Origin of the sequence: Aedoeadaptatus acetigenes (assembly GCF_025566985.1) — a bacterium.
Classification (GTDB): Bacteria; Bacillota; Clostridia; order Tissierellales; family Peptoniphilaceae; genus Aedoeadaptatus; species Aedoeadaptatus acetigenes.
Window position 1 is genome coordinate 1 of record NZ_JAOQJD010000010.1, and the last position, 94,960, is coordinate 94,960.

Sequence of the window (94,960 nt, forward strand, 5' to 3'; positions counted from 1 at the left end):
TTTTGCGAACAGCTATGACAAGTTAGATAGAAACAACAAGAACTATTTTGAAGACGACGGCGAATATGAAGAATTATTCAAAGAAGCCGTAGGTGAGACTTGGTTTGAATATATTGGACAAAGCAATAACTATAGTTCACGTGACAATATTAGATTAAATTTATTATCTAGCTATTACAATAAAATCAAATCACCAACTCCATGGACACCAATAACACCATCAAAGACAGACGTTAAAGTAAAAAAAGCTTGGGAAGATAAAGATGGGAAAGAAATAGCAGCCCCAGTAGAAGAAATTGAAGTAGAACTCTACAAAGATGGAAATGCCACAGGTGAAAAGAAAAAACTAAACAAAGCTAACAATTGGAAAGCAGAATTTAAAGATTTGGACGTAGTAGAAAAGACAGATTCAGAAAAGGCCTACGAATATACAGTAAAAGAAGTTGGCGAAAAAGACGGAAGCATTACCATAGGGGACAGTAAATACAAAGTAAGCTATAACGGAAGCATGGAAGAAGGCTTTAAAGTAACAAATAAGTTAGAGGAAAAATCAAGCCCATGGACACCAATAACACCATCAAAGACAGACGTTAAAGTAAAAAAAGCTTGGGAAGATAAAGATGGAAAAGAAATAGCAGCCCCAGTAGAAAAAATAGAAGTAGAACTCTACAAAGATGGAAAAGCTACAGGCAAAAATCTAGAACTAAACAAAGCCAACAAGTGGAGTGGAGAATTCAAAGACTTAGATGTATTGGAAAAAGTAGACTCAGAAAAAGCCTACGAATACACAGTAAAAGAAGTCGGAGAAGAAAAAGGCAAAGTAGTTATAGGAAACAATAAATACGAAGTAAAATATAGCGGAAGTATGAAAGATGGATTCACTATAACTAACGAAGAAGAGCCAACAATCCCTCCAACACCACTAGATCCACCAAAGGAAGACATCAAGGTTGAAAAGATTTGGCAAGACAAAGGCGGAAAAGAAATATCCGCACCAGTAGACAAAATCGAAGTAGAACTCTACAGAGACGGAAAATCTACAGGCAAAAAGCTAGAACTAAACAAAGCCAATAATTGGAGTGGGGAATTTAAAGACTTAGACGTAGTAGAAAAATTAGACTCAGAAAAAGCCTACGAATACTCAGTCAAAGAAGTTGGGGAAGAAAAAGGCAAAGTGGCTATAGGAAACAATAAATACGAAGTAAAATATAGCGGAAGTATGAAAGATGGATTCACTATAACTAACGAAGAAGAACCAACAATCCCTCCAACACCACTTGATCCACCAAAGGAAGACATTAAGGTTGAAAAGATTTGGCAAGACAAAGACGGAAAAGAAATATCCGCACCAGTAGACAAAATCGAAGTAGAACTCTACAGAGACGAAAAATCTACAGGCAAAAAGCTAGAACTAAACAAAGCCAATAATTGGAGTGGAGAATTTAAAGACTTAGACGTAGTAGAAAAATTAGACTCAGAAAAAGCCTACGAATACTCAGTCAAAGAAGTTGGGGAAGAAAAAGGTAAAGTAGTTATAGGAAATAATAAATACGAAGTAAAATATAGCGGAAGTATGAAAGATGGATTCACTATAACTAACGAAGAAGAGCCAACAATCCCTCCAACACCACTAGATCCACCAAAGGAAGACATCAAGGTTGAAAAGATTTGGCAAGACAAAGACGGAAAAGAAATATCCGCACCAGTAGACAAAATCGAAGTAGAACTCTACAGAGACGGAAAATCTACAGGCAAAAAGCTAGAACTAAACAAAGCCAATAATTGGAGTGGAGAATTTAAAGACTTAGACGTAGTAGAAAAAGTAGATTCAAAAGAGGCCTTTAAATACTCAGTAAAAGAAGTCGGAGAAGAAACTGGATCAATTAAGCTGAATGGGCATTGGTACAAAGTAAATTACAGTGGGTCTATGAAAGATGGCTTTACAGTAACAAATAAAGAAGAGCCTAAAACACCGCCTACACCACCAACACCATCTGAACCAGATACTATAACTATTAAAGTTAAGAAAGACTGGACTTTATATGGAAATAAACCAGTAGACAAAATCGTGGTTGAACTATATAGAGATGGAAAAGCTACAGGGAAAATTCTTGAGTTAAATAAAGATAATAATTGGAGTGGAGAATTCAAGAACTTAGATGTTAAGAAAGGTGCAAATTCAACGCATGACTACCACTATACGATAAAAGAAATTGGCGAATCTGGAAATACAATAAAACTAGATGGAAGATGGTTTGATGTCAATTATCTTGGCAATATGAAAGATGGTTTTACAATTGTAAATAAAGAAGAAAAACCAAAAGAGCCAGGTAAGCCAGAAGAACCAAGTACACCAAATAAACCTAATGACCCACAGGAACCAAATAAACCTAATCACCCACAAGAACCAAATAAGCCTGAAACTCCAAAAGAGCCAGAAAAGCCAAATAACCCTGGAACACCAGTTAAACCAAATATTCCTAAGACTCCTTTACCAGGTAAGCCTCTACCTAAAACAGGAAACGGATTAAATCCATCAACCTATGCTTGGATTTTACTAGGACTTGGTAATCTTTCTACTTTTGCTGGAATTCAAAGAAAAAAGAGAATAAAATCAAGAAGAAAGAAAAATGTCAAATAAGCAAAAAAAAGATCATCTAAGTAAATTTCTTCTTGCAGTCGGGTTAATATTCATTGTTTTTTCTATTGCTTTTCTATTCCTAAACCATAAGAGGATAGAATTAAAGAAAGAAGAATCTATTAATCTGGAAAAACAAATAAAACAAGAATTACCTCCTTTTGAAAATTACGAACAGGAGAATAAACCTGAAGAGATAGAACAAAATGTTGCATCAAAAGACTCTATAAAAGATACAGCTATAGGCGTTCTTAGGATTGATAAGATAGGAGTAATTACCCCTATTAGTGACAATACAAGTGAACAATCTTTATTAGAAGGTTCAGGTATTGTTGAAGATACAGATATACCGACTTCAGAGGAAAATACTATAACTGTTCTTGCGGGACACAGAGGAGGGATAAACGAAACGCAATCTTTTTTAAACATTGATAAGTTGGAAAAAGGTGATGAGCTAAAAATTACTACTAGGGAAGAAGAACTCTATTACAAAGTAGTTGATAAAGAAGTGATTGAACCTACAGACTGGAGTAAATTTACACGAGAAGAAGGAAAGACGAAACTCTTTTTAATGGCGTGTCACCCCTATCCAAAAAACGATAAAAGGCTTTTAGTAAAAGCTGAGCTAATCAAAAATGATGAAAAGATAAACAACTAAATTAGCAATATAAAAAACTATCCATTGAAATGTACTGACCCCCAAAAGTTGGACCAAGAAATCCAACCTTTGGGGGTCTTTTAATGGCAAAATACAGTTATGAGTTGAAGAAGAAAATCGTCGAAGAATACCTGTCCGGGAAGACAAGCTATCCCGTCTTAGAAAATAAGTATCAAATCGGCGAATCGCAGATCAGACGCTGGGTGAACAATTACAAACAATTTGGCGATGAAGGGTTAATGCGCTCTAGAAATAATCGTGAGTACAGTGTAGAGTTTAAGTTAGAAGCCATCACACGCTACGAAACGAGCGACCGCAATCAAGCACCAAATCCTTCAAAGTCGAGTGAAGATCTTGATGCTTCCACACGGGAGGCATTGGAAAATCGCATCAAAGAATTAGAAGCGGAGAACGAAATACTCACCATTCAAAAGATGTTCTGGGAGCAGCTAAGGAGTTTGGCGAGGGAAGAAAAAATGAACAAAAGGCGAGGATCGTCGCCAAACTCCGAGAACAATTCCAACTAAGAAAGATTCTTGCCGCCATCAACTTTCCAAAATCCACCTTTATGTACTGGCAGAAAAAGTGGAGTGAAGAAGATAAGGATCAAGCGTTAAAAGATGAAATCTTGGCCATCCGACACGAACACAAAGACTACGGCTACCGAAGGATCCACCTGGAGCTGAAGAACCGGGGTTGGGCGATCAACAAAAAGAAAGTTCAACGATTGGTTCAGGTCATGGGCCTTCAAGTCCGTGCCTATAGGAGAAAATACAAGAAGTACAACTCCTACAAAGGCATCGTCGGAAAAATCAAGAAAAATCGAATCAATCGACGCTTCAATACCTCCATCCCCTACCAAAAAATTACCACCGACACCACGGAATTCAAATACTACGTCGAAGATAAAGTGGGGAAACTCCAAACAAAGAAACTCTACCTCGATTCGTACATGGACATGTACAATCTGGAAATCATCAGCTACGTCCTCTCCGATCAGCCCAACGGCGTCACCATGCTACAAGGCTTAGAAGAAGCCATCGAACGAACCCGCACCTGCCCCTACCGCCGCACCTTCCACTCCGATCGCGGGTGGGGCTACCAAATGACCGCCTATCAAGCCATGCTGAAAGAACACCACATCTTCCAAAGCATGTCGAGAAAAGGCAACTGCTACGACAACGCACCCATGGAAAACTTCTTCAGCGTCCTGAAAAGAGAAATCTACGACGGATATGTTTACCGAAGTCGGGGAGAACTCGTCCGGACCATCGAGTGCTTTATCCGCTACTACAACAACGATCGAATCAAAGAAAAGTTAGGAGGCCTGAGTCCGAAACAATACCGTGAACGCATGGAATCTGCATAGAAAGAAGAGTATGTAAAACAAAATCGAGCAAGCAAAATGCTTGCTCGATTAAGTCCAACTTTATGGGGTCACTCTAGGCCGCTTTTTCAGTGTTTTTGAAAAATGGAATTGGCCACGCGAATCATTTCCTTGGCCATTTCGTAATTGTCTCCGATTAAATCGTAGACGGCATCTTCCGTGAGCACGCCGCAGTCCACGGTGATCTCGCCCTTGTCGTAGGCGTCCACGTCGTCGAACCAATCCTTGGAGCTGTAATAGGCATCCAGCTTATCGTAGGCGATCTGCGCCTCGTCGAAGGCGGCCAGGGCTTTTTTAAAAGCCTTTACGGCGTCATTGTGTTTGTTTAAAATGGCCTTCATTTCGGCCACCCGTTCGTTTCGATCCATGGCTTCTCCTTTCAAGAAAAAAGCACCGAAGCCGAGGCTCGGTGCTTGGTTTCCGGATTATTTTAATAGGTTTCCACGAAAAGTTCAAACCATTTTTGCGGGTGGAAGCAGGCGGGGCATTTTTCCGGCGCTTCCTTGCCTTCGTGAATGTAGCCGCAGTTGTTGCACTTCCAGAGGACGACTTCGTCGCGCTTAAAGAGCTTGTCTTCCTTTACATTTTCCAAAAGCTTCAGGAAGCGATCCCGGTGAGCTTCTTCCACTTCGGCGATTTCGATCCAGTTGTCGGCGATTTCATCGAAGCCTTCTTCGCGGGCGATTTCCGCAAATTTCGGATACATGTCGGTGGCTTCGCCGTCTTCCCCTTCGGCGGCGTTTTTCAGGTTCAGCTCCGTGCTGCCTAAGGCCACGGGATAGTCCCATTTCACTTCGAGTTCGTCTTCGTTAAAGTCGTCGACTAAGTACTTGAAGAAGCGCTTGCCGTGTTCTTCTTCGTTGCGGGCCGTTTCCAAGAAGATGTTCTTAATTTGAACGGAAGCGTCTTTGTCCGCTTGTTTGGCGTACATGGTGTAGCGCGCCGTAGCTTGAGATTCCCCTGCGAAGGAGATTAACAGATTGTTTGCGGTCTTGGTTCCTTTTAATGACATGATTTCCTCCTATTTCTCATAGAATACGCGATTGCAATCAGTATACCCCAATTTCCACCTACGTTCAACCGCCCCGACCGTGTTATACTGGTAGTAAGAATGAAAAAATAGGAATGAAATAAAGGAGACGATCATGCGAATTTTATGTGCCGGCCCGACCACCCTTTTACCGGAAGTGGAAGCGGCCATGACCGAGGTAGTGACCAATCCGGACTTGGATCCGGCTTACGAAGCCTTTCACAGAAATGTGGAGAAGCGCCTTTCCGCCGTGGTAAAGACCGACCGCCCCACGGTGATTATGTTGGGCGAAGGGATGCTCGCCCTCGAGGCCGCCGTCTGCTCGTTGATGGAGCCGGGCGAGCGGGTGCTGGTCATGAGCAACGGCGTCTTCGGCGGCGGCTTTGCCGATTACGTGAATTTCTTCGGCGGGGAAGCCGTCCTTTACGAAAAGGACCATCGCCGGGGCTTCGATTTGGATGAGTTGAAGGCCTATCTGGAAAAGGATTCTGACTTCGCCATGGCCACCATGGTCCACTGCGAAACTCCCTCGGGCCTCACCAACGACGTAAAGGCCATTTGCAATCTCTTGAAGGACTACGGCATTTTGTCCATCGTGGACTGCGTCTCCTCCTTCGGAGGCGAAGACATCGACTTCGACGCCTACGGCGTGGACATGATGCTTTCCGCCACGCAAAAATGCCTTTCCGCCCCCACGGGCCTTTCCATGATTACCATTTCCGAAGCGGCGGAAGAAAAGATGCGGAGCCGCAAGGAGCCCATCCCGAGCTATTACATGAATGTGCTTAACTACATGAGCGGCCAGGAAGATTTCGCCTTCCCCTACACCATGAGCGAACACTTAACCGGCGCCCTGAACAAGGCTCTGGACCTTTGGGAGACGAAAGACAGCGTCGCCCTGCACAAATCCTACGGCAAGATGACCCGGGCGCTTTTCGAAAAAGAAGGCTTCGAGCTCTACCCGAAGGATTCCTTCGCTAACACGGTCACCGCCGTGTGTTTGCCCGACGGGATTTCCGCCACGGAATTTCTCGCCAAGTGCCGGGACAAGGGCGTGTTTATCTCTAAAGGCGCCGGAAAACTCCACGACCGCATCATTCGCATCGGCCACATGGGGGCCAATATTTCCGAGGAAAACTTCAGCGCTCTCTTCAAGGTGTTGGATGAAGTCTTTGCAAGCTACGGAATCGAAACCCGCTTCACCGAAGGCTTCGACGCCTACGAGCTCGACTGAGCTATGTTATAATAAGGCCAAGGGGGTGTTTCCATGAAAGGATTGTTTGTCGTCATCGAAGGGCCGGACGGCTCGGGAAAATCCACCGTCGCCGAAGGCATTTGCCGTCACTTTAAGGAAAAAGGCGTGGACGTGATCCACACGAGAGAGCCCGGCGGCACGGCCATTTCAGAAGCCGTGCGGGAGATTCTTTTGGATCCGAAAAACGAGGCCATGGATCCGCGCTGCGAGGCGCTGCTTTATGCCGCCGCCCGGGCCCAACACGTGGAGGAAGTGATTCGACCCGCCCTGGCCGAAGGGGCCTTGGTCCTGTCGGAACGCTTCGTCTTCTCGAGCCTGGTCTACCAGGGCCTGTGCCGTCAATTGGGCCTCGCGCCCGTGGAAGCAATCAACGCCTTCGCTACCGACGGCCTCGTCCCCGACATCACCCTGTATCTCGATGTGCCCGAAGGCACGGGCAAGGAACGCATGAAAGATCGCCTCGCCGATCGCCTGGAGTCCGACAAGAAGATCACGGACACGGTGGAGGCCTATTATAGAATCTTGGCTGAGCGGCGCCGAGGAGAACTTTGCTTTATCGACGCGTCCATGGATGCGGAGCAGGTGCTTTCGGCCGCCGTGGAAGCCATCGAAAAGGAGTACCGGTAAAATGAAACTTATATTCGCTATTGTGCAGGATCAGGACGCACCGGGTTTAATCGACGCATTGACCGAAAAGCGCTTCCGCGTAACGAAATTATCTTCTTCCGGAGGCTTCTTAAAAGCGGGCAACACCACCCTTTTAATGGGCGTGGAAGAAAAAGACATGGACGAGCTCTTCGACATTATGGAAGCCAACTGCTCTGTGCGGGAAGAGCCCACATCCATGGTCTCCATGTCCCCCGGGGAATCCTTTATGCCCTATCCCTTAAACGTGCGCGTCGGGGGCGCCACGATCTTTATTCTCGACGTAGCCGAATACAATCGGTATTAAGGGGGCCGCATCATGGATAAAATGGTGTTTGCGATTATCGCCGATCGCTTCGTCGGCGACGTCATCGACGAATTGCTGGAGGCGGAAATTTCCGTCACGGAAATGGCCTCCACCGGCGGCTTCCTGAAAGAGGGAAACACGACGGTGGTCGTCGGCGTCACCAACAGCCAGTACGAAAAATTAAAAGAAATATTTGAACGCATCGTCGGCAAAAAAAGCGGGCGAGACGAAACCCACGCCGGGGCCCACGTCTTCGCCATCGACCTGATTAAGGGCATTCACATTTGACGGCCGATCTCTTACACTCCGGCCTTCACGCCTATATCTTAAAGGGGAGAGGCGAGGCGGCCCTGGAGGCGGCCAGGCATTTGGCCATGGGCTATCTGTGCGCGAGTGATGCGGCGCCTTGCGGCAGCTGCCCCTCCTGCAAGCTCTTTCTTTCGGGAGAAGGTCGGGGAGAAAATCATCCGGACTACGTGGAAATCGCCCCGTCCAAAAAGACGTCCAAGGCGTCCATAAAAAAGGAGCGCATCGAAGAGGTGCTGAAGGCGGCGGCCATGACAGACTACGCCGGCGGAGGCAAGGTCTTCGTCTTCCTGGACTTCGACACCACCACCGTAGAGGGGCAAAACGCCCTTTTAAAAGTGCTGGAAGAGCCGCCGGAGAAGACCCGTTTTCTCCTCTTAAGCGAATCGCCGGAGAAGATTCTTCCCACGGTGCGCTCCCGGGCGGGCTTTTTGGATTTAAAGAGCGAGGAGGCCCTCTACGATCCCGAGCGGCGCCACAAAAGCTATCGCCTCGTGGAAAAAGTATTGTCCCGGCCCGAGGAAGTGTTTTTGGCGCGGGGTTTTTTCGAAGAAGAAAAGGACCATCTGCCCGAGATCTTCGATCACTTTCTCGCCTACTTTCGGGACATGGCCGTTTATTACGAAACCGGCGACGAAAATGCAATTATAAACAAAGATTACCGCGTGCCCATCGCCTGCCAGTCGCAGATCGTGGGGATGCGGGTCTACGACATAATCGATGCTCTCTACCGGGCGCGGCGCTACGTGGAGATGAATGTAAACAAAAGCTTTGCCTTTGAGTGGCTGCTTTTAACGATGGGAGGCCAGTGGATTTGACAGAGACGAGAGATGTAGTCGGCGTGCGATTTAAGCGCCGCGGAAAAATTTATTACTTCGATCCGAAAGACGCCGAGCCTGCCTTAGACGGCGGCGTCATCGTGGAGACCTCCAGGGGCGTGGAATACGGCTACGTGGCCATGGAGCGCAAGGCCATCGAGGCCGAAGATGTCGTGGGCGAGCTGAAGCCCATTGTTCGCATAGCCACGGAAGACGACGACAGGCGCCACCTGTCCAATCGCAATCTGGCCCGGGAGGCCATGGTGGTCTGCGAGGAAAAAATAAAAGAACACGGCTTGAAAATGCGCCTGATCAGCGCGGAATACACCTTCGACAATTCCAAGCTCCTCTTTTACTTCACCGCCGACGGTCGGGTGGATTTCCGCCGCCTGGTTCGCGATTTAGCGGCGATTTTCCGCACCCGCATCGAGCTCAGACAAATCGGCGTTCGCGACGAAGCCAAGCTTTTAGGCGGCATCGGCATTTGCGGCCGGGAATGCTGCTGCGCATCCTTTCTCGGGGATTTTTCCCCCGTATCCATTAACATGGCCAAGGATCAGGGCCTTTCCCTAAATCCCGACGCCATCAGCGGCGTCTGCGGCAGACTCTTGTGCTGCCTCAGGTACGAACAGCCGGGCTACGAGACCAATTTAAAAATCATGCCCCGCGTGGGACGTGTGGTCTACACCGCCGAAGGAAAGGGCGTAGTGGTTTCCACCAACACCTTGCAGGCCTTGGTGAAGGTAAAAATCGAAACCGACGACGGCGTGGAATTTGTCGTGGTCTCCGCCGAAGATCTGGCGAGAAAGCCCTGCCGGGGAAAGGGGTGTGCCCATGAAGGGGATATGGAAGAAGCTGAATAGAGGCAAATTCAACGGCGGGCGATTGGCGTGGCTCGCAGGCTTCTTGGCGCTCTTTTTCCTCGACGAATTCCCCGGTTTCTACTTTCAGACGAAGATTCCCCACGCCGCGGCCGACGTGGCCCTGTGGGGGATCTATTTTTGTGCCCTTCTCGGGATCCTCGCCCTCATAAGAAAATTCGCCTCGGCCATCCTTACTCCGGCGGCGACGGAGCTCATCCTTCTCGGGCTCCTGGCCTATCAGGTGACGGATGTACTCCGCACCACTTCCTTTTTGGGCCCCTCCTCCGATACCTACATCTACGGTGCCACCGCCGCCGTGGTGGCGATCATTTGGCTATTCGCCCTGGGCATGGGGGCGCGGAAGCTCTATCCCATGGCAGCCCTTCTCGGCGGCCTCCTTATGGCGGGGCTCATCTTTGTCTGCGCATGGCCCGGCCCGAAGACCCGCCCGGACGTGGCCCGTGCAGAGAAGACGATTCCCGCCGCCTATAAGGTAGAAAAAATTACTTACGGCCCGAAAAGCGCCTACGACTACGGGGAGGAAAATTACGCCTCCTACCTGCGCCTGCCCAAGGGCCAGGACCGCTGGCGGAAACTGTTTTTCGGCTACACGCCGGCCCACGTGCCCTACGAAGGGGATCTGTACCTGCCCGTGGGCGCAAAAAATGCCCCTCTCCTCGTCTTCGTTCACGGCAATCACAACATGATCGAAGACAACAAAGGGGGCTACGAGTATTTGGGCCGCTACTTGGCGGCGCGGGGCGTGGCCTTTCAATCCGTGGAGCAATCCCATTTTAACGCCTACTTCGGCAAGGGCCTTTCCGGCGAAAACGACGCCCGGGCCCTGAGCCTCTTGGATCACGCCGACAAAATTCTGAACGATCCCCGCTTCAAGGACCGCATCGATCGAGACCGCGTCTTTCTCGGCGGCCACAGCCGCGGCGGCGAGGCGGCGGCCGTGGCGGCATCCTTCGCCGAATTGCCCTACAATCCCGACACCGGCCGAGCCACGAAAGACATCAAGGTGGCCGGCGTCCTGGCCGTGGCCCCCACCGACGGCCAGTACAAGCCCGGGGACCGGCCCGTGGATTTAAATGTGCCCTACTTCCTCGTCACCGGAGCCTGGGATCAAGACGTGTCCTCCCTGGAAGGCATGGATCAATACCTCCGCGCCGGCGCCTGGCGGGGCCAGCTCTTTGTGGACTACGCCAATCACAGCCAATTTAATTCCAACTGGGGCCGCCTGGATCGAGAGGGCCTCGCCGCCCTGGCCCTGGCCACGGGAAACATTTTGGACAAAGCCGATCAAGAGCGCTTCCTTGAAGTGGCGGCCTACGCCTTTATCGAAGACCGGGAAGTATTGAATGACATGAAAGCCTACCTGCCTCAATCGGGCTTTGCCCTCGCCACCCAGCCGAAGAGCCGCGTCCTCGCCGATTTCGAAGAAGACGCGGACCTTACCACCGCCTCAGGCGCCGAGCCGGATATAAAAGGCGCCACCACCTATCAGGAAGGCGCCTTCATTCCCTCCGATCGCGGCGGCACCAATCACGTGGCCCGACTCATCGGCACCTACGCCCTGAACGTAGACGGGGGAGGGGAGGGGGCCTTCGCACTGGACGTGGCGGCAAAAAGCGGCCGCGCCGATATTAAAATCACCTTGATCGACGCCGCCGGCGAAGCCGTACACATTACTCCGAAAAAAGACGCGCTCCACGCCGCCCACGAAACCGGCCTTTTAAAATGGCAGTACGCGGCGAAAAAGTGGGAATACAAGCGGGCACTGGAGACGGTGCGCTTCACGAAAAGCGCCATGGCGAAAGAAAACCCCGCCTTTCATCTCAAGGACCTGAGCCGCGTGGAAATCACCGTGGGGGGCCTTACGGAAATCGACAATATTCGTATCGAAAGCGATTAAAACCGAATCCCTCGGGTATAAGTAATGCGAACAGAGTTCGGGGGGTTACGTTCATGCACGATACACTTTTAATAAAAACAATCAACAGAGATCAAGCCGGTTTGCGGAACGTCTTTTTCCAAATCGGCGATATGGATGCGCACATCGGCGAGCTCATGGACCTATTAAACAAGCCCGACAGCCCCTATGCCGGGCGTTGTCTGTTTCGCTACAACGGCATTCGTCTCAAGTTGGAAGTCGATGAAATCCCCACTGTCCTGGCACTCCTCGTAAAGAAAGGCGTGCCGGTGTATGGCGTTTATGAACCGTACTTTTAGGAGTAAGACTAGGAGGAATACTATGTCCAATGAATTAAGCAAAAAACTGAACGAACAACTTAACTTTGAAATCGAATCGGCCTACATTTACATGGCCATGGCCAACTACATGGACACCCAAGGCATGTCCGGTTTCGACCACTTCTTCGTCCATCAAGCCAAGGAAGAAATGGAACACGCCAAAGAATTCTACGATTTCCTTCAAGAAATGGACTGGGCTCCGGAATACGAAGCCATCGCCAAACCGCCGAAGGAATTCGGTAACTTCACCGACACCTTCCGTGCCGCTTACGAACACGAACAAGAAGTTACGAGTCGCATCAAGGCCATCTACAAAGAAGCCATCGAAGCGGGCTGCTTAGATACCCAAGAATTCCTGAACAAGTTCATCGAAGAACAACGGGAAGAAGAAGACACCTTCCGCTCCATCGTCGAACGTCTGGAACGCATCAACGAATCCTGGAACGGCCTCTACATCTTCGACCACGAATTGGCTCAAAGATAAGCATAAAAATGTCCCTCACCAAGCGGTGGGGGATTTTTTATTGGGAAAATTTACGGGCTGAAGTAGGGAAGCCGGCTAGTCTTCGTCGAAGGCCCGAATGGACTCGGCGATGCTGCGGCAGATGACGTTGACCAGCGCCGCCCCGGGCCAAAGAATCCACGTCCACTGCCACTTGTTCGTGTAAAAGGACAGGGCCAAAAAGATCAAGAGCATCGAAAGGTAGTAGGCCCGTTGAATAGGCGCTGTGCGGCGACGGGCGATTTTTTTGCGGCGGGTATAATCCCCCTGTTCCAAAATCTTATCGAAGCCCGCCTCGATGACCGAAGTGCGCACGATGAAAAAGACGCCGGCCGCCACGATACATAATGTGGTCGCAAAGCCCGTGGTGGTAAAGGCATCGCCTCTTCCCGCCGCCGAGGAAAAGAGCATGGGCGCGGCGGAGAGAATACACAGAATAATCCCGGCGCTCAAGCGGCGGCTGTGAAGAGGAGCGTAGTTCTCCTTGCGTTTTTTTACGACACCGTCCACGCCGTAGGCCGTATCCACGGGTTCGTCGAAGGCCTCGAAATCGTCGGGCATTTTCGGGCCGAAGACCAGAAGAAAGACGCCCACGGCCACCACGGCAAGGGTGGCAATGATGCCCAAGGTGTAGGCGGCGTCGGTATCGGCAATGCCGGCCAGGATAGGCGGAATGGCGGAGAGAATAAACAGGCTCACGGCCAGGGCCACCTTCGGCGCGCGGTCGGCGAGGTAATTCATGTAGGCATCGGCATCTTCCAATGCAACGGACGAGAGGGCTTCTTCCGCCGGCTGATCCGCCCCATCCTCGGAGGGATCCATGGAATCCAAGAGCAAAAAGTCCGTGGACACGTGAAAGTACTTGCTGATTTCGATGATCTTCGCCATTTCGGGCATGGCACCGGCTGCTTCCCACTTCGAAACGGATTGGCGGGACACGCCCAAGGCCTCGGCCAAGGCTTCCTGGGTGAGGCCGGATTTTTTCCTTAGGTAGACGAGCTTTTCAGAAAATAACATGAGACACTCCTTGTAAACATAGTCGGTTCGCTTTCTGAAAAAAGAATACGCCATGAGCCGGTTGCATGCCATACACAGGCCTTGGAATTTTCGCAACCACAGGTTGCAATGGCGAAATCAAGCCGTTTTCGGCTAAGACGTTTTAAAGAAATCGTCGATGGCCTTCACCAGAGCCTCGTTGGATTCCGGATCCAAGAGGCAGAAGCGGAAGAAACGCTCGTCTAAATTCTTAAAATTCGAGCAGTCCCGGATCACCATTTTCTGCGCGAGAAGGGCTTCGCGAAGATCCGCCGCCCCATGACGTCGATCTATTATTTTCACCAAGACGAAATTTCCGTAGGAGGGAAACACCTTCAGGGCGTCGTTGGCCTCCAAAGCGGCGATGACCTTGGCCTTCTCCCGCTGAATCAGGCGAAAGCTTTCCTCGCGAAAAGCCGCATCCTGAAACATGACCCGCCCCATGACATCGGCCATGGCGTTGATCCCCCACATGGAAAGATCCGCGGCAAGGGCCGCATGAAGGGCCTCATCCCCGGTCACGGCGTAGCCCAGGCGAATCCCCGGCGTGGCGAAAAATTTGCTCGTGCCGCGAATCACGATGAGTTTTTCGCGGCTTTTTACCAAAGATACGGCGGAGTAAATGGCGGGATCCGTAAATTCGATGTAGGTTTCATCCACCAACACGTGGGCGGAGGTCTCGTCTAAAATCCGCGCCACGTCCGCCCGGGTTAAAATGGAGCCCGTGGGATTGTTGGGATTGGTGAGCACGTAAAGATCCACGGCCTCCTCGTTGATCCGCGCGATGATTTCGTCCACGTCGATGGAGAAATTTTTGTGGTAGTCCAGGCGGTATTCAAAAATCTCCGCCCCGACCTTTTCCAGCTCCCGGGCGTACTCGCTGTAACAGGGGCTGTTGATCAAGGCCCGGGCGGGCTTCAGAAAGGCGATGGCCTCCTGAATCAGTTGCGACGTGCCGCTTCCCAAGAGCACGGCCGCCTGATCCACCTTCAGGTAATCACCAATGGCCGCCTTCAATTTCCGGTACTCCGGATCCGGGTAGTGACACAGAGCCCGAATGTTTTTCGCCGCCGCCTCCATGGCTTTCGGCGAAGGGCCCAGGGGATTGATGTTCGACGAAAAATCCCGTATGTCTTCCGGGCGGTAGTGGTATTTTGTTTCCAAGGCGTAGAGATCGGCGCCGTGGCGATTCTTTTTCATAGGATCCTTCCTTTCGGACCTATGATATAATGACAAAAACAAAAAGACAATGAAAAAGGGGTGCCTATGTTTAATTTCAGAAACGACTACCACGATTTATGCCATCCGAATGTATTGAAAGCCCTGGCTGCCACCGACGGCGAGGGAAATATGGGCTACGGCTTCGATCCCCACACGGAGCGGGCCACGCGCCTGATTCAGGAAGCTGCAGGCGGCGACTACCCCGTGCACTTCGTCCACGGCGGCACGGCGGCCAATGTCCTGGCCCTCACCTTCCACCTCCGCCCCCATGAAGCCATCGTAAGTGCTGATCTGGGCCACGTCGTGGGACACGAAGTGGGCGCCATGGAAGCGGCGGGCCACAAAGTGGTCACTGTAAAAACCGAAGCAGGCAAATACGATCCCGAGGTGCTCGACGAATTCATCGCATCCTTCGGCGACTTCCACAATGTCCTTCCCGGCATCATCTACCTATCAAACACCACGGAAACCGGCCTCGTCTACCGAAAAGAAGAGCTCGCCGCCATTAAAAAAGTGGCCGACAAATATTCTCTTCCCGTCTACATCGACGGCGCCCGCATGGCCAGCGCCCTCACAAGCGAGGTCAATGACGTGAAGCTTTCCGAATACATGGACTACGCCGATATCTTCTCCGTCGGCGGCACGAAAAACGGTGCCCTCTTCGGCGAAGCTTTGGTCTTTAAAAACGAGGACCTGGCCCGGGAATTTATCTACTTCCAAAAACAGCGTGCCCTCTTGATGGCCAAAGGCTTTACCCTGGGCGCCCAGTACGAAGCCCTCTTCACCGACGACCTCTTTTTCGAAAACGGCCGCGCCGCCAATGGGGCCGCCAGCTACCTCGCCCGAGAACTCGCCTACCTGGACGTGGAATTTATCTATCCCCCCGAGAGCAATCAATTATTTATTCGCCTGCCGAAAGCTGTGGCCGACGAGTTGGAAAAACACGGCCAATTCGACATTATGGGCCCGAAAGAAGACGGCACTGTCCCCGTCCGCTTCGTCACCGATTACAACACGACGAAAGATGAAATCGACGGTGCCATCAAAATCCTGGAAGGCCTCTTAAACGAAACGCTTTAGTCCGAAAAAGGGAAAATCAGAGTAAATTGGTTTGACAAGGCAAGGGTGCCGTGTTATGATAAGAAAAAATCAAAAGGAGAAACCATGAACACCTTATTCCAAAGCATCTGCAAATGTGCTTGTTCCTGTACCTGTTGTTGTACGGGTTATTTGCCTGCGCAGATGTTGGGAAACGACATGGCTTTGTCCTGATTGTTATTTTCCATAGGCATCTTGAAGCGGGCTTCGGCTCGCTTTTTTATTTGCCTGAAAGGAGTTGTCATGAACCGAGAATTTCTCGTGGCCATGCTGCCGCAGTACGCTGCGGCGGCGAAGCTTACCCTGTCTATCGGGCTCATCGGGGTGGCGGGATCCGTCCTCTTGGGGCTCATCCTCGCCTTTATTCGGGTGGAAAAAGTCCCCGTCCTAAACGGCTTGGCCAAAGCCTACATAGAAATCTCCAGAAATACCCCCCTGTTGATTCAACTGTTTTTTCTCTACTTCGGCCTGCCGAAGATCGGCATCGTCCTATCCTCGGAAGCCTGCGCCGTCGTGGGCCTGATCTTTCTCGGGGCAAGCTACATGGCTGAGTCCTTCCGCTCCGGCATCGAAGCCGTGGATGTGCGGCAGATCGAAGCGGCCATGGCCATCGGCCTCACCAAGCACCAGCGCATCCGCCACGTCGTCCTGCCCCAGGCATTGGCCATCGCCATCCCCTCTTTGGGCGCCAACACCATCTTTCTCTTGAAAGAAACCTCCGTCTTCAGCGCCGTGGCCCTGGCGGATCTTATGTACGTGGCAAAAGACTTAATCGGCATCTACTACGAAACCGACGAAGCCCTCTTGCTCTTGGTCTTATCTTACCTGGTGATCCTGGTTCCCGTAGCCGTGATCTTCAGCCTGCTTGAAAGGAGGATGCGACGTGGCATCGGCACAAGCGCTATTGCTTAATCCACATACAATCACAAGACTCCTGAAAGGCCTCTCCGTTACCCTGCGCGTGTCTCTCATCTCCGTGGCCCTCTCCATCCTCTTCGGCCTCGTATTCGGCTGGACCATGACCAAAAAATCCCCGGTCATCAAAATCCTTTCGAAAATCTACTTGGAATTCATGCGCCTCATGCCCCAACTCGTGCTCCTCTTTATCGTCTACTTCGGCATGGCGCGGGCCCTGGGCGTGCATATCTCGGGATTTAACGCCGCCATCATCGTCTTCACCCTCTGGGGCACGGCGGAAATGGGCGATCTCGTCCGCGGCGCCATCTCATCCATTCCGAAACACCAATACGAAGCCGCCCAATCCATCGGCCTCACCCGCCTTCAGGTCATGGGCTACGTCGTGCTTCCACAAGCACTTCGCCGCCTCATACCCCAGGCCATGAACCTCGTGACCCGCATGATCAAAACCACCTCCCTCATCGCCCTCATCGGCGTCGTGGAAGTCATCAAAACCGGGCAACAAATTGTGGAAGCCGTGCGGCTGGAATTCGCCTCCGCGGCCCTTTGGATCTACCTCGTCATCTTGATTTTATACTTTTTGGTTTGCTATCCCCTGTCCAAATGGGCCGGGCACTTAGAAAAGAAATGGAAGGAGGCATAATGGCCATACTGGAAATAAAAGACATGGTAAAAGCCTACGACGGCGCCCCCATCTTCAGCGGCTTTTCCCTAAACGTTGAAAAAGGCGACGTCATCGCCGTTCTGGGCCCCTCGGGCTGCGGCAAAAGCACCATGCTTCGTTGCATCAACGGCCTGGAAAAAATTCAGGGAGGCGACATTCTCCTGAACGGCGAAAGCGTCGTAAAAGAAGAAAAAGACATGCCCGGCGTCAGGAAAAAAATCGGCATGGTCTTTCAGTCCTACGAACTCTTCGGCCACATGACGGTCCTCGACAACCTTACCCTCGGGCCCGTGAAGGCCAAAGGCGAAGACAAAGCCGAGGCCGAAAAGCGCGCCCTGGCCCTCTTGGATCGGGTGGGACTCAAAGACAAAGCCCAAAGCTTTCCGAGAAACCTCTCCGGCGGCCAGCAACAGCGCGTCGCCATCCTTCGGGCCATGCTCATGGACCCGGAAATATTCCTCTTCGACGAAGTCACCGCCGCCCTGGACCCGGAAATGGTGCAGGAAGTCTTATCCCTCGTCGGCGAGCTGGCAAAAGAGGGAAAAACCATGCTCATCGTCACCCACGAGATGGAATTCGCGAGAAAAGTCGCGAACCGCATCTTGTTTATGGAAGAAGGCCACATCATCGAAGACACGGGGCCGGAAGAATTTTTCGAGCACCCGACCACCGAACGAAGCCGCCGATTTTTAGAAGGATTGCATTACAACTAAGGAGGACAAAATGAAAAAACTGCTTACCGTACTTATGATCGCCACACTCGCCCTGGGCCTCGTAGCCTGCGGCGGCGCGGAAGAAGAAGGCGCCCCGGCCGCCGACAAAGCCGGCGTACGCACCGTCGACGAAATCAAAAAATCCGGCGAAATCACCATCGGCGTCTTCGGCGACAAAAAACCCTTCGGCTACATGGACGAAAAAGGCCAATTTAAAGGCTACGACATCGCCCTCGGCGATCGCATCGGCGAAGAACTGGGCGTGAAAGTCAAATACATTCCCGTGGAAGCCGCAAGTCGCGTCGAATACCTGAACGCCAACAAAATCGACCTCTTGCTCGCCAACTTCACCGTCACCGACGAGCGAAAAGAACAAGTCGACTTTGCGCTGCCCTACATGAAAGTCTCCCTGGGCGTCGTGTCCCCGAAAGGCGAAATCACCGACGTTTCCCAACTGAAAGACAAAACCCTCATCATCTCCAAAGGCACCACGGCGGAAACCTACTTCACCGAAAAACACCCCGAAGTGAAACTGCAAAAATACGACCAATACGCCGAAGCCTACAGCGCCCTCTTAGACGGCCGCGGCGACGCTATGAGCACCGACAACACCGAAGTTTTGGCATGGGCACTTGAAAACGACGGCTACGACGTGGGCATCAAAACCCTCGGCGATGTGGATTACATTGCCCCCGCCGTAAAAAAAGGCAACAAAGAAATGCTCGACTGCGTGAATGGAATCATCGAAAAACTCTACGGAGAAAAATTCTTCATCAAAGCATTTGAAGACACCCTCGCCCCCACCTACGGCGATGCCGCCAAGGCAGAAGACATGGTAGTGGAGGAGAAGCCGGCAGACTTTTAAAAATAAGGAAAGGATCGAGAGGAATCGATCCTTTCCTTATTTTTATTGCGCACTGAATTTGTTCAAGCAACTTATTTTTTTCTTCGCCAAAAGTACATCTTTGCTTTCCAAGTGCTCAGTTTCTGTGATTCGCGATCCCTTTTTTCTTAACTCAAAATTCCACTCTTTCATGGCTTTGAAACCCGGGGGCGGGGAAAAGAGCTCAGAGCGGAAGGCCGCATTTTCCCCGCCCCCGGGGCCCCCACCCCTTTTTTGGCCGCGCTTAAGCTGTAAGAAAATGCCTGCGGCATTTTCTACAAATTGGGCCGTGTCGTGGAAAAGAAGAATGTGAGGTGGGCGAAGAATTCTTATTGGCGAAAAAGTATCTTTGCCCAACTCAAAATCAATCAAAAGCAAAGAAGCCCAATAGGAATCGAAGCCCGGTAGGGCTTCGCACATATAGAAGGCGTTTGTGGGTGGAGGGGGATGGGGCCCCGGGGAAGGGGCAGAGGGCGAATCGCAACGCCCTAGCCCCTTCCCCGGGTCTAAAAGCCATTTAAGAACATATTTTAAGCGAAATAGAAAACACCACGAGTCATCATTCGGTCCGCGATCGGAAAACAAAGATAAAAAATGAGCGTAGATAAGATATAAGGAAAAAGAAAAAACAATCCGCATCTTCCCCGGGTATGAAAAAACAGCCTCATTCAGAGACTGTTTTTTCATACTAATTACTTTCTTTGGAAGAAGAGGATTCTTTTTCCGTGGAAGTAGAAGAAGTAGTAGAAGAACCCTTCTTGCTCGTATTCTTTTTAGAAGAAGAATCACTCGTTTTCTTCTCGGAAGTGGAAGAAGTCCCCTTCTTCCCGGACGAAGAACTCCGCGAGGAATCCTCAGAAGATTCATAAGAAGAATTCGTCTTATCCCCATACACATCGGCGTCTTTCTTCGACTTCACCGAATCCGTATCTTCCTCTTCATCCGAATCGCCGTAAGTTCTTTCCATGTGGCGCAGGAGGCTGTCGTCGCTGCCGTTTACGGCGTAGTAGCCGTAGGTGTCGTGGACCGGGCCCACGATGCCGTCGGCACCGTCGCGATAGAAGATGATGTATTCCTGATTCGGCGTCATCCCCTTGGGAATGGGAATTTCCACCGTGCTCAACGCGCCCTTGTAGTTTTTAATAAACTCCAGCTCCGTTTGGCCCTTGGCATTGGTGGTCAGCTCAACCAAAGCGATGTAGTCGCTGGCGGCCTCCAGAGCGGCATTTCTCTTGTCTTCGTCGTCGCTTTCAAAGAGGGCCTTTTCCTCGGCGGCCTTGTCCTTTTCAGGCGTATAGGCCTCGTCCTTACTCTCCGTGGCCACGGCCTTGGCGGCCTTTTCCTCTTCCTTCGGCGCCTCCGCCTTCTTGCCGCAGCCGGCGAGACACAAACACAGAGCCAAAGCGAGAGCCGTGTAATTCCGTTTCATTCCATACCTCCCAACAGATTCCGTCTTTTTCATGATTATACCACGTCGCCGCCAAAAAGGCCCACGAGAAAGGCAAAAAACCGCGCGAAGTGTTATAATGACTCTATGAAATTACCTCAAGCCATCGAAGATGCCATCCGCCGCTTTCGCGAAAAAGGCGTGCCCGTCTACGTCGTCGGCGGCGCCGTGCGCGACAGCCTCATGGGCATCACGCCCCACGACTACGACCTCACCACCCCGGCCACACCGGAAGAAATCCTCGCCATTATGGCGGGGGAGAAGACCTTCCGTGAAGGTGAAAAATTCGGCACCATCGCCGTCATGACCGCCATCGGCCCCGTAGAGATCACCACCTTTCGCATCGACGGCACCTACACCGACAACCGCAAACCCGACGCCGTTACCTTTACGGCGGATCTGAAAGAAGATCTGGCGCGGCGAGATTTCACCGTGAACGCCATGGCTTACAGCCCGGAGACGGGCCTCGTGGATCCCTTCGGCGGCCGGGATGATCTGGAAAACAAAATCCTCCGCGCCGTCGGCGATCCCGCCCGGCGCTTTTCGGAAGACGCCCTCCGGATCCTTCGCGCCTTTCGTTTTATGGGTCAGCTGAACATGACCTTGGATCCCGCCCTCCTCGCGGCGGCGAAAAATGAAGCTTATCGCATCGAAAGCCTCTCCGCCGAGCGGGTGGCCGATGAAATGAACAAAATCCTCCTTCAAGACGCCCCGTCTCGGGTCCTCTACGCCATGGAAGAAGCCGGCGTCCTCGAAAAAATCTTTCCCGAGCTCGTCCCTACTGTGGGCTACGACCAACGGAACCCCCACCACGACAAAACCCTATTCGATCACATCCTTTGCGTGGTGGACCGGGCACCCAAAACACTGCCCCTGCGCTACGCCGCCCTTTTTCACGACGTCAACAAACCCGACACCCTGACAATCGACGAAAATGGAAAAGGGCACTTCTTCGGCCACGACACCATGGGCGCGGAAACCGCAGGGCGCATCCTCGCCCGTCTAAAGAGCCAAAAAGCCCTTTCGCGGGAAGTGGAAGTCCTTATAAAAGAACACATGAAAGTCCACGACACCATGACCGACAAAGCCCTGCGCCGGCAAATCAAGCGGGTAGGGGAAGATTACATCCTGGATCTCTACGATCTTATGGCGGCGGACATGGCCTGCACCTATGGCGCGCGGGACATCTCCTTCATCCTCCAGCGAAAAGCGCGCATCCGCGCCCTCATGGACGAAGGCATCGTCAACCGAAACACCCTGGCCGTGAGCGGCAGAGACCTCATCGCCCTGGGCATGGCCCCCGGCCCCGCCATGGGCCGCCTCCTAAAAGAAATGGAAGACATGGCCCTGGACGATCCCGAAACAAACGAAAAAGAACAGCTTTTGGCCTACGCCGAAAAGCGCATCGCAGAAGAAAACGCAGCAAACAACAACGAAGAAACAACCAAGAGGAGACACCCATGAAACTATTTGGAACCGACGGCATCCGCGGCGTCGCAAACGAAGAACTTACACCGGAACTTGCCATGAAACTGGGACGCGTCCTGGCCGAGCGCATTCACGAAACCGGCGCCGAAAAGCCCTTCGTCCTCACCGGCAGAGACACGAGACAATCCGGCACCATGCTCTCCATGGCCCTCGCCACAGGCCTCATGGCAGGCGGCGTTGACTGCGCGAACCTCTCCGTCATTCCCACCCCCGGCGTCGCCTACCTCACCCGTAAATACGGCGCCGCCATGGGCATCGTCATCTCCGCATCCCACAACCCCTTCGAATACAACGGCATCAAAATCTTCTCCGACAAAGGCCTCAAACTCCCCGACGCCGTGGAAGAAGAAATCGAAGAGCGGCTCACCGATCCCGGCTACACCCCGGTTCCCATCGATCCCAAAGCCATCGGTCAAAAGAAAAAAGACCTCCCCGGCATCGTCGACTACGAAGACTACCTCGTGGGCCTTGTGGACCGCGACCTTAGCGGCACAAAAATCGCCGTCGACGCAGGAAACGGCGCCCTGAGCGAACTGGCGGAAAAAGTCCTTACGAGACTCGGCGCCGAAGTCGTGGCCATTAACACCGCCCCCGACGGCGCCAACATCAACGCTCAATGCGGCTCCACCGCCCCCGAAAAAATTCAGGCCCTCGTAAAAGACACAGGCGCTGACGTGGGCTTCTCCTTCGACGGCGACGCCGACCGCATCATCGCCGTCGACGAAAAAGGCCAAATCCTCGACGGCGACCACATCCTCGCCATCTGCGCCAAAAGCTTGAAAGCCAAAGGCGAGCTCGATAACACCACCGTCGTCGGCACCGTCATGACCAACATCGGCCTTGATCGCTTCCTCAAAGAAGAAGGCATCGACCTCGTCAAGACCAAAGTCGGCGACCGCTACGTCCTGGAAGAAATGCTCGAAAAAGGCTACGTCCTCGGCGGCGAACAATCCGGCCACATCATCTTCAGCCGCTACAACACCACCGGCGACGGCCTGGCCACCGGCCTCCACCTCCTGGAAGTCATGGCCGAAACAAACAAGCCCATGAGCGAACTCAACGCCCTCATGACCTCCTATCCCCAAGTCCTCGTCAACGCCAAAGTCGACAACAAGAAAAAACACGCCTACGAAGACCACGCAGGGATTCAGGAAAAAATTCGCGAACTGGAAGCCAAATTTAAAGACGAAGGCCGCGTCGTGATCCGCTCCTCCGGCACCGAACCCCTCGTTCGCGTCATGATCGAAGGCAAAGACCAAGACCAACTGCAAGCCGAAGCCGAAAACCTCGCCCGCTATATAGAAGAGGTGCTCCAATGAACAAAATAAAAATCATCGCAGACACATCCGCCGACTTCACCGCAGAAGAAGCGAAAGCCATGGATATTGCCTTCGTCCCCTTCACCATCGACGCGGGAAAGAATACCTACATCGACGACGACGAACTGAATCTCGACGCCCTCTACGCCGACATGCAGGCCAGCCAAGAGCCCACCCGCACCGGCTGCCCCTCGCCCTACAACTACAAAGAGGCCATCTTAGGAACAGGCGCCGACGAAATCTTCGTCGTCACCATCTCCTCCAAACTCTCCGGCAGCTACAACGCCGCCCAAACCGCCGTGGAAGAAGTGAAAAGAGAGCATCCCGAGAAAAAAATCGCCCTCATCGACTCCAAATCCGCCTCCGCCGGCACCGCCAACGTTGTGAGCTTCATCCATAAGCGGGCCGAAGAAGGCAAAGACTTCGACGCCATCGAAAGAGAAGTGAGAGAATTCGCCGACAAACAATCCACCTTCTTCATCCTGGAATCCATGGACAACCTCATCAAAAACGGCCGCATCCCCAAACTCGCGGGAAAAGCCGTCAACGTCCTGAACATGAAACCCATCATGCGCGGCGAAGACGGCGCCATCGGCCTCTTCCAAATCAACCGCGGCTTCAAAAAAAGCCTGGCCAAACTCGCCAAAGAAGTCATCAGAATCAACGCCGAAAAAAGCGTCGAATTCATCACCATCAGCCATTCCCACGCGGAAGAAAAAGCCAAACTCTTTAAAAGCTACATTCAAGACGAAATACAAACAGCCACCATACGCATCGTGCAGACCAAAGGCCTTTCAAGCGTCTATGCCGATTTCGGAGGCATCGTCGTCGCCCTGTAAAATCTTGCAATTTTACGCGATTTGCGGTAACATAAGCTTATATATTGTGCGAAACATAGGAGGACAATTATGGCAAAAGGAAAATTTGAAAGAAACAAACCCCACGTCAACGTCGGCACCATCGGCCACGTCGACCACGGCAAGACCACCCTTACGGCGGCAATCACCCTCGTATTAAACAAACGCTTCGGCTCCGGCGAATTCGTCGACTACGCAAACATCGACAAAGCCCCCGAAGAAAGAGAACGCGGCATCACCATTTCCACGTCCCACGTCGAATACGAAACCGACAAACGCCACTACGCCCACGTCGACTGCCCCGGCCACGCCGACTACGTTAAAAACATGATCACCGGCGCAGCCCAAATGGACGGCGCCATCCTCGTTGTATCCGCGGCAGACGGCCCCATGCCCCAAACCCGCGAACACATCCTCTTGGCCCGCCAAGTCGGCGTACCCAAAATCGTCGTCTTCTTAAACAAACAAGACCAAGTCGATGACGACGAACTCATCGAACTCGTCGAAATGGAAGTCAGAGACCTCCTGAGCGAATACGAATTCGACGGCGACAACACCCCCATCACCGTGGGCAGCGCCTTAAAAGCATTAGAAGATCCCGACGGGGAATGGGGAGACAAAATCGTCGCCCTCATGGACACCGTCGACGAATGGATCGACGATCCCATCCGCGACATCGATCACCCCTTCCTCATGCCCGTCGAAGACATCTTCTCCATCACCGGCCGCGGCACCGTCGCCACCGGTCGTGTTGAACGCGGCACCATCAAAGTCAACGACAACGTCGAAATCGTCGGCTTAACCACCGAAAAAAGAACCGTCGTCGTTACCGGCGTCGAAATGTTCAGAAAACAACTCGACCAAGCCGAAGCAGGCGACAACGTCGGCCTTCTGCTCCGCGGCGTCCAAAGAGACGAAATCGAACGCGGCCAAGTACTGGCAGAACCCGGCAGCATCCATCCCCACACCAAATTCGAAGCTGAAGTCTACGTCCTGAGCAAAGAAGAAGGCGGACGCCACACCCCGTTCTTTAACGGCTACCGTCCCCAATTCTACTTCAGAACCACCGACGTAACCGGCGACATCACCTTAGCAGACGGTGTCGAAATGGTCATGCCCGGCGACAACGCCACCTTCAAAGTCGAACTCATCACCCCCGTCGCCATGGACGAAGGATTACGCTTCGCCATCAGAGAAGGCGGCCGCACCGTCGCCTCCGGGGTCGTATCCAAGATTGTAGAATAAATAGGTTCTATGTCAACCATTGGGGAGTCTAGTGAAAACTAGGCTCCTTTTTGTTTTCCTAAAAGCCATTCATCACCGGTCTTTTGAACAGACGAAAAGCAGTTTGGTTCGGAAATGATGAAAGTTTTGCATCCCAAAGGCCACGCGCTTCACCGTCTTGATCTTGTTGTGCGTTCCCTCCACGTAGCCGTTACTCCACGGGTAATCAAAGCTGTTGGTGATCTCCTCGAACCAGTTGTTGTAGGCGCGCAAGCAGTAGCGCCATTCCCTTTGCCCGCCTTTCTTTGCCTCTTCCATCCACTTTGAAAGAGCGGTGGCGGCGGTTTCTTTGTCGTTCTGAGAAAGGACGTAGGTGTAAAAGCCTTCTTTTAAGATGTAGGCGGTTCGAATGGCGTCGCTCTTTTCAAGCATGGTGGCGACAAGGCTTTTCTCCGCTTCGGTCAGGTCTTTCGCCGGCTTTTTTAGGAGGCTGCGGCTCCTTTTAAACCATTTTCTCTCCGTTGCCGTCATCCGTTTCTGCTCCCGCTTCCTTACGTTTTCCAAGGCCCAATGGACTTGGCGGATGAAATGGTAGCGGTCAATGACATGGGTACTCTGTGGAAAGAAGGCTTCTCTCACGCCTTTAAAGGTGCCGCACATATCGCTGACAAAGATTTCGACGCCGCGTCGTTCCGCTCGATCAATGGAAGAGAAATACGCGGCTAAATCCTTGCCGTAGCGTGTCGGAAGAATGTCGATGATCCGATGGGCCTCTCCATCGGCCAAGGTGGTTTGGTACTTGCTTCCGCCGCTATCGCCCTTAAACTCGTCGATGCAAAAGACGCGAGGCAGCCGTTGACGGGGCACAAACAAACAAGCGACGATGCGGAAAATGCTCGTCGTTGAGATCCCCACCTCCTTAGCCAGCTCTGACACGGATCGGATATCCCGGAAGGCGTCCACCACATAAGCGATTAAGCGCTTTGTCATCTGTTTGCCCTTGGCGGCAAAGGAAAGGGGCGCTTCAAAGCGCGCGCCGCAATCCTTGCAATCATACCGTGTCTTCTTAACCCGCAGAAGCACGTGCTTTCGGCGCATCGGTGCGTCCCGAAGCACTTGCTTCCGGTGATCGTGGACCCAAGCGTGGGTCGAGCCACAGTGAGGACAAACCCGATCATGAACGGGTTTGCAGTCAATGGTAATGAGCCGTCTTTCTTCTNTCGCTCTTTTCGAGCATGGTGGCGACGAGACCTTTTTCCGCCTCTGTAAGGTCTTTAGCCGGCTTTTTCAGTAGACTGCGGCTTCGTTTAAACCATTTTCTTTCCGTCGCCGTCATCCGTTTCTGTTCCCGCTTCCGCACATTTTCCAAGGCCCAATGGACTTGACGGATGAAATGGTACCGGTCGATGACATGGGTACTTTGTGGAAAGAAAGCCTCTTTCACGCCTTTAAAGGTGCCGCACATATCGCTGACAAAGATCTCGACGCCGCGTCGTTCCGCTCGATCAATGGAAGAGAAATAAGCGGCTAAATCCTTGCCGTAGCGCGTCGGAAGGATATCGATGATTCGATGGGCCTCTCCATCGGCCAAGGTGGTTTGGTACTTGCTTCCGCCGCTATCGCCCTTAAACTCGTCGATGCAAAAGACGCGAGGCAGCCGTTGACGGGGCACAAACAAACAAGCGACGATGCGGAAAATGCTCGTCGTTGAGATCCCCACCTCCTTAGCCAGCTCTGACACGGATCGGATATCCCGGAAGGCGTCCACCACATAAGCGATTAAGCGCTTTGTCATCTGTTTGCCCTTGGCGGCAAAGGAAAGGGGCGCTTCAAAGCGCGCGCCGCAATCCTTGCAATCATACCGTGTCTTCTTAACCCGCAGAAGCACGTGCTTTCGGCGCATCGGTGCGTCCCGAAGCACTTGCTTCCGGTGATCGTGGACCCAAGCGTGGGTCGAGCCACAGTGAGGACAAACCCGATCATGAACGGGTTTGCAGTCAATGGTAATGAGCCGTCTTTCTTCTGAAACACCGGTGACCTCGACATCTTGGATTCCTAAAAGTAATGTGGTAATATTGTTTTGCACTTGTTTGACCCCCTTTATTATTTTGTGGTGATTTAATTTTAGGTGATAGGGAAAACAAGTGCTATCTTTTTGCACAAAAATATCCATTGAGGAATTACTCCCCAATGGATATTATAGAGCCAACAAAAAATCGACACCACGGCGTCGTGGCGTCGATTTTTCTTTTTAGCGATAGCTTACAGCGGCCAAAATATCTTCGTAAGCCCAGTGGCTCGGAGAGATATCCGTAAAGGGGTTCTTCACATCCCCAGCCTTTTTAATGTTGAAGGTACGATTGACCATGGCCACCGCTTCGGCGCGAGATACATCGGCCGCGGGGCGGAAGGTATTGTCTTCGTAACCTTTAATGATGCCTTGAGCGTAAGCCTTGTCGATGGCTTCTTTCGCCCAATTGCCATTTGTATCCGTAAAGGGATTCGATGCCGTTTTGGCACTCATGAAATGGCTGAGCATCGTGGCAAATTCCGCGCGGGTAATGGGTTTGTCCGGCTTAAAGGAACCGTCGGGATACCCCTTCATGTAGCCGGCTTTCACGACGGCATTGATAACGGCATTGTACCAACCGTCGGCGTCTGAGAAGGCGGGCTTGCTGCTGTCCGTCAAAGGCAGGCGTTGCAACTTCGCCAAAATGGAAGCCGCTTCGGCGCGGGTCATGGACTTGCCGGGACGGAAGGTGCCGTCGGGGTAGCCGTTAATGTAGCCGGTGATGGTTGCGGTACTCGGTTTTTCTTGTGCCTTCTTTTCTTCGGGTTTTTTGTCTCCCGGGATCACGGGCGTCACGATATAGCCGTCTCCGCTTTTTGCCTTGACAACGGCTGTTACGGCATTCGGGTCCTTATTCTTTTCAGTTTGTACGACGGTGATTGTATCTTTGGCATATAATATAATACCCTTGGGTACATTTACAGACCATGTGCCGTCTGTTCCTACGGTGGTCTTGACGGGAGTCTTTACACCGGGGAAAGTGACTTCGATGGTGGCATCGGCAATGCCTTTTCCCGTCACTTTCTTGTCCCCGGCGACAATCTTGTCGACTTCAGGGGCTTTGGACATAGGTAATCTTGCTTCGGCGGTAAATATATTGTTTTTATCGCTGACGATGTGATTTTCAGGGAACCATGTAGGACCTGTCTTCGCCTCGGCGGCGATCGATTCAAATATCGTTTTTTCTACGGAAGGAATTTTATACGCACTGAGGTCCGTACCCGGTTTTACTTTAAAACTTTCGTATACTGCAGGTTTTTCTTTCGTCCCTATTAATTTTTCGTCACCTTTCTTCGCTTCTACGCCTTCGCCGAGAAGGAATTTCACGAGGACGGCATCTTCCGGCGCTTTGTCGTTGCTGGCCGCCGTCATATGGTTGGAGACATAAAGAACTTGATCCTTCACTTCCAGAGAGGTTCCGTCGTCGAAGGCGACGTTTAAGTCACCTTTGAGGCCGGTCGTATTTTCGTTATCCGACTTTCTGTTGCTTTCGTCGGTAACGACGGTGCCGGCTTCATCTAAAATAGCTTGAAGTTTTTCATCTGCATCCTTTAGTGCGACTCCTTTCTTCCAGTCGATTTCGTCGCCGACCCAAGCTTTAATGTCTTTTGCTTCCAACTTGTCTTTCAAGAGAACGGATTTTGCTTCCGCGCCGCTGACGCGGTAGGTGAGTTCTACAGCTTCTTTGCAGCCCGGTTGTTGAACAGTGAGTTTTAAATCCACGGATTTGTCGATAAAGTCGGCCAATTTCCCCGTCTTTCCTTCGGATTGAACGGCATTTAAAATATCGGTACCGAAGACAAGTTTAAACATCTCATCAACTTTCATGCCCGCAGATGGTGCCGCTTCCGCTCTCTCTTTTAAGTCCCGCTCATCACAATTTCCGATTTTAACCTTGGTCAAGTAATTTTCATTATAAAGTTTGATCAATCCGGCGATCAATCCCGTGCCGGAAATTTCCTTTGCCCCTTGATTCTTATCGAGAATGGCCACTTTCACGGTCTTCGTGGTCGGATCAAATTTTCCGACATAGACGCCGTCTTTACTTCCGACACTTCCAAAAAGCTCATTGGCGGCATCTTCAAATTGTTTTGTCAACGCATCTTTGCTCAGGCACTTATCCTCGGCAAAAACCGGTGCCATGGGCAATGTGCTGAACAACATGGCGAAGGCCAATATCATGGCCAGTAGTCGCTTACGCATATTTGCACGCTCCTTTAATACTGAGCCGTAAAATCACACAAACGACGGCCGGCTCCTCGCCAATCGTTTGCCTCTTCACTGAAAAACCGCTGTTCGAGAGATGAAATCCCCGCTGCATTTACACGCGTCGCAGTCTGTTTTTATTATACCATTCTCTCATCTGCGCAGAAAGCATTCACTTAAATTTCTCTTGCCTAAATTCCCGCCCATAAGGGAAGAACGCATTGCTTCCCCGGAGCGATCCTGCTGCATTTTCCGCAACAAAAAAAGACCGCACCCGCGGTCTTTAATGCAAGAGAACCAATTCCTCGCCTCCGTCCAGTTCCATGCGCCAGGCCACGGTGGCGTAGCCCCGGGTGCCGTGGGATAGGTTTTCCACGGTGCCCTGTTCTTCGGGATTGAAGTAGTAGCAGGGGTCGATTTTTTTTATGGTCCTGCCCCGTAAGCTGTCGTGGCTGAGGAGGCGGAGGAGGGATTGGGTGGCCATGGGCAGGGGCTCCCGCTCGGCGGTTTCGTCGATGACGTCGATCCAGAGCCGGTCCATGCGCACCACTTTGTCTCCCACCAGGTCGATTTCCGTGTAGGCGGATTCCACGTAGTTGTTTTTGTAGGTCTTAGTAAACATGAGCTTCCTGCGATTGCCCGCGGCTTCGCTGTAAAAAAGGGCGATGTCGTCGGTTGGAAAGCCCCGCTCCGCCAGAAAGTCCAGGGCTTTTTTCTCCGATTCTTTTTCGTTTAAAAAGGCGTTGGATGCGGCGTCGGCTTCGTAGATCAGGCGCCGCTCATCCAGTACTTTCAGCTGCCCCCGAGCCGTGCGAAGCACCAGGCGCTTATCGTCGTCTTCCGCAACGCGGCCTTTTCCCTGAAAGAAGCGCTGATTTAAATTGTCCGTCGTGTCCGTTTCGTAGGCCACATCCAAAATGGGCAAGGACGATCCGTCTTTGGGAATCTCCGCTTCCAGGGCGATGCCCGCATCTTTCAAGAGCTCCTTCGTCTCCCGATGAAAGGCGGCGGCGTTTTCCGCCGGGGCCACGCGCATGCGGTCCGCGTAGAGGACGCCGGCGAGGAAAAGGTCGGTGATGAAGAGGGCGACGATGAGGACGGTTTTTGCTTTTTCCCAATTCATGATCGATCACCGCCTACATAGGCCCCGCTCAGGGCGTCGAAAAGATACACCCGCTCCCCGTAGAGGACGTAGTAGCCGGGCACGAGGGCCTTTTTTTCTTCTCGGCCGTCGTCTAAATAACAGAGGCTTACCCGCCTTAGGGGCTTGAGCAATTGATCGTAGCCCTCTTCTTTCGCCCCGAAAATCTCCGGATGCATGGCCACCACGTCGGCGAAGGCCATGCCTTCGACCAAGGTGTTTGCGCTTTCTTCCTCGGCTTTGTTGCGGTAGAGATAGGTCATGCGCTTCACCTGATTGTTGAAAAGTTCCACCACGATGGCGTCGATCTTTTCGCCTTTTACGGGAAAGACGGGCAGGCCTTTTTCCGAATGGTTCATGACGACGCGGTAGCCCCGCCCGCCGTTGGCGGTGATGGGCTCCAGCTTTTCCAAATACACATCGTCGATGGTGCCGGTGTTTTTCGCCACAAATTCAAAGGCCCGCTCCACAGCCCCGGCGGGATCCATAACTTCCTTGGCCGCTTCCGTCTGGTCTTTGTAGTCCAGAAGGCCGTTGTTGTACAGGCGCACGGTGCGCTGGCCCCAGACGTAGAGGGTGGAATCTTCTTCGCCGATTTCGTGGAGGTCGTCGATGCCGGCCTTTAAGAGGCGGCGAAGGAGGTCGTTTTTGTAGGCACTTTTCATATTGGTCAGATCGTTTTCGTAGACCACGTCGCTTTCAAAGACGGGCTTTTCGTCGGAAATATACACGGCTCGCTGAATGCCGTAGCGCTCCCACAGGGAGCTGTAGGAGGGATTGTCTTCCCTCTCCAGGGAGCGAATGTACTTGTTAATGTCCGAAAGGTTCACGGCGAAATCGGGCTTCATGGCGCCTTCTTCCGTTTCGAAGATCACGCCTTCGGATTCGGAAAAGTAGATGGCGGCGATCTCGCCCTTCAGGTCGTGAAGATTGTACACGTCTTTAAAGAGGTCGGAATAGGTGCCCTTGGCTACTTCAAAGACCACCGAGGGCTTGTCGTGGCATTTTAAATAATCCTTGTAGGCCATTTTCTCCCACTGCACCTTTTCTTTGCCGTCGAAATTTTGCTTTAAGATGTTGCGGTAAAAGGGCCAGAGGTTTTTCAGCTGCACGGTCTTCGTGTGGGCGCCGTCGCCGAAGTTCACCACCATGGCCGCGGGCATCATGCGCCCGATGACGGCATCGGTAAATTTCGTGTCCGCCACGGCGATGAGTTTGTTGCCCGTCGGCGGCGGGGCCAGCCAAATTTGCCGGGCGAGAACCAAGGTGAGCACCAAGAGGGCGGCGAGAATGACGGATTTCAAGCGCTCTTTCATGCTTCCTCCTGATCCATGGGAAAGCTCAACAACACTTCCGTGCCCACATTCAGCTCGCTCTTAATGCGAATGCGCCCGCCCATGTTTTCCATAATGTCCTTGGCGATGGAAAGGCCCAGGCCGCTCCCGCCCATGGCGCGGCTCCTGCCCTTTTCCACGCGGTAAAAGCGTTCGTAGATGCGCTCCAAATCCCTGCGGGATATGCCAATGCCGTTGTCCTTGATCTGGATGTGCACGCGGGAGCCGTAGTTTCGGCCGATGACCTCGATTTTTCCCGCGTAGGTTGTGTACTTAAAGGCATTGGTCAAAATATTGGTAATGACCTGATAGGCCCCGTGCTTGTCCGCCAAAAAGGGGCGAATGTCCACGGGAATATCCAAATACACCTTGTGGTGGCGCTCCTTGATCATGGGCTGCAACGATTCCAAAATGGCCGTCACCACTTCGTAGGCATCCATGGACACGGGCTCCCAATTGGTGCGCTTGGCGTCCATATTGGAAAGCTGCAAGAGGTCGGTGACCAGGTGGGTCATGCGGTCGCTTTCCCGGTCGATGATGCCTAAAAACCGCAGCTGGGCATCGCGATTTAACGACGCCTTCATCAGGGTTTCCGTGTAGGATTTAATGGTGGTAATGGGCGTCTTCAGCTCGTGGCCCACATTGGCCACGAAATCTTTTCTCAGCACGTCCAAATTGTGCTCTTCCGTAATGTCCTGCAACACGGCGATGATCCCCTGGGGCTGCTTGCTCTCCCCTTTGTAGGGGGCGTAGCGAATGTTGTAGAATTTGTTTTTGATTTCGATTTGGCTGAGCCCGGTTAAGGAGCCTACGTCGTAGTAATTGATCTTCTCAATATTCAGCCGCTTCATGTCGAAGGCCTCGCCCACGGCGTCGTCGGCGAGATCCAAAATCTCTTTGGCCACGGGATTCATGTGAACCAACCGCCCCATGGAATCCACGGCGATGATCCCCTCGGACATGTAGCGGAACATGGTGTCCAGCTTGGACCGTTCGGAATCCATGCGGGAGATGGTCTCTTCCAGTTCCGTGGTGAGGTAATTAAACATGCTCCCCAAGCGGCCGATTTCGTCGTTGCTCTTGACTTCGACCTTTTGATTGAAATTCCCCTCGGCCATTTCCCGCGCCTGACGGGTCACGTCCCGAATGGGCAGGGTAATGGAGCGGGCCAAAATATAGGCGAGAATGGTGGTAATGCCCATGGCCACCACCATGGCGTAGGTCATAATGACCCGGGCGTCGTCCACCACGCCGTAGAGGCCGCTTAGATCCGACACCATGTAAAATAAGCCCATGACGCTGCCGTCTTTTGCAAAGACCGGCATGGTGTAATGGGCGTAGCGTACCTTGGTCTTGGCGTCTTCGCGAATCACCGAAGAGCCTTCGCCGCGAAAGCCGTCTAAAATCAGCTTCGGCGACAGATCGGAATCCCCCAGGGCGTTTTTCCCCGCCACGAGATCCCCGGAATTGTTGGTGGTGGCGACGATTCTCGGCACCCGTCCCGGGCCGATGACATAAATGGCCTCGTCGCTACCGATGCGCCAGGCGTCCAGGGTATTTTGAATGCGGCTGTGCACCTCGTCCCAAGGCGTCTCCGTCAAATAGGGCGATGAATTGGCCATGGAACTTAAGGTCTGCTCCATGTCCGTCCGTACTTTCTCCAGCTGCGCGTCTTCCAGTCGGTTGACGATAAAGGCGCCGATAATGGCCATGACCACCAACACGAGGAGGACGTAGATAAATATAAATCGCCACTTGATGCTGGAATAATGCTTATCCTCCAAAGTAATAGCCCACTCCTCGCTTCGTTAAAATGTAGCGGAATTCTTCCCCCGGATCTTCGATTTTTTCACGCAAACGGCGCACCGTCACATCCACGGTGCGAATGTCGCCGTAGTATTCGTAGCCCCACACCTCTTCGAGAAGGGTTTCGCGGCTGAACACCGTGCCCGGCGATTGGGCCAAATACTTCAAAAGCTCGAACTCCCGCAGAGTCAGATCGATCACCTTGCCCCGCTTCGTCACTTCGTACTTCACGGGATCGATGTTCAGATCCGCCTCTTCGATGACCTCGTCGGGCAAATAGCCTTCGTTTTCGAAATCCTGGCGGCGGAAGTTCGCCTTCACGCGGGCGATTAATTCCCCCATGCTGAAAGGCTTCACCACATAATCATCGGCGCCGAGCTCCAGGCCGCGAATGCGGTCGCCTTCGGAATCCTTTGCCGTGAGCATAATCACCGGCACGCGGCTCTTCTTGCGAATCTCCCGCAGGGTTTCAAAGCCGTCCATGCGCGGCATCATGACATCCAAAAGCACCAAGTCCGGCGCCCAGCTGTCGAAGGTTTCCAAACAGGCCACGCCGTCTTTTGCCATGGCGGTTTCGTAGCCTTCGTTGGATAAATTGTATGCAATAATTTCGGCAATGGCCGATTCGTCTTCTGTAATTAATATTTTCATAGGATCCCTCCTCCCTCGATTATATCATAGGTAAAATCGGTTATAATCAAGAGGAGCCATCAGTCCTGAAGGTTTCGGGAAAGTTCCATCATTTTTTCATAAAGGGCGCGCACTTCAGGCCCGTAGGGCGCGGCCTTCTCTTCCAATCGGGCGAGAAGGACCGCTTCCCGCGCGGGATCGTAGACCGCCCGTCCGATCTTTTTCTTCTCCTCGCCCATGGCGCGGGACAAATCGAAGCGGGCCTTTAAAAGATCCACCAATTCGTCGTCTACGGCGTCGATTTTCTTACGAATAGATTCTACTGACATAATTCCTCCGGAGGTTACATGATTCACATAATTTATCACGGTTACTTTTCCTTCGCCATCCACAAAGTGGTGCAGGATCTCGTTTCAAAGGGCACCGATGTTTTTGCCAAGCCCCACACGGACTACGTCCTCCTTGCGGAAAAAGAGGGCGTCGTCGCCCGAGACATGAAGGGGGATCCCACCCCCGACGCCATCTTGTTTTTCGACAAAGACATTCGCCTGGCCCGGGCCCTGGAAAAAACCTGCCCCCTCTTTAATCCGGCGGATGCCATCGCCTTGGCCGACGACAAAATCGCCACCTACGAAGCCCTGGCTCCCTTCCTTCCCATGATCGATACCATCCCCGCTCCCTTTCACTACCGACCCCAAGCGCCGAAAGACGAATTTCTCGATTATGTGGAGGCACACTTCGGCTACCCCATGGTCATCAAAGCCGCCAAAGGCTCCTTCGGCGAGCAGGTGTACCTGGCGAAAAATCGCGACGAAGCGAAGGAGATCGCGGAAAAAATCGGGGCGACGGATTATCTCTTTCAGCCTTTTATCGCCGAGTCCGCCGGCGTGGACAAGCGGGTACTCGTCATCGGCGATGAAATCCTCGGCGCCATCGAGCGCAGAAACGATCACGACTTTCGCGCCAACATCGCCGCGGGATCCACGGCCCGGCCCATCCGCCTCACCGAAGAAGAAAAATCCCTGGCCCTCGCCGCCCACAAAAAAGCCGGCCTCGCCTTTTCAGGCATCGACCTCATCGACTCCCACGACGGCCCCCTTTTAGTGGAGATCAATTCCAATATGAGCTATTTAGGCTTTCAAGAAGCCACAGGCATCGACGTGTCGAAGAAACTTTTGGCCTATGTCGAGGCGCAGATCCGATAAATTCAGTGTAGCACGTTTCCGATAGGGGGACAATCGGCGGGAGATTGGCCAAAGCGGCAGCCCATCGCTAAAACCATCATCCGATGCAAAATCGTCAAGCCACGCAAAAAAGAAAACATCCTCTGCATTTGCAAAGGATGTCAGACTGCAGACAAACTCCGAATAAATTTCGGGGTTTGTCTCTTTTTTATGTTGTCAATCCATTTTCTCCATAAATCAGTAAAAGAAGGGCCGTCGCCTCCTCCGTCCCGCTCTTTTCGATCCATCATTAGTGCCAGTTTTTTCATGTTCATGCATGCAAAGGTCAACACCGCTTTTAGATCCATTTTCTTTCGTCCACGCCGGTTGGTGTAACGTAGACAGTTTTTTTCGCTCGCCTTTGTGAAATTGAGGCGAATGCTGTTTGATGACACAAAAAAGGGAGGGTGAATCGGATGATTCTCCCTCCTTTATCATCACTCTGACGCCCTCAAGCGTCTCTTTTCTCAGTCTTCTAAGACATACACAATCACATTCCTCCGACCGAAGTTGTAGGCTTCTCTTCTGCTGTTGTAGAACAGATCGATGCGATTGCCTTTGATGGCGCCTCCGGTATCTTCGGCCACGGCAAAGCCGTAGGTGGGGAAGCCGTCGGCGCTTTCGATATAGAGTTTGGTGCCGAGGGGGATCACGCGGGGATCCACGGCCACGGCGCCGACGCGGGCGCGGGTGCCGGAGGCGGTCCATTTGCCGGCGCTCGGATCGTAGGCCGTGCCGTTCATGGTGATTTTCTTTTTGTATTTCTTGCCGTGAATCATGTTTTCCACGGGCTTCGTACCCACTTCGACGATTTCATTTTTTCCTTCACGAATGACGCGGGAGGAGAGGACGATGCGGGCGGTTTCTTCGCCGTTGACGGTGCTGATGCGCACCACTTCTTCCACTTTGCTCGCCTCGCCTTTTTGAATGACGCGCTCACTCCCCGCATCCATTTGGGGATTTTCTCTGCGCTCGGTGGCAAAGGGCATATCGCGCATGGCTTTTTCCGTGCGCTCTTTATAGCGATTGATGCGCAGGATTTCGCCTTCTTTTACGCTGCCTTCCATGGGCGGGGTGACTGTGTCTTTTTCGCCGAGCTTAATGTTCAGCTCGTTCAGTATGTCCGCCACTTTGTTCGATGTGGCGGAGCGGGTGTAGCTATGTTTGCCGTCTTTCACGGTAATGGTGTAGCCCGATCTGATGGTGAGATCCGCCTGCTCGCTCAGTGCTTCCGATGCGCTGGGGAAGGGCACTTGGCCTTTTTCGAGGATGATGTCTTTTTCCAGGAGAAATTCGCCGACGGTGGCGGCGTCGGTTTCGTAGCGAGCGGGGGCGAGGCCCGGCCGATTGACGGTGACAGTTTTCGCTTCCGCATGGGCGGGCAGAATGAGGCTCAGGGCGAGGGCCGAAAGCAGGGCGGTCTTTTTTATCACGATGGTATCTCCTTTGTCCGAGTTTTTCCGTAATTGGTTACAATTTGTAACTTTCACAAAACCAATTGTACCAATCGAAAAAACCGGGGGCAAGGAAATGGCTGCGATGTCATCTTTTTGTAATTAAAGGAGGGTTTTTAAGAGTTTCGCCACGCCGTACATGATTTTTGCCGTCATGCCCCAAACGATTTGCTCTTTCTTTTCGGCGCCTTTGTAGAAAAAGATGCGGTCGATGTAGTTGTTAAATGGGGCCACGGTGGTGGTGGGAATGAGTTCGTAGGGAAAGCCGTCGTCGTTGTCTTTTTTGAATTCGATGGGGTGCACCTCCGGTTCCGTTTCCAAGAAGAGGTCGAGGGGCACGGTAAAGACGTAGGCCACTTCCGCGGGCTCCGGATCGATGGCGGCTACGTCCACGCCGTGGAGGACGCCGATAAAGCAGTGCACGGCTTTGCTCTGGCGGGTGACGAGGTAGTCGCTTTCGCCTAAGATTTCCAAACAGGCGGGATCGATCCTGAGCTCTTCGATAGTCTCTCGAAAGGCCGCTTCTTCGGGCGTCTCCCCTTCTTCGATGCGGCCGCCGGGGAGGGACACTTCGCCGGTGTGGCTTTTCAGGCGGGCGGAGCGCTTTTCAAAGAGCACGTGCAGCTCTCCTTCCACCTCCACCAGGGCGCACAAGACGGCGTAGCGGTGGTCCAGGCCCAGGGGTTCGGGGCGATGGTTTTCTAAAAGGCGGGTAATTTTTTCTTTATTCAATGGCCAACCTCTTTCCGCAAAACAACAAATAGAGCACTCGGTCCAGGGTGGAGACCACTCGGGGATGGACGTGGCTCTTTTCATCCAGGGCCTTTAAAAAGCCTTCCACGGTGTAAAAGGGATCTTTCGGCAGATGGAGCATGTTTCCCCTGGCTTCCATGAGACCGATGAACAGGGCTTTGTAGCTGTAGTCTTCGGAAAGACCCAGGTCCGCGGCCAAAGACGGCCACAGGTTTTCCACGATGCCCCGCTCGCCGCTTCCCTTGACCTCGGCCAGGTAGCGGAAGTCTTCCGTGCGGGCGAAAAACAGTTCGCTTAATCGTCTGAAGGCTTCTTTTTCGGCGATGGGGTAGAAGGTGTAGTCCAGTCCGTCGTAGCCCATGATGATTCGCCGGCCGTGGCGGTAGCCCTGCTGCATGCGGTAGGGCGCCAGGTCCGCATCGAAGTGCATGGTGTCGGCCACGGGGCGGGCGGGCCCCAAGACGAGGGCTTCTTCGGGGAGTTTCTCTCCTTTTTTCGGCGGATTGGTCCTTAAGATCACAGGCTCCATGCCTTTGGCCAAGACCATTTCGTAGGGCAGATTGTTGCCCACGCCGCCGTCCACGTAAAGTTTTCCGTCGATGCGCACGGGGGGAAAGATCGGGTAGGCGCAGCTGGCCAAAATGTATTGATGGAGTTTGCCCTCGGGAATGTCCTCCAGATAAAGGTATTCTGTCTTCCCTTCGCTTAGATTGTAGACCACGAGGCCGTAGTCCATTTTCGAGGCGCGAATTTTCTCCTCGTCGATGTGGCGGTGAATCAATTCTCTTAAGGGAGCCACATCCATGTTCAGGGCGGCCCGGGCGGTTTTTGCGATGCGAATAATGTCCGGCGTCTTTTTCGCCTCATCCAATGAAAGCATCAGCTCTCTTCCCCCTTCGAAAGAGAACTTTTGCCAAATATCCGCCAGCACATCGGTGTTTCCCTGAACAATAAAGGCGCCCGTTAAGGCGCCCATGGACGTGCCTACGACGAGGCGTAGATCCGGATGTGTTTCTTGAAGGGCGCGGAAAAGGCCCAGTTGGTAGCTGCCCTTGGCGCCGCCGCCTTCAAGGACCAAGCCCTTGGCCATTACTTATCCTCCAAAACGGCGGTGCAGTGGGGGCAGCGGGTGGCTTCGATGTGCACCGTTTCCTTACAGAAGGGGCAGACTTTGGTGGTGGCCGCTTCCTCTTCTGTGTGAATGAAGTGATCTTTCATTTTGCCGATTTGCTTGATGACCATAAAGATCACGAAGGCGATGATTAAAAAGTCGATGACGTTTTGCAGGAAGTTCCCGTAGGCCAAAATGGGCGCGCCGCTTTCCGCCGCTTCCACGGGATTGGCATAGGTCTTTCCGTCTAAGGCCAGGTACATTTTCGTGAGATCGATGCCGCCGAGCAAAAGCCCGATTAAGGGCATGAGCATGTCGTTGACCAAGGACGTGACGATTTTTCCGAAGGCCCCGCCGACGATGACCCCGACGGCCATGTCCATGACATTACCTCTGGCAATGAAGTCTTTAAATTCACTCATTGTCTTTTTCATAAATAATTCCTTTCCTTACTCCTTTTACCAAATTATCCTCCCGTGCTATACTAAGCGAGAGGAGGTTTGCTTTGAGAAAATCTTGGGACACCTATTTTATGCAAATCACGGAAATCGTGGCCAGCCGCTCCACTTGCGACCGCGCTTTTGTGGGCTGCGTCCTGGTCAATAAAGACCATCGCATCGTCTCCACGGGTTATAACGGCTCGGTGGCAGGCAATCCCCATTGCGACGACGTGGGCCATACCATGCGCGACGGCCACTGCATCGCCACCATTCACGCGGAAATGAACGCGCTCTTGTATTGTGCCAAGGAGGGCATCCCCACCAAGGACACTATCTGTTATGTTACCCATTTTCCCTGCTTAAACTGCACAAAAGCGTTAATTCAGGCGGGAATTCGGGAAGTGGTCTACAAAAACGCTTATCGCGTGGACGACTACGCCGTGAGCCTATTCGAAAAAAACAATATTACCCTTCGTCAGTTGAGCTGAAGGTCGCCTCTTTCGCCAGGGTATCGGCTCGCTCGTTGCCTTCCACGCCGGTGTGGGCTTCGATTTTCACGAAAGTTACGGCCAGGCGATCTTTTACGGAATCATAGAATGCCTTGTAGTCTATGGTTCCTTTTTTATTGCACTTCCACTCGCCCTTGGCCCAATGCTCGATGCCGGCGTAGTCGTAGCAAAGCTTCATATTGGAAAAACCCAGCTCAAGGGCTTTTTTCATAGCCACGGTGGCACCTAAAATCTCCCCGGCCACATTGCGCATCGAGGCCATTTCCCCCGTAAAGCGACAGCTGTCTTCCCAACTGCCGCCTTCCCAGCTCATGGACACGCCGTAGCTGTAAGATGCATCTTCGTGGCGATAGGAGCCGTCCACATAGGCCACGACGTCGTAGGAGGCGTCGTCTTTTTCTTCCCGGGTTTCTCCCATAAAGGCCAGGGCCTCTTCTTCCGTCTTGAAGGATTTGTAAATGGCGCCTTTGAATCCGTGGACCTGGGCCTTGCAGCTGTCCCAGTCCCGGTAGATCCCGGGCACTTTTCCGGCCTTCACGGCGTAATACTTTTTCATAGGCCCAACTCCCACGCCCGGCGCACGGCTTCCACGGTGGTGTCGTGTTTGAGGGCCAGAGCCTTCAGATCTTCGTATTCCGGGGAAATTTTTTCCATCTCTTTATAACGGGCCCTTTTCGTCGACACGGGACCGAGGGCCGTCATGGTTTCTTTTGTGGCGCGAGGCAGTTCGATTTTTTCCAGGGGGATTTTCTTCACGCCCAAGGTGGTGGTGTGCTTAAAGAGCGCCTCCAGCACCTTTTCTTCGCTCGCCCCGTCGGCGAGCACGTCCAGGCGATAGCCCGGGCGATTTTTCTTCATGAATATGGGCGCAAAGCTCACGTCCCGCGCCCCGGCATCGAAGAGGCGCTCCATGCAAAAGCCCATGGCCTCGCCGGTCATGTCGTCTAAATTGCAGCTGTAAAAAATCGGCGCACGGGCCTCTTCCGTCTCGATGAAAAAGAGGCGGAGCACATTAGCCAAGTCGTGATCCTTCGTGCCGGCACCGTAGGCCACTTTCAAGACCCGTCCCTCGGGGCGGGGCCGATAGGCGGCCTGAATGCCTTTTAATATGGCGGCGCCGGTGGGGGTGGTGAGCTCTTCTTCCACCGTAGCCCCCCCCAAGGGCACATCCAATGTGGACAGAATGTGGGCCGTGGCCGGAGCGGGCACAGGATAGGTGCCGTGGGCGCAGGTGACCATGCCGCCGCCGGTGTTGATTTTTCCCACGTAAACGGCCTCCACGCCGCTCGCTACCGTGTAGTAGGCCGCGCCCAATACGTCCACCACAGCGTCCAATTCGCCCACTTCGTGGAAGTGCACCTCGTAAAGATCCTTGCCGTGGACAGCGGCTTCCGCTTTGGCGAGAGGCAGGTAGATGGCCTTGGCCAGATCCTTGACCCCCCGCTCGAAGCCGCTCTTTTCGATGAGGGCCAAAATGTCGGCAAGGCCGCGATGATGGTGGTGGTGGTGGGCATGCACGTGATCGTCTTCATGATCGTCTTCGTGATGATGATCGTGATCGCCGTGATGATCGTGTTCGTGATGATGGGCGTGATCGTGATGGCCGCGTGCTTCCTCGCTCTTTAAATTAAAGTAGGTGGCGAGAATTCCGGTCTTCTCCCGCTTTTCGAAAATCACGTCCTCGGCGGCGATGCCGAGTGGCGCCAGGCCCTCGAGAAAACCCGCAGGCGACAGGCCCCCGTCTACCATGGCGCCGATAAACATGTTGCCGCTGATGCCGCTGAAGGGATCGATGTATAAAACCCTCACGCGTCTTTCAACCCTTCGTTGCCGGAGCCGGAGCGGAAGCCCAACACGTCCAGAGCCGTGTAGGTGACGCCGAGCTCCTTAAAGTAAGCCGCCACATCTTCCCTGTGATTGATGAGAAACTTTTGAAAATCCGCCACGGGAATTTCCACCCGGGCCACGCTTCCGTGCAGGCGCATGCGGCAGGTCATGTAGCCCAATTCGTGGAGATAAGCTTCGCCTTTTTCCGCCACGGCCAAGGCCTCCACCGTGAGCGGCGTACCGTAGGGAATCCGGGTGGCCAAACAGGAATCCGAAGGTTTGTTCCACGTGGGAAGGTCGAAGTGTTTCTTAGAAAGGGTCCGCACCATCTCCTTGGTAAATTCCGCTTCCCGCAAGGGGCTCTTAACTCCTAATTCTTCCAGGGCTTTAAAACCCGGCCGATGGTCGGAGAGATCGTCTAAATTCGTGCCGTCTAAAAGCATATCGAAGCCGTGCCCCTCGGCGTATTCTTTCGCCGCGAGAAAGGTCGACCGCTTGCAATAGTAGCAGCGATTCACCCCATTGGCCATGACGTCTTCGTTCTCCAAAATGCTGGAGTGAATGACATGAATCTCCCAGCCGATCATTTCCGCCAAGACATGAGCGTCGAAGCGCTCCCTGCGGGGATGTAGCTCGTTGACCACGTAAATCCCCATGACATTTTCACGTCCCAATACTTCCGCGGCCACGGCCATTAAAAAGGACGAATCCACGCCGCCGGAATAGGCAACAGCCACCTTGTCGTAGGCGGCAAGATTTTCTTTTAATCGTTTGAAAGCATCCATTTCCTCACCTTTTCAACATAGAAAAAAAGGCCCTTTCGGGCCGATTTTTTATTTTTCTTGTTCATCTTTTGCGATGCACGCTTGTACGGCGGTGATCAAAGACAATTGATAGGTTTCTTCTTTCGTACAACCACGACTCAGGTCGTTGACCGGCATATTCAAGCCTTGAAGAATCGGACCGATGGCGGTAAATCCACCGAGACGTTGAGCGATCTTGTAGCCGATGTTTCCGCATTCCAAGTTCGGGAAGATGAAGACATTGGCTTGGCCGGCAACATCGGAGCCCGGCGCCTTTTTCTTGGCAACTTCGGGATCGATGGCGGCGTCGAATTGAAGTTCGCCGTCGACTTTGATTTCCGGATGGGATTCCTTTACCAAATAGGTGGCGACTTCCACTTTCTTAACCGTGTCGCTCTTTGCGGAGCCTTTGGTAGAGAAGGAAAGCATGGCGATCTTCGGATCGAAACCGAATTGTTTTGCGGCTTCGTCGGTTGTTACAGCCACTTCAGCCAAAGTCGGTGCGTCCATTTCCGTGTTAATGGCACAGTCGGCCATGAGGTAGCATTCTTTGCCTCTGAAGAGAATGAACACACCGGATACGCGGTTGACGCCTTTTTTCGTCTTGATGATTTGAAGGGCGGGAAGAATCGTTTGGCCCGTGGTGTGAACGGCACCGGATACCATGCCGTCGGCATAGCCGGCATAAACCATCATGGTCCCCAAGTAGTTCGGATCGTGAAGTTGTGCGCGGGCACGGGTTTCGTCGATTTTCCCTTTACGGCGTTCGACAAACTTTTCAACCAATTCATCGATGTGTTCGAATTGGCCGACTTCCACGATTTCCAAACCGGTAATATCGATGTTTTCTCTCTTTGCCGTGGCTTCGATTTCGTTTCTGAAACCGATGACGATGGGGTGGACTAAGCCTTCTTTTTGGTGCTCAACCGCTGCCCAAAGTACTCTGGGATCTTCACCTTCGGGGAAGACGATGCGAATCCCTTTATGGGTGATTCGAGTGCGTAAATATTGAATGAAAGCCATGTTATTATCTGTTCCTTTCTTTTCATTTAGAAGATCATTCTGTACATTGCCTTGGCCACAGAGGGCCATAGTCATAAATAAATATACCACATAAACGACCGGTGAAAAAGCAATATTCGCAATAAAAACCTAAAAAAAGAGACTCGCCGAAGCGAATCTCGATTTGGTCGGAGTGAAAGGATTTGAACCTTCGACCTCATGCTCCCGAAGCATGCGCGCTACCAAACTGCGCTACACCCCGCCGTATTGTAAATGATTAGAGTGGTCGGGGTGAAAGGATTTGAACCTTCGACCCCATGGTCCCAAACCATGTGCGCTACCAAACTGCGCCACACCCCGTAGCAACTTACTTAATCATTATACAGGTGTTGTGAATTTTTTACAAGTCTTTTCTTTTCGCCTGTTTTTCCGCGACTTCTGAGGGCGTTTCATACAGAAGCGCGAATAAAAAAAAGAAAATAGCTAAATTGCAGATCTGCAACTTAGCTATTCATTTGGCGGACCCGATTGGATTCGAACCAACGATCTTTGCCTTCGGAGGGCAACATTCTATCCAGCTGAACTACGGGTCCATACCCGCCTATTGTATCAAGTGGGTATTTTTCTGTCAAGCGGCCTTCTCCATGGCGCGGAACACGTCGGCCATAATGTCTCTGAAGGACAAGACGGGATTGGGCTTTTTGATGTCTTCTTTTACATAGACTTTCGCCCGGGCGATTTCTTCGCCTTCCGACACGAAGCGCACTTCGCCCACGGGCTCTTTCTTGGAATAGGGCGCAACGATGGTTTTGTATTCCATTTCCATGGTGACCTCGGCGCCGTCTTTGACGGTGCGAACCACGTTTTCGTTGACGTAGACCGGGCTTTTTCTCGGGCTCGCCGATTTCAGCGTTAAAAAGTCCAGTTCGTTGGTTTTATCGGCGAGGACTTTGTTTCGCCGGCTCATGGCTTCTTTCGACAGGCGCAGGGAGGCGGCGTAGCGATCCATGTCGTTTTCCGCGCCCATGTAGACGCCGATGAAGCGGGTGTTTAAGTAGGGGCCTTCTGCGGGCCTCTCGCCGGTGGCGATAAGGCAGCGGCCGGCGGCGCCGGTGTAGCCGGTCTTCAGTCCGTCGATGCCGGGAAGTATGCCCAGCAGGGGATTGGTGGCGTAGCTTCTGTATTCTCTGCCCGGCTCGTCGATTTTCGCCCGGCGCGTGGCATCTAAAACCATGGGGTAGCGTTTTAAAAGACTTCTGGAAAGCTCAAACATTTCTCTCGCCGTGGCCTTGTTGTAGTCGTTGGCGGCGTAATCTGTGAGGCCGTGGACGTTGATGAAGTGCATGTGGCTGAAGCCCATTTCCTTGGCCTTGGCGTTCATGCGGGCCACAAAGGCCTGCTCATTGCCGGCGATGCGATCGGCCAGGGCGATCATGGCGTCGTTTCCGGAGACGATCATGCCGGCGTGAATGAGCTCTTCCACGGTGTAGACTTCGCCTTCCTTGGTCTTGTAGACGCTGCCGTGCATGGCCGCCGCCGCGTGGTCGATGGTGACCGGGTCTTTCATGCCGATTTCGCCTTTGTCCACGGCGTCCATGACGCAGTAGATGGTCATGAGCTTTGTGGTGGAGGCGAGGCCCACCGGCGTGTCGGCATTAAATTCTTTGTAGATGGCGCCGGTTTCGTAATCGCCGATGATGTAGCTTTTTAAAAGGACTTCGTCGGGCTTGGCCATGGCCGCGTCGAATTCTTTTTTCTCCGTGGCGGTCATGGGCTGCACCCCTTGGCCCGTGCGGATTTTTTCTTTCTGATCCCGCGGCTCCGCCACTTTTTCTCCGGGCGTTTGCGGAGGATTTTCCGCAGGCGTCGGTGCCGCGCCCAGCAAAAGTGAGAGGCACAAAAGGGCGGGGAGGATTCGCTTCAATCGTTTCACCGGCCGCCTCCTTCTTTTTGATTCTCTAAAATAATATCTACGATGCGCTCCGCCGCCTTGCCGTCGCCGTAGGGATTTAAGGCCTTGGCCATGGCGTCGTAGGCGTCTTTGTCTTCGAGGAGGAGGCGGATGTTTTCGTACACCGCCGCCTCTTCCGTGCCCACCAATTTCGCCGTGCCGGCCACGATGCCTTCTTCCCGCTCCGTCTCTTCCCGAACGACGAGGACGGGAATGCCGAAGTGGGGCGCCTCTTCCTGAATGCCGCCGCTGTCGGTGACCACGAGATAGCTTCTCGCCATAATGTTTGAGAAGGGCAAATAGTCCATGGGTTCGATGCGGTGAATGTTTTTCGCACCGCCCAGTTCCGCCTCGGCGATTTCCCGCACTTTGGGATTTAGGTGCACAGGAAAGATCACTTCCACATCGTCGTACTCATCGGCAATGCGGCGCACGGCGGAGAAGATCCGCTTCATGGGCGCGCCCAGGTTTTCCCGGCGGTGGCAAGTGAGTAGAATGGTTTTTTTCTTTTTAAAGTCGATGGCGTTTAATGCCGCCTCGTCGAAGACGAAATCTTCCCGCTCCGTGTAGGCCAAAGCGTCGATGACGGTGTTGCCCGTAATGTAAATGCTCTTGTCGTCGTAGCCTTCTCTTAAAAGATTTTGGCGATTGGACTCCGTGGGGGCAAAGTGGTAATTGGCCAAGACGCCGGTGAGCTTGCGATTGGCTTCTTCCGGGTAGGGGGAGTAGAGATTGTGGCTTCTGAGTCCCGCTTCCACGTGGCCGATTTTCACGCCGTGGTAGAAGGCGGATAGGGCCGCCGCAAAGACGGTGGAGGTGTCGCCCTGAACGAGGAGCAGGTCGGGCTTTGTGGTTTTAAATATGTCTTCCAAGCCTCTTAAAGAGCGCACGGCGATGTCCGTCAGGCTTTGACCGGGGGTGAAGATGTCCAGATCGTAGTCGGGGACGATGCCGAAGATGTCCAGAACCTGATCCAGCATTTCCCGGTGTTGGCCGGTGACGGCGACGATGCTTTCCACGTCCCCCCGCTCTTTCAGGGCCAGAACGATGGGCGCCATTTTAATGGCTTCGGGCCTTGTGCCGAAGACGGACAGTACTTTCAATGCTCTTCCTCTCTTTCATTTAACAGGCCTAAGAACAGGGCCAATATTCCCACCGCGGCAATGATGATGATGGACGCGATCAGGCCGTTTTTTTCGTGCATGGTGCTTACGATGTTTCCGATAATGCCGAAGATGATGCTCACGCCGTAAAGGGCGAGGACGGTCTGCTTTTGATTGAAGCCGTGGCGCAGGAGGCGGTGGTGCAAATGGCCCTTATCCGCCTCGGAAATGCTTTTTCCCGAAAGCTTTCTGCGAATCATGGCGAAGGTGGTGTCGAAAACCGGCACGCCTAAGATCAACACGGGAATTAAGATGGTGATCATGGCCACGGATTTCATGACCCCTTCGATGGCCAGATAGCTCAGTGTAAAGCCCAAAAACAGGGCGCCGGTGTCTCCCATAAAGATTTTCGCCGGATTGAAGTTGTAGGGCAAAAAGCCCAAACATCCGCCGGCCAGAATGGCTGCCAAGACGGCCATTTCCTCGTGCTGCAGCCGGTGGGCCACAAACATGAGGCTGATGGATGCAATGGCGCTGATGCCGCAGGCGAGGCCGTCGATTCCGTCGATGAGATTGATGGTGTTGGTAATGCCCACGACCCAAAAGACGGTAATGGGAACGGCGAGCCAATCTAAATTAATGACGAGATTGGTGCCGTAAAAGGGATTGGTGAAAAAGGAGATCTTTGTGCCTCCGACGATGAGTACCGCGGCCGCCAAAATTTCCATGGCGAATTTGGCCTTGGCGCTCATGGCGAATTTGTCGTCGTAAAGGCCCGCGGCCACGATAAGGGCGGCGCCTGTGAGAAAGGCGATCTTTTCCCCGTCCACGGGCAGAAACATCAACACGCTCACGAGGACGGCGAGGAAAATGGCCAGGCCTCCGCTTTGGGGCATGGCTTTTTTGTGGACTCTGCGCTCGTCTTTGGGGATGTCCATAAAGCCGAAACGAATGGCGCCTTTTCGAACGACGGGCGTGGCGATTAGGCTAATAAGGACCGCGACGAGAAAGGGCCATAACAAGATTTTCATGCTTCACCTACTACTTCGTTCCGAAAATTCGATCTCCCGCATCGCCGAGACCCGGCACAATATAGGCGTGCTCGTCTAATTTTTCGTCGATACACGACACGTACAAATCCACGTCGGGATGAGCTTTTTGAAAGGCTTCGAGCCCTTCCGGCGCCGCCAAAAGGCATAAGGCGCGTACAGAGGTGGCGCCTCTTTGCTTCACGAAGTTGACCGCGGCGGCCAAAGACCCGCCGGTGGCGAGCATGGGATCCACGATAATGACTTCCCGGTCTGCAATTTCCTTGGGAAGCTTGCAGTAGTATTCCACGGGCTCCAGGGTCTCCGGATCTCGGTAGAGGCCGATGTGGCCCACGCGGGCGCCGGGAATTAAGTTCAAGAGGCCGTCTACCATGCCGAGGCCCGCCCGCAGGACGGGGACGATGACGGGTTTTTTGCCGGCCATTTCTTTGCCCACGGTGCGCCCCATGGGCGTTTCGATGGCTTTGTCCTGAATGGGGAGATTCCGCGTGAGCTCGTAGCCCATAAGCATGGTGATCTCCGTCAAAAGCTGTCTGAAGTCTTTACTGGAGGTAGAGGCTTCTCTTAAAAGGGTGAGTTTGTGTTGAATTAAAGGGTGTTCGGTTACCGTTACTTTTCCCATGTTTCCTCCTCGATCATGGCTACGCGGCGGGCGTGGCGTCCGCCTTCGAAGTCCGTTTCCAAAAATGTGTCGGCGATTTCTTTCATCATGTCGCCGCCGATGGTTCTCGCCCCCATGGAGATCATGTTGGCGTCGTTGTGGCGGCGAGAAAGCTCGGCCGAGTAGGGCTCGGAGACCATGGCGCAGCGAATGCCCTTCACTTTGTTGGCGGCCATGCCGATGCCGAGGCCGGAGCCGCAAATTAAAATGCCCCGCTCGCAGCTGCCGTCGGCGACTTTTTCTGCCGCGGCCTTTCCGTAAATGGGATAGTCCACGGAATCCGTGGAATCCGTGCCCACGTCCACGACGGTGTGGCCCTTTTCTTCCAAATAGGCTTTCAACATTTCTTTTCTTCTGTATCCGCCGTGATCGGCGCCCATGGCAATTTTCACGCCCATTCCCCCTCACATTTGTTTTTGATTTCTTCCAGTATGCGGTCTCTGCTCAGCCGATAGATTTCCAAGGATCCGCCGAAGGGATCGATGACGTCTTTTTCGGCAAAGGGTTGAATTTTTTCCTTAAACGCCGGGTAGCCCCGCTTTAAATTGGCGGTCATGGTGTGGGTCATGACATAGACCACTTCCGCCCACATTAAATCGTCTTCCGTCACGGTCTTCGCCTTGTGAAACGTGGCGTTGACGCCTTCTTCCGCCATGACTTTAATGGCGCCGACGCTCATGGACTCGCCGTCGTGGGCGGCCATGCCCCTTGAGCGCACGGTGATGTTCAGCCCCCGCTTGTCCGCTTCGATTTCCGTGAGTAGCTTCGCCATGGGGCTTCTGCAGGTGTTTCCCGTGCAAATGTAGAGTATGTTCATAGTCCCAATACCACCTTTCCGCCACAGGCCTTTAAGAGCCGATTCATAATGCCGACGCCGATGCCGATAAAGTCGAAGCCTTCCACAAACAACACGTCCACGTCTTCCTCGTCACAGCGCCTCAGGCTGTCGAAGAGATTGTGGGCCACATCTTCCAAGTGTTCGCGGCTGCCCATGTCCACCAAAAGATCCATGCCTTCGTAAAGGTCTTTTGTCTCCGTCGTGCAGAGCACAGCCGTCTTCTTGCCGGGCTCCGCTTCGGCGACGCGCCGATTGATTTCTTTTGCGATGTTTTTTAAATCCCCGGCAAACAAGGTGCCGTCGCCTTTCGGGGCGTAGTGGCGATACTTTTGCCCCGGGCTCTTGGGCACGGCGTCGTTGTCCGCGTCGATGGTGGTCTCGTCGATGGCCACCTCGCCGATGATCGCTTCCAAATCTTCTTTCGTCACGCCGCCTGGGCGATAGATCATGGGGGGATCCACGGTCACGTCCAAGACCGTGGACTCGATGCCCACATTGGTGTCCCCGGAATCCACGATCATGGGCACCTTGCCGTCCATGTCTTCCAGGACATGGGCGAGGCGGGTGGGCGACGGGCGGCCCGAGGTGTTGGCGCTGGGCGCCGCCACGGGAATGGCCGCCGCCTTTAAAAGGGCGTGGGCGATGGGATGGGACGGCATGCGAATGGCCACCGTATCCGCCCCGGCGGTAATGCTGTCGGAGACTTTTTCCGAGCGTTCAAAGATCAATGTCAGGGGGCCGGGCCAGAAAACGTCCATGCAATCCTTGCCCTTCGGCGGAATCACCTTCACCAGATCCAATACCTGTTCCGGATCGGCGATGTGCAGAATCAGGGGATTGTCTTTGGGACGACCTTTGGCCTGAAAGATTTTATCCACGGCCTTCTCGTTTAAACCGTCGGCGCCTAAGCCGTAGACGGTCTCCGTGGGAAAGATCACCAGCTCCCCTTCCTGCAAGAGGCGCGCGGCTTCTTCGATTTGCGCCTTATCCTTTTCGTCCGTTATGTGTAACACTTTCGTTTCCATGGCTTCCTCCTCAACGGATCATTATATCATAGAGGGATTCTCCTTACATTTTCTCTAAAAATTCCAAGGTCATGGCCATCATATTGGTGGTCACCACATGGGAGGTTCCTTCGATGATTTCAAACACGAGAGGCGCGGTGTTTTCGTGTTCGTCTTTTATTTTTTCGTAGTAATTTTTTTGATAGACGGGATTCACCACATCGTCCAGCTCGCCGTTTAACATGCAAATGGCTTTGTCTTTGTGCTTCGAGATGTGGTTCATGGGATCGTAGGCCTGTGCCGCTTCTTTGTAAGGGGCGATGGCCAAAGGCGTCCAGTCGCCCAGGCCGTTTAAGGCCAAAGCCCCCGCCACTTCATCCCGCGCCAAGAGGCCCATGGCGGTCATGCCGCCCATGGAGTGGCCCGCCACCAGGATTTTTTTCTCGGGAAAGCGGGCGCGGACGCAGGCGAGAATGGCGTCGAATTCCTTCATGTTTTCGATGACCACTTCCGGAAGCTTTTTGATGTCTTCGTAGTCCCAGCTGCCCCGGGCGCCGTGAAGGGCTTCTTCCACGACGAGGACGGGATAATCCGCCGCCGCCCAAATGCTCGCCCGGAAGCGGGAGCTTTCCACGTCGGAGCCCCAGCCGTGATAGTAGATGATGACTTTGTCTTTGGCCTCGGCCTCGGGCAAAACCCAGAGCACGGGAATGGATCCCGCCGCGGCCATTTCTTCTTTTACGTGTAAGTACATATTACCTCCAGTCCACAGGCACCTCGCCCATGGCTTCTAAATACGCGTTGGTCCTCGAAAAACATTTGGAGCCGAAAAAGCCCCGGTAGGCGGACAGAGGCGAAGGGTGCGGCGATTCGATGATGCGGTGGGCGGGATTTTTTATGAGGCGCTTTTTGCTCCTGGCGTGGGCGCCCCACAAGAGAAAGACCATGGGCCGCTCCCGCTCGCCCAAAAGGGACACGACTTTGTCCGTAAAGATTTCCCAGCCGATTTTTCCGTGGCTCATGGGTTGAGACCGCCGCACGGTCAAGGTGGTATTTAAAAGGAGCACCCCTTCTTTCGCCCAGGAAGTTAAATCGCCGCTTTCGCGGATGATGCCAAGATCGTCTTTTAATTCTTTGTAGATGTTGACGAGAGAGGGCGGCAGGGGAAAATCCGCCGGCACGGAAAAGCTCATGCCCTGGGCCTGCCCCGGCCCGTGATAGGGATCCTGGCCCAAGAGAAGCACCTTCGTGTCGTGAAAGGAGGTGAGGCGCATGGCGCGAAAAATCGCCTCGGCCTCGGGATAGATGGTTTGGGTTTTGTATTCTTCGATTAAGAGGCGGCGCAAGTCCTTGTAATAGGGCTTTTCCATTTCCTCTTTCAATAAATCGTCCCAGTCGTTTGAAAATGTCACATGCTCCTCTTTCTATTCTACATGGAAAACAGTTCCGTCAAAAAGCGCTTGGCCTTTCGGCGAATAAACTTCTGCAAATCCCCGGCGCATTCCGGCAAAAGGAAGAGAATTAAATGGTCTCCTTCTTTTAAGACGGTCTTGCCCTTCGGCAAGACGCTCTTTCCCTTCCGCTCGATGCCGCCGATCAAAAAGCCTTCGGAAAGTTCCAAAGATTCGATGGTTTTGCCCGTGGCATAGACATCTTCGCTCAAGACGATTTCGTAGATTTCCAAGGTGCCGGGAAACAGGTGCAGGGAGATTTCCGGCGGGCCGAAGAGATTGTTTTTGATCTGTTGAGACACGAGAAGCTCTCCGGAGAATATGCCGCCGGTGTGGGCCACGTCCACGACCCGCATGTAGCGCTCGTCTTTTAAACACAGGGCCACGTGGTTTTGGCCCGCATCTCGCGCCGCCGTGGCCACGAGGAAATTGTCCGCGTCGTCGTCGGATGCGGCGATAAAGCCGTCGTAAGCCGCCACGTCCACGTCTTCCATGGCTTCGGTGACGGGCCGATCGATGACGTAGTTGACGCCGTAGGGATAGCGCCGCCCTCTGGAAAGAAGCAGGGTGTCCGCTTCCTTCGCCAGGGCCGCTTCGATGCTTTGGGCGCCCTTGCCGTCGCCGAAAACCAAAAAGCGCCGCTTGCGCTCCAGGCTTTCGAAGACGTCCACTCGGGCGTAGCGCCGGCGGAAGCGGCCCACGGCCTCGGTGCTGCCCACCAGGCGCAGCACGTCGTCGGCTTCGATGGCGGTGTTACCCTTGGGCACGATGATTTTTCCGCCCCGCCGAATGGTGACGAGCACCAATTCTTCCAAGGGGCCGATGTTTTTTACCCGCCGACCTACAAAGGCCGGATTGTCTGCCACGTCGATTTTTACCATGGCCGAGTCGAAGTTTTCGAAAATTTCCGTCTGCATGCCCGCCTCTTCGTAAAAGAAGTGGTGGATGCGGCTGGCCAGGATTTCGCCGTAATCGTAGACGAAGTCGATGCCGAAGGTGGATTTGGTTTTTTCGAGAAGCCGTCCCAGGGCGCTGTCGTAGCTGATGAAGTGAATGGGCGCGCCCCGCTTTGAGAGCAAGCTCGCCAAGGCCAGGGCGCGATTGGAATCGTCGCAAAAGACGAAGGCGTCGGTCGTATCAAAATCCATGGCCAAGACATCGTCTTCGTCTTCGTAAAAATGGGCGTGAAAATCCCGCAGGGCTTTTTTCACTTGTTTTTCCCTGCGAATGAGAAATTCCACCGTGTGGTGTTCCCGGACCAGGGCCTGCGCCAAGAGCCTGGAGCCTGCGCCGGTTCCGATCATGGTAATGTGCATAGTTCACTCCTAATTCATGTAACGATGGCCCCGTTGGGGAGCGAAGAGGGCGAGGATGGTGAAAAATTCCAAGCGCCCCATGAGCATAAGGGACGAAAAGAGCAGCTTGTACCCCGGCGCAAATTCCACAAAGGTGTTGGTGGGCCCGACGCCGGAAAATCCCGGCCCTACATTGGACAGACAGGTCAAACAACCGGAAAAGGCCGTGAGAAAGTCTACCCCGGAGGTGGCCGTCAGCGCCGTGGAGACGGCGAGGAGAATAATATAGACGCAGATAAAGGCCACGATGCCGAAGATCACTTGATCTTCCACGATCTTTCCGTTGATGCGAATGGGCATAATGGCGTTGGGGTGAATGCTCTTGAAAATTTCCCGCTTCACGATCTTCCACAGGACCAAAATACGAATCATCTTCATCCCCCCGGCGGTGGAGCCGGCGCAGGAGCCGAAGAAGTACAGAGCCAGCAAGATACATTTGCTGAAGCCCGGCCACTGATCGTAGTCCGAAGAGGCGAAGCCCGAAGTGGAAATAATGCTGGTGACCTGAAAGAGGGATTCCCTTAAGCCGAGGCCAACGGTCATTTCATTCGATAGAACCAAATTCAGGGCGATCAACACGACGGCGCCGCCGAGGATTTTCAAATAGAGGCGGTACTCTTCATCTAAAAACATCTCCCGCCAATGGCCGCCCACGGCCCGGGAATAGAGGCTGAAGTTTGTGCCGCAAATGATCATAAACACGGACATAATAATTAAAATGGCGGAATTGTCGATGTAGGCGGCGCAGGAATTGGCGTGGGAGGAAAAGCCCCCGGTGCCCACGACGCCCAGTGTGTGGATGACCGCGTCAAAGACGTTCATGCCGGCGAAATACAGAAGCACGAAGAGGACGACGGTGATAAATAAGTAGATTTTATAAAGGGCCTTGGCCGTGTCCTTCATGCGGGGTTCCACTTTCCCCGCCACGGGACCCGGCGTCTCCGCCTTGAAAATGCGAAAGCCGTTGGTCCCCACCCGCGGCAAAAGGGCCAGGGTAAAGACCAAGATCCCCATGCCGCCGATCCAGTGGGTCATGCTGCGCCACAAGACGATGCTCTTGTCGATGGCCTCCACATTGGGTATGACCGAAGCGCCGGTTGTCGTAAAGCCCGAGACGGTTTCAAAGAGGGCGTCGATGTAATTGGGCGTGCCGCCGCCTAAGTAAATGGGTACGGCGCCGAGAAGGGAGGCGACGATCCATCCCACGGCCACGATAAACAGGCCGTCGCGGCCCCGAATGCGTTCTTCTTTTCGCGGCATGAAAAACAACAAGGCACCGACGATGAGCGCCAGGGCCATGGCGATAATAAAGGCTTTTGTGCTACCCTCTCCGTGGCAGACGGCGTAGAGAAGAGGCGGCATGAGAAACGCCCCTTCCACCATTAAAAGGGCGCCTAAGACATTAAACGCCGCTCCAAAGTTCATTGAACAGGCCTCCTGATTCCGAATTGTAGAAGTATTCTTTCATGGCGTGGACATTTTCGTGTTTGCAGAAGACGATGATCCGATCGCCCTTTCTCAAACAGGAGCGACCGTTGGGAATGATCACGTCTTGGCCGCGCACGATGACGGCGATGAGTATACCCTTGGGAAGGGACAAATCGGCCAGGGACGTATCCAAAACCTCTAAATCGTCGTCCAGCTGAATTTCCGCCACTTCCATATTGCCGTCGTACATGAGGCTGATGGCCAGGGCGTCTTTGCCCCGAATCAACTTCAAAATCAAAGACGCCGTAATAAAGCTGGGATTAAAGGTGGCGTCCAAGTTCAGTCGGTCCAGTACGTTGATGAAATTCACCCGGGAAATCTTGGCCACGGATTTCGTAATGCCCTCTTCCTTCATGGACAGGGCCATTAAAATATTGGTCTCGTCGATGCCCGTGGCGCCGATAAAGGCGTCGTAGGACTTGATCACTTCTTCTTCCAACACATTAAAGTCCGTGCCGTCGCCGTGAATCACTACGGCATCGGGATGGCGCTCCTTCAAGGACACGGCCTTGTCGTGATCCTTTTCGATGACCAACACGTCGATGTTATCCTCTAATAAAAGGCTGCACAGGTAATCCCCGAGCTTGCCGCCCCCTAAGATCATAACGCTCTTTGTGGGCTTGACCGCCGTCACCTTGGAGTGGTCCCGGTCGAAGGCGTCGATGTTTTTTCGCGCCCCGATAACCAGAATCACGTCGTTTTCTTTGAGCTGGGTGTTGCCGTCGGGAATAAAGGTGTAGCCCCGGCGGGAGACGGCGGCGATGAGAAGGTTGTCGAAATTATCCAGGTCCATGAGCTTTTTGTTCACAAACTCTTTTTCCTGCCCCACATTAAATTCCACGAGCTTGACCTTGCCGCCGGCAAATTCGTCGCTCATAAGGGAGTACTTCTTCAGCAGGTATTTTTCGATGGCCATGGCCGCCGCCCGCTCCGGATTGATGACGTAGTCGATGCCCAGCTCCTCTTTGATCAGGCGGATCTGGGAGTGGTACTCGGGATTTCGAATGCGGGCGATGGCGCTTTTGCAGCCGAGCTTTTTGGCGATGCTCGTAATCAATACATTGGATTCGTCGCTGGTTACCGTGCCGATGATTAAATCGTAGTTTTGAATGTCCAGTTCCCTGAGAATATTAAAATCCAGAGCATTTCCCAAGACCGTCAACACGTCCAGCTCGTTGTTTACCTTTTGGATCACCCGAGGATCGTTGTCCAGCACGGTGATCTCGATGTTTTCTTCCACCAAAGCGCGGGCGAGGCGCATGCCTAATTTTCCGCCGCCGACGATCAGGGCGCGCATATCAGATCCCGTCCTTTTTTTCGGCGGCTTTTTTAGCCGCTTTGGCCCGCTTTAGTTTTTCGGGGGTAATGTCGTTTCCCTCTTCGTCCACGACCTTTGTATTTAAAAGCTGTTGACGAAAGCCTTCGCGAAAGATTTTCAAATAGGCTTTTCTCAACCGATCTCTCTCCGCCACCTCTTCGTCGGTGAGCTGACGTACCTTGGCCTCGTGAGCCAATTCGTTAATACGTTTTAAAAGTTCATCCATGTTTTCCAAGGCGACCTCCTTATTCAAATTCTTGTATTTTCGACTCGGTATAGTACAATAAACGGGAAGGATGTGACACCATGATTCGATGCACCATGCGAGCGACATCTCGCCCGCCGGCCGCCATGGCCTATGCTTTTTACGACGCGGACGGTTTAAAGATTTTACACAACAAGGACGATGCTCTCGTCGACCGATTCGACTACATCCTCCGCGAACTTCCCATGATACCCTATACTCTATCACTAATTGATGCCGATGGAAACGAGCGTTTTCACCTGGAGCGAAAAACGCCGCCTCCCTTTCAAACCCACGCCTTTCAACTGTCCTTTGACGACGAGGTCGTGGACTTTTTCGAAGACAAGGCCCGCTTCTCCCTTCCCAATCTCAGTTTTATCTACCGCGAGAAGAAATACGACATTGTGGGCTTTGTCAGAAACCGGGAATTTTTCATCGAAGAAGACGAATTAAAGCTCATGTCCATGACCGCGAGCCCCATCGCCGGCGGCAAGGAATACGCCGTGGCCATTTACGAAGACGCCCTTCCCTTGGCGGTGTACTTCGCCGCGGTGATTATTATGGATATTTGTTTCCACAATTACTAAAGAAACGAGGTTGTTATGACATATACGGAAAAAGACCATGTAAGGATTAAAGCGGGCGCCGCAGTGGATCCCTCGGCGAAAATTTCAGGCACCGCCGATTCCCCGGCAATCATCGGCGAATACGCCGTCGTCGAGGCCGGTGCAGAAATTAAGGGCGCATCCATCGGCGCCTACGCCACGGTGAAGGGCGGCGTGTCCGCAGGCGAAGGGGTGTATGTGGGCGATTTCGCTATTCTCGAAGAAAATACCCGCCTCCCCGACGGCGCCAAGGTGCCTTCCCGGGCCGTGGCCGAGGGGGATCCCTTCTCCATCGTGCGGGGCCTCACCAAAGAAGAACTGGATGCGGCCAAAGCCCGGGCTAGCGAAGGCCTTTAAAAAACGACTGCATGAGGGCGCGGCATTTTTCGGCGCAGACGCCCTCGGTAACATCGACGCTGTGATTAAAGGCGCGAAAGGCCGCGAGATTCACCACGCTTCCCGCCGCGCCGAAGCGGGGATTGTCGGTGCCGATAATGAGCCGCTCGATACGGCTGTTTAATATGGCCCCCATGCACATGGGGCAGGGCTCCACGGTGACGTAGAGATCGCCGCCGATGCGCCAGCCCTCCGTGGCCTCATCGGCCGCTTTTAAGGCCATGATCTCCGCGTGGTGCGTGGCGCTTTCGTCGGTCTCTGTTCGGTTGTGGCCCCGGCCGATAATCACGCCGTCTCTCACGATGACGCAGCCGATGGGCACTTCCCCTAAATCGTAGGCCTTCTTCGCCTCTTTCAGGGCTTCGTTCATATAATACGAATCCATTCCCATTCCCCTTTCTTACCTTCTATCCTACCACGGAAAGGAGCATTTAATGAATATCTATATTTCCTTCGACATGGAGGGCATCGGCGGCATCGACCGCTTCAGCGACGAATACAAGGCCGCTTCCGCCTATTCGCGGGCCATTCACGCCCATTTGCAGGCGGTGATCGACGGCATTCAGAGGAGCCCGAAAAATAAAGACATCGAAACCATTACCGTCGCCGACAGCCACGGCGACGGCAAAAATTTGGATTACCTCACCCTCTCGGAGATGGACGAGCGCATCGAGCTCATCTCCGGCTACCCGAGGGGAGAATACATGATGAGCGGCTTGGATCGCCACGACGTGATCTTTTTTCTCGGCTACCACGCCTCCAGCGGCCAGCACCGGGCCAATATGGACCACAGCTACTCCACGTCCTTTCACCGGGTAAGCATTAACGGCATTAAATGCTCCGAGGCCATGATCAATCAAATCTACGCCAAGGAAAAGCACATTCCCGTGGGCCTGATTGTCGGCGACAGCGGTCTTTACAACCAATTGATTCTGGAAGGCTACATGCCCTATGTGGAATACGTAGTGACGAAAGACAGCTTGGCACACAGTGCCGTCGTCCATCGCAATTTTCAAAAGGTGCGGGCGGAGATTATGGAAAAAGTGGCCCTGGTTTTAGACAAGGACTTCTCCGCCTTGCCTCTCGGCGATTTAACCGCCCCCTACAATGTGACCATCGAAACCAACACCACCCTCCACGCGGACATGGCGGAAATGCTCCCCGGCACGACGCGCCTGGACGGCTACCGGATCGGTATGAGTTTCGATTCGGGAAAAGATTTAATCAACGGCCTCATGAGCTTGGAAGTGCTGTGCCGCAAATAACAGAAAGGAATCCTATGAAAGCTACCGCATTCGACTTCGACGGAACTTTAATCGACTCCATGGGCATGTGGCGCAATTTGGGCCGCAATTTCGTGGAGTCCAAGGGCAAGGAATACACCGACGCCATTCACGATCAAATTACCACCATGAGTTTAAAGCAGTCCAGCGCCTTTTTTAAGCGAGAGCTGGAGCTGGAGGAGTCGCCGGAAGAAATCTTCAACGAAATGGGCGCCATTTTGTTGGACGGCTACAGCAACAACCTTCCCTTAAAGGAAGGGGCCATGGAGGCCGTCGAAAAGGCCCGGCGCCTGGGGCCGGTGGTTCTCGCCACGGCCACGAATCAAGAGCTTTTAATGCCCGCCTTGCACCGCTTTCAATTGGACGATGCCTTCGACTTCATCCAAACCTGCGACGGCGTGGGAATCGAAAAAAGCGACGCGGCTTTTTACTACGCCTTGGCCGAGCGCCTGAGTGCATCGCCCGATGAAATCATCCTCGTGGACGACGCCCACTACGCACTGGCCGCCGCCAAGGAAGCGGGGCTTTACGTGGTGGCCGTAAAAGACACGTACAATCTACCCTATCGAGAAGCCATCGTAAAAGAAAGCGACGTGCTCTTGGACAGCTTGTGGGATTTTGATCCGGAGAGGTATTTTTGATCTACTATGTACTGAAGAAGACGCCCATCGTCGTCTTCTTTTCCTTTTTTGCTTTTTCATTCCTGCGTACGCAATTTTTTTCCAAACAAAAAAAGAAGAGCAATCGCAAACGGGAGCGGCTCCTGTTGGCCTTCTCCACCTACTGCCTGTGGCTCTTATTTTTTCTTCTCATCGACAACGAGCGCCTGGAAATGGGCGGCGTGCTCTTGGGCATCGACACGGACCTGGCCGATTGGAAGCTGAATTTAATTCCCTTCGCCACCATCAAGGCCTTTTGGCGCTACGGATCCTTTACGGGGATGTTTTTGAATATTTTCGGAAACATCCTCATCGGCGTGCCCCTCGGGTTTCTCAGCCCCGTGCTCTTTCGCCGATTGAAAGACCTTCGCCCCTTGTTTCTCCTCTACGGCGGCATCTTTCTTCTCGTGGAAACTTTGCAGTTTTTCACGGGCCGAAGCGCCGACATCGACGATTGGCTCTTAAATATGCTGGGGATCTTTTCAGGTTATGCGCTGTCGAAGAGGCAGCACCACTTTCCCGAAAAGATCTACCGCCGCTAGCACCTTAGGGTGCTTTTTTTCTTGCTTCTTGTTTCTTTTGCGGCCTTTTTTTATAATAGGGGCGAGGAGGTTTCTATGCGAACCCTATTGACAAAAGTACGAGTAAATCCCGCCAACCGGGTGCAGGTGGTGGATGCCTACCTGGCTCAGGCGGATACGGATTTCGCCCTGGTCATCGACGTGATCAACGACACCGACAAAACCGTCACCTTTATAAAGGTAGACGTGCTTTTTATTAACGCCTTCGGCAAATTTATTTTCGACGAAACCGTCTTTCACCACGGCTACGAGAATCTCAATTTAAAGCCCAAGTCCCTCTCCTACCTTCCCTACTGGATTTTGGACGAGCGCCACCACACGGCGCGGGGCGTGCGCATTCGCATTTCGGAAGTGCATTTTCAAGACGGCACGAGAAATTACTACGATCGCACCAAGGAAGTGTCCCTTACCGTGCCCACGGTGCCCAAGGAAAAGAAGGACGAGCTGAAAAAGCTCTTCGGGCCGGACTTTTACACCTACGGCGAAAAGAGCGGCAATGTGTGGCGCTGCATCTGCGGCTTTACCAATTCCGATGAAGAGGCGATCTGCCATCACTGCAGCCGATCCAAGGACTTCGTGCTCTCGGCGGTCACCGAGCGGCAGGTAAACAAAAAGCTCTTTCAGCTTTACGTGAACAAGGACCGAGATTTCGCCGATCGGGCCACGACCTACGAGGAGACCATCCCCATTCGCCCCCTGGACGAAATCGATCTTGAGCGTGGCATAGGGAGCGAACCGGCGCCCTCGAAGAAAAAAGGCGTCTTCTTCTTTCTCGTCGCCGCAGTCGCCGCCATCGCCCTCACCCTCTTTGCTTTTCGCATTTACGACGGGGTGAGCACGCGGCGCAATTACGACAAGGCCCAAAACTTTATCGCCATGGGGGATTACGCCGCCGCCGAGGCCATTTACGACGGCCTTCCGCCTACGGTGGACAATGTGGACATGGCCTTGAAAATTCAGGAGCTGGAGACCTTAAAGGCCTCCGACGCCTCCTACAAAAAAGCCCTGGAGCTTTCCCGCGCGGGAGACAGCCTGGCCGCCTACGCCGCCTACAAAGAGGTGGTGGAAGAAGACCGCAACAATTACGCCAATGCCAAGGCCATGATGGAGAGCATTCAGTCCGAGGCCATCGCCCGGGCCAATCGCTACGCACAAGAGGGCAATAAAAAAGACGCCGAAAAACTTTTCGACGCCTTCCTGGCCCTGGATCCGAAAAATAAAAGGCTCTCGGAAGCGAAAGACGCTGCCCTTACCAGGTAGATTCTTCGGGAATCAACAGAGCGCAAATAATGTAGACCAATAGGCCGCTTCCCCCGCCGAGGGCGAAGAGAACCCACAATACCCGTACAATGTTGGAGTCGATGCCGAAGTATTCGCCTAAGCCGCCGCATACGCCGGCGAAGACGCGATCGGTGGTGCTTCGTCTCAATTCTTTTTTCATAAAATCCTCCTGTCTCAGTTACTACATGTATTATACCCGAAAAGGTGGTGCCCTATGAATATAAACCAATACAAAGTTCCTGAAAAGGCAAAGATTCATCTAAAAGATTACGCCACGACCTACGACGGTCCTCTGGAGAAAAAAGAAGTAAAGAGCAAACTTCTTCCTGAAAATCTGAACGCCATGGCCGAGCTGCAAGACGCCCTTTACGCGGAAAACACCCGCGGCATCGTCGTGGTTCTCCAGGCCATGGACGCCGCGGGAAAAGACGGCCTCATTAAACACGTCTTTACGGCCTTAAATCCCCAAGGCGTGACGGTAACGCCTTTTAAAGTCCCCAATGCCGAGGAGCTGGATCACGACTACCTGTGGCGCATCGCGAGGGCCCTGCCTCGCCGCGGCGAAATCGCCATTTTCAACCGCAGCCACTACGAAGACGTGCTGGTCACCCGGGTCCACGATTTATTAAAAGAATCTCCCCTGCCGGAAGAATTGGTGGACGACAACATTTGGAACCGCCGCTTCAAAGAGATTCGCGCCTTCGAATCCTACTTAAACGACAACGGCTTTACCGTGGTGAAAATCTTCCTCCACCTGTCTAAGGACGAGCAGAAAGAGCGGCTTATGGAGCGGATCATTCGCCCGGAAAAGCACTGGAAGTTTTCCTCCTCCGATGTGAACGAGCGGGCCTATTGGGAGGATTACCAAAAGGCCTACGAGGATTTAATCGCCCACACCTCCACGGAAAATTCCCCCTGGTACATTATTCCCGCCGACCGCAAGTGGTACGCCCGCTACGCGGTGTCGGAAATTATACTGAAGCTTATGAAAGACATGAACCCGACTTACCCGGAATTGGCCGAAAAGGAAAAAGAAAATTTGGCCAAGTGGAAAAAAATATTGGAAGAAGAGTAAAAAAAGGCGGCCGCGCGGGCCGTCTTTTTCTATGCTTATTTCGCTAAGTCTTCTTTAAAAAAGCTGTTGTCGATAAGGCGGGTACTTCCGATGTAGACAGCCATGGCAATAAAACTGTCTTTCACCAGCGTCGCATCCCTCTCGAAATGGGGGAAGCGGAGAATTTCCACGTAGTCGATTTTCGCCAAAGGCTCGGCCTGAATTTCTTTCGTCACCGCATCCAAGAGGGCGGCCACGTCTTTCTCGCCTTCACGCACCATGGCCTTGGCCTTTTTAATGGAGCGGGAGAGCACCACGGCGACCTTTCGCTCCTCGGCATTTAAGTAGCGGTTTCTGGAGCTTTTCGCCAGGCCGTCTTCTTCTCGCACGATGGGGCAGGGCACGATGGTGAGATCCATATTCAAGTCGCGCACCATGGCTTCGACAATGGCCACCTGTTGCACGTCTTTTTGGCCGAAGTAGGCCTTATCCGGCGCCACCAAATTGAAGAGCTTCGTGAGTACCGTGGCCACGCCCGTAAAGTGAATGGGGCGGGTGATGCCGCAGAGAATGTGGGTCATGGCATCGGGAGGCGTAACGCGGAAGCCGAAGTTTTCCGGATACATTTCCTCCGGCTCCGGATGAAAGACGATGTCCGCCCCTAAGCTTTCGCAAAAGGCGCCGTCTTTGTCGATGTCCCGGGGGTATTCTTCGTAATCTTCCCCCGGCGCAAATTGCAGGGGATTGACAAACACCGACACCACCACCGTGTCGTTTTCTTCGCGGCATTTTTTAATTAAGGAGCCGTGGCCTTCGTGCAGGGCGCCCATGGTGGGCACGAGGCCCACACTGCCCTTGGCTTTTGCCGCTTTACAGGCGGCTTTTAATTCGTCTACGCGGGTAATAATTTTCATCCTGTTACTTGTCCTCCAGTAATCGTTCGTCCATGGTGAATTCGTGTTCCTTCGTGGGGAAGCTGCCGTCTTTCACCGCGTCGTTGTAATCCTTAAAACCTTGCACCATGGCTTCGCCGATGTGGGCGAATTGATGCACGAATTTCGGCACGAAATCGTCGAACATGCCCAGCATGTCTTGATAGACCAAGACTTGGCCGTCGCAGTCCACGCCGGCGCCGATGCCGATGGTGGGAATGGAAAGCATTTCCGTGAGCTTCTTCGCGAGAGCCGCCGGCACACATTCCAAGACCACGGCAAAGGCCCCGGCTTCTTCAACGGCCTTGGCATCGGCAAAGAGCTTGGCCACCGTGGCTTCGTCTTTTCCTTGGACGCGGAAGCCGCCGAAGGCGTTGACCGATTGCGGCGTAAGGCCGATGTGGGCGCAGACGGGAATCTTCGCATCGACGATGGCCTTAATGACATCTTTTACTTCCGTGCCCCCCTCGAGCTTCACGGCGTGGGCGTGGCCTTCGGAGATCAGGCGACCGGCGTTCATGACGCTGTCGCGGATGCCTGTGGAGTAGGTTAAAAAGGGCATGTCGCAAATAATCAGGGGATGTTTTGCGCCTCGCGCCACGGCGGCGGAGTGGTGGATCATGTCTTCCAGGGTGACGGACAAGGTGTCTTCGTAGCCCAGCATGGTCATGCCCAGGCTGTCGCCGATTAAGATGGAGTCGATCCCCGATTTGTCTACGAGCTTCGCCGTGGAGTAATCGTAGCAGGTAATCATGGTGAGCTTTTCGCCCGTCTCCTTGGCCTCTTTAAATGTACGTACCGTTGCTTTTTTCATGCTTCTTCTCCTTTCAACAATCGACGCAAGTCGTCGTAAGGTCGATCCTTGTGTTTTTCCTCGCCGATGTCGGCCAAAATCAAGCTTGCCGCCCGGTAGAGGGCCTCTTCCTTCTCATCGCCCTTTCGCGCCAAGGCGTCCAGGTGGCGGCGAACGGTGGTCATGTCGCAGCGTTCCACCGGGCCCGTAAGGGCGGCGGCGGGGCCCACGTCGAAAATCTTCGCCAAATTTCCGGTGGCCAGGGGCTTTAAGGCCTCTTTCGCCTCGGCTTCTGTAAAGCCCACGTCCTCCATGAGGTCGAAGGCCATGGCGCTTACGGCCACGACTAAATTGCTCATAACCGCCGTGGCCAAATGGTAGGTGGCCTTGTCGGCACTCGTCATGACTTTGTAGGCGATATTATGGGCATCGAGACAGTCTTTAAACACCGCCACGGCCTTCTCGTCGCCTTCTAAAGTAAAAAACGCACTACCGACGGATGCGTGTCCCGATTCCTTGTCGGCAAAGGCCAATAGGGGATGCATGGATGCGGCATAAACGTCGTTGGTAGTACGATCGAAGAAAAGGGAAGAAGACAAACTGCCCGCCGTGTGGCAGAGAATCTTTCCCGAAATATTTAATTGTAAAAGGTCTCGCCACACGCCTTCGATGGCATCGTCCGGGGTGGCGATTAAGATCACATCGCTGGCTTCGACCAATTCATTTAGGGTCTTGAAGCACGCGCTGTTTGTCCTCTCTGCGCCGTAGGCCGCGCTTGAAAGGCTGCGGCTAAAGTAGCCGCTGATTCTCAGGGGCCCCGATGTAAACAGGGCGATGCCTAAGCTGACGCCGACTTTTCCGGCGCCGATAATGCCTACTCGCTTCATGTTATCACCTCGTTTGAGTGCAATACACATTGTGACGGTCGTTCATGTAGAAATAAATGTATAGTTTCCTTCGAATACTACCACAACCATTGTACGTTTCCTTTCGCGGATTGACAAGGTTATTTCAAAAAAACGGCGGGATTTTTCGCCCCTTTTCGCCGCAACAAAAAACGAGAGGCTTCCCTCCCGTTTACTTGTCCAGTTGCCGCTTTAAATCTTCCAGCTTTTTCTTGTTCTCCTCGTCCATGGCGAGGTAAGTGCCTTTTTTCGTGCGAATGCGATTGGCTTCTTTTCGCGTCAGGCTTTTCGAGCGCTTCACCAAGAGCTCCAGCTCTCTGGCGCTGATGCGCTTGCCCCCGCGGGCGAGAATAATCTGCTGCTCCACGTAGTCGCTGGTGGCCACGGTCACGTCCCGCACCCGGCCCATGGAGGCGATTTCGCTTTCGATGTAGCGGTCGGCGGTGACGGTTTCTTTCGTAAAGACGATGTCCATGTGGGGCTTTCTCTGAATGCTGCCCCCGTTTCCCTTCACCCGATAGGCGTCGAAGACGAGGATGATAAACAGATGCTCCGTGGCGGCGTACTCTTCCAAGAGATCCACCAAAAGTTCCCTGGCCTCTTCCAGATGCTCGTCGATGAGGCCGTCGAAGTCGGACCAGTAGTTGATGATGTTGTAACCGTCGACAAAGAGGTAGCGACCGTCTCTTTTATAGCGCCGATGCCTTGCCATGTCGCTGTCTCTTGATGTCGTAGAGGAAAATCGAGGCGGCCACGGAGGCGTTTAAGGAATCGAAGCCCCCGTCCATGGGAATGGAGAGCAGGCTGTCCACGTGTTCCTTCGTCTTTTCCGCCAGGCCCTTGCCCTCGTTGCCGATGACCACGGCGATGGGGCCGGTGAGATCCGCATCGTAAAGGGCGCCCTTTCCTCCGTCGGCGCCGTAGACCCAAATATTTTTCGCCTTTAAATCGTCGATGGTGCGGTTGATGTTCGTGACCTTCGCCACGATCATGTGATCCACCGCCCCGGCGGAGGTCTTATACACCGTGGCGTTCACGGCGGCGGCTCGGTGTTTCGGTATCACGACGCCGTGGGCGCCCATGGCGTAGGCGGATCGAATAATGGCGCCGAGGTTGTGGGGATCTTCGATGCCGTCTAAGAGCACGATTAAAGGATCCTCGCTTTTTTCTTCGGCCAGGGCCAACATGTCTTCCACGCTGCCGTAAGTGAAATCGGAAATAAAGGCCACGACGCCTTGGTGGTTTTGATTGCCGCACATTTCGTCCAGGCGGGATTTTTCGCGCTCCTGAACGTAGATGCCCAGTTCTTTGGCTCGGCCGCGAATTTTTTTCATAGAGCCGTCTTTCGCGCCCTTTTGAATGTAGACCTTGTCGGGCATTTTGTCTAAGGCTTCAAGGACCGGGTTTCGGCCGTAGATCATGGTCGTTTCCATACTTCCTCCTTGTAAAAGGCGCGGACTTCGTTGATTTTTCCGCAGGTCATGGCCCCTTCCGGGCAGGGACCCGTAACGCAGGCGGGACCCGCCTGTTTAAATACCTCAGGCGCCACGGCCAAGACTTCTTTCAACATGGCGAGGGCCATGTCGCGAATTTCCCACTGGGCCCGCTCACAGAGCCGCATGGTGAAAAAGTGCATCAAGCTCCTCGCGTTCATGGTCACGACGATTTTCGTCTCGCAGGCATTGGGCAGCACGTAGCGGGCATCTTCGATGGCGCGCTTTTCCGCCGCGGAGGCGGCTTTTTTCTCGTCCATCCCGGATTCCTCGAGCTCTTTCACATAGACGGCCTTCAACTGCTCCGTGAGATCCTCGTAGGCCTTGTGGGCCGCCTTCATGCTTTCGATGAAGCGGGCCTTGGCGGCTTCGTCTTTTTCGATGGCCTTGGGAATAATGTACTCAAATCGATCCAAACGCACGTAGCGCTGGGATTGCTGGGAATAGCTGGCCAGGCGGTGGCGCACCAATTGATGGGTCAGGACCCGGCTCACGCCTTCGATGGCAAAGGTGAAGCTGATGTGCTCCATAGGCGAGGCGTGGCCCATGTCGGCGAGCATGGCGACGAAGCGGGCAACCTCCGCCTCGTCCAATTTTTCTTCGATGGCCTCCACCCCCACCGGGGAATAGCAAAGCTTGGCGGCCTTGGCAATGGTAGCCGCCCCGTCCGGCGTGTATGCAATGAGTTTAACCTTCATTCTCCCATATCCTCTCAATCTCTTTAAAATACTCCACAAGCCGCGCCGTGTTTCCCGAACTATACAAGTAGCCGATCAAACACTCAAAGCCCGTGGCTCTTCGGTAGTCCGCCACGGAGGCGTTTTTCGCCGTGGTCTTCGAGTGGGCATTGCGCCCGCGACGATAGACAGCGGCCTCCTCTTCCGTGAAAAAATCCTTTAATTCCTCGGCAAGGGCCGATTGGGCCGAGGCCTTGGCCCGCTTCGCCGAGGCCCGGTGGAGGCGGGCCACCTTTTCGTTTCGGTGAAGAATCCTGCTTCTGATGAAAAGTTCGTAGACACAATCCCCTATGTAAGCAAGAACGAGGGGATTTTGCCCCCTCGCCTCGTCTTCCGTCCACATGGGCGCGGAAAAATATCCTCTTAAATCCTCTTCCACAGAGTGCCCTCTCTCGTGTCTTCGATGGCGATGCCTTTTTCGAAGAGCTCGTCGCGAATGGCATCGGCCCGGGCGAAATCTTTGTTGGCCCGTGCGGCCTTTCGCTCTTCCAAAAGGGCTTCGATGGCGCTGTCTTCGTCGGCTTCTTCCCGGCGATACAAAATCCCCAAAACGTCGGCCAGTTCCATAAAGGTGTCGTAGGCCGATTGCAAGCTGTCCTTCTTCGGTCCCTTGGCGATAAAGGTGTTGATGTCTCTCGCCAGGGTAAAGAGGGCGCCGGTGGCACGGGCCGTGTTCAGGTCGTCGTCCATGGCCGCCATAAATTCTTCTTTTTCTTTTTGCACATCGGCGTCGAAGTCCGCGTCATTCCCCGCTTCCATGTCGCCCTTTAAGAGCTGTTCCATGTGGTCTCTGACGCCGTAGAGGCGGTCCAGGCCCGCCTTGGTTTGTTCCATGGCGTCGTAGGAATAGTTAATGGGGCTGCGGTAGTGGGCGCTTAAAAGGAAGAAGCGAAGCACTTCCAGATCGAAGACATTGGCCACTTCACGCACCGTAAAGAAATTCCCCAAGGACTTGCTCATCTTTGTGCCGTCGACGGTGATCATGCCGTTGTGGAGCCAGTAATTGGCGAAGGTCTTGCCCGTTAAGGTTTCCGATTGAGCGATTTCGTTTTCGTGGTGGGGGAACTGCAAATCTTCCCCGCCGGAGTGGATGTCGATGGTCTCACCGAGCAGAGTCTTGGCCATGACGGAGCATTCCAAGTGCCAGCCCGGGCGGCCGTCGCCCCAGGGGCTGGCCCAGAAGGGTTCGCCTTCTTTCTTGCCCTTCCACAGAACAAAGTCGCCGGGATTTTTCTTGGCGCTGTTCACTTCGATGCGGGCGCCGCTTTGCAGCTCGTCGATGTTTTTTCCGGAGAGCTTGCCGTAATCCTTGGCTTTGGTAATGTCGAAGTACACGTCGCCGTCCGCCGGATAGGCCGCGCCTTTTTCCACGAGGCCCCCCACAAATTCCAACATGGGTTCGATAAATTCCGTGGCCCGCGGGTTAATGGTCTTGTAGGTGTAGAGATTCAGTCCGTTGGCGTCTTGCATAAATTCGCCGATGTAGCGATCGGCTACGTCGAATACCGTGGTGTTCTCGTCCTTGGCCCGATTAATCAGCTTGTCGTCGATGTCCGTAAAGTTTACGACGAAATCCACGTCGTAGCCTTTGTAGATAAAGTAGCGGCGCAAGGTGTCGAAAACCACCAAGGGGCGGGCATTTCCCACGTGAATGAAGTTGTAGACCGTGGGGCCGCAGTTGTACATGCGTACCTTCTTATCCTCCAGCGACTTAAATTCCTCTTTTTGTCTCGTCATGGAATTAAATAACTTCACGTCTGTCCCCTTTCTCTCGCCTTAAATGTCGAAATAATAGCTGTTTTCCAATTTGTCGTGAATGGCGGACAAAATATTATCGAAGTCCTCGTCTTGAATAAAGAGGACGTCCAAATCACGCTTTCTCACGCCGTCGCGAATGCGCTTCACATCCGCAGGTCGCACGGAATTCAGATACACCAGCACCAAATCCGCGCCGTCTAAATTGCTTTCGATGTTTTCTTCGGAGGCTTCGTCGATGTGGACCACGTCGCTTCCCCCGTCTTTCAGGGCGTTTACCTGCTCGCTTACCACCGGGCCGTTTCCGAAGACGCTGAGCTGAAGGTGTTCGAGAAATTCATCGTCTTCCACCGGCGATGGCTCATTGTCGTAGGCCGCAGTGAGCACGTTCTCTCCATCCATGTTGTGGATCCAAATGACCCGGCCCCCTTCGGGATCCCGTTGCCAGTAGGCGTAGTCCACGATGTCGCCTTCGCCGACATTTAAATTGCCCAAACTCACGTCTTCCAAATTGACGCGCATGATGCCGTCTTCCCCTTCACCTTCGATGTAGAGGCCGCGGAAATCGGGATCGTAGAGCACCCGCGCGTAGGGAATGACCCGCCGCTCGCTTTCAATGGTCTCCGTGGTTTTTTCCAGAAGTTCGTAATTGTAAATATTCTTCAGGTGGTTGTTATTATACACCTGCTTTACCACCTTGGCCCGGACTTGGTCCCCTTCGCCGATGTTTTGCAGGCGCAGGACTTTTTCCGGAATAAACACATTGTCGTCGCCTAAGGTGCCGCCGCCGAGGCGCAAGTGGACGCGGCCCACGTAGTAATCCTCGTCATTTACTGCGACGCGAGGCGCCTCGGAGTAGGTCGTTTCCGTTTCGATGTCGTACAAGAGCTCCGCTAAATCGAAGAGCTTTTCCACGCGGCTTCGGCGTTCAAAGAGATTGTCGCCGTTAATGCCGTCGATACAGGTTTTCATTTCATTCTTAATTTCGTTTACCATATAGTTTTTGTTCATTTGTTCTTTCTCCATTTCTATATTTAATCCACTCTATTTTATCACGTCCCGCCCTTTATCTCCACCGCGGCGCGCGATTGCCTATGCTTTTTATAGGATTTCAGAAAAAGGGAAAATGTCTTTTCTATAAAAAATCCCCTTACCGCGCAGGTAAAGGGATTTTTGAGATTTTATTGATTACATCATGCCCATGCCGCCGCCCATGCCGGCTGCGCCGAGGTCGGGCATGTCTTCTTTAATATTGGCCACGGCCGCTTCGGTGGTGAGCAGCATGCTGGCTACGCTGGCTGCATTTTGCAGGGCGCTTCTCGTAACCTTCGTGGGATCCACGATGCCTTCTTCGATCATGTTCACGTATTTGCCGTTGTAAGCATCGTAGCCGACGCCGGGTTTTTCGCCCTTGACGTGTTCCACGATGACGGAGCCTTCGGCACCGGCGTTTTCCGCGATTTGACGAAGGGGCTCTTCCAGTGCGCGGAGAATAATCATCATGCCGGTCTTTTCGTCGCCTTCGCCCGCTTCGGCCAAAGCTTCCACGCAGCTGATGCAGTCTACGAGGACCACGCCGCCGCCGGGAACGATGCCTTCTTCTACGGCTGCGCGAGTGGCTGCCAAGGCGTCTTCGATGCGGAGCTTGCGTTCTTTGAGTTCGATTTCAGTGGCCGCACCCACTTGGATGACGGCCACGCCGCCGGAGAGTTTCGCCAGGCGTTCTTGTAATTTTTCCCGGTCGAATTCGCTTTCCGTTTCTTCCACTTGGGCGCGAATTTGGCCGATGCGTTCGTCGATGGCGCTGCGTTCGCCGGCGCCGCTGACGATGACGGTCTTGTCTTTTTCCACGCGGACTTTTTGTGCACGGCCCAGCATGTCCACGGTGGCTTCTTTAATGTCCAAGCCCAAGTCTTCGGTGATCACCGTGCCGCCGGTTAAGATGGCGATGTCTTGGAGCATGTCTTTTCTTCTGTCGCCGTAGCCCGGTGCCTTGACGCCTACCACATTTAAGGTGCCGCGAAGTTTGTTGACCACCAAGGTTGCCAATGCTTCCCCTTCGATGTCGTCGGCGATTAAGAGGACGGGGCGGGATTCTTGAAGCACTTGTTCCAAGACGGGAAGAATGTCTTGAATGTTGCTGATCTTCTTATCCGTAATTAAGATATAGGGATCGTCCAATTCGGCGACGCGTTTTTCGGGATCGGTGACCATGTAGGGGCTCAGGTAGCCGCGGTCGAATTGCATCCCTTCAACGACATCCAATTGGGTGCCCATGGAGCGGCTTTCTTCCACGGTGATGACGCCGTCTTTGCCTACTTTTTCCATGGCTTCGGCGATCAGTTCGCCGATGCGTTCGTCGGCGGCGGAAATGGCGGCCACACTTGCGATGGCATCGGAATTATCCACGGGGACGGAGAATTTCTTTAATTCTTCCACAATGGCGTCCACGGCCTTTTTAATGCCCTTTTGAAGGACCATGGGATTGGCGCCTGCGGCCAGGTTCTTTAAGCCTTCGCGAATAATGGCTTGGGCGAGCAGGGTGGCGGTGGTGGTGCCGTCGCCGGCTACGTCGTTGGTCTTGGTGGCGACTTCTTTTACCAGTTGTGCCCCCATGTTTTCGAAGCGATCTTCCAATTCGATTTCACGGGCGATGGTCACCCCGTCGTTGGTAATGAGGGGAGCGCCGAATTCCTTATCTAATACGACATTTCTGCCCTTGGGCCCCAAGGTGACTTTCACTGTGTCCGCTAATTTGTTAATGCCGCCGACGAGACCTTCCCGGGCGTCTGCGCTGAATTTTAATTCTTTTGCCATAATATCTCCTACTTTCTTTTACTTAGTTTAATTTTGCCAACAGGTCTTGGTATTTTAAGACGATGACGGTTTCTCCGTCCATTTCCACTTCGCTGCCTGCGTATTTACTGTAGATGACTTTGTCCCCTTCGACGACGTCGCAGTGAATGTCTTCGGAATTTTTTAATTCCTCGCTCACGGCGATGACCGTGGCCACATTGGATTCCTCTTTTGCCGTATCGGGCAAGACGAGGCCGCTGGCCGTGACGTTTTCTTTTTCTATTTTTTGAATTACAACACGTTCACCTAATGGTTTAATGGTCATGATGTGCCTCCTGAAATGATATTAGCACTTGCGTATGTCGAGTGCCAGTTCCTCTATTATGATACCACAATTTTAAAACTTGTAAACCATATCCGCGGATTATTTCTCCCAACCGTCGGGTTTCAGGCAATTGCACGTCCCTTTTCGCATTCTCAAGTAGACACTATATATAGATAATTTTCCCAAACATCTTCCTTTTGTCTCCCATATGTAGTATAATCGTCTCGCTTGGGACAACAGTGCCCGCGAAACGTAAGAAACACCCGCAGGGGTTAAGTAATAGACATTTTGTATTATTCGGAGGAATGGAATGAGCAATTTAAGGATTATTAAGCGCAACGGCGAGTCCGTGGATTTCGACGGATCGAAAATCGTCGTCGCCATCGAAAAGGCCATGCACTCGCCCACGGGCTATTTCGTGGAAAATCAGGCGGACATGGTAGCGAAAGAAATCGAAGAAGAAATTTTAAGGGAAGAGCTGTCTTCCACCGTGCTTCAGGTAGAAAAGCGGGTCTTCGAAAAATTAATCGAAAAAAACAACATCGCCACGGCCAAGGCCTACGAGTCCTACCGTTCTGTGCAATCCTTTAAGCGGGAAAACAACTCCACCGACTCCTCCATCGAAAGCCTTTTGACCTATTCCGATGCGGATTTAATGGATGAAAACTCCAATAAAAACGCCGTGGTGGTCTCCACCCAACGGGATCTCATCGCCGGGGAAGTCTCCAAAGACATCGCACGCCGCCGGATTCTTCCCACAGACATCGTCACGGCCCACGACTCCGGCGCCATTCACGTCCACGACATGGACTATTACATTCAGCCCATGTTCAACTGCTGTTTGATCAATCTGGAAGACATGCTGAAAAACGGCACGGTGGTCAACGGCAAGATGATCGAATCGCCGAAGAGTTTCCAAACGGCCTGCACCATTACGACACAAATCATCGCCCAAGTAGCTTCCGGCCAATTCGGCGGCCAATCCATTAACGGCATCGACCGCATTTTGGCCCCCTATGTGCGCCGAAGCTACGAAAAATACTTAAGCGCCTCCATTTCCGAGCAGCTGGACATTTACGGCATGGAAAAAGCCGACATGGCCATGGCGGAAAAAGTGGCCTGGAATCGCACGAAGCGGGAAATTAAATCGGGCGTACAAACCATTCAATACCAAATCAACACCCTCATGACCACCAACGGCCAAGCGCCCTTCGTCACCCTGTTCATGTACTTCGATCCCGAAAGCGAATACGCCTACGAGGCCTCCCTTATTACGGAAGAAATCCTTCGCCAACGGATCGACGGCATTAAAAACAAACAAGGGGTGAAGGTCACGCCGGCCTTCCCGAAGCTGATCTACGTTCTGGACGAACACAACATCCACAAAGACAGCCCCTACTACTACCTCACTCGCCTGGCCGCCACCTGCACGGCGAAGCGCATGTATCCGGACTATATTTCCGCAAAGAAAATGAAGGAAATCTACGAAGGCAATGTCTTCTCCCCCATGGGCTGCCGCTCCTTCCTTTCCCCTTGGAAAGACGAAGAAGGCAATTACAAATTCGACGGCCGCTTTAACATGGGCGTCGTGAGCGTCAACCTGGCGCAAATCGGCATTTTGGCCGGTCGCGACGAAGACGCTTACTTCGAGCTTTTAAACAAGCGCCTCGAGCTCGTGAAAAAGGCCCTTTTGATTCGCTACGAACGCCTGAAGGAAGTGACCAGCGACGTCTCCCCCATTCACTGGCAAGACGGCGCCATCGCCCGCCTGGAGCCCGGCGAAAAAATCGGCGACTATTTAGAAGGCGGCTACTCCACTCTGTCTTTGGGCTACATCGGTCTCTACGAAGCCACGAAATGCGTCATCGGCACCTCCCACACCACGAAAGAAGGCCACGCCTTTGCCATGCGCGTCATGCACGCCTTAAGGGATGCCGTGGACAGCTGGAAGGCGGAAACCGGCCTGGGCTTCGCCCTGTACGGCACCCCGGCGGAATCCTTGACCCACCGCTTCTGCTCCATCGACAAGGCCACCTTCGGCGCCATCGAAGACATTACGGACAAGGGCTACTACACCAACAGCTACCACGTGGATGTACGGGAAGAAATCAACGCCTTCGACAAATTCGACTTCGAAAGCGAATTCCAAAAAATCTCCACCGGCGGCTGCATCAGCTACGTGGAAATCCCCAATATGACCAACAACATCGACGCGGTCATGACCATGGTGGGCTATATTTACGATCACATTTCCTACGCGGAATTTAATACGAAATCCGACTACTGCCACGAATGCGGCTTCGACGGCGAAATCACCGTCAACGACGACGGCGATTGGGAGTGCCCTCAATGCGGCAACAAAGATCGCACCAAGCTTACCGTCATTCGCAGAACCTGCGGCTATTTAGGCGAAAACTTCTGGAACGAAGGCCGCACCAAGGAAATCGACGCCCGCGTCCTGCACATTTAAAATGGACTACGGCAACTACGCGCAAATTCGGCCCCTGGATGTGGCAAACGGCCCGGGCATCCGCGTGTCGGTCTTCGTCACCGGCTGCAGCCGAAAATGCAAAAACTGTTTCAACGAACCCTACCAGGATCCCGCCTTCGGCGAGGTTTGGACGGACGAGACGACAGAGACATTGATCAACTATTTAAGCCGCCCGGAAGTTGCGGGCCTCACCCTTTTAGGCGGCGAACCCATGGAAAACACCTGGCTACGACGGGTTTTGGCGGATGTCAAAAAACAAATCCCGACCTCCGTGTGGATTTACTCCGGCTACACCTTCGAAGAGATCCTCACCGATCCCGAAAAAGTGAAGCTCCTCGAATCCTGCGACGTTCTCGTGGACGGCCCCTTTGTGGAGGCGAAGAAAAATTTAAAACTCGCCTTTCGGGGCAGCGAAAACCAGCGCATCTTAGACATCCCCAAGAGCCTTCAGGCCCGTACAGCCATAAAAAAAGAGAGAGACGAATAAGTCTCTCTCAGACTGCAGACAAACTCCGAATACATCTCGGGGTTTGTCTCTTTTTTATGTGTTTTTTGGCTCTATATTATCCATTGGGGAGCAACTCCTCAATGGATAGTATAGAGCCTTTATTTTATCAACCCGCCGTGGCGCGTCTGACATCTTCCGCCACCAGGGATTTTTCCCCGTGGGTCTTAATGGGATCGAAGGTGAGGCGCGCGATGTTAAAGGCGTGGTCACCGATACGTTCCAAGGTACCCAGGATGTCCACGAAGAGGGAGGTTGTGACCGTGGCTTCTTCGTGTTGGGAGGTCATGCGCCTGAAGTGGGAGGCGCGAAGTTCGTATTCCAGGTAGTTGAGATTGTTTTCGTCTTCCTTCATGACTTCGTAGAGGTGGCGATCGCCGCCCTTAAAGACTTCTACCCCGTTCACATACATGTGGATCAACAGTTCGTAGATGGAATTGAGTTCATCCATGGCTTCTTCTTGAAATTCTTCGCCGGAATCGTAAATCATTTCGAAGTATTCCACCAAGTTTTGCACCAGGTCGCCGATGCGCTCAAAGTTTTTTTGCACCTGAAGGCTCGCCGAGTATTCATCGGCCAACTCTTCCGGAAGGGATTGCTTGGAAATCTTCAAGAGGTAGGATTCGATTTTCGTATCCAGGGAATTGACCATGTCTTCCAGTTGATTGACTTCGTGGAAGTGTTTTTTGTCTTTGGTCAACAGGTACTGCTTGCTGTCTTGAAGGGCCTCCAACACGATGTCGGATACTTGAAAGATCGCCGCCTTGGCTTGGGAAAGGGCTCCGGCCGGGAAGGTCTTGACCATGGCTTCGTCCAGCTGAATTTTCCCGAGTTCCAAGGATAGATCGTCGCGTCCGGGCATAAGTTTTTTCAAAAGCAGGACGCATTTGGGAATCAGGGGTAGGAAGATGAGCATACCCACGAAGTTAAAGGTGAAGTGGGCCACGGCGATGGTCATCATGTCGTTAATGTGAAACTTCTCCGCCATGTAGATGACGAAGCTTTCGTAGGGGCCGATAATGGCCAGGAAAAATACGGACACGGACACATTAAATAAAAAGTGGAACAGGGACGTGCGCCGCGCGGCCAGGCTGCCGCCGACGGAGGCCAAAGCCGCGGTGACCGTGGTGCCGATGTTGGCACCGAAGACCAGGCCCAGGGCCGCCACCAAGGTAATGGAATCGCTGGCATAAAGGGTCTGTACGATCCCGACGATGGCCGAGGACGATTGGATCACGCCGGTGACCACGGCGCCGATTAAGGCGGCCAGGATCGGTTGGCGACTGAGCCGAACGACCATATCGGAAAAGCCCGGGATGTACTGCAGTTCTTTTAATGCGTCGCCCATGGTGTTTAAGCCGATAAACAAGAGGCCGAAGCCGATAATGATTTCGCCCAGGTAGATGGTTTTTTTCTTCGATGCCATCAGGGCCAAAAATACGCCTACAAGCAGTATAAAGTAGGCCAAGTAATCCAGTTGAAAACCGATTAAGATCGACGTCACCGTGGTACCGATGTTGGCGCCGAGGATAATGGCAATGGCTTGACTCATGCCCATCAGCCCGCTTCGTACGAGGGAAATGGCGATGACCGTCGCCGCCGATGAGGATTGGATCAAGCCGGTCATGACGATCCCGACGAGGACCGCCATCAGGGGATTGGACGTATATTTTTCTATATAGTCTCGAATTTTCGTGCCGGCAAACTTCGTCAGGCTGTCGCCCATGAGTTTGACGCCGAAAAGAAACAGGCCCAGACCGCCGGCAATAAAATGCCAGTCAATTTGAGACCATGAACTTACCTCGCCCATACATTCTCCTTCCGTCACATTGTTTCATACATAGTCGACCTTATTATATCAAAAAGTAAAGTCCGGGTAAGGATTATGTGCTAAAATCTCTCTTTTTATTTCCTTCCGCAATACGACAGAAAAAAAGCGCCTGCGAGAGGCGCTTCGGTTTTCTGTAAATTTTTACTTCCAATAATCCAATTTGCTTTCGTCCAGGCCGATGTCTCTGCCGATAAAGTGGGGATCTTTGCCCGCTTGAACCTGTTCTTTGTAGTCTTTTAATGCGGCCAAAGCCTGATTACTCAAAAGCAGAATCGAGGGAATGTTTACGAGGACCATGAGGGCCATTAAGAAGTCCGCCACATTCCACGCCAGTTCCATTTTCATGCTGCTGCCCAGGAAGATGAGGAGAATCGCCACGAGTCGGTAGCAAAGCATGAAGGTTTTGGAGGGGGATTTTTTGTGGAGATAGTTCAGACAGCTGTCCACGTAGTAGAGATTGCCCAAAAGGGTGGTAAAGGCAAAGAGTGTCAAGGACAGGGAGATAAAGACGTAGCCGTAGTGACCGAAGACCGTGGCCAGTGATTCCTGTACGTAGGCGGCGCCGGCCAATTCTTCCGTGGCTTCAACGCCCGATGCCATGGCCATAAATGCCGTGGCGGAGCAGATAACCAGGGTGTCTAAGAAGACGGAGAACATTTGAACCAGGCCTTGTTTTACCGGGTGGGACACGTCTGCCGAGGCAGCGGCGTTGGGCGCGGAACCCATACCGGCTTCGTTGGAGTACAGCCCCCGCTTGACCCCTTGAACCAAAGCGGAACCGGCCAAGCCGCCGAAGATGGCTTGGAAGTTAAAGGCGTCGGAGAAGATGTTTTTAAAGACCGTGGGCATGTAGGCAATGTTTTTCACGATCATAAACAGGGCCATGGCCACGAAGATAATCCCCATAAAGGGTACAACGGTGGAGGTGGCTTTGATGATGCGTTTGCCGCCGCCCAAGATGCAGAAGCCGGCGACGACGGCGAGGATGCCGCCGATGATCCAGGTGGTCTTGCCTTCCACGAAGAAATCGTAGACGCGGAAAGAGTCGGTCATGTTAAAGGATGCAAGCATATTGAAGCCCACGGCGTAGGTTAAAATCAAGAAGATGGCGAAGAGCACGCCTAATTTGCGGGAGCCCAAGGCCACTTCGATGTAGTAGCTCGGGCCGCCGTAGCTGTTGCCTTTCTCGCTCCGGCGCTTATAGATTTGCGCCAAGGTGGATTCGATAAAGGCCGATGCGCCGCCGATTAAGGCGATGATCCACATCCAGAACACGGCGCCGTAGCCGCCGAGGCAAATGGCCTGTGCCACGCCGACGATATTGCCCGTGCCGACGCGGGATGCCGTGGAGACCATAAGAGCCTGGAAGGAAGACACTTCCCCTTCGTGGGGCTTTTCACGCAACACCCGCAGGGATTCGCCGAACATCGAAATTTGTAAAAATCCCGTGCGCACGGTGAAGTAAAGGCCGGCGCCGATTAAAATAATAATAAGTATGGGGTAGTACAAATACCCGTTTACTTTCAGTAACAGATCCATTGTTCACCTCAGTTTCTTAACGATACGTACAACATTCATGATGGTTCACATTCTATCACAACCAACTACATTGTAAAAGAATATTTTGCATTGACACGGATTTTCCCGCTCTGCTCTGAAAAAGCAGCTCCTTTTTCTTAACATAAAGCCTCAATTAACGTAAAAAACCTCTCCATAGCGAGCCGCGACGGAGAGGCTTTTCATGCCTTAAGTAAGGCGCGTTTTATTTTTTATTGGCGATCTTCGCCAGATAGTATACGACGAGTACCATAAAGACGAGCTTTGCAACGATGGCTATTACGGAAAACAAACCTCCAAACAAAACAGATTCCATAAAACACCTCTCAAATAATGATTTCTACGAAAATATCCAATTGCTTCCTTTGATCATAAAGCACAGTGAATCGTTGTAAAGACGCTTTTTAAATCAGTCGTTAAGCTTCGGGGCGATTTTTTCCATATAGGTCTCGATGCGCTTGGCCATGGGCGGGGCGAAGTCCCCGGCTTTTAACATGGCGTCGAGCTCCGTTTTGCCAACGAATTTGTAATCTTCCACTTCGCTTTTTTGCATTTTAATCTTGTCCACATCTCTTTCGAGGAGAAAGATTTTGGAAAATTTCTGATTTTCCTTCATGGTGCCGAGGAAGGTAAGGTCTCTGTCCGTGGCCCGAATGCCCACTTCTTCTTTGAGCTCGCGCAGAGCGCCCTCAAGGGGGCTTTCCTTATCCACGACGCTTCCCATGGTAAATTCCCATTGATGGGGGAAGGTTTTGTTTTTGGCCCGTTTCGTCACCAAAAGCTTGCCCCGGGAGATGACCATGACGCCTGAGACGACGAAATACTCCGTGGCCTCCAGCGGCTCTTTTCGGTCTTTTAAATAGCCCAGGTAGTTAAAATCTTCGTCGTACATGCGCCTCAGTTCCACGGCGACCTCCTTTATTTGCTTACATTGTTTTTGACGCGCTTCAAGCGGAAGAAATCTTCCCGCTCTTTTTCCGCCAAAATTTCTTCGATTTCTTTTTTCGCGGCTTCGTACTTGGGAATTTGGATTTTTTCCAGGGCATTGGCCCGCTTCACGGTTTTTTTGATTTCCTTGGCCAGGCGGTACAGGTCCGTTTCGATTTCCGCCAATTCGTAAATCCTCGCCCGCATGTCGTGCATGCGAATGTAGGCTTCGTCGAAGGCGAAGTTGGATTCAAACATACTGAAGGTGGTTTGGGGCTTAAAGGCCTTGTAGTGGATTTCGGGAATTTCCACGCCCATGACGGAGCGGTAGCCGATGTGGTAGGGCTCTTCCGTGGGCATGGATTTGCTCATTCCCACCACGGATTCCCATCCCATGGTCACCGAGGCCATGGTGAGGGCGTCGTAGGAGCGGCTGAAGTGCTCTTCCACCTCTTGTTGAATGGTTTGGGCCCGGGCGTTTAAGCGCATGATCTCGCGCATGAGCACGGCCCGCTTTTTATCCAGCAGGCTGTAGCCCCGCTTGGCAAAATCCAAAGCGTTTTTTACTTTGATTAAATTGGCTTTCGTCGCCGTTACGCGTTTCGCCATGGCTCACCTCTAATAATATTTCTCCAGAATCTTCGGATCCACGCGCACCAAACTGTCTTTGGGCAGGGTCCTTAAAAGTTCCCAGGCCTTATCCAGGGTTTGGCCGATATCGGAGGACTCGTTAAAGTCCTGGCCGATAAATTCGTTTTCGAATCGGCGGCCGAATTCCAAAAGCTGTTGATCCCCTTCGGAAAGTTCCTCTTCTCCGATGATTTGCGCCAAAGAGCGCACCTCGATGCATCGGGAGTAGGAGGCGAAGAGCTGGGCGGAGACGTCGGAATGGTCTTCTCGGGTGTAGTCCGCCCCGATGCCGTCTTTCATCAAACGGGACAGGGAGTCCAGAATGTTAATGGGGGGATAAATGCCCTGGCCGTGCAAGTCACGAGAGAGCACGATTTGGCCTTCGGTAATGTAGCCGGTCAAGTCGGGGATCGGGTGGGTAATGTCGTCGGAGGGCATGGTCAGGATGGGAATCAAGGTGACCGAGCCCTTCACGCCTTTGATCATTCCCGCCCGCTCGTAGATGGCGGCGAGGTCCGAGTACAAGTAGCCCGGGTAGCCTTTCCTGGAAGGCACTTCTTGTTGTTGGGAAGACACTTCCCGCAAGCTTTCCCCGTAGCTGGTCATGTCGGTCATAATAACCAAAACGTGTTTGTGTTGTTCGAATGCCAGGTATTCCGCCGCGGTGAGGGCGCATTTCGGCGCGATGATCCGCTCCATAATCGGGTCGTCGGCGTAATTCATGTAGATGACGACTTTGTCCATAACGCCGGCTTCCATAAAGCTGTCCGTAAAGAAGGACGCCACTTCCCGCTTCAGGCCCATGCCGCAGAAGACTACGGCGAAATCGCCGCTCTCGCCTTCGTCGGAAACGTCGGCCTGGCGCACGATTTGGGCGGCGAGCTCGTTGTGGGGAAGCCCGGCGCCGGAGAAGATCGGGAGCTTTTGCCCGCGAATCAGGGTCATGACGGAGTCGATGCCGCGAATCCCCGTTTGGATAAAGTTTCTCGGGTATTCCCGGGCCACCGGATTCATGGGCTGGCCGTTGACATTGTAAAATTTATCGGAATAGACCGGGCCGCCTTTGTCGATGGCGCGGCCGATGCCGCTGAAGCGGCGGCCTAAGATTTCCGGGGACAGGGGAATTTCAAAGGGACGGCCTTCGAAGACCACGTTTAAGTTTTCCGTGGAGACCCCCATGGATTCGCCGAAGACCTGAACCGTGGCGGCATCGTCGTTGATGCCGATGACCCGGCCTACGAGGATTTCCTTCGTGTCCCGATTGGTAATGGAGACGATCTCGCCGTAGCGCACCCGGTGCAGGCCGGAGAGCTGAATCAGAGAGCCGTCGACATTATCTAAGCGCAAATACTCTTTCTTCACGTCCTACACCTCCTCTTTTACGGGTTCTTGAAGGGTTTTATCCCCTTCGCTTTGATTGTTTTCCTCCGCCTCTTGCTTTTTCTCTTTGATTTCATAAGCTTCCATTTCGTTTTCGGCGATGCCGTATTCGATGCGGATTTCTCTGTAATGCTCTTGAATATCGTTGATTAAGTGGGTGAAGGCCTTCATGTCGTCGTTGGCGATGTTGTACTTCATGTTCACGATTTTGCTATGAAGGGCGTCGTCTTTTACTTCTTCAATGGAGATGCCCTGATCCAGCACCACTTTGCCCTCTTCGTACAAGGTGTCGATGACTTCCATCATGGCAAATTGTTTTTCCAGGGGCACGGACTGGTCGATGTCGTTAAAGGCGTTTTGTTGCAGGAAGGCGTCTTTGATCATGCGGGCGATAATTAAGAGGAAGCGTTCCTTGTCGGGAAGCACGTCCTCGCCGACGAGCATGACGATTTCCTGGAGCCGGGCCTCTTCGTTTAAGATGTTCATGAATTTCTTCCGAAGGCCCGGAAGATCTCCGTCCAGGCGATTGTCGTAATAGTTGGACAGGGCGCCGATGTAGCCGGAGTAGGAATGGAGCCAGTGAATGGCCGGGTAGTGCCTGGAGTAGGCCAGGTCTTTATCCAGTGCCAAGAACACATTGACGAAGCGGCGGGTGTTTTCCGTCACGGGCTCGGAGAAGTCGCCCCCGGCCGGAGAGACGGCGCCGATGGTGGTGACGGAGCCTTCCTCGCCGCATAAGGTCTTGGCGGAGCCGCTTCGCTCGTAGAAGGAGGCGATGCGACTGGGCAGATAGGCCGGGTAACCTTCTTCGGCGGGCATTTCTTCCAAGCGGCCGGAAATTTCCCGTAAGGCTTCCGCCCAGCGGGAGGTGGAGTCGGCCATCATGGCCACGTCGTAGCCCTGATCCCTGAAGTATTCGGCGATGGTGATGCCGGTGTAGATGGAGGCTTCCCGGGCCGCTACGGGCATGTTGGACGTGTTGGCGATTAAGATGGTGCGCTGCATCAGGGGCTTGCCGGAGTTCGGGTCGATGAGCTTCGGGAAGTCTTCCAATACTTCCGTCATTTCGTTGCCCCGCTCGCCGCAGCCGATGTAGACGATAATGTCCGCGTCGCAGAATTTGGCGATGGCGTGTTGGGTCATGGTCTTACCCGTACCGAAGCCGCCGGGAATGGCTACGGTGCCGCCTTTGGCAATGGGAAAGAACACGTCAAGCACCCGCTGGCCGGTGACCAGGAGTTGATCGGCGTCTAAAAATTCGTCGACGGGTCTCGGGATACGCACGGGCCAGGGATGACTCATGGCCACTTCGTGTTCTTCGCCGGCGTCGTCTTTAATTTTGCAGACGGGCTCCACGATGTTGTAATCACCGGCCTCGGCGATCCACACCACTTCCCCGGAGACGTTCGGAGGAAGGATGATGCGGTGGGTAATGATTTCCGTCTCCTCTACGGTGCCGATGACGGCGCCGCGGTTGAGGACATCGCCTAGCTTGACTACGGGTTCAAAGGTCCAGAGCTTTTCCAGGTCCAAATTCATCATGCCGATGCCTTCGGGAATGAAATTGCCGTATTTTTCGCTGATGCGGTTCAGGGGCCGCTCGATGCCGTCAAACATGTTTCCGAGAAGGCCCGGGCCTAAACGCACAGACAAAGGCCCGCCGGTGGAGACGATGCCCTCGTCCCGCATGAGGCCTTCGGTTTCTTCGTAGACCTGCACGATGCCTTCGTCGCCGTGAATGGCGATCACTTCGCCGATGAGCTTTTTATCGCCGACCTGCACCATCTCCCGCATGGAGAAATCCCCCATGGGCTTGCCCACGACGACGGGCCCGTTGATCTTTATGATTTTTGCTTCTTTACTCATGGTCCATCTCCTCTTGGAACAGGCGGTAGAGCAGCTTGCCGATGGCGTAGCGCTTGTCTTCGATCATGGTGTAAAGGTCGTAGTTTAAACTATACGTCCTGTCCATGTCGCTGATGGTGTGCCCGCCGATGCGCGCATCCTCTAAGGTCTCTCCGTGAAGGACGATGCCCTTTTCCTCGGCCATGGCCTTAAACTCATCGAAGAATCGATCCATGTCCGCCGCCACCATGTGGAAGCGGTACTCCCCGGGCTTTAATTCATTTAGGGATTCTTCCACGCGCATGGCCAGGTCTTCCCCGTACTGCGGGGTGTGGGTGTATTCCACGGCCCGGGCGCGGATGGCTTCGATGAAGTCTTTTTTCAGTTCGTTGATCTTTTTAAGTTCCAAGACCCGTTCGTTTTCCTTGGCCTTGGCGATCTTTTCATTGCCCATGACTCGGGCGAGATCGGCGCGGCGACGAACGATGTTGTCTTTTTCTTCGTTCAGTTGTTTTTCCTTGCGCTCCAAAAGGCTGTTTTTTTCCTGTTCCCAGGCCTCTTTGCGCTTCTGTAAATCCGTTAAACGCCGCTTATAGACGACGTCTTCGAATAATTCCAATTTGCTTTCGACTTGCAGCATTTTCTCACCTACTAATCCAGTTTCACCCCGATGGCGTCGCGAACGTATTTCATAATGAAATCATCTTCCGTGTAGCCATCTCTTCCGGGCAATGTGCAGATAAAGGGACTGCGCTTTTTCTCTTTGACAGCCAGAACCTTCTCTTCCAACGTGCGAAAGTCCTTTTCGTTTAAGATAATCATGCCGATGGTTTTATCTTCCAGGGCGGCGTCGAAGGCGGCATTCAGCGCCTCAGTATCGGCGCAGTACACCCCTTCGAATCCGCTCATGCGAAGGGCGACGAGAAATTCGTCGTCGCGAGAGATGACCCTGGAGATCATTACAGTTTGCCCAGGATCATGATGGAAATGATCAAGCCGTAGATGGCGATCCCTTCGGCCAAGCCGACGAAGATCAGGGTCTTCCCTAAGATGGAGTCGTCCTCACTGACGGCACCCAATGCGGCGGACCCGACGATGCCGACGGCATAGCCCGTACCGATGGTAGCGAGGCCCGTAGAGAGGGCGGCGGCCAAAAGGCCCAGGCCGTTCACTTCCGTCGCGCCGGTGGCTGCGTGGACGACGCCGGGGGCGAGGAGCACGTAGGCGGCGAGAACCGTGGGGATAAAGGCGAACAGATTGGTGCGCATGGCTTTCTTAAGTTTTACGCGGTCGGAGGACACGCCCCGTTCCAAAAAGACGAAGCCTGCTGCAATGGTGGATAAGACCACGAGGGATGCTAAAAATAATATTTTTTCCATAATCAATCTCCTTCTCAGTGCTTGTTTTGGGTTAATTTCAGACTGTCGGAGCGGAATTCCCGTCCGCTGCCGTCGTAGTAGCGGCTGAACAATTCGTAGTATTCCAGGCGCAGGCCTTGGATGAAGACGATAAGCCCTTCCAGACCGATGATTAAAATGTTTCCTAAAACCAAAATCACGTAACCGCCTACGTTGTGGGGCGCCATTTCACTCATGACGTGGAAGGCCATAAAAAGCCCCACGTGGTTAATGGCAAAGGCGCCGACACGAATAAAGGACACGATCCCCGACAAGGTGGAGATCAACAGCTCGATCATGGAGAACGAGCTTTCGATAAAGTAGCCGCTCTTGTTTCCGCCGTAATCCACATCGGTCTTTGAAATCTTCGCCATGAGGGGCTTTTTGAAGATCATAAGCACGATGGAGACGATGAGGATTCCCAAAGCCACGGGCATGGGAATAAAGGACAGGACGCCGGCCACATCCAAGATCATGGCGAGGAGCATAGCGAAGACCAAAAAGCCGAAGAGGCCGTGTTCGCCGAAAAGCCCGCGGGCCAGGTCTTTGTTTTTAATGGCATTGGCAAAGTTCATGCCGTAGGCCAAGACCAAAAGCACGATGCCGAAGCCGATGGCGGCCATAAGCACTTGGTCGATGTTTTGGAAGGGTCTGAGCCAGAGGGCGTCGATGATTTCTTCGTTTCCGAAGACCGAGCCGTACAAGAAGCCGAAGACGACGGAGGATGCGCCCATGCGCATTAAGAGGCCGCCCATGTCTTTTTGTTTCTTTTTCGAGACGAGCCAGCCGATAAGCATAAAGATCGCCCCTTGCCCCACGTCGCCGAACATGGCGCCGAAGAGCAGCATGTAGGTAATGCCGACAAAGATCGTCGGGTCGATTTCGTTGTAATGGGGAATGCCGTACATGCGAACCAAGAGCTCGAAGGGCTTAAAGAACTTTGGGTTTTTCAGCTTCGTCGGCGGGGTAATGCCCCGAGCTGCTTCCTCCTCGCTTTGGGTGGTGATCACCACGTCGTCGAACTTCGCCGTGCGGCGTCGTATTTCTTCCACACCGGCCTCGTCGGTCCAGCCCGTAATAAGGAAATACTCCTTGGCCGTGGCCATTTGTTGCTTGGCCTCTTCGATCCGGCCCAAAAAGAGCATGTGGCCTAAAATCTCCCGCACCTTGTCCCTGTCGTCGCGGTAGAGGGTCTTGCGTTCCTCGTCCAGCTCCGCCAGGCGGGTGTAGAGATCCGTTTCTTCTTTTTCGAGCTTGGCCAAGGTTTCCTTCGCCGTCCCCATGGCATTGTCCATAACCGGCACGTCGATCCAGTGGAGGGATTTCAATACCCGGTCGATTTCATCGGCCACTTCGTTGGGATAGACGATCATGTAGACTTCTTCATCTTCGAAGGAGCCCGTGTGAAAGACAATGGCCAGGAGATTTTCGTAGCTGTTTTTCAAACGCACCCGGGCGGATTTTTCCAGGCGGCCGAAGCGGGCCGTGAAATACTTCATGTCCCGGATTTGGTTTAAGTCCACGTCCACATTTTCAAAGAGGGCCATGTTTTGCTTGAAGTTTTCGATGGCCTCCAAGCGTTTGTGGATTTCCTCATATTCCGTGCGCATGGGCTCGACCCGATCCAACAGGGCCTGATACCTGCGGTTTAGGCTCTCGGCGTCTTCGAAGCCGGTGATCTTTAAGTCCTTAATATGGAAGTAGTCCACCATTTTCTGCGCCTCTTGGGCCTTTTGTCTGATATCCGTGTTAATGGGAAAGGGCGCCAGATTGTTTAAGTCGACGACCATCTCCACATTGTCTTCGAGAGAGTAAATATTGCTGTTCTCCGCCAATTGGGTCATGGCGTCGACCATATCCAGCGCTTCCGAATCCAGGACCTGGAACAAAATATCCTTCAGGTTCTCGATCCGGCCGACGGCACTGAGCATGACCATTCTCTCTACTGCCATACTTCACCTTCTTTCATAGGAATCGTCAAAAGACTCCTGATTAAATCTTTTCCGAAGCCGAGCCTCAGCCCTTCCAAGGTGGTGGAGACGTCTTTTATGGCGTTTTCCAGCAAAATGGACAAGGCGACGATTCGACCCAGGCTTAAACCCGCCTGTTGGTAATGTTTTTCATAGACGGCGGCCAAATCCCTCGTGGCCAATATGTCGGCCATTTGGTTGTTTCGCTTTTCCTGGAAGAGGAAGGAAAAAGACGAGTTCCTCACCGAGCGCACCAGGGCGTTCACATCTTCCGCATAGATCCAGGATTTTAAAAGCTTCGGGGGAATGTTTCCGCCGTGAATGACGAAGTTTTCCATTTCCGACTTTAATATGTCGTAGGTCTTTTTGCCCCGGTAAATGTAGCGAATGTTCAACAGATCCACATGGCGATTCAGCATGGCCATGATTTCCTTGCGGTCTTTTTTCGGCAGCTCTCGCGCTTCCTTAATCAGGCGCTCGTAGTAGCTTCTGTCCAGCTCCATTTCGATGTAGAAAAGAATCCGGTCGCGGGAGACCCCTTTGTAAGCGGAAAGCGTCCGGCCGTAGGGCGTGGCCTCCAAGACCTTAAACAATTCGTCGGGACCGACGGCTTGATCCTTGGGCAAGAGCATGGGATCCAGGGCCAAAAGGCTTTTTCTGACAAGGCCCACGTCTTCGTCGTGATAGACCGCCCGGAAGATCCGCTTTAAATCCTGAATTTCATAGCGCGTTAAAAGGGCGTTGTAAAAGCTCCGGGCCGATCCCTGTAAGTAGTAGTGAAAGCCCTTTAAGGTATCGTAGACCTTTTGTGCCATCTTTACATTCACTTCCAGCAGATGGGGGTCTTCGGTAAGCTCCAAGCCCCACGTACTTTCTAAGATCGCCAGACCGTCTTTAATGTTTCCCGCTTCCAGAATCTTTAAAGGCACTTCCGGCTTAAGAAAACGGGCGTAGACGGCCACGGCTTTGGTGTTGACTGCAGCGTAACTCATACTCGCCTCCCATCAAATGTCCAGGAGTTGAAACGCTTCTTCCACCAATTCCGCTTTGTGGGCTTTATACACCGCATCCACCGATTCCAGCTTCTTGCGGTTGTTTTCTTTGATTCCCTCGACCACGTCCATGGCCTCGTTGTAAATCGCATCGTAACTGTCCTTCGCCGAAGCCTTCGACGCTTCCCGCTCGTCCACTTCCATTTCCGTGAAATGCTTTTGCAGATCCGCTTTTTCGTCGTCGATGGCCTTTTCTTCTTGTCGAACCATGGCATCGGTTCGTTCGTCCAATTCTATGACGCTTCGAATCAAGTGTTCCAACGTACTCCCCTTTCCATTAAATATTCGGTAAATCCCCCCGAAAGAGGACTTACAGGTATGATCATTTTAGCACTTGCCCCTTCGTAAAGCAAAAAAACAACACTGCAGAATCGGCAGTTTTTTCAAATTTGCACCGTTTTATTTGTGAAAAGAAGGTTGCCGCGATTTAAAAATAAAATAGGGAAAAATCGCCTCGGGAAAATCTATTTAAAATCGGCGTTTTTACATCAAATAAAGCGACAATTTTTCGAAAACACGATTCATTCTCAAAGGCCTTTCTTTTTGAGCCTCTGACAGGTAAAAATAATTGTGTTTTTGCAAATTTTTTCCATTTTTCGGTGAATTTGCGCCAGTTTTTTGGTATAATTTCATTAACCTATTTGTTTTGATTAAAGGAGGTGCATAAGATGCACATCAATCGCTTTACCGGTGATTCCATCGACACATATATCTTGTCCCTGCTCAACGAAAACAGCCGCATGTCGCTGTCTGACATCGCGAAAAAAGTGAGCCTTTCCGTTTCGGCCACGCGCAATCGGATCCATCGCTTGGAAGATGCAGGCGTCATTGCCGGCTACACCATTCTTCTCGGCGGAGAAGAGGACGATTCCTACATCCACTCCTTCTGTCTCATCGACATCTCCGAGGAAGACAATACCTTGGAAGAATTTATTAACTACATCCAATCTTCCGACCAAGTGACCGACTGCTGGAAGCTTATGGGGGAATACCAGTTCTTAATTCGCATTAAATCCACCTCGTCGAAAGCTTTAGACGATTTTTTAATGCGCCTCAGGGAATCCATTTCCATTAAGCGGACCAACACCATCGGCGCCTTGAACCAGGTCAAGGGAAAAGACATTCGCGAACACAATGCCATTCGGATTCAGGAAAAGTAAAGGCGGGCGCTTCGGCGCTCGTTTTTTAATGGACGCAAAAAGACAAGCCACGCCGGGCTTGTCTTTCAATCTTTAGTCTTCGATGCGCGCAAAGAAGGTCTTTCCGTCCAGTTTCTTCAGTAATTCGTCTCGGGCCATGTCCTTGGTGTAAGTGAATCCTTCATCCACCCGGTCGACGAAATCGCCTTCCAGCTCGTTTGCCACGAAGTAGCGGCCGCGAATGGGCGCAAGCTTTACATCGCCTCGTTTCATTAAAGGCATGGCGCTCTTTGTGGCGGCGGCTACGAGATCGGCCACCACGGCGTTGCCCGTGGGCTCTTTGCCGGCACCGGGGCCGGTGAAGGCCAAATCGCCGACCCAGCTGCCCTTTACATTGACCTGATTAATGGCATCGGGCAAAATGGCCAAACTGTCCGCGCCGTCTAAAAGCACCGGTTCCACCACGGCTTCGATGCCGCCTTCTGCGGGCTTGGCGGAAGCCACGAGTTTCACCTTTTTATTTTGCGCTTTCAGATAGGCCACCACGGATTGATCGATTTGGGCGATGCCCCGGGTGGGAATGGCGTCGCCGTTTACGTGGCCGAAGGCCATTTCGATTAATAAATGAAGTTTTCTGCGGGTGTCGTAGCCTTCCACATCGTCGGTGGGGTCTTGTTCGGCGTAGCCAAGCTTTTGGCACAGGGCCAGGGTGTCTTTGTAATCGGCGCCTTCTTTAAACATGGCGTTTAAGAGGTAGTTGCAGGTGCCGTTTAAAATGCCTTTCACATCCATGATGTCGTTTTGCAAGCAAAGAGCCCGCAGAGGCGTCAGGACGGGAATGCCGCCGCCCACGGCCGCTTCAAACAAAAATGGTGCGCCGGTTTTTTCCGATAAGGCCACGAGCTCTTCGTAGTGGGCGCTGACGCAGGCTTTGTTGGCGGTCACCACGCCCACGCCTTTTTCCAGAGCCCGGCGCATGTAGTCGTAGGCCATGTCCATGGCGCCGGTGGCTTCGGCGACGCAGTCCACTTCGGCGAGGACCTGATCGTATTCCTTTGCCGTAACCACGGGCTCGTCGATTTCAAGCTCCAGGGTATTTCTGCTTCTGTCCGAAGCCACCACGTAGGCGATCTCCATGGGGCCGATTGTTTTTTCGAAAACCTCTTGTCGATCCTTTAAAATGTCGTAGGCGCCGCGACCCACGGTGCCGAATCCGATTAATGCCAGTTTCATGTTTTCCCCTTTCTTTTTCACTTCGCTACATTCAGTCCATTATGAATTGACTATACTAGAGTGTTTTTGTTATAGTCAAGAAAAACATTGCTCACTTATAAGAAAGAAGGTTTATTATGACGATCTATCGCACAGCTATTTTAGGCGCAACGGGTCTTGTGGGCCAAACCATGCGCAGCATTTTGGAAGAAAGGAATCTCCCCCTGGAACTTTCCATGTTTGCATCGAAAAACAGTGCGGGCAAGACCTTTACTTTTAACGGTGAAGAACACGTCATCGAAGAGCTTACGGAAGACGCCTTGCGTGAAGGCAAATTCGACTACGTACTCAGTGCTTTAGACGGCGATTTGGCCGCCAAATTCTGTCCCGTGGCCGCCGAAGCGGGCACCATTGTCATCGACAACAGCTCCCACTTCCGCATGGCGGAGGGCATTCCCTTGGTGGTCCCCGAAATCAATCCGGAAGATATTTCCGACAAGGCGGGCATTATCGCCAATCCCAACTGCTCCACCATTCAATCCGTGGTGGCCTTAAAGCCTGTGGAAGACCTCTTTAAAATGAAGCGGATCGTCTTTACCACCTTCCAAGCCGTCAGCGGCTCCGGCGTGCGGGGCATCGCCGATTTGGAAAACGGCGTCAAGGGGAAAGCGCCGGAATTTTATCCCTACCCCATCGCCTTCAACTGCCTTCCCCACATCGACGACTTCCTGGACGACGGCTACACCAAGGAAGAAATGAAGATGGTGAACGAATCGAGAAAGATTTTCCACCGTCCGGATCTGGCCGTTACCGCCACCGCCGTCCGCGTGCCGGTAAAGGGCGCCCACGCCATTTCCGTGAACGTCACCTGCGAAAAGCCCATCGACATCGATAAACTCCGCGCCGCCTACGAAGCCATGGACGGCGTCGTGCTTCAAGACGACGTGAAAAATCTGGTCTATCCCCTGCAAATCAATGCCGAAGGCAAAGACGAAGTCTTCGTGGGCCGCATTCGCAAAGACGATTCCTGCGAAAACAGCTTAAACCTTTGGGTCGTCGCCGACAACATTCGCAAGGGCGCCGCATTAAACGCCATTCAAATTCTGGAAAAACACTTAAACGCACGGGCATGAGAGTTTCCCTTCTTCAGGCCCCCATCGGCCCCATGCTCCTCGAGGAAAATCGAAGAACGATTTTTCGCGCCATGGAAGCGTCCTTAACGGACGATCCCGACGTGATCGTGCTCCCGGAAATGTGGAACACGGGCTTTTACCCGGAGAAGTTTTCCGCCGAAGACGACTACACGGATGAGGCCCTATGCCGAGACCTTGCCGCCTTCGCCAAGGCCCACGCCGTGAACCTCGTGGCGGGGAGCCTCACCCTGTGGGACGGGGACAAGCGAGCGAACCGCGCCTTTGTCTACGACCGCGAAGGCGCGCTTTTAGGCACCTACGACAAGGCCCATCTCTTTCCCATGGGGGCGGAAAAAGAATTTTTCGCCCCGGGGGATAAAAACATCGCCTTCGAACTGGACGGCGCGGAGGCGGGCATCGTCACCTGTTTCGATCTGCGCCTGCCCGAGTGGGTGCGCCTCGCCGTCATGGGGCGGGCGAAAATTCTCTTCGTTCCCATGGCCTGGGGCCTTTCCCGGGTGCCCCACATGCATCTCTTCGCCCGGGCGCGGGCCGTTGAAAATCAATGCTATGTGGTGGCGGTGAACTGCACGAAGCTCGAAGGGTACCACGCCATGGGCGGCGGTGGAAGTTGCGTCTACGACCCCATGGGCGAAGAAGTGCTCATGACGGGCACGGAAGCCTGCGTCCACACGGTGGACTTGGATTTGAACAAGGTGGAGGAAGCCAAGGCCATGTTCGATCTCTACAAGGAACGGCGGCCGGAAATCTACGGCGGGTTGGTAAAGTAATATGAAGAAACAAGACATTCTATCGGCGGCGGAGCAGGCGAAGGCCCACTACCGCCACCTCCATGCCCATCCGGAATTGAGCGGCGAAGAAATTGAAACCGCCCGCTACATTAAACGCGTGCTGGCTGAGCTTGACCTTCCCGTACACGACTACTCCAACGGCGGCTTTCACGACGACATCAAAGGCACGAAGAGAGGCCCCGTGGTGGCCCTTCGCGCCGACATGGACGCCCTGCCTCTTAAAGAAGACACGGGCCTTTCCTTCGCCTCAGAGAATGACGGCGTCATGCACGCCTGCGGCCACGACATGCACATGGCCTCCCTTCTCGGCACGGCCATCTACTTCTCAGAACACCGGGACTTTCCCGGCACCGTGCGTCTGATCTTTCAGCCCAACGAGGAAAAAGACGGCGGCGCCGAGGTCATGGTGAACGAAGGCGTCATGGACGGCGTGAGCCACTGCATGGGCCTCCACGTGTCCCCCTATTTGGACGTGGGCACCTTCGGCCTGCTCCCCGGCTTTATGTACGCCGGCGTGGAAGATTTTAAAATCACCTTGACGGGCAAGGGTGGCCACGCGGCCAATCCCGAGCTCTGCACAGATCCCATCGTCTGCGGCGGCCACGTCATCGTGGCCCTGCAAAGCATCGTGGCCCGCCACGTCTCGCCCTTTACTCCGGCGGTGGTCACCATCGGCGCCGCCCGCGGCGGCAACAAGCACAACATCATTCCCGACGAAATGATTCTTGAAGGCACCATTCGCTCAGACAACTTGGCCAATCGGGATAAGCTCCGCGGCCTCGTCACCGACATTTCCGCCGCCACGGCAAAAGCCCACGGCTGCAGCTGTACCGTGGAAATCATCAAGGGCTATGTTCCCCTTATTAACGATGAGGAGGCCACGGAAATCGTGGCTCAGGCTCTTCGCGCCGCATGCGGCGAGGACGCTGTCATTACCCTTCCCACCCCCACTATGGGAGCGGAAGACTTCGCCTACTATTTGCAAAAAGCGCCGGGCACCTTTATCAATCTCGGCGTAAAAAATCCCGGGGACGAACGCAACGCCATTCACACGGCGCAGTTCTTCCCCGACGAGGCGGCCTTAAACTACGGCATCCTCGCCGAAGTGGCATCGGCCCTGGCCTTTATGGAAAAATAACCCTTTCCCTCGACACCATTCGTCGGGGGATTTTTTTGTTCTCAGAAAATTTTAAGGGAGCCAAACATTTTTTAAAAAATCACATTGGCCATTCTTTTCGAATTTCTTGAATCCTACGCCCCGTTTGAAGAATAAAACAAAAGTCAAAAACCCTTTTGGTGCACGTTTTTTCTATGGGCCGATTTCCCTTCTTTTTCCCGGGGAATCTATTTGATTTCAGGCCTTACAACATCATTGACTTTCAACAATGTACGATATACAATAATCTTATAAAACGTTACCACGCAGTTTTTTATGATGAAAGGAGTTCTTAATGCCTAAATTTGCAAAAAGAATGGACAATCTGAAAGCGTCTGAAATCCGTGAGCTACTCGCTTTAACGGCTGACCCGAGCATTATTTCTTTCGCCGGCGGTCTTCCCGCAGCTGAATTATTCCCCATTGACAAATGGATCGAAGCTGAAAACAAAGTCATGAAAGAAAACGGTGCCGCTGCCCTTCAATACGGCCCCACCGACGGCTACAAACGCTTAAGAGAACACTGCATTACCCGCATGAATAAAGTCGGCGTTAAAAACGTCGAAGCCGATGACATTCAAGTTCTTTCCGGTTCCCAACAAGGTCTGGACTTCATGGCCAGAATCTTTATCGATCCGGGCGATTACATCGTCGTTGAAAGTCCTACTTACTTAGGCGCATTGAACGCCTTTAAAGCTTACGAACCCAAGTTCTTGCAAGTGCCCCTCGACGAAGACGGCATGGTTCTCGAAGACCTCGAAAATGCATTAAAGAACAACGACAACGTTAAGTTTATCTACGTCATTTCCGACTTCCAAAACCCCTCCGGCAAAACCTGGACCATGGAACGCCGCAAAGGTTTAATCGAATTGGCCAACAAATACGACGTCATGATTCTTGAAGACAACCCCTACGGCGAATTACGTTTCGAAGGCGAAATCCAACCGTCTCTTCGCAGCTTAGACACCGAAGATCGCGTTATCTTCATGGGTACCTTCTCCAAGATCTTCAGCCCCGGCATCCGCGTCGGTTGGTTCAACGCAGCTAAAGAAGTTCTCGAAAAATTCAACATGGTTAAACAAGGTGCCGACCTTCAAACCTCGACCACGACGCAAATGATCCTGGCTCAATTCCTCGACGACAACGACTTGGAAGCACACATTGACAGCATCATCGAAGTTTACGGCAAACGTAAAAACATCATGGTCGAAGCCATGAAGAAATACTTCCCGAAAGAAGTTACCTTCACCAATCCCGAAGGCGGCCTCTTCCTGTGGGTAACCCTTCCCGAACACTTAAACGCTCGCGACATCGCTGTTAAAGCCATCGAAAAGAAAGTTGCTTTCGTACCCGGCGGCGCTTTCTATCCCGACAGCCCGGAAGAAAACCACTTCCGTCTGAACTACAGCTGCATGTCCGAAGAAAAAATCGAAGAAGGCATTAAGCGCTTAGGCGAAGTTTTAACCGAAGCTGTTAAATAAGCCCGATACAAAATCCGTTGGCGGTCTTTCCGTCGGCGGATTTTTTTATTGCGCGTTTCCGTGAACGTACTGCAAGGGATGCCTGTTGCGGGGGTCGGAAGAAAATCCTTCGTGGGGCTTTTTTATGGTGTCGGGAGGGCTTGCTCCTCGTGTATCACACGCTTTTTGCTTCCCCTTGCCCGTTAAATTCCCTTACATGGCCTCACTCTTTGAATCGACTGCGGCCCTTTTCTCCTTGAATCGACTGCCTGCCTCCCTTGAATCGGTTTTTCAGGCTCTATAATATCCATTGGGGAGTAAGCTCCTCAATGGATATTTTTGTGCAAAAAGATAGCACTTGTTTTCCCTATCACCTAAAATTAAATCACCACAACATAATAAAGGGGGGGCAAACAAGTGCAAAACAATATTACCACATTACTTTTAGGAATCCAAGATGTCGAGGTCACCGGTGTTTCAGAAGAAAGACGGCTCATTACCATTGACTGCAAACCCGTTCATGATCGGGTTTGTCCTCACTGTGGCTCGACCCACGCTTGGGTCCA

General features: G+C 53.1%; 100 protein-coding genes and 3 tRNA genes. 38 read left to right on the forward strand and 65 right to left on the reverse strand.

The genetic code is table 11. From position 1 onward, the window contains the following. From OCV31_RS06435 to OCV31_RS06450, 4 genes are all read left to right on the forward strand, one after another. On the forward strand, positions 1-2,641 hold a 2,641-nt coding region (locus tag OCV31_RS06435; protein ID WP_148473590.1), incomplete at its 5' end, for a Cna B-type domain-containing protein. Next, entirely contained in the window at positions 2,631-3,296 is a 666-nt protein-coding gene (locus OCV31_RS06440; protein WP_148473592.1) for a class C sortase, read from the forward strand. The genes OCV31_RS06435 and OCV31_RS06440, both read left to right, overlap by 11 nt. Positions 3,297-3,379: 83 nt before the next feature. Beyond that, entirely contained in the window at positions 3,380-3,823 is a 444-nt protein-coding gene (locus OCV31_RS06445) for a helix-turn-helix domain-containing protein (protein ID WP_267303848.1), read from the forward strand. Continuing rightward, a complete protein-coding gene (locus tag OCV31_RS06450; protein ID WP_267303855.1) occupies positions 3,736-4,665 on the forward strand; it encodes an IS3 family transposase in 930 nt (309 codons plus the stop codon). Before OCV31_RS06445 ends, OCV31_RS06450 begins: the two co-directional genes overlap by 88 nt. A gap of 86 nt (positions 4,666-4,751) precedes the next feature. Here OCV31_RS06450 and OCV31_RS06455 read toward each other — a convergent pair whose 3' ends face one another. Next, positions 4,752-5,051: a DUF4298 domain-containing protein gene (locus OCV31_RS06455; RefSeq protein WP_148473594.1), complete on the reverse strand. Its 300-nt coding sequence runs from the start codon at positions 5,049-5,051 to the stop codon at positions 4,752-4,754. A 62-nt stretch (positions 5,052-5,113) separates the two neighbouring features. Further along, complete coding sequence (gene rbr, locus OCV31_RS06460; RefSeq protein ID WP_148473596.1) at positions 5,114-5,698, reverse strand: rubrerythrin; 585 nt, start codon at positions 5,696-5,698, stop codon at positions 5,114-5,116. A 130-nt stretch (positions 5,699-5,828) separates the two neighbouring features. Between rbr and OCV31_RS06465 the strand changes: the two genes are divergently transcribed. From OCV31_RS06465 to OCV31_RS06505, 9 genes are read left to right on the forward strand one after another with little or no spacing between them, the layout of a single operon-like run. Further along, a complete protein-coding gene (locus tag OCV31_RS06465; RefSeq protein ID WP_148473598.1) occupies positions 5,829-6,947 on the forward strand; it encodes a pyridoxal-phosphate-dependent aminotransferase family protein in 1,119 nt (372 codons plus the stop codon). Positions 6,948-6,980: 33 nt separating this feature from the next. Next, on the forward strand, positions 6,981-7,595 hold the full coding sequence (tmk, locus tag OCV31_RS06470) for a dTMP kinase (protein ID WP_148473600.1): 615 nt from the start codon (positions 6,981-6,983) through the stop codon (positions 7,593-7,595). 1 nt (position 7,596) lies between these two features. After that, positions 7,597-7,920: a cyclic-di-AMP receptor gene (locus OCV31_RS06475; RefSeq protein WP_108832022.1), complete on the forward strand. Its 324-nt coding sequence runs from the start codon at positions 7,597-7,599 to the stop codon at positions 7,918-7,920. Between the two features lie 12 nt (positions 7,921-7,932). After that, positions 7,933-8,208 carry a cyclic-di-AMP receptor gene (locus OCV31_RS06480; RefSeq protein WP_148473602.1) on the forward strand — a complete coding sequence of 92 codons (276 nt, stop codon included), beginning with the start codon at positions 7,933-7,935 and terminating at the stop codon, positions 8,206-8,208. Next, positions 8,205-9,044 (forward strand): DNA polymerase III subunit, encoded by an 840-nt coding sequence (locus tag OCV31_RS06485; protein WP_148473604.1) that lies wholly within the window; start codon positions 8,205-8,207, stop codon positions 9,042-9,044. Before OCV31_RS06480 ends, OCV31_RS06485 begins: the two co-directional genes overlap by 4 nt. Beyond that, positions 9,041-9,907, forward strand: coding sequence for a PSP1 domain-containing protein (locus tag OCV31_RS06490; RefSeq protein ID WP_148473606.1), 867 nt, complete (start codon positions 9,041-9,043; stop codon positions 9,905-9,907). The genes OCV31_RS06485 and OCV31_RS06490 overlap by 4 nt, the downstream gene beginning before the upstream one ends. Beyond that, the gene (locus OCV31_RS06495; RefSeq protein ID WP_148473608.1) at positions 9,879-11,825 is read left to right on the forward strand and encodes an alpha/beta hydrolase; all 1,947 of its coding nucleotides are present in this window, start codon (positions 9,879-9,881) and stop codon (positions 11,823-11,825) included. Before OCV31_RS06490 ends, OCV31_RS06495 begins: the two co-directional genes overlap by 29 nt. A 53-nt stretch (positions 11,826-11,878) precedes the next feature. Further along, entirely contained in the window at positions 11,879-12,142 is a 264-nt protein-coding gene (locus OCV31_RS06500) for a hypothetical protein (protein ID WP_148473610.1), read from the forward strand. 22 nt (positions 12,143-12,164) lie between these two features. Continuing rightward, positions 12,165-12,647, forward strand: a complete 483-nt coding sequence (locus tag OCV31_RS06505; RefSeq protein ID WP_148473612.1) for a ferritin — start codon at positions 12,165-12,167, stop codon at positions 12,645-12,647. Positions 12,648-12,722: 75 nt separating this feature from the next. Here the strand turns inward: OCV31_RS06505 and OCV31_RS06510 are convergent, their stop codons facing one another. Further along, on the reverse strand, positions 12,723-13,682 hold the full coding sequence (locus tag OCV31_RS06510; RefSeq protein WP_267303849.1) for a helix-turn-helix domain-containing protein: 960 nt from the start codon (positions 13,680-13,682) through the stop codon (positions 12,723-12,725). A gap of 132 nt (positions 13,683-13,814) precedes the next feature. Continuing rightward, a complete protein-coding gene (locus tag OCV31_RS06515) occupies positions 13,815-14,900 on the reverse strand; it encodes a pyridoxal phosphate-dependent aminotransferase (RefSeq protein WP_148473616.1) in 1,086 nt (361 codons plus the stop codon). 66 nt (positions 14,901-14,966) lie between these two features. Here OCV31_RS06515 and OCV31_RS06520 point away from each other — a divergent pair, with 66 nt between their 5' ends. The 5 genes from OCV31_RS06520 to OCV31_RS06540 all read left to right on the forward strand — a co-directional run bounded on the left by OCV31_RS06520 (position 14,967) and on the right by OCV31_RS06540 (position 19,179). Further along, the gene (locus tag OCV31_RS06520; RefSeq protein WP_148473618.1) at positions 14,967-16,001 is read left to right on the forward strand and encodes a threonine aldolase family protein; all 1,035 of its coding nucleotides are present in this window, start codon (positions 14,967-14,969) and stop codon (positions 15,999-16,001) included. Between the two features lie 261 nt (positions 16,002-16,262). Beyond that, positions 16,263-16,931 carry an amino acid ABC transporter permease gene (locus OCV31_RS06525; protein ID WP_148473620.1) on the forward strand — a complete coding sequence of 223 codons (669 nt, stop codon included), beginning with the start codon at positions 16,263-16,265 and terminating at the stop codon, positions 16,929-16,931. Continuing rightward, a complete protein-coding gene (locus OCV31_RS06530) occupies positions 16,903-17,580 on the forward strand; it encodes an amino acid ABC transporter permease (protein ID WP_199909605.1) in 678 nt (225 codons plus the stop codon). Before OCV31_RS06525 ends, OCV31_RS06530 begins: the two co-directional genes overlap by 29 nt. Beyond that, positions 17,580-18,314 (forward strand): amino acid ABC transporter ATP-binding protein, encoded by a 735-nt coding sequence (locus OCV31_RS06535; RefSeq protein ID WP_108832010.1) that lies wholly within the window; start codon positions 17,580-17,582, stop codon positions 18,312-18,314. Before OCV31_RS06530 ends, OCV31_RS06535 begins: the two co-directional genes overlap by 1 nt. A gap of 10 nt (positions 18,315-18,324) precedes the next feature. Further along, complete coding sequence (locus OCV31_RS06540) at positions 18,325-19,179, forward strand: cysteine ABC transporter substrate-binding protein (RefSeq protein ID WP_148473622.1); 855 nt, start codon at positions 18,325-18,327, stop codon at positions 19,177-19,179. A 42-nt stretch (positions 19,180-19,221) separates the two neighbouring features. Here the strand turns inward: OCV31_RS06540 and OCV31_RS06545 are convergent, their stop codons facing one another. After that, positions 19,222-19,884, reverse strand: coding sequence for a hypothetical protein (locus tag OCV31_RS06545; RefSeq protein WP_148473624.1), 663 nt, complete (start codon positions 19,882-19,884; stop codon positions 19,222-19,224). 1 nt (position 19,885) lies between these two features. After that, the gene (locus OCV31_RS06550; protein WP_148473626.1) at positions 19,886-20,626 is read right to left on the reverse strand and encodes a hypothetical protein; all 741 of its coding nucleotides are present in this window, start codon (positions 20,624-20,626) and stop codon (positions 19,886-19,888) included. A 105-nt stretch (positions 20,627-20,731) separates the two neighbouring features. On the opposite strand from OCV31_RS06550, the gene OCV31_RS06555 reads away from it, so the two are divergent. The 4 genes from OCV31_RS06555 (at position 20,732) to tuf (ending at position 25,553) form a co-directional block, all read left to right on the forward strand. Further along, positions 20,732-22,108: a CCA tRNA nucleotidyltransferase gene (locus tag OCV31_RS06555; RefSeq protein WP_148473628.1), complete on the forward strand. Its 1,377-nt coding sequence runs from the start codon at positions 20,732-20,734 to the stop codon at positions 22,106-22,108. Then, entirely contained in the window at positions 22,105-23,451 is a 1,347-nt protein-coding gene (glmM, locus tag OCV31_RS06560) for a phosphoglucosamine mutase (protein WP_148473631.1), read from the forward strand. The genes OCV31_RS06555 and glmM overlap by 4 nt, the downstream gene beginning before the upstream one ends. Further along, entirely contained in the window at positions 23,448-24,290 is an 843-nt protein-coding gene (locus OCV31_RS06565; RefSeq protein ID WP_148473633.1) for a DegV family protein, read from the forward strand. Before glmM ends, OCV31_RS06565 begins: the two co-directional genes overlap by 4 nt. A 69-nt stretch (positions 24,291-24,359) precedes the next feature. Then, on the forward strand, positions 24,360-25,553 hold the full coding sequence (tuf, locus tag OCV31_RS06570; protein ID WP_148473635.1) for an elongation factor Tu: 1,194 nt from the start codon (positions 24,360-24,362) through the stop codon (positions 25,551-25,553). 72 nt (positions 25,554-25,625) lie between these two features. Here the strand turns inward: tuf and OCV31_RS06575 are convergent, their stop codons facing one another. From OCV31_RS06575 to OCV31_RS06610, 8 genes are all read right to left on the reverse strand, one after another. Then, on the reverse strand, positions 25,626-26,735 hold the full coding sequence (locus tag OCV31_RS06575) for an ISL3 family transposase (RefSeq protein WP_148473637.1): 1,110 nt from the start codon (positions 26,733-26,735) through the stop codon (positions 25,626-25,628). After that, on the reverse strand, positions 26,725-27,705 hold the full coding sequence (locus tag OCV31_RS06580; RefSeq protein ID WP_148473639.1) for an ISL3 family transposase: 981 nt from the start codon (positions 27,703-27,705) through the stop codon (positions 26,725-26,727). Before OCV31_RS06580 ends, OCV31_RS06575 begins: the two co-directional genes overlap by 11 nt. A 78-nt stretch (positions 27,706-27,783) precedes the next feature. Next, positions 27,784-29,805 (reverse strand): S-layer homology domain-containing protein, encoded by a 2,022-nt coding sequence (locus tag OCV31_RS06585; protein WP_148473641.1) that lies wholly within the window; start codon positions 29,803-29,805, stop codon positions 27,784-27,786. A gap of 286 nt (positions 29,806-30,091) precedes the next feature. Then, positions 30,092-30,931, reverse strand: coding sequence for a two-component system regulatory protein YycI (gene yycI / locus OCV31_RS06590; RefSeq protein ID WP_148473643.1), 840 nt, complete (start codon positions 30,929-30,931; stop codon positions 30,092-30,094). Beyond that, positions 30,928-32,265 carry a hypothetical protein gene (locus tag OCV31_RS06595; protein WP_148473645.1) on the reverse strand — a complete coding sequence of 446 codons (1,338 nt, stop codon included), beginning with the start codon at positions 32,263-32,265 and terminating at the stop codon, positions 30,928-30,930. Before OCV31_RS06595 ends, yycI begins: the two co-directional genes overlap by 4 nt. Next, positions 32,262-34,067, reverse strand: a complete 1,806-nt coding sequence (locus OCV31_RS06600) for a HAMP domain-containing sensor histidine kinase (RefSeq protein WP_267303850.1) — start codon at positions 34,065-34,067, stop codon at positions 32,262-32,264. The genes OCV31_RS06595 and OCV31_RS06600 overlap by 4 nt, the downstream gene beginning before the upstream one ends. Further along, positions 34,057-34,740 (reverse strand): response regulator, encoded by a 684-nt coding sequence (locus OCV31_RS06605; RefSeq protein WP_148473647.1) that lies wholly within the window; start codon positions 34,738-34,740, stop codon positions 34,057-34,059. The genes OCV31_RS06600 and OCV31_RS06605 overlap by 11 nt, the downstream gene beginning before the upstream one ends. 59 nt (positions 34,741-34,799) lie before the next feature. Continuing rightward, entirely contained in the window at positions 34,800-35,048 is a 249-nt protein-coding gene (locus tag OCV31_RS06610; RefSeq protein WP_148473649.1) for a chorismate mutase, read from the reverse strand. An 18-nt stretch (positions 35,049-35,066) separates the two neighbouring features. On the opposite strand from OCV31_RS06610, the gene OCV31_RS06615 reads away from it, so the two are divergent. Further along, entirely contained in the window at positions 35,067-35,924 is an 858-nt protein-coding gene (locus OCV31_RS06615; protein WP_148473651.1) for an ATP-grasp domain-containing protein, read from the forward strand. 140 nt (positions 35,925-36,064) lie between these two features. On the opposite strand, the gene OCV31_RS06620 is transcribed toward OCV31_RS06615, so the two are convergent. From OCV31_RS06620 to mscL, 5 genes are all read right to left on the reverse strand, one after another. After that, the gene (locus tag OCV31_RS06620) at positions 36,065-36,250 is read right to left on the reverse strand and encodes a hypothetical protein (protein WP_148473653.1); all 186 of its coding nucleotides are present in this window, start codon (positions 36,248-36,250) and stop codon (positions 36,065-36,067) included. Between the two features lie 159 nt (positions 36,251-36,409). After that, a complete protein-coding gene (locus OCV31_RS06625) occupies positions 36,410-37,375 on the reverse strand; it encodes a 3D domain-containing protein (protein ID WP_148473655.1) in 966 nt (321 codons plus the stop codon). Positions 37,376-37,498: 123 nt separating this feature from the next. Next, positions 37,499-38,128 carry an NUDIX hydrolase gene (locus OCV31_RS06630; RefSeq protein ID WP_267303851.1) on the reverse strand — a complete coding sequence of 210 codons (630 nt, stop codon included), beginning with the start codon at positions 38,126-38,128 and terminating at the stop codon, positions 37,499-37,501. After that, positions 38,121-39,239 (reverse strand): patatin-like phospholipase family protein, encoded by a 1,119-nt coding sequence (locus tag OCV31_RS06635; RefSeq protein WP_148473660.1) that lies wholly within the window; start codon positions 39,237-39,239, stop codon positions 38,121-38,123. The genes OCV31_RS06630 and OCV31_RS06635 overlap by 8 nt, the downstream gene beginning before the upstream one ends. Continuing rightward, on the reverse strand, positions 39,239-39,694 hold the full coding sequence (gene mscL / locus OCV31_RS06640; RefSeq protein WP_148473662.1) for a large conductance mechanosensitive channel protein MscL: 456 nt from the start codon (positions 39,692-39,694) through the stop codon (positions 39,239-39,241). The genes OCV31_RS06635 and mscL overlap by 1 nt, the downstream gene beginning before the upstream one ends. Positions 39,695-39,765: 71 nt before the next feature. On the opposite strand from mscL, the gene OCV31_RS06645 reads away from it, so the two are divergent. Next, positions 39,766-40,188, forward strand: coding sequence for a deoxycytidylate deaminase (locus tag OCV31_RS06645; RefSeq protein ID WP_148473664.1), 423 nt, complete (start codon positions 39,766-39,768; stop codon positions 40,186-40,188). Here OCV31_RS06645 and OCV31_RS06650 read toward each other — a convergent pair. The 20 genes from OCV31_RS06650 to OCV31_RS06745 form a co-directional block, all read right to left on the reverse strand. Further along, on the reverse strand, positions 40,166-40,765 hold the full coding sequence (locus OCV31_RS06650; protein ID WP_148473666.1) for a ribonuclease H1 domain-containing protein: 600 nt from the start codon (positions 40,763-40,765) through the stop codon (positions 40,166-40,168). The two genes, OCV31_RS06645 and OCV31_RS06650, sit on opposite strands and share 23 nt — an antisense overlap. Further along, positions 40,762-42,018, reverse strand: a complete 1,257-nt coding sequence (larC, locus tag OCV31_RS06655) for a nickel pincer cofactor biosynthesis protein LarC (RefSeq protein WP_148473669.1) — start codon at positions 42,016-42,018, stop codon at positions 40,762-40,764. Before larC ends, OCV31_RS06650 begins: the two co-directional genes overlap by 4 nt. Continuing rightward, positions 42,015-42,821, reverse strand: a complete 807-nt coding sequence (larE, locus tag OCV31_RS06660) for an ATP-dependent sacrificial sulfur transferase LarE (RefSeq protein WP_148473671.1) — start codon at positions 42,819-42,821, stop codon at positions 42,015-42,017. The genes larC and larE overlap by 4 nt, the downstream gene beginning before the upstream one ends. Before the next feature lie 48 nt (positions 42,822-42,869). Then, positions 42,870-43,862 (reverse strand): phosphate acetyltransferase, encoded by a 993-nt coding sequence (pta, locus tag OCV31_RS06665; RefSeq protein WP_148473673.1) that lies wholly within the window; start codon positions 43,860-43,862, stop codon positions 42,870-42,872. Positions 43,863-44,026: 164 nt separating this feature from the next. After that, positions 44,027-44,103: transfer RNA gene (locus OCV31_RS06670), tRNA-Pro, on the reverse strand. A 21-nt stretch (positions 44,104-44,124) separates the two neighbouring features. After that, positions 44,125-44,201: transfer RNA gene (locus OCV31_RS06675), tRNA-Pro, on the reverse strand. 156 nt (positions 44,202-44,357) lie between these two features. Next, positions 44,358-44,434 (reverse strand) — tRNA-Arg (locus OCV31_RS06680). 35 nt (positions 44,435-44,469) lie between these two features. Continuing rightward, positions 44,470-45,774: a D-alanyl-D-alanine carboxypeptidase family protein gene (locus OCV31_RS06685; RefSeq protein ID WP_148473675.1), complete on the reverse strand. Its 1,305-nt coding sequence runs from the start codon at positions 45,772-45,774 to the stop codon at positions 44,470-44,472. Next, positions 45,771-46,895: a non-hydrolyzing UDP-N-acetylglucosamine 2-epimerase gene (gene wecB, locus OCV31_RS06690; protein WP_148473677.1), complete on the reverse strand. Its 1,125-nt coding sequence runs from the start codon at positions 46,893-46,895 to the stop codon at positions 45,771-45,773. The genes OCV31_RS06685 and wecB overlap by 4 nt, the downstream gene beginning before the upstream one ends. After that, positions 46,892-47,926 carry a glycosyltransferase family 4 protein gene (locus OCV31_RS06695; protein WP_148473679.1) on the reverse strand — a complete coding sequence of 345 codons (1,035 nt, stop codon included), beginning with the start codon at positions 47,924-47,926 and terminating at the stop codon, positions 46,892-46,894. Before OCV31_RS06695 ends, wecB begins: the two co-directional genes overlap by 4 nt. Before the next feature lie 10 nt (positions 47,927-47,936). Further along, a complete protein-coding gene (upp, locus tag OCV31_RS06700) occupies positions 47,937-48,566 on the reverse strand; it encodes a uracil phosphoribosyltransferase (protein ID WP_108831003.1) in 630 nt (209 codons plus the stop codon). After that, entirely contained in the window at positions 48,554-48,997 is a 444-nt protein-coding gene (rpiB, locus tag OCV31_RS06705) for a ribose 5-phosphate isomerase B (RefSeq protein WP_267303852.1), read from the reverse strand. Before rpiB ends, upp begins: the two co-directional genes overlap by 13 nt. Continuing rightward, positions 48,994-49,422: an arsenate reductase/protein-tyrosine-phosphatase family protein gene (locus tag OCV31_RS06710; RefSeq protein WP_148473683.1), complete on the reverse strand. Its 429-nt coding sequence runs from the start codon at positions 49,420-49,422 to the stop codon at positions 48,994-48,996. The genes rpiB and OCV31_RS06710 overlap by 4 nt, the downstream gene beginning before the upstream one ends. Beyond that, the gene (locus tag OCV31_RS06715) at positions 49,419-50,468 is read right to left on the reverse strand and encodes an L-threonylcarbamoyladenylate synthase (RefSeq protein ID WP_148473685.1); all 1,050 of its coding nucleotides are present in this window, start codon (positions 50,466-50,468) and stop codon (positions 49,419-49,421) included. Before OCV31_RS06715 ends, OCV31_RS06710 begins: the two co-directional genes overlap by 4 nt. 43 nt (positions 50,469-50,511) lie before the next feature. Continuing rightward, the gene (locus OCV31_RS06720) at positions 50,512-51,201 is read right to left on the reverse strand and encodes an alpha/beta hydrolase family protein (protein WP_148473687.1); all 690 of its coding nucleotides are present in this window, start codon (positions 51,199-51,201) and stop codon (positions 50,512-50,514) included. Position 51,202: 1 nt separating this feature from the next. Further along, complete coding sequence (locus OCV31_RS06725) at positions 51,203-51,859, reverse strand: uracil-DNA glycosylase (protein WP_148473689.1); 657 nt, start codon at positions 51,857-51,859, stop codon at positions 51,203-51,205. 17 nt (positions 51,860-51,876) lie between these two features. After that, a complete protein-coding gene (locus tag OCV31_RS06730; protein ID WP_148473691.1) occupies positions 51,877-53,214 on the reverse strand; it encodes a TrkA C-terminal domain-containing protein in 1,338 nt (445 codons plus the stop codon). 9 nt (positions 53,215-53,223) lie between these two features. Further along, positions 53,224-54,678 carry a TrkH family potassium uptake protein gene (locus tag OCV31_RS06735; protein ID WP_148473693.1) on the reverse strand — a complete coding sequence of 485 codons (1,455 nt, stop codon included), beginning with the start codon at positions 54,676-54,678 and terminating at the stop codon, positions 53,224-53,226. Next, positions 54,656-56,038, reverse strand: a complete 1,383-nt coding sequence (gene trkA, locus OCV31_RS06740; RefSeq protein ID WP_148473695.1) for a Trk system potassium transporter TrkA — start codon at positions 56,036-56,038, stop codon at positions 54,656-54,658. The genes OCV31_RS06735 and trkA overlap by 23 nt, the downstream gene beginning before the upstream one ends. A 1-nt stretch (position 56,039) precedes the next feature. Next, the gene (locus tag OCV31_RS06745) at positions 56,040-56,285 is read right to left on the reverse strand and encodes a DUF896 domain-containing protein (RefSeq protein ID WP_108831046.1); all 246 of its coding nucleotides are present in this window, start codon (positions 56,283-56,285) and stop codon (positions 56,040-56,042) included. Positions 56,286-56,380: 95 nt separating this feature from the next. Between OCV31_RS06745 and OCV31_RS06750 the strand changes: the two genes are divergently transcribed. Together OCV31_RS06750 and OCV31_RS06755 are read left to right on the forward strand one after the other, a co-directional pair. Continuing rightward, positions 56,381-56,890, forward strand: coding sequence for an LURP-one-related/scramblase family protein (locus OCV31_RS06750; protein WP_148473697.1), 510 nt, complete (start codon positions 56,381-56,383; stop codon positions 56,888-56,890). 15 nt (positions 56,891-56,905) lie between these two features. After that, positions 56,906-57,265, forward strand: a complete 360-nt coding sequence (locus OCV31_RS06755; protein ID WP_108831013.1) for an LbetaH domain-containing protein — start codon at positions 56,906-56,908, stop codon at positions 57,263-57,265. Here OCV31_RS06755 and OCV31_RS06760 read toward each other — a convergent pair. Next, positions 57,249-57,689: a nucleoside deaminase gene (locus tag OCV31_RS06760; RefSeq protein ID WP_267303853.1), complete on the reverse strand. Its 441-nt coding sequence runs from the start codon at positions 57,687-57,689 to the stop codon at positions 57,249-57,251. The genes OCV31_RS06755 and OCV31_RS06760 overlap by 17 nt on opposite strands. 49 nt (positions 57,690-57,738) lie before the next feature. Here OCV31_RS06760 and OCV31_RS06765 point away from each other — a divergent pair, with 49 nt between their 5' ends. From OCV31_RS06765 to OCV31_RS06780, 4 genes are all read left to right on the forward strand, one after another. Then, the gene (locus tag OCV31_RS06765) at positions 57,739-58,569 is read left to right on the forward strand and encodes a M55 family metallopeptidase (RefSeq protein WP_148473701.1); all 831 of its coding nucleotides are present in this window, start codon (positions 57,739-57,741) and stop codon (positions 58,567-58,569) included. 14 nt (positions 58,570-58,583) lie between these two features. Then, positions 58,584-59,228, forward strand: coding sequence for an HAD family hydrolase (locus tag OCV31_RS06770; protein ID WP_148473704.1), 645 nt, complete (start codon positions 58,584-58,586; stop codon positions 59,226-59,228). Further along, the gene (locus OCV31_RS06775) at positions 59,225-59,788 is read left to right on the forward strand and encodes a VanZ family protein (RefSeq protein WP_148473706.1); all 564 of its coding nucleotides are present in this window, start codon (positions 59,225-59,227) and stop codon (positions 59,786-59,788) included. The genes OCV31_RS06770 and OCV31_RS06775 overlap by 4 nt, the downstream gene beginning before the upstream one ends. Positions 59,789-59,863: 75 nt before the next feature. Further along, on the forward strand, positions 59,864-61,087 hold the full coding sequence (locus OCV31_RS06780) for a tetratricopeptide repeat protein (protein WP_148473708.1): 1,224 nt from the start codon (positions 59,864-59,866) through the stop codon (positions 61,085-61,087). Here OCV31_RS06780 and OCV31_RS06785 read toward each other — a convergent pair. After that, positions 61,077-61,268, reverse strand: a complete 192-nt coding sequence (locus OCV31_RS06785) for a PspC domain-containing protein (RefSeq protein WP_148473710.1) — start codon at positions 61,266-61,268, stop codon at positions 61,077-61,079. The two genes, OCV31_RS06780 and OCV31_RS06785, sit on opposite strands and share 11 nt — an antisense overlap. A gap of 54 nt (positions 61,269-61,322) precedes the next feature. Between OCV31_RS06785 and OCV31_RS06790 the strand changes: the two genes are divergently transcribed. After that, a complete protein-coding gene (locus OCV31_RS06790; protein ID WP_148473712.1) occupies positions 61,323-62,183 on the forward strand; it encodes a polyphosphate kinase 2 family protein in 861 nt (286 codons plus the stop codon). A gap of 35 nt (positions 62,184-62,218) precedes the next feature. Here the strand turns inward: OCV31_RS06790 and panC are convergent, their stop codons facing one another. The 11 genes from panC to OCV31_RS06845 all read right to left on the reverse strand — a co-directional run bounded on the left by panC (position 62,219) and on the right by OCV31_RS06845 (position 71,898). After that, on the reverse strand, positions 62,219-63,076 hold the full coding sequence (gene panC, locus OCV31_RS06795; protein WP_148473714.1) for a pantoate--beta-alanine ligase: 858 nt from the start codon (positions 63,074-63,076) through the stop codon (positions 62,219-62,221). A gap of 4 nt (positions 63,077-63,080) precedes the next feature. After that, a complete protein-coding gene (gene panB / locus OCV31_RS06800; protein ID WP_108831022.1) occupies positions 63,081-63,908 on the reverse strand; it encodes a 3-methyl-2-oxobutanoate hydroxymethyltransferase in 828 nt (275 codons plus the stop codon). Beyond that, positions 63,905-64,774, reverse strand: a complete 870-nt coding sequence (locus OCV31_RS06805) for a Rossmann-like and DUF2520 domain-containing protein (protein WP_267303854.1) — start codon at positions 64,772-64,774, stop codon at positions 63,905-63,907. The genes panB and OCV31_RS06805 overlap by 4 nt, the downstream gene beginning before the upstream one ends. 190 nt (positions 64,775-64,964) lie before the next feature. Then, positions 64,965-65,504 carry an NYN domain-containing protein gene (locus tag OCV31_RS06810; RefSeq protein ID WP_108831024.1) on the reverse strand — a complete coding sequence of 180 codons (540 nt, stop codon included), beginning with the start codon at positions 65,502-65,504 and terminating at the stop codon, positions 64,965-64,967. Further along, the gene (gene rlmB / locus OCV31_RS06815; RefSeq protein ID WP_108831025.1) at positions 65,482-66,225 is read right to left on the reverse strand and encodes a 23S rRNA (guanosine(2251)-2'-O)-methyltransferase RlmB; all 744 of its coding nucleotides are present in this window, start codon (positions 66,223-66,225) and stop codon (positions 65,482-65,484) included. Before rlmB ends, OCV31_RS06810 begins: the two co-directional genes overlap by 23 nt. Beyond that, entirely contained in the window at positions 66,210-66,983 is a 774-nt protein-coding gene (thyX, locus tag OCV31_RS06820; protein WP_148473718.1) for an FAD-dependent thymidylate synthase, read from the reverse strand. Before thyX ends, rlmB begins: the two co-directional genes overlap by 16 nt. Continuing rightward, on the reverse strand, positions 66,973-67,401 hold the full coding sequence (locus tag OCV31_RS06825; protein ID WP_148473720.1) for a Mini-ribonuclease 3: 429 nt from the start codon (positions 67,399-67,401) through the stop codon (positions 66,973-66,975). The genes thyX and OCV31_RS06825 overlap by 11 nt, the downstream gene beginning before the upstream one ends. After that, positions 67,386-68,777 (reverse strand): cysteine--tRNA ligase, encoded by a 1,392-nt coding sequence (gene cysS / locus OCV31_RS06830; RefSeq protein ID WP_148473722.1) that lies wholly within the window; start codon positions 68,775-68,777, stop codon positions 67,386-67,388. Before cysS ends, OCV31_RS06825 begins: the two co-directional genes overlap by 16 nt. Positions 68,778-68,798: 21 nt before the next feature. Beyond that, the gene (locus OCV31_RS06835) at positions 68,799-69,788 is read right to left on the reverse strand and encodes a hypothetical protein (protein ID WP_148473724.1); all 990 of its coding nucleotides are present in this window, start codon (positions 69,786-69,788) and stop codon (positions 68,799-68,801) included. Between the two features lie 177 nt (positions 69,789-69,965). Further along, positions 69,966-71,594: a chaperonin GroEL gene (gene groL, locus OCV31_RS06840; protein ID WP_148473726.1), complete on the reverse strand. Its 1,629-nt coding sequence runs from the start codon at positions 71,592-71,594 to the stop codon at positions 69,966-69,968. Between the two features lie 22 nt (positions 71,595-71,616). After that, the gene (locus OCV31_RS06845; RefSeq protein WP_148473728.1) at positions 71,617-71,898 is read right to left on the reverse strand and encodes a co-chaperone GroES; all 282 of its coding nucleotides are present in this window, start codon (positions 71,896-71,898) and stop codon (positions 71,617-71,619) included. 310 nt (positions 71,899-72,208) lie between these two features. On the opposite strand from OCV31_RS06845, the gene nrdD reads away from it, so the two are divergent. Beyond that, positions 72,209-74,368, forward strand: coding sequence for an anaerobic ribonucleoside-triphosphate reductase (gene nrdD / locus OCV31_RS06850; protein ID WP_148473730.1), 2,160 nt, complete (start codon positions 72,209-72,211; stop codon positions 74,366-74,368). Between the two features lies 1 nt (position 74,369). Continuing rightward, positions 74,370-74,876 carry an anaerobic ribonucleoside-triphosphate reductase activating protein gene (gene nrdG, locus OCV31_RS06855; RefSeq protein WP_148473732.1) on the forward strand — a complete coding sequence of 169 codons (507 nt, stop codon included), beginning with the start codon at positions 74,370-74,372 and terminating at the stop codon, positions 74,874-74,876. A gap of 127 nt (positions 74,877-75,003) precedes the next feature. Here nrdG and OCV31_RS06860 read toward each other — a convergent pair whose 3' ends face one another. From OCV31_RS06860 to OCV31_RS06915, 12 genes are all read right to left on the reverse strand, one after another. Then, positions 75,004-76,704 carry a Na/Pi cotransporter family protein gene (locus OCV31_RS06860; protein WP_148473734.1) on the reverse strand — a complete coding sequence of 567 codons (1,701 nt, stop codon included), beginning with the start codon at positions 76,702-76,704 and terminating at the stop codon, positions 75,004-75,006. A gap of 162 nt (positions 76,705-76,866) precedes the next feature. Further along, positions 76,867-78,264 (reverse strand): alanine/glycine:cation symporter family protein, encoded by a 1,398-nt coding sequence (locus OCV31_RS06865; protein ID WP_148473736.1) that lies wholly within the window; start codon positions 78,262-78,264, stop codon positions 76,867-76,869. A gap of 427 nt (positions 78,265-78,691) precedes the next feature. Further along, positions 78,692-79,189 carry an NUDIX domain-containing protein gene (locus OCV31_RS06870; protein WP_148473738.1) on the reverse strand — a complete coding sequence of 166 codons (498 nt, stop codon included), beginning with the start codon at positions 79,187-79,189 and terminating at the stop codon, positions 78,692-78,694. 11 nt (positions 79,190-79,200) lie between these two features. Then, positions 79,201-79,818: a V-type ATP synthase subunit D gene (locus OCV31_RS06875; protein WP_148473740.1), complete on the reverse strand. Its 618-nt coding sequence runs from the start codon at positions 79,816-79,818 to the stop codon at positions 79,201-79,203. A gap of 9 nt (positions 79,819-79,827) precedes the next feature. Next, positions 79,828-81,201, reverse strand: coding sequence for a V-type ATP synthase subunit B (locus OCV31_RS06880; protein WP_148473742.1), 1,374 nt, complete (start codon positions 81,199-81,201; stop codon positions 79,828-79,830). A 3-nt stretch (positions 81,202-81,204) separates the two neighbouring features. Beyond that, positions 81,205-83,085 (reverse strand): V-type ATP synthase subunit A, encoded by a 1,881-nt coding sequence (locus OCV31_RS06885; protein ID WP_148473744.1) that lies wholly within the window; start codon positions 83,083-83,085, stop codon positions 81,205-81,207. Continuing rightward, positions 83,078-83,704 carry a hypothetical protein gene (locus tag OCV31_RS06890; RefSeq protein WP_148473746.1) on the reverse strand — a complete coding sequence of 209 codons (627 nt, stop codon included), beginning with the start codon at positions 83,702-83,704 and terminating at the stop codon, positions 83,078-83,080. The genes OCV31_RS06885 and OCV31_RS06890 overlap by 8 nt, the downstream gene beginning before the upstream one ends. A gap of 11 nt (positions 83,705-83,715) precedes the next feature. Continuing rightward, the gene (locus OCV31_RS06895; protein WP_148473748.1) at positions 83,716-84,024 is read right to left on the reverse strand and encodes a V-type ATP synthase subunit F; all 309 of its coding nucleotides are present in this window, start codon (positions 84,022-84,024) and stop codon (positions 83,716-83,718) included. Then, positions 84,024-84,443, reverse strand: coding sequence for an ATP synthase subunit C (locus OCV31_RS06900; protein ID WP_148473750.1), 420 nt, complete (start codon positions 84,441-84,443; stop codon positions 84,024-84,026). Before OCV31_RS06900 ends, OCV31_RS06895 begins: the two co-directional genes overlap by 1 nt. A gap of 14 nt (positions 84,444-84,457) precedes the next feature. Next, the gene (locus tag OCV31_RS06905; protein WP_148473752.1) at positions 84,458-86,413 is read right to left on the reverse strand and encodes a V-type ATP synthase subunit I; all 1,956 of its coding nucleotides are present in this window, start codon (positions 86,411-86,413) and stop codon (positions 84,458-84,460) included. Then, positions 86,404-87,423 (reverse strand): V-type ATPase subunit, encoded by a 1,020-nt coding sequence (locus OCV31_RS06910; RefSeq protein WP_148473754.1) that lies wholly within the window; start codon positions 87,421-87,423, stop codon positions 86,404-86,406. Before OCV31_RS06910 ends, OCV31_RS06905 begins: the two co-directional genes overlap by 10 nt. 12 nt (positions 87,424-87,435) lie before the next feature. Further along, on the reverse strand, positions 87,436-87,744 hold the full coding sequence (locus OCV31_RS06915; protein WP_148473756.1) for a hypothetical protein: 309 nt from the start codon (positions 87,742-87,744) through the stop codon (positions 87,436-87,438). Positions 87,745-88,151: 407 nt separating this feature from the next. Between OCV31_RS06915 and OCV31_RS06920 the strand changes: the two genes are divergently transcribed. Next, on the forward strand, positions 88,152-88,643 hold the full coding sequence (locus OCV31_RS06920; RefSeq protein ID WP_148473758.1) for an Lrp/AsnC family transcriptional regulator: 492 nt from the start codon (positions 88,152-88,154) through the stop codon (positions 88,641-88,643). A 72-nt stretch (positions 88,644-88,715) separates the two neighbouring features. On the opposite strand, the gene OCV31_RS06925 is transcribed toward OCV31_RS06920, so the two are convergent. Further along, positions 88,716-89,855 (reverse strand): homoserine dehydrogenase, encoded by a 1,140-nt coding sequence (locus OCV31_RS06925; RefSeq protein WP_148473760.1) that lies wholly within the window; start codon positions 89,853-89,855, stop codon positions 88,716-88,718. 116 nt (positions 89,856-89,971) lie between these two features. Between OCV31_RS06925 and OCV31_RS06930 the strand changes: the two genes are divergently transcribed. From OCV31_RS06930 to OCV31_RS06945, 4 genes are all read left to right on the forward strand, one after another. After that, complete coding sequence (locus OCV31_RS06930; RefSeq protein ID WP_148473762.1) at positions 89,972-90,967, forward strand: aspartate-semialdehyde dehydrogenase; 996 nt, start codon at positions 89,972-89,974, stop codon at positions 90,965-90,967. Next, entirely contained in the window at positions 90,964-91,758 is a 795-nt protein-coding gene (locus OCV31_RS06935; RefSeq protein ID WP_148473764.1) for a nitrilase-related carbon-nitrogen hydrolase, read from the forward strand. Before OCV31_RS06930 ends, OCV31_RS06935 begins: the two co-directional genes overlap by 4 nt. A gap of 1 nt (position 91,759) precedes the next feature. Continuing rightward, positions 91,760-92,917 (forward strand): M20 metallopeptidase family protein, encoded by a 1,158-nt coding sequence (locus OCV31_RS06940; protein ID WP_148473766.1) that lies wholly within the window; start codon positions 91,760-91,762, stop codon positions 92,915-92,917. Positions 92,918-93,230: 313 nt separating this feature from the next. After that, positions 93,231-94,415, forward strand: coding sequence for an aminotransferase-like domain-containing protein (locus OCV31_RS06945; RefSeq protein ID WP_148473768.1), 1,185 nt, complete (start codon positions 93,231-93,233; stop codon positions 94,413-94,415). The last annotated feature ends 545 nt before the right edge of the window (positions 94,416-94,960 follow it).

What these genes read in the sequence shown, in the direction of transcription:
- OCV31_RS06440 (WP_148473592.1), top strand. Translation starts at nt 2,631, where the DNA reads ATGTCAAATAAGCAAAAAAAAGATCATCTAAGTAAATTTCTTCTTGCA.
- OCV31_RS06445 (WP_267303848.1), top strand. Translation starts at nt 3,380, where the DNA reads ATGGCAAAATACAGTTATGAGTTGAAGAAGAAAATCGTCGAAGAATAC.
- OCV31_RS06455 (WP_148473594.1), bottom strand. Translation starts at nt 5,051, where the DNA reads ATGGATCGAAACGAACGGGTGGCCGAAATGAAGGCCATTTTAAACAAA.
- OCV31_RS06465 (WP_148473598.1), top strand. Translation starts at nt 5,829, where the DNA reads ATGCGAATTTTATGTGCCGGCCCGACCACCCTTTTACCGGAAGTGGAA.
- tmk (WP_148473600.1), top strand. Translation starts at nt 6,981, where the DNA reads ATGAAAGGATTGTTTGTCGTCATCGAAGGGCCGGACGGCTCGGGAAAA.
- OCV31_RS06475 (WP_108832022.1), top strand. Translation starts at nt 7,597, where the DNA reads ATGAAACTTATATTCGCTATTGTGCAGGATCAGGACGCACCGGGTTTA.
- OCV31_RS06480 (WP_148473602.1), top strand. Translation starts at nt 7,933, where the DNA reads ATGGATAAAATGGTGTTTGCGATTATCGCCGATCGCTTCGTCGGCGAC.
- OCV31_RS06495 (WP_148473608.1), top strand. Translation starts at nt 9,879, where the DNA reads ATGAAGGGGATATGGAAGAAGCTGAATAGAGGCAAATTCAACGGCGGG.
- OCV31_RS06500 (WP_148473610.1), top strand. Translation starts at nt 11,879, where the DNA reads ATGCACGATACACTTTTAATAAAAACAATCAACAGAGATCAAGCCGGT.
- OCV31_RS06505 (WP_148473612.1), top strand. Translation starts at nt 12,165, where the DNA reads ATGTCCAATGAATTAAGCAAAAAACTGAACGAACAACTTAACTTTGAA.
- OCV31_RS06510 (WP_267303849.1), bottom strand. Translation starts at nt 13,682, where the DNA reads ATGTTATTTTCTGAAAAGCTCGTCTACCTAAGGAAAAAATCCGGCCTC.
- OCV31_RS06515 (WP_148473616.1), bottom strand. Translation starts at nt 14,900, where the DNA reads ATGAAAAAGAATCGCCACGGCGCCGATCTCTACGCCTTGGAAACAAAA.
- OCV31_RS06520 (WP_148473618.1), top strand. Translation starts at nt 14,967, where the DNA reads ATGTTTAATTTCAGAAACGACTACCACGATTTATGCCATCCGAATGTA.
- OCV31_RS06525 (WP_148473620.1), top strand. Translation starts at nt 16,263, where the DNA reads ATGAACCGAGAATTTCTCGTGGCCATGCTGCCGCAGTACGCTGCGGCG.
- OCV31_RS06535 (WP_108832010.1), top strand. Translation starts at nt 17,580, where the DNA reads ATGGCCATACTGGAAATAAAAGACATGGTAAAAGCCTACGACGGCGCC.
- OCV31_RS06540 (WP_148473622.1), top strand. Translation starts at nt 18,325, where the DNA reads ATGAAAAAACTGCTTACCGTACTTATGATCGCCACACTCGCCCTGGGC.
- OCV31_RS06545 (WP_148473624.1), bottom strand. Translation starts at nt 19,884, where the DNA reads ATGAAAAAACAGTCTCTGAATGAGGCTGTTTTTTCATACCCGGGGAAG.
- OCV31_RS06550 (WP_148473626.1), bottom strand. Translation starts at nt 20,626, where the DNA reads ATGAAACGGAATTACACGGCTCTCGCTTTGGCTCTGTGTTTGTGTCTC.
- OCV31_RS06555 (WP_148473628.1), top strand. Translation starts at nt 20,732, where the DNA reads ATGAAATTACCTCAAGCCATCGAAGATGCCATCCGCCGCTTTCGCGAA.
- glmM (WP_148473631.1), top strand. Translation starts at nt 22,105, where the DNA reads ATGAAACTATTTGGAACCGACGGCATCCGCGGCGTCGCAAACGAAGAA.
- OCV31_RS06565 (WP_148473633.1), top strand. Translation starts at nt 23,448, where the DNA reads ATGAACAAAATAAAAATCATCGCAGACACATCCGCCGACTTCACCGCA.
- tuf (WP_148473635.1), top strand. Translation starts at nt 24,360, where the DNA reads ATGGCAAAAGGAAAATTTGAAAGAAACAAACCCCACGTCAACGTCGGC.
- OCV31_RS06585 (WP_148473641.1), bottom strand. Translation starts at nt 29,805, where the DNA reads ATGCGTAAGCGACTACTGGCCATGATATTGGCCTTCGCCATGTTGTTC.
- yycI (WP_148473643.1), bottom strand. Translation starts at nt 30,931, where the DNA reads ATGAATTGGGAAAAAGCAAAAACCGTCCTCATCGTCGCCCTCTTCATC.
- OCV31_RS06595 (WP_148473645.1), bottom strand. Translation starts at nt 32,265, where the DNA reads ATGAAAGAGCGCTTGAAATCCGTCATTCTCGCCGCCCTCTTGGTGCTC.
- OCV31_RS06605 (WP_148473647.1), bottom strand. Translation starts at nt 34,740, where the DNA reads ATGAAAATATTAATTACAGAAGACGAATCGGCCATTGCCGAAATTATT.
- OCV31_RS06610 (WP_148473649.1), bottom strand. Translation starts at nt 35,048, where the DNA reads ATGTCAGTAGAATCTATTCGTAAGAAAATCGACGCCGTAGACGACGAA.
- OCV31_RS06615 (WP_148473651.1), top strand. Translation starts at nt 35,067, where the DNA reads ATGATTCACATAATTTATCACGGTTACTTTTCCTTCGCCATCCACAAA.
- OCV31_RS06620 (WP_148473653.1), bottom strand. Translation starts at nt 36,250, where the DNA reads ATGGATCTAAAAGCGGTGTTGACCTTTGCATGCATGAACATGAAAAAA.
- OCV31_RS06635 (WP_148473660.1), bottom strand. Translation starts at nt 39,239, where the DNA reads ATGGCCAAGGGCTTGGTCCTTGAAGGCGGCGGCGCCAAGGGCAGCTAC.
- mscL (WP_148473662.1), bottom strand. Translation starts at nt 39,694, where the DNA reads ATGAAAAAGACAATGAGTGAATTTAAAGACTTCATTGCCAGAGGTAAT.
- OCV31_RS06650 (WP_148473666.1), bottom strand. Translation starts at nt 40,765, where the DNA reads ATGAAAAAGTATTACGCCGTGAAGGCCGGAAAAGTGCCCGGGATCTAC.
- larE (WP_148473671.1), bottom strand. Translation starts at nt 42,821, where the DNA reads ATGGATGCTTTCAAACGATTAAAAGAAAATCTTGCCGCCTACGACAAG.
- pta (WP_148473673.1), bottom strand. Translation starts at nt 43,862, where the DNA reads ATGGCTTTCATTCAATATTTACGCACTCGAATCACCCATAAAGGGATT.
- OCV31_RS06695 (WP_148473679.1), bottom strand. Translation starts at nt 47,926, where the DNA reads ATGAAAATCTTGTTATGGCCCTTTCTCGTCGCGGTCCTTATTAGCCTA.
- upp (WP_108831003.1), bottom strand. Translation starts at nt 48,566, where the DNA reads ATGGGAAAAGTAACGGTAACCGAACACCCTTTAATTCAACACAAACTC.
- OCV31_RS06710 (WP_148473683.1), bottom strand. Translation starts at nt 49,422, where the DNA reads ATGAACATACTCTACATTTGCACGGGAAACACCTGCAGAAGCCCCATG.
- OCV31_RS06715 (WP_148473685.1), bottom strand. Translation starts at nt 50,468, where the DNA reads ATGGAAACGAAAGTGTTACACATAACGGACGAAAAGGATAAGGCGCAA.
- OCV31_RS06720 (WP_148473687.1), bottom strand. Translation starts at nt 51,201, where the DNA reads ATGTACTTACACGTAAAAGAAGAAATGGCCGCGGCGGGATCCATTCCC.
- OCV31_RS06730 (WP_148473691.1), bottom strand. Translation starts at nt 53,214, where the DNA reads ATGCACATTACCATGATCGGAACCGGCGCAGGCTCCAGGCTCTTGGCG.
- OCV31_RS06735 (WP_148473693.1), bottom strand. Translation starts at nt 54,678, where the DNA reads ATGAACTTTGGAGCGGCGTTTAATGTCTTAGGCGCCCTTTTAATGGTG.
- trkA (WP_148473695.1), bottom strand. Translation starts at nt 56,038, where the DNA reads ATGCGCGCCCTGATCGTCGGCGGCGGAAAATTAGGCATGCGCCTCGCC.
- OCV31_RS06745 (WP_108831046.1), bottom strand. Translation starts at nt 56,285, where the DNA reads ATGGATGAACTTTTAAAACGTATTAACGAATTGGCTCACGAGGCCAAG.
- OCV31_RS06750 (WP_148473697.1), top strand. Translation starts at nt 56,381, where the DNA reads ATGCGAGCGACATCTCGCCCGCCGGCCGCCATGGCCTATGCTTTTTAC.
- OCV31_RS06755 (WP_108831013.1), top strand. Translation starts at nt 56,906, where the DNA reads ATGACATATACGGAAAAAGACCATGTAAGGATTAAAGCGGGCGCCGCA.
- OCV31_RS06760 (WP_267303853.1), bottom strand. Translation starts at nt 57,689, where the DNA reads ATGGATTCGTATTATATGAACGAAGCCCTGAAAGAGGCGAAGAAGGCC.
- OCV31_RS06765 (WP_148473701.1), top strand. Translation starts at nt 57,739, where the DNA reads ATGAATATCTATATTTCCTTCGACATGGAGGGCATCGGCGGCATCGAC.
- OCV31_RS06770 (WP_148473704.1), top strand. Translation starts at nt 58,584, where the DNA reads ATGAAAGCTACCGCATTCGACTTCGACGGAACTTTAATCGACTCCATG.
- OCV31_RS06780 (WP_148473708.1), top strand. Translation starts at nt 59,864, where the DNA reads ATGCGAACCCTATTGACAAAAGTACGAGTAAATCCCGCCAACCGGGTG.
- OCV31_RS06785 (WP_148473710.1), bottom strand. Translation starts at nt 61,268, where the DNA reads ATGAAAAAAGAATTGAGACGAAGCACCACCGATCGCGTCTTCGCCGGC.
- OCV31_RS06790 (WP_148473712.1), top strand. Translation starts at nt 61,323, where the DNA reads ATGAATATAAACCAATACAAAGTTCCTGAAAAGGCAAAGATTCATCTA.
- panC (WP_148473714.1), bottom strand. Translation starts at nt 63,076, where the DNA reads ATGAAAATTATTACCCGCGTAGACGAATTAAAAGCCGCCTGTAAAGCG.
- panB (WP_108831022.1), bottom strand. Translation starts at nt 63,908, where the DNA reads ATGAAAAAAGCAACGGTACGTACATTTAAAGAGGCCAAGGAGACGGGC.
- OCV31_RS06805 (WP_267303854.1), bottom strand. Translation starts at nt 64,774, where the DNA reads ATGAAGCGAGTAGGCATTATCGGCGCCGGAAAAGTCGGCGTCAGCTTA.
- OCV31_RS06810 (WP_108831024.1), bottom strand. Translation starts at nt 65,504, where the DNA reads ATGGCAAGGCATCGGCGCTATAAAAGAGACGGTCGCTACCTCTTTGTC.
- rlmB (WP_108831025.1), bottom strand. Translation starts at nt 66,225, where the DNA reads ATGGAAACGACCATGATCTACGGCCGAAACCCGGTCCTTGAAGCCTTA.
- thyX (WP_148473718.1), bottom strand. Translation starts at nt 66,983, where the DNA reads ATGAAGGTTAAACTCATTGCATACACGCCGGACGGGGCGGCTACCATT.
- OCV31_RS06835 (WP_148473724.1), bottom strand. Translation starts at nt 69,788, where the DNA reads ATGAACAAAAACTATATGGTAAACGAAATTAAGAATGAAATGAAAACC.
- groL (WP_148473726.1), bottom strand. Translation starts at nt 71,594, where the DNA reads ATGGCAAAAGAATTAAAATTCAGCGCAGACGCCCGGGAAGGTCTCGTC.
- OCV31_RS06845 (WP_148473728.1), bottom strand. Translation starts at nt 71,898, where the DNA reads ATGACCATTAAACCATTAGGTGAACGTGTTGTAATTCAAAAAATAGAA.
- nrdD (WP_148473730.1), top strand. Translation starts at nt 72,209, where the DNA reads ATGAGCAATTTAAGGATTATTAAGCGCAACGGCGAGTCCGTGGATTTC.
- nrdG (WP_148473732.1), top strand. Translation starts at nt 74,370, where the DNA reads ATGGACTACGGCAACTACGCGCAAATTCGGCCCCTGGATGTGGCAAAC.
- OCV31_RS06860 (WP_148473734.1), bottom strand. Translation starts at nt 76,704, where the DNA reads ATGGGCGAGGTAAGTTCATGGTCTCAAATTGACTGGCATTTTATTGCC.
- OCV31_RS06865 (WP_148473736.1), bottom strand. Translation starts at nt 78,264, where the DNA reads ATGGATCTGTTACTGAAAGTAAACGGGTATTTGTACTACCCCATACTT.
- OCV31_RS06875 (WP_148473740.1), bottom strand. Translation starts at nt 79,818, where the DNA reads ATGGCGAAACGCGTAACGGCGACGAAAGCCAATTTAATCAAAGTAAAA.
- OCV31_RS06885 (WP_148473744.1), bottom strand. Translation starts at nt 83,085, where the DNA reads ATGAGTAAAGAAGCAAAAATCATAAAGATCAACGGGCCCGTCGTCGTG.
- OCV31_RS06890 (WP_148473746.1), bottom strand. Translation starts at nt 83,704, where the DNA reads ATGCTGCAAGTCGAAAGCAAATTGGAATTATTCGAAGACGTCGTCTAT.
- OCV31_RS06895 (WP_148473748.1), bottom strand. Translation starts at nt 84,024, where the DNA reads ATGATCTCCAGGGTCATCTCTCGCGACGACGAATTTCTCGTCGCCCTT.
- OCV31_RS06900 (WP_148473750.1), bottom strand. Translation starts at nt 84,443, where the DNA reads ATGGAAAAAATATTATTTTTAGCATCCCTCGTGGTCTTATCCACCATT.
- OCV31_RS06905 (WP_148473752.1), bottom strand. Translation starts at nt 86,413, where the DNA reads ATGGCAGTAGAGAGAATGGTCATGCTCAGTGCCGTCGGCCGGATCGAG.
- OCV31_RS06910 (WP_148473754.1), bottom strand. Translation starts at nt 87,423, where the DNA reads ATGAGTTACGCTGCAGTCAACACCAAAGCCGTGGCCGTCTACGCCCGT.
- OCV31_RS06920 (WP_148473758.1), top strand. Translation starts at nt 88,152, where the DNA reads ATGCACATCAATCGCTTTACCGGTGATTCCATCGACACATATATCTTG.
- OCV31_RS06925 (WP_148473760.1), bottom strand. Translation starts at nt 89,855, where the DNA reads ATGAAACTGGCATTAATCGGATTCGGCACCGTGGGTCGCGGCGCCTAC.
- OCV31_RS06930 (WP_148473762.1), top strand. Translation starts at nt 89,972, where the DNA reads ATGACGATCTATCGCACAGCTATTTTAGGCGCAACGGGTCTTGTGGGC.
- OCV31_RS06935 (WP_148473764.1), top strand. Translation starts at nt 90,964, where the DNA reads ATGAGAGTTTCCCTTCTTCAGGCCCCCATCGGCCCCATGCTCCTCGAG.
- OCV31_RS06940 (WP_148473766.1), top strand. Translation starts at nt 91,760, where the DNA reads ATGAAGAAACAAGACATTCTATCGGCGGCGGAGCAGGCGAAGGCCCAC.
- OCV31_RS06945 (WP_148473768.1), top strand. Translation starts at nt 93,231, where the DNA reads ATGCCTAAATTTGCAAAAAGAATGGACAATCTGAAAGCGTCTGAAATC.